We start from the raw sequence: 115,343 nt of genomic DNA on the forward strand, positions 1-115,343 counted from the left end.
CCTAATTTAAGATTTACTGTTGTATTTTCATATCCATCATCTTCATAATTTTTTGCTTCACTACTTTTTGGAGATTTAGCTGAAAAACCATCTGTATCAACTCTAGTAGCACTTAATTTTGCATCAAAACTTTCATTTTTGTGTGAAACATTTAGTTTAGCAATTTTTGAGTCATATCTTCCAGCTTCAAGATTTATATTTGCATATGTTCCATCTTTTGCACTTTTTGTAATAATATTTATAACCCCAGCACTAGCATCTGCTCCCCAAATACTACTTTGAGCACCTTTAATTACTTCTATTCTTTCGATATCATTTATCATAAGATGTGCAAAATCAACAGAACCATCATATGGATTATTATATCTTATTCCATCGATTAAAACTAAAGTATTTGTACTTTTCATCCCTCTTAAGTAAACTTGAGTTAAAGTTCCAATTCCACCATTACTTGAGATACTAACTCCTGAAAGAGAATTTAAAGCTTCAATTACTGTTTTAAACTTTCTTGACTCAATATCTTCTGCTGTTATAACATCAACATTTGCTGTAACATTTTTTAATTTTTCTTCTGATTTTGTAGCACTTGAAATAGTAATTTCATCTAAAGAGCTTGTTTGTTGTGAGTATAAATTTGTTGCTATTAAAAAGCTTGCAACTAAGCTTACATTTATTTTTTTCATTTTTGACCTTATTTTTTATAAATTATTTGTTGAATATTGTTTGATTGGTTTTAGTTCAGTTTTTATTAAACTATTTTTTATATTTGGTAATTTTTCTAAATAGTTATCAAATTTTGAATAAAACATATTAAATTTTGCATTTGATGTTGCCATTAAAATACCAAAAAAGCTAAAATATCTTTTCATTTTTTCCTCCTTTTTAAATTTTGTTCCCCAATTTAAAAAGGGAACCTTTCATATTTGTCTACTTTTAAACATAATTTTAAAAAAATTATTAAAGTAGCAAATCTCTAAAGAGCTTCAAGAATGAAGCCTAATAATTTTATATATGACAATTTAGTATTGATTTTGTTGGGTCAATAATATATTCATAACCTTTGTACGCTATATATATTCCAAAAATAATTACTAAAATAGAAGCTATTTTTATAAAAATATCTCTTAAATTTGATTGCTTAAAAAATCCAACAAAAAATCCTAAGAAAAATAGTGCTGGAATAGTGCTAAGTCCAAAAATAAACATAACAACTGCACCCCAAAAAGCACTTCCTGTACTTGCAGCTGTAATTGCAAAAGCATACACGAAGCCACAAGGTAAAAGCCCATTTAACATACCTAAAAGATAGAAACTAAACAAAGAGTTAGATGTTAAAAGATTTTTGAATGTTTTTTGATAAAGTGGTGATTTTGAACAACTATGCTCCAAAATAGTTAAAAATTTTATTTTTCCTAAAAGCGAAAATCCAACTATTACCATCAAAAAACCAGTTATTAATAAAAAAACTCCACTTGTAGTATTTGAGAAAGTTACAACTCCACCAATAAAACCAAAAATAGCTCCTAAAATTGTATATGTTGTAACTCTTCCAAAAGAGTACAAAAGATGAGCAACACTTTGAATAGTTTTTGAATATTCACTTTTTATTTTTGTACTAGAATACGCTACAACTATTCCTCCACACATTCCAATACAATGCCCAAAAGAGCCTAGAAGAGCTATTGATATAATTGAAATAAGGCTAAAAGTTTCCATTAATGTTTATGTTCTTTATGTTGCGGATTTGCTAAAGTCTGTTTTCTCAAAACTCTTAAGCTCATCTCTTCAAAATCTATAAAACCATCTTGATTATTTTCATAAGCTCCAAAACCATATCTCATTGGAGTTATTTCATTTGTACTATAAAAAGCAGTTTTCCCATCTATATATCTATTTGTATCTTTAGTCATAACAAAAATTTTAACACTATTTTTAAAATCTTTATTATTTAACCAATTTGCCATTCCACCATGATCATGAAAAAACCAAGTTTTTCCATCTTGTGAAATCACTTGAGAAGCAAAAGTTAAATCATTAATAATCATTCCACAATCACTATCTTGATACTTACCTAAAATTATTTCAAGTGGAGTTTGAGAAACATTACCCTCTTTTATTACTACCATTTTTTGCTCTTTTGCCATAGATATAAATATTATTACAATTATTGCGATTATTAAAACAACTGTTAATATCGGTAAGATTTTCTTCATATGTCTCCAAAATATAATAAATTTAGGGGTGATTGTATCTTTTTTGGCATAAAAAAAAGCTTTGCAGAGGGAAAAACTGCAAAGCTTATATAATATAAATTCATTTCAAAAAAAGTATAGGATACTATAAAAAAATTGTATTTAATTGTAGGAGGATTCAATACAAATATCCTATGAAAGAATTATAATAAAAGAAATATTAAAATAAGATAAAATTTGTCTTATTTAGCAAGAAAATATTTTTAACTTCTTACTAATATAAAAACTATATAATGTTAAAGCCATTTTAAGGGGTTTTTATGAGAATGATTATTTTTGATATGGATGGAACGCTAATAAATAGCGGACATGCAATTGCAAATACAGTAAATTATGTAAGAGAAAATTTAGGGCTTGAAAAATTTGAACATGATTTTATCTTAGAACATGTAAATGATATAAATATAAATAGTGCAGAGTTTTTTTATAATCAAAAAGAGTTTACACCTTTAGTAACAAACCTTTTTGAAGAGTATTATAATCAAAACTGTTTGAATGATTTAGTAATTTATGATGGAATTAAAGATATTCTTGATGATTTTAAAAATGATTTTAAATTTTGTATAGCAACAAATGCAAATTCAAATGCTGCTAAAAAAATGTTATCTCATCTTGAAATAGATAGATACTTTTCTACAATTTTAGGATACAACGATGTTGCTAAACCTAAACCAAATCCAGATATGGTAAATGTTTTACTTGATAAATATAATACAAAAAAAGAGAAAACAAAACTTATTGGCGATTCAAATAAAGATATTGCAGCAGCAAAAAAAGCTGGGATTGAAGGGATTTTAGTTAATTGGGGATTTTCAGACCATAAAGAAGATGCACTAAAAACTGTTTGTGAATTAAGAAAAAAAATAGAAACTGAGTTTTTAAAAGCTTGATATTTAGAGTTAGAATTTATCTTCAATAACTCTAAACTCACCCTCTTTTAAATCATCAACTCTAAAACCAGCAAACTCTAATCTATGTAGTTTCACAACTTTATTTCCTGTGTAGGCAAACATTCTTTTTACTTGATGATATTTTCCTTCAACAATTTCAAGATGAACTAACTTATCATTTAAAATAGTAAGTTTTGCTGGTTTTAGTGGCTTTTCTTCTCCATTTAAAATAATATTCCCACTTTCAAAAATCTCTTTCTCATCACCTTTTAGTGGATTTTGTAAAGTCACTTCATATATCTTTTTTACATCTTTTTTTGGGCTTGTAAGTTTATGATTTAACTCCCCATCATCTGTTAATAAAATAGCTCCTGTTGTATCAATATCCAATCTTCCAATAGTTGAAATTTTTGGATTTCTATTTTGCCATCTTTGTGGAAGAAGGGAATAAATTAGCACCCCAGAATCATTATGAGAGCAAATAACACCAGAAGGTTTATTCATTAATATTATAATTTTTTCACTATCAAGTTTTTCCCCATTTACCAATACATCATCATGATTTACTTTAGTGCTTGGATTAAATACCCTATTTTCAAAAAATAAAACTTCATTTTGTTTTAAAAATTTTTTAGCTTCACTTCTACTACAATATCCTAAACTTGATAAATAAGCATCTACTCTTTTCATATTTAAACCTCTTAAAAATTGGATATTAACATAATTTTAAATAAAATGCCAAAATGAAACTACTAGATATTAAAGAAAAAATCTGGCTTTTGGATGATGAAAACTTCAATTTTCCAACATTAGAACAAATGGGTGGTGATTTAGTTGCAATTGGTGGTGATTTTCATCCACAAAGATTACTTAATGCATATGAAAATGGTTTATTCCCTTGGTTTATTGATGATTATAACTATATAAATTGGTATAGTCCACAAAAAAGAATGATTTTATATCCAAATGATTTAAAAGTATCAAAAAGCTTAAAAAAATCAATTAAAAATAGAGGTTTTGAAATAAAATCAAACACAAATTTTGAAAATGTTATAAAAAATTGTCAAAAAGTAAAAAGAAAACATGAAAATGATACATGGATAGATGATAATTTTATAAAAGCTTACACTCTAATGCATAATTTAGAGTTTGCTAATAGTATTGAAGTTTACCTAGAGGGAAAGCTTGTAGGTGGTCTTTATGGACTTATAATAAATGATATATTTTGCGGTGAAAGTATGTTCTCTCTTGTAAATGATGCTTCAAAAGTCGCATTTTTTTATCTTTGTAATTGGGCAAAAGAGAATAGTATTAAAATTATTGATTGTCAAGTTTATAATAAACATTTAGAGAGTTTAGGAGCCTATGAGATAAGTAGAGAGGAGTATTTTAAAATTTTAAATACTCCTCTTTTTTGATTATTTTTTATGATTCATATGGTTGTGTGAATTAATTTTCCCATAAGTATCAAATATATAAGCCTTATAAAAATTTAGACTTATATAAAAAATTATAAGAACGGATGCAAATGGAAAAGCTATTATTTTTAAATATCTTTTAGTCTCTATTAATTTTAATCTATTTATCATAATAATAAATGCCCAAATGTATCCTATATGTGTAAAAATATTAAAAATATGTACCCAATCATCTTTTCTACTAGCAAGTGGTTTCATGGTTTCAAATCCTAAACTAAAGGCTTGATTAAAACCATTTACAATATCAGAAGCATAAGAGTAAAAGAAAAACTCTCCAATATGAGACAATCCTCCAATTATAAATAAAGGTGCAAAAGCATATCCTAAAGTATAAAAAGTATTTGAAAATTCAACTCTCATAATTTTTGAGGATATAAATATTCCTACAACACTTAAAAATATTGAAATTACTACCGCATAAATAAAAGCAAAAAGTCCAACAGTATCAATTGAACCAAAATCTATTATAGCTTCAAAATATCTAGCTGTTTTAACCCAAAAAAACTCTTCAACTATTGCACTTCTTCCTAAAGAGTGGTGAAAACTCATTGTAATACTAATAGCTGCTGTTAATAATATTAAAGCCCAAACCTCAGCTTTTGAATTTTTAAATTTATTAAAAAGTGTATTTGATGGTTTTGTAAATTTAAAAGCTACACTCTCACACTCTCTTGCACAATCCATACATAAAGTACAATCTTCCATAGAGTTTTTTTTCTCAAATGTAAATGGTTTTAAGTTATAACTACACACCTTTGCACAATCAAAAGTTCTACAATTTTGACACTCTTGTTTATAAGTCTGTAATTTTGTAAAACCAACTTTTGAATATACTTTTGTAACTGTTCCAATTGGACAAATATATTTACAATATGACATCTCATCATAAAGATAATAAAAAATAGATGCAACAATTGTCATAACAAAAAATAAAATTGCAGTTGAGTATGGTGTTTTAAAAAATTGCGGAAACATATAGTATACAAACCACCAAGCAAAAAATAGTAGTAATAATCCAATAAATGGATTTGCTAATTTACTTGGTATTTTCTTTTTCAAACCGATTTTTGTGATATATTTTCCAATAAAACCATGTGGACAAACTCCACAAAAAACTCTACCAAAAGTAGCTAAAGTTGTAACCATAAAAAATGGCCAAAACAATCCCCAAAAAAGTGCTGTTGTAAATATATTATTCTCTTTTGTAGGATTTATAAATCCAAAACAAATGGCATAAAAAAATAGAAAAAGTACAGATATTTGAGCTATTCTATGAAAAATTTTATTTTTAAACATTATATTTAAAATTGGCATTCCAAATATATCATTTTTGTCTCTTTTTATAAACTTAATCATATCTATCTTCCTTAAAATTTATAATTATATGTAAGCATTGTCATTCTAGGACTTGCTGCTTTATATGAAACTCTTGAACCTGTATCTTTAGAAGCTTCAGAGGCGTAATATTTGTCAAATAAGTTATTTACATTTAATTGAATATTGTGAGCTTTAAACTCATACCCAATCATTAAATCTGTAATAATATAACCTTCATACTTTTGTGTATTTGCATTATCCATGTAGTAACTTTCAAAAGTTCTTGTTGTAACTCTTGTTTTGAAACCGTTTTGGTTATAAGCTAAATATAGTGCATATTGATTTTTTGGAATTGATGGTAGATAGTTTCCATCTCTTGAAACTAAATTGGCTCCTACTTTCTCATTAAATTTATCAAATTTAAATTTACTATAAGCATAAGATCCACCAACTTCTAAAGTTGATGTTAAATCATAAGACAGATTAAACTCTAAACCTTTTTTATTAGTTTTTCCTGCATTATCATATATAGAATCACCACTTGCATCTTTTATCTGTATAATCTCATCATCTACATAGTTTTGATATAAAGCTAAATCATAAGATAGATTGTTTGTTCTTGTTTTTACTCCAACTTCATAATTTGTACTAGATGATTTTTTTAAATCACTTGTCTCATCTAGCTCACTTGTTGTTGGAGCTTGATTAGCAAATGCAACTGAAGCATATAGATTTGTAAAATCACTTATTGCATAACTAGATCCTAGTTTTGATGATAAAAGTGTAAAAGAGTTATCAATGTTATAATCTCCTTGTCCAGATATATATTTACCTGTTGAATAATCATACTTAGTTATTTCATTACCTTCTATATCAAATTTTAATTTATCAACTCTTGTGCTAATATCAAAACCTAAATCATCATTTACTTTAAAACTCTCCATTAAATATATACCATATAAAGCCGTTTTAGAGTCTTCAATATTTGCTAAACTACCTTTCTCATTTGATAATGTTTTACTAATTCTTCCACCAAAACCTTTAGAATAATCTCTATACTCATACTTCTTAGCATCTCTTGTTTTATCCATTTTTAAAGTTAATCCACCAACAAACATTGCATCTTGTTTAAATAGATTATGTGATATATTAAACTCTAAATCTGTTCCAAAAACTTTATTATCATCACTATCATTAATCAATCCTGTAACTGGATGAAAATGCTCCCAAGAGTTAAAATACAATCTTGGTTTTAATAATATATCTCCTATCTCTTTCTCATATTTACTACTAAATGAGAATATTTTAGAGTCTCTAGCACTATTTTGCCAAGTGTATGAAGTATTATGTTGTTCTCCACTTCTTTTAAACTCATCAAACTCAGTTTGATTCATAGATGCTGGAAGATTTAAATTTGATTCTGTATAAGATATTTCATTCTCTATTGATGAGTAATCTTTAAATATATGTCCATATTTTAAAGTTGCTTGAGTAGTATCAAACTCATTATTATCTCTCCATGAGTTATCAATTTTTCTTTTACTAAGAGTTAATGATACAAAATTGTTTTCATCAAGTTTCTCTCTTAGTTTAATATTTACATTTCTTTGATTCTCATTTCCAACACCAAATTTTATACGATTCTTATCCTCTTCAAATACTGATTTTGTAATAAGCTGAATTACTCCACCTGTTGAATTAATTGCATTTATTGAACCAGGTCCTTTTTGAACCTCTATACTTGAAACATCTTGCATATCTATAAAATCAAATCTTGTAAATGAATCTGGATCTGTCATAGGAATTCCATCTTTCATAACCATTATCTCTCTTACACCAAATCTAGCTTTTAATCCAGCACCTCTAATAATTAATTTTGGACTAGGACTATTTGAAGTTGATTCTGCTATTACTCCAGGAATTGTTTGTAGTGCATCTTGTACATTTAAGATATTTTTATCCTCTATTGTTTTTTCATCAACTACAGCAATACTTTCACTAATATCTTTTGTTGCTTTTTCATATTTTGTAGCTGTTACAGATACTTCATCTAAAATAGTTCTATCTTCCGCAATTATATTAGTGTGTAAAATAATACATACAAATAATGAATATTTTAATTTCATAAATTTAATCCTCCTTAAGATTTATGAAATTATTTCTAAGATCTGTTAATTTATCGTTAATATTTTAAATATTAGATTTTTTATTTAAAAGATACAGAAGTAGTTTTCTAGCTGTAAGTAAAGATTTATATAATAATTTACTGAAAAAATTATCATATTTAAAGAAAAAGTGTAGTTTTCCTAAAAAAGTATCTTTATTTACAACACTATTTAAAAATTCCAAGGCTTTTGAACCTTGGAAAAAATTATCTTTAAAATTTACTATAAATCCATTGTTAATATCAAATTTTGAATCTATATTTTTATCTTCTCTTACATTTTTTAGAATTAATTCATAACTATCTTTTAACTTCAAATATCCTACATAACTATTACAAAATGGACACTCTTTATCATAATATATAGTTATTTTTTCTTTAATCATAAAATCTAAGTTTGATTAATTTTCCATAGCAATTTTTAGATATTTTTCTAACTCTTCTTTTGGTACATTTCCTACAAATTTATGTATAAATTTTCCACTTTTTGAAAACAAAAACATCTCTGGAACTTTTGTAACACCTAATTCATCTGCTAATTTTTGATTCTCTTCGCCCATTGTAATTGGATAATTAATTTGATACTCTTTAATAAACTCTTTCATTTCTTCAACAGTTTTTTCATCTTGGAAAAGTACTGAAACAATCTCTAAACTATCAGAGTATTTATCTTTTATCTCTCTTAATTTTGGAATTGTTTCAATACAAGGTGGACACCAAGTTGCAAAAATATCTACTATAACAGCTTTTTTACCTTTAAACTCATCAAAATCTAGTCCATCTTTTGATGTTTTAAATCCAATAAATTTTTCATCTGTTGTTAATAAAACAAAAGAAGTTGGTTCAAACTCTTTTTTTTCTGCCTCTATTTTTGTTTTTGCTAGTGATTTTGCATCAATAGATGAACTACTATCACAAGCTGTAAATAAAAAAACAAAACTACTTAAAACTATAATTAATACTTTTTTCATTCATTCTCCATTTTTGATAACTCTTCTAAAACAACTTTTATTTCATGTTTTTCAAAAAATATATTTCTTGATAATTCATCATTTACTCTTTTTAGAAACTCTATTTTATTACTTCTTTGTAACTCTTTATCATCTTTTGACTCATTTAAAATTTTTAAAAGAGCAATTTTATATCGATTTATTATGTCTAATTTACTTTGTGTTTTTTTTAATATATTTTTATTTGTAAAATATATAAATAAAACAACTAAAATAATAGTTAAAACAGCTGTTCCTAAATACTCCATTATTTATAAATCTCTTTTTCTACTAAATCAAATAGAGCTTTTTGTGATAAAGAATTTAATAAAACTCCATTTACAAAAAGTGTTGGCGTTCCTCTTACTCCTAAAGCTGTTGCATCAGCTCTATCTTGAGCAATGATTTCATCAATTTTTGGATTATTCATATCAACTTTTAACTTCTCAATATCCAAATCAGGAATCTCTTTTAAAAATTGCCATAAAAGCTCTGGTTTATCAACAGAAGAATAATGTGAAGCCCATAAAGAGTGCTTTTCAAACATCATATTTAAAACATCTTCGTATTTACCTTGAACTCTTGCTGCTTCAAGCATTTGAATTGTAAGTCTAGAGTTTTTATGATTATCCAAATATTTCACGACAATTTGGATATCTTTGTAATACTCTTTATATAACTTCTTAACAACTTCTGAATATATAGCGCATGATTCACACTCTGGATCTAAAAACTCAACAACACTAATATTTTTTTGATTATCACCCATTTTATAAGAGTAATCTCTTAAAAGTAGTTCATTTATATTTGGTGTCGTAGCTACTTGTTCAACTTTTTGCTCACTTTTATAAAAAAATGAAAATCCAATAAAAAGTAGTAAAACCAAAACCAAAGAACCCAAAACCAAAACTTTATTTTGCATATAATTTCCCTTCAAAAATTTTTGTAAAACTCTAACTTAAAAAAGATAACAAAAGATTAAGAAACTCTTCTTTTATAAGCTATTAATAGGATAAAAATAGTTAAAAAAGCAATAAAAGATAGTAAAGGAATCGTAATAAATCCAAAATAGTTCAGATAATCAACACTACAAGGTACTCCACTAATACAAGGGGATAGAGTTTCAGGTATTATTTTTAAAATCAGTAAATTGTGATAAATTGATATAAACAAACCAATAATTACAAGAGGAAAACTATATTTAAAAACTTTATCATCTGGATACAATAAGTTAATTAAAAATATAAAAACTAATGGATACATAAAAATTCTTTGGTACCAACATAAACTACAAGGAATAAAATGCATAATTTCAGAGAAAAAAAGACTTCCTAACGTTGCAAATAAAGAAATAATAAAAGCAAAAAATAGATAATTCAAAACAAAAATCCTTTTAAAATTCAAATAAGTTTTATTCTATCAAAATAAAGTTTTTTTAATGAAACCCTATTTTATGGGTTTTTGATACATTAATTTTCTTTGCTTTTTTTTGAATTACGTTACAAAATCTTACAAAAATTGTAACAAAAAAAGGCTTATGTTATCTTTTCTTTTTGATCCTTTTTGAAAATACAAAAAGGATATAGAAAGCAATCTTTTAGTTGCTTTCGTAGTGGTGGTTTTGTTTTTGATGTCCTCCTCTAACTTCCATAGTTGAAAGATTGGAAGCCATAAAAAGGTTGGAAACATTTAACAAGCAAATCTTTCCCTCTATAAGTGACTCCCCTATAAGGGGATGGGGGTGTCTTCCCCAAAAAGACCATAAGGTTTTTTGGCTAGGGAATAATGGATATCTAGGTCTTTATTACAATATAATAATCAACATCTTAAAAGTTAAATTATCTTTTTTTAATAATAAATAATAATCAAAGTCTTAAAAATCAAACTATCTCTTTATTAAAAAATCTTTGATGATGCTATGCAAATAAAGTCCTTTAGGGCAAAAAAAAGCGAGTGGTCTAATGATTGTTAAGCTATGCTTAACCCCATAAAAACAACGTTTTTAGAGCCTTCAGGCTCGAATGGGCCTAGACCATTTAAGTCTTTTTTTGTCTTTAAAATATCTTAAAAGAATGGCTCTAAACACTTATAAAATATCTTCGTGTAAAAGTTGCAATTATTTAATTATTGATTGTTTTCGTATAAATTGCAACATCTTATAAATGTAATATCTTAAACTTTTCTAAAAAATATCTTATCTTATAAATATAATATCTTAAACTTTTTTGTAAAATATCTTAAATGTGCTTTTTGTAATACAATAAAACTTAATATAAAATATCTTAAATATATAATAAAAAAAATCTTACAAAAAAATATCTTATCTTTAAAATTTAACATCTTCAATCAATAAAAAAAAGAAAACACAAAAAGAAACTCTAACCTTTTTAATAACTAACAAAAAGAGAGCATAAATAAAACATATATGTTTAAAATTTGAAATGACTTTGTCCCTCCTTTTTTTTGTTTACAAAAAAAACATCAAAGACTTTTTATAAAAATACTATTTGTATTAATTCATAGTTTTTTATTTTTCCGATCCGCTCTTGACTATTTTTATAAAAAGTGTCGAACATATATAAAAAATATAAAAAAAACTAGATTAAAAAATTTAATTTATTGATTTCACTTTGTAATATTTCTAATTTATATTTTCTTGTATACCTTGTTGTCATTCTATCTTTTTTAATAGGGGCATGTCCTACAAGTTCTTGTATTCTAATATAATCAACTTCTATTTGTTTTAATTCATCTTGAAATGTATGCCTAAAACTATGAAAAACCTTTTTTTTATTAAATCCTAGTTTGTTTTTAAATAATCCAAACTCTTTGCTCATTTTATCACTTTTTATTTTGAAAATATTTTTGTCTTTATTTTTAATAAACTTTAAAACTTCATTTAAAATATTTTTGTGAATAGGTACTTTTCTAATGCTATTTAGATTTTTTATAGTTTTACCATCTTCATCATTTATATCAAAATAATAAATTCCATTCTCTTCTTTAATATCTTTTTTTCTTAATTGACAAATTTCATTATTTCTTAGTCCACTATATAATGCAATTTTTATAATAACCTCATATTCATCATAATACTTGCTTTTTCTTTTTTGTGGTGTTAATTTTATCAAATCAATATTTTTAAAAATCAACTTTATATCTTCTATTGAAAAAGGCTCTCTCTCATTTTCTTCTTTTTCTCTTTCTGTTTGTGTTATCTCTATATCTCCACTAACATTAAAGCTTATATATTGTGATTTTTTACAATAATCAAGAAATAACTTAACCATCTTTAAATAATTATTAATAGTTCCTTTTCCAACCTTTTTCTCTTTATAGTAATCATTTTTAAATGTCATCATAAAAGGATATGTTAAATTGTGTACAAACTCTATCTCTTTTTCATTACAATAGTTTAAAAAATCATTTAAAATAACTCTAAAAGTATGTTCTCTTGAGTGATGCTTCTTGTCTTTTGTATTAAAAAAATCTTGTATTGCATCACTTATTTTAATTTTAATAATATTTTCTTTAGGGGCATTTAATATATTTTTAACTTCATTAAGTGCATTAATTTTTATTTGATACATTTGCTTTTGAAATTCTTTTCCTAAGTTTTGATCAACTCCATAACAAACAAGTTCTTCATCTTTTTTAGCTAAGAAACTAAAAGCATCATTCATCTCTTTTTCTATTAGATTTATATTATTGCTTTTTAAAAGTTCTCTAATTTGATTATTTAGTTCGTCTTGAGTCAAATAACTATTTCTTGCTATAATGTCATCAAAGCTAATTTTTTTAAATTCTTCTATTAATTCTAAAATTTCCTTATGTGTAAGCATTTTTATAGTTTCCTTTATTAAATTTAATTTTTTAGTTAAATATCTTGTAATTATTTTAGCATTGTTTATATTTTTAATTCTTAAACTTTTAATATACTCTTTTTTATTATTAAAATAAAATCTTAACTCTATTGGTAATGTACTTCTAAAATAATAAGTTTTATTTCTCTTAAAAATATTACTCATCTTTTATTTTTCCTTTTTAATTATGTTACAAAATCTTACAAAAAAGACATTCAAAACTATTAAAAGCCCCTTTATATAGACTTTTTAGTTGATTTATCTTTGTTCTATCAAAATAATGTTAATATTCGCATATTTTTTGTAGAAGGATTTTATTTGAGATATATTATCTTAGGGCTTATTATGGCTGGACTTTTTCAAGTCTTTTTTTGGTTATCAAGAGATAACCTAGTAACATTGAATGAAAACTCATTTGAAAAAATTGAATCATTGTCATATTCACCATTTGAAGGGTATGATAAAAATTTACTTTCAAGTGAACAGATTGCTTATGATGTAAATTTATTTGAAAATTTTACAAACAAACTTAGAACTTATGGAACTTTGGAAGCTTATAAAATACTTCAATCTAGTAAAGATTCAAACCTTCCTATTGATTTAGGACTTTGGATTAGTGGGGATTTAGAAGCAAACAATCTTGAAATCCAAAGAGCATTAGAAATTTTAAAAGAGTACCCAAATAGAGTTCAATCTGTAATAGTAGGAAACGAGGTTCTTTTAAGAAAAGAGCTAGAGCCTATTGAACTATATGCTTATATTGATTTTGTAAAAAATAATACAAAAAAACCTGTAACAACTGCAGAAACTTGGGATATATGGGAAAAAAATCCTGCTTTAGCTAGTCATGTTGATTTTTTAACTATTCACATTTTACCATATTGGGAAAAAGTGCCAATAGAAAGATACAACGAATTTATTATTGAAAAATATAGTGTTGTTGAAGAGCTTTTTCCAAATAGAAAAATAGTAATAGGTGAAACAGGATGGCCTAGCCACGGCTACAACAACAATAGTGCTGTTCCTAGTATAAAAAATCAAGCACAAGCCATAAGAGGTTTTGTTAATCTAGCTCATGAAAAAGGTTGGCACTACAATATAATTGAAGCATTAGATCAACCTTGGAAAGGTTATGATGAAGGAAATGTTGGGCAATACTGGGGAGTTTTTGATACAAATAGAGCTTTAAAATTCCAATTGGCTGGTGAAGTTGAGTTAAACCAATATTGGCTTTATCAGATGATTGCTGCAATTATTATTGGAGCATTTCTTACTCTTTTTGGATTAAAAAATCAAAGAGTAAATATAAGCCATGCCTTTGCTTATGCAATTGCTGCTCAAGGTATGGCTTTTGGTATTGTGATGGCTGCTATATATCCATTTGTAAACTATATGAACTTTGGAATGTGGATTATGTGGGGAATGGGAAGTTTTCTTATGATTCCACTTGTAATAATAACTTTAGCAAAAGCAAATGAGCTATTTAGAAGCTCTATTGGAGTTCAGCCTTCAAGATTAGTTCCTCTTGATTTAAAATCACAAAATGCACCTCTTGTATCTATTCATGTTCCAGCATACAAAGAGCAACCTCATGTTTTAGCTGAAACTTTGGAAAGTTTATCAAAACTAACATATCCAAACTATGAAGTTTTGGTTATTATAAACAACACTCCAGAAGATTTTTATAAAACTCCAATAAAAGAGCTTTGTGAAAAACTAGGGAGTAAGTTTAAATATCTTGATATTAAATGTACAGGGTTTAAAGCTGGAGCTTTAAATATGGCTCTTGATTATACAGATAAAGATGCACAAATTGTTGCTGTAATAGATGCTGATTACAAGGTTGAATCTCCTTGGCTTGTAGATTTAGTTCCTCTTTTTGATGATCCAAAAGTTGCAATTGTACAAGCTCCACAAGATCATAGAGATGGAGATGAAAGTATTATCAAAAAAGCTATGAATGCAGAATATGCAGGTTTCTTTGATATTGGAATGGTTGATAGAAATGAAGAGAATGCCATAGTTGTTCACGGAACAATGGTGATGGTAAGATTAAGTGCCATGATGGAAGTTGGTGGTTGGGGAACTGATACCATTGTTGAGGATAGTGAGTTAGGACTTAGACTATTTGAAGCTGGATATATTGCACACTATACAAATAGAAGATATGGTTTTGGACTACTTCCTGATACTGTTGAGGCATTTAAAACACAAAGACATAGATGGGCTTATGGGGCTATTCAAATTCTTAAAAAGCACTGGAGAGAGTTTAAACCTAGTTCAAAAAGATTAAGTCCGCCACAAAAAAATAAATTTGTTACAGGTTGGTTTTTCTGGTTAAGTGATGCCATGGGTCCAATTATGGCTGTTATGAATATTATTTGGGTTCCTGTAATTATCTTTGTAGGTGTTACAATTCCTACAATTCCACTTACTATTCCTATTATTACTGCATTTATAGTAAATATTTTACATACATTTATACTTTATAGAACAAAGGTAAAAGCTAGTTTTAAAGAGATACTATTAAGCTCAATTGCATCTATGAGTTTACAACTAATAATCTTCAAAGCCGTATTTGATGGATTTATAAAAGATGGATTACCATTTAAAAGAACAGAAAAAGGTGGAAAAGTTAAAAAAAGTGCAAACCCAATAAAATATGAGACAATTTTGGGAGTTTTACTTTTAACTGCATTTGTATCTTTAATATATACAAATAAATCTGGAATAACAGAGATTTATGTATTTGCTGCAACAATTTTTATCCAAACAATTCCATATTTAAGCGCAATTATTATGAGATGGTTGGAGCTTTACTCTTTAAAAAACCAAAAAGCTTAAGAGCTTTTTGGTTTAAAAACAACTCTAAATAAACTTCTAAGACTCAGATGTTTTAAATATGATTTTAAAACAAAGTCCTTTATATTTTTTTTGATTATGGATAAATTCTTCATTGTAAATCTCAATACTAGCTTTGTGTCTCTCTCTTACAATTTTATCAACTATCGGAAGCCCAAGTCCTGTTCCTTGAGATTTATGTTTTGTTGTAAAATATGGCTCAAAAACTCTAGATATAAGTGCTTCATCAATTCCTCCACCACTATCTAAAAACTTTAATTCGAGTCTATTTTCATCAACTTTTTTACTTTTAATAAATATAAACCTATCTTTCTCTTCAATAGTTTTTAAAATGTCTTTACTATTTGAAATAATATTTAAAAATGCTTCTGTTAGCTCATTTTTATTTCCAAAAATAGTTAAATCATCATTTAATTCTATGATTAGATTAATAAAATTATTGTTTAATGAAGCAGCTACAAGAGTTAAGCTATTATGCAAAACATCCTTAATACTAATATTTGTATAAGATTTATCACCTTTTATAAAATCTCTAAAATTATCTATTGTATTTGATAAATATTCTGTTTGCATAACTATAGATTTTGAAGCTTCATAAATATCATCTTTTTTAAGCATATCATATTCAGATTTTACTCTTAAAGAACTAGCAACAGTACTAATTAAACTTAAAGGTTGCCTCCATTGATGAGCTATATTTCCTATCATTTCACCCAAAGAAGCTAATTTTGATTGTTCTTGCAAAACTTTCAATGAACTAACATCTTTTATAATCATAAGTAAAGTCTCTTTATTTGGAAGTAAAGAGACACTAAAGTTTGTAAATACTCTTTTCTCTTTAAAGGCAAAAGTCTCTTCATGATTAGTTATAAAGCCTTCTTCTAGTATCTTTTTAATTATAATTTTATTTTTATCAATATCCTTATCAACCAACATTTCAAAAGCTGTTTTTTCAAGTAATTCATCTTTTGAATAACCTGTCATCTCTATAAATGAATTGTTAAAATTTAGAAGTTTTGTATTTAAATCTAAAATTGCAATTCCATCCTTAGAGTAGTTAAAAATCAACTCTAGCTCCTCTTTTTGTTGTAAAATCTCTTTTTGAATAAGTTCTTTTTGAGTAACATCTATTCCTATTAAAACAAGATAATCCATTGAGCCATCACTCTTATTTCTAACACTATTAGACCATTCAAATATCTTCTCTTCACCATCTTTTGAAATACAACTAGCCTTATAATATCTTTTCAAATTACCACTTTTTGCTTTTTCTATAATATTACCAACTGTTGCTTGTATATCTTTATGTAGAAATTTAAGCCAAAAAAATGGTTTATTTGAGATCTCTTCTTGTTTATAACCTATAAACTCTTGTCCAAATTTATTAATTTTAAACATTCTTCCAAAGCTATCTATTACAGCAATTATTACATTTGAATTATCAATTATATTTGAAATAAAATCTTTTTCTTTGATAATTTGTTTTTGTAAGTCTTTTATTGTGAAAATCATTTCATTCATTTTTTTTGATAAATCATTAAACTCTTTAACTCTATTGTTTTCAGGAACATTTTCTTTTGGAATACCGTAAATATCACTATTTTGTATAGTGTTTACTATATTTAAAATTGGTTTTAAAATTAAAGACTTAATTATTAAAAAAACTAAAATAACAATAAATAATGATAAAATAAATATCTCGAGAATACTTTTTTTAACTATCTCATTTAAATTATGTTTTAAATTTTTATCAGAAATGTATAATTCAAGTGTAGCAATTTTAATATCTGATTCATTTAATAAATCAACTTCAGTATAAGAAAATTTTTTAGATAATAGATTCATTTGATGAACACTATTTAGGTCAATATCTAAAATTTGGTCATTTTCTCTTATTTTCCCAATTTGTAAAAACTCTTTTGAAAATATTTTTCCGTAATTATAATCTTTTACAATTACTGCTAAAATATCACTATCTTGCATCTCATTTTCAATTAATTTTTTATACTCATTAATTGCATAAGAATCTATAAAATGTGGAAGAGCATATTTTAATTGAGTCAAAATAGATTTTGTTTTTAAATTAATCTCATTTACTAATCTTTGTTTAGTTTCAAAATAGCTGTAAATGGTGTAAAAAGATGAAATAGTTATTATTGTAATTAAAAATGGTAAAAGAAAAGAAAATAGTAAAGATCTATTTTTCATCAGATTTTATTCCTAAAACATTTAATTTGATTATCTTTAATTTATCATCAATATTTTCTTTTGAAATTGATAAAATTTCCATTTTTTGCTCCTTTTTAACCTCTTTATTATTAAAATAGTTATTTAAAGTTACAACTGCCTCTTGACCAATTATATATGGTTGTTGCATAGCAGAAGCAACCAAATCTCCATTTTGTATCATCTCTAAAAATTCTGGTTCTGCATCAAAACAAATAAGAGCTATTTCGTTTTGCTTATTTGCTTTTTTTATTGCATCCAAAGCACCTTTATATTTATCGGATCCTTGAAGCCAAATAGCTCGTAAATTTTTATTCTCATCTATTAATTTTTTTGAATAATTATAAGTCTCTTCATATGAGAAATCTACTTGTTGATACATTCCAGAAACTTTTATATTATCCTCTTCTAAAGCTTTAATAAATCCAATGGTTCTATCTTTTCCATTTAAACGTTTTTGAGGAATTGCTATTATTCCAACTGTTCCTTCCTTATTCCAAGATAAGCTCTTCATATATTTTGATAAGATTTTACCAAGTTCATAAGCACCTTTTTTATTATCTGAGGATATAAAAGATAGATAATTTTGACTATCTGAACCAATATCTGCAACAATAGTAGGAATTTTATTCATATTAGCAATTTCCAAAAGAGTTGAAGCAGTTGAAGAGTTTATTGGAGATATTATTAAACCATCAATTTTTAAAGATATTGCGGAAGCTAAATTTTCAAGTTCATTTTTCTTTAAATTATTTGAACTATAAATATGTATCTCATATCCAAGCTCATTTGATTTATCTTTTATACCTTTTGAGATAATTTGCCAAAATGGGATATTTATATCAGAAACAATGTAAGCTAATTTTTTATGCTGATTTGCAAATAAAGAAGACAAAAGCAATAAAAACAAAATTATAATTTTTGAAAATTTCATTCATTCCCCTAATAATGATTATATTAAAAAATATATTATCTAAATTTCATAAATTTTAAGTTTATTTTTAAATAAAATTAATCATATCTGTGAAGTCTTAAGTCACAACAGTGAGTTGCCTCTTCTACCAATAATCTCCCAATTTCAGCATGTGCGTGAACAAATTTTTTAATTTTTAAATCATTCAAAACATGTCTCTCTTCTAAAGATTCATATTTTAAAATAATATTTGCATCTGGACAATATTTTAATATGGCATCACAAATAAGTATTTTTTCATGTGTTTCATTAATAGTTATTATAATACTTGAACTATCTTCCACTTTTAAAGCTTCTAAAACTGATTTTTTATCTAAGTGACCAAAATATGCTTTATAACCCATTTTTGTTGCAACTTGAATTTGTCTAATATCATTTGAAACAATTACAAAAGGCATATTTCTATCTGATAAATCTCTAGCAACAACTCTTCCTAAAATTGAAAACCCACAAATAATAATATGATTAGTATCTTCAATAGGCTCTAAATTTTCTGATTGATAAATATCAGCTGAAATTAGATCTGATATTTTATATATATTGTTTAATAAAAATGGTGTTAAAATCATTGACATTACCGAAATCAAAACCAAAAAATTTGCAGTTTCAACAGGAACTACATTTTGACTTGCAGCAAGAGTTAAAATAGCAAAAGAGAACTCACCAACTTGACAAAGTGCAATTGCTGATTTTACAGATGTATTTTTATCTGATTTTCTCCTAATAATTAAAAATACAACCAATGCTTTTATTATCATTATTAATAAAAATAGACCTATTACAATATGAATATTATTTAAAAAGTATAAAATATCTATTTTTGTTCCAACTGTAAAGAAGAATGTTCCTAAAAGTAAATCTTTGAAATTTGAAATATCTGATTCAACTTTTATTCTAAATTTTGTATCAGCAATAATCATTCCAGCTAAAAAAGCACCCAAAGAGTATGTAAATCCTAAATATTCAGCCAATAAAGATGCACCAATAACTATTGAAAAAACAGCACCAATAAAGAGCTCTTCAAGCCTTGTATTTGATGAAAATTGAAGTAACCAATCTATTATTCTTTTTCCAAAAAAGAACATAAATATTGTAATAACAGCAGCTGATACAAAAGTATTCCAAATAACTTCCCCTATAGATAAATTGTCATTTGTTAAAAATGAAATTAAAAGTAAAATTGGAATAACTGCTAAATCTTGATAGATTAAAATAGCTGTTGTTCTTTCACCATAAGGAGTATAAATATCTTTTGAAGATTTTAAATAAGGTAAAACAATAGCTGTTGAAGATAGAGAAAATGCAAAAGCAATAATTATTGAAACTTCTATTGACAAATCAAAAATAAAGTGAGTAACAGCAAAAATAAGCAATGCACTAATATGAACTTGTAAAAAACCATTTAATAAAAGAATCTCTTTCATCTTTCTAATCTTGTCAAAACTTATTTCAAGACCTATTGTAAACATTAGAAAAACTATTCCAAATTCTGCTATTGCATCTAAAGATGCTATATTAGCACCTTTAAAATGAAATCCATAAGATATGATAATTCCAGTTAAAATATAACCTATAATTTGTGAAATACCTAATTTTTTTAAAATTATATTTAGGACAGTTGCTAGAAAAATTGCCATAAATAGTGTAAATAAGAAGTGTTCCATTGTGATTTCTTTCTTTAAAAATGTTGGATTATATCAATTTTTTTTTAAAAAAATTAGATTTTTAAGAGCTTTTTCTTCATTTTCTACTAAAAATTCATCTACATTTTCCAATTTTTCTAAAAACTCGAAATTTGGTGCTTCTTTCTTAAATATATCTATTAAAAAATTACTACTTAAAAATGGGTCATTTAAACAAGCTAAAACTACTCCACCTATAGGTAGTATAAAATCAAGTTTTTTGATAATCTTAATATAATCACTAGTAGCAACAAACGAGCCTTTTTGAAATGATGGCGGATCAATTATAACAATATCATAGGGTGACATTTTTTTGATTTTACCAAATGATTTTAAAATATTATATGGTAAAAATTTTACATTTTTTGTATCTAATTGATTTAGATGATGATTTATTCTTCCAGTAGATAAACTAGCTTTTGACATATCAATATTTACTACACTTGAGGCTTCGCCACTAATACAAACTACGCTAAAAGCACAAGTATATGAGAAAAGATTTAAAACATTTTTATCTTTGCAAATAGATTTTATATACTCTCTACCTTTTTTCATATCTAAAAATAAACCAATATTTCGATTTTTAAAATCTATTTTATATTTTAAGTTATTTTCGTACACAAAAAAATCTTCTACAATCTCTCCATAAATAACTTCATAAAAATCTTTTTCTTTATATTTTCTTTGAATAATAAAATTCTCAAAATCACTATTTTTTGAGATAATCTCTAAAATTCTTATAATCTTTTTTTCATCAAAACTCTCTTCAAAAAAAGTTGCAAAAAGTGTATTATCAAAACTATCAACAGTCAAATATGAAAAATTATCATAAAAGTTCCCACGACCATGAAAAACTCTTTTTACTTCATTTGTTTTATTTTCTAAATTTTTTTCTATAATATTTTTTAAATCTTCTATAATCATTTAACCTCTATATTTAATATTTTAAAAATATTATTGAAATTTGTATTTTTTATTTTTATTATACTAAGAATTATATGTTTTATAATTTTCAAAAAGTAAAAAGTAAGCTATAAAGCTTACTTTTTATATATTTTTATTTAGTAATTTTATCTACAAAATTACTAACAGGAGTTACTAATCTTTGAAGAAGCATACTAACTAAAATAAATGCAACCAACCAAGCAATTACAGCAGCCCAAGCTGGAAGATATACAAAGAAAATATCATATTTTGCCATAAGTGGCCAGTGAATTAAGTAAACTTCATAAGAGTAAACTCCATACATAGTTAAAAACTTGCTATCTACTTTTTTAAGTATAAAAATCACTGTAAATGCTAGCATTATTACTATTGACATTAGTTGTTCTACAAAAAAACCTTGTCCTAAAATAGCAGTTAAAGCAGGCCATGAACCAGCACCTGTTCTTTGTGATACATAAAACACAATAACAAACATAATAGCTATAACGATATATTTCATATCTTTTGAGTTATCTCTGAAATCTTTAATATATTCTATAAATCTATTTTTCTCACCCTCTTTTATTTGTAAAAGCCAAGCTAAAATAATACCCATAGAAAAAGCAACTGTATGAAGTCTATGAAGCCAGTTACTTCCCAAATCAAAGATATTGAAAGTTCCAATAATTGTAGCTATAACTGCTAAAATAATTGCACTTAACCATGGTTTATCTTTAAAAAATACCAATGGATATAAAAGATAAAACATAATCATCCATGTAATATACCAAAACGGAGAGTTTACATCACCAAAACCATCTGCTGTTGGGAAAAATCCTAACATAGATTTTATAATATATCCTACAGAATAAGTTTTATCCATAAACAGAGCATCTGCGATAAACATAATAATTAAAGCAATCCAAAATGGAATAAAGATTTTTATAACTCTTTTTTTATAAAAATCAACTGCCTTCATTGGTCTTTTAAGCATTCCAACTGTAAGACCAAATCCTGACATAAATAAGAATAAATCAACTCCAACTCCAGCAATTATAGAAAGTGGAAACAAAAAATCAGCATTTGTAACTTTCATATATGCAAAGTGAGCAAAAACAACCGTCAAAATTCCAAGACCTTTTAGCTCATTTGTAACAGATACTGGAAAAACATCACTATGTGTTGATTGTTTTAAAGTAGTAAACAAAACCAATATTGCAAAAGCAATAACTACAAAAGTGGATAACTGAAGAGTAGTAAATGATGCAACATCATTTGCAAGTGTAATAGGACCCATCATTTTATAAATTCCCCCTAATAAATTTTAAATTAACAAAAGATTTTAATACCTTTTTTAAAATTGTGCTGATTTTATCTAATCTTAAATTAATAAAAAGTTAATAAAACCACTTTAAAATGAAAAAATTAGTGAAATGATTATTTTAAAAAATATTTTTTAAGTTTTTTCGCTTAGTTTTTTATTAATACTAAGCGAAATTTTTTATATTTAAAAGTTTTTTATCTGTTTTCTACAAACTCTTTGATTCTATTTATTCCATCTTCTATAGCTTTCATACTTGTAGCAAAAGATAATCTAACATATCCTTCCATTCCAAAAGCAAGACCAGGAACAAGTGCAACTCCTTTGCTCTCTAGTAAATCAGCACAAAATTTCATAGAGTCATTTGAGTATTTTTTTATATTTATAAATAGATAAAAAGCACCATCTGGATCATAACAAGATAGCTTAGAAATATTATTTATAGCTTTAACAGCATAATCTTTTCTTTTTTCAAACTCAACTCTCATCATCTCAATATCTTTATTGGCTTCACCTTCTAAAGCTACAATTGCTGCATATTGAGTCATAGAATTTACATTTGATGTAACTTGCCCTTGAAGTTTTGACATAGCTTTTGCAAGTGCACTGTTTGGACATGCAACATAACCAAATCTCCAACCAGTCATCGCAACAGATTTGCTCAAACCATTTATTGTAACTGTTCTATTATACATATCTTCACTAACTTCAGCAGTTGCAGTGAATTTTTTACCTTTATAAATTAGTTTTTCATACATTTCATCTGATAAAACTACAATATCTGTACCTTTTAAAACTTCACCAATAGCTAATAACTCATCTCTTGAGTAAATTGACCCTGTTGGATTTGAAGGAGAGTTTAACATTAAAATTTTTGTTTTTGGTGTAATTTTCTCTTTTAATTGTTTTGCAGTAATTTTGAATTCTGTACTCTCATCTGTTTCTATAAATACAGGAACTCCTCCACTATAAACAACTAATTCTGGATAAGTAACCCAATATGGACTAGGAATTATAACTTCATCACCTTCATCAATTAGTGCTTGAGCTAGATTAAATAAAGAGTGTTTAGCTCCATTACTTATTACAATTTTATCCAATGTATAATCTAAATTGTGGTCTTTCTTTAACTTATTAATAATTGCTTGTTTAGTTTCTTTAATACCCTCAACTGCTGTATATTTAGTTTTTCCTTCATTTATTGCTTTAATAGCTGCATCTTTTACAACTTGTGGCGTATCAAAATCAGGTTCACCTGCACTAAAACTTAGGATATCTTTACCAGCAGCTTTTAATTCGTTTGCTAAAGCTGTTATAGATAAAGTAAGTGAAGGAGCTAATTTCTCCATTCTATTTGCAATTTTCATAATAGTTTTCCTCAATTAAATTATCATTACACTTATGGTATAATCGGGCGGATTTTATCTAAAATTTACTTAAAGGTTTTTTTTGAATTTTGAAATTAATTTGAATAATAGTGTAATAAGTGTTGAATTACATAATAAAAAGCATATAAAACATTGCTATTTAAGAATTTTAAGAAAAGATTTATTGCAAATAAAAGCAAATAGATATTTTACAATTTATGATGCAAAAGATTTAATAGATAGAAAAAAAGATTGGATATTAGAAAATATAAAAAGAGTAGAAAGTAAAACTTTAGAAGATGGTTATTTTTTATATTTAGGAGAAAAAAAGCTTTTAACTGATTTTGCTATAAAAAATCTTGATAGTTTTTATAAAAAAGAGATAGATGGTTTTATCTCTACTTTTATTGAAAAATATTCAAATTTAATGCAACTATTTCCAACAAAAATTTCATATAGAAAAAACAAAAGAACTTGGGGTTCTTGCAACTATAAAAATGAGCTAAATTTTAATATATTGCTTATGAAATTTCCACTTTATATTATGGAATATATTGTTATTCACGAACTAGCTCATATAAAGCATAAAAACCATTCAAAAAAATTTTGGGAATTAGTAGAAAAGTACTCTCCAAACTATAAAGAGATAGAAAAAATATTTAAAACTCTCCTATAATTTAGATATTACCTTGATTAGTAGAATTTTTTATAATCTCTCTTATACTTTCAAATTTTTTAAATATTTTTTCATCTTTTGCCCTATTTTCAAAAATTCCAACACTTTTTTCTATATATTTTTTATCTATATTTTCAATGTTTTTGTTGATTAAATTATCTACACTATTTGATACAAAAAAAACAAAATTTGTAACATCTTTTATATCTGCCATTTTTAAAAGAGCTTTTAGTGTATCTTTGTTATGTTCAAACTCAACTTTGAAAAGTTGGTGTGTTAGAACAAAATGCATGGTTTGATTTTTAATATATACAAACTTTATGCCACTTTTTAATTTTAAAGGTAGTATATTTACAAATCTTTTTATCTCTAAAAAGATATTTAATTTATCATAAGAGGGATTATTTGTAATATGATTAAGAATTTCATTAATATTTTTCATGCTTTTATTATAGCAGGAGTTTTATTTAGTTTTAGTGGTTGCGGTTTTAAAGCTAATCCAGTTTACAAACCAAACGACAAACAACAAGAAAAAACACAACAACAATGATATATGATTATATTATAGTTGGAGCTGGAATAGCAGGGCTTAATGCTGCTAGACTTCTACCAAAGAATAAAAGAGTTTTAATTTTATGCAAAATGTCAACATGGAATTCAAATACTTTTTGGGCTCAAGGTGGAATTGCAAGTGCTGTTGATAAAAGCGACATACCAACTCACATAAAAGATACTCTAGATGCAGGTGCTAATTATAACAATCTTGAAGCAGTTGAACTTTTAAGTTCTGAATCAATTCCTACAATAAAAGAGATTATAGAAGCTGGTATGATTTTTGATAAAAATGTAGATGGAAACTTAGCATATACAAAAGAAGCAGCACATAGTAGAAATAGAATATTACACGCTCAAGGTGATGCCACAGGAAGAGAGATTCATCTATTTTTACTTGAACATTGTCCTCACGAAATAGTAACTCAAGCTGTAATTTGTGATTTATTAATACAAGATGATGTTTGCTATGGAGTTCAATATTTTACTAGTGAACATGAACAAAAAGTAGCTTTTGCACACAATACAATTATAGCAAGCGGTGGAGTTGGTTCTTTATACAAATATCACACAAATTCAACTGCAAATGCTGGTGAAATTCAAGGAATTATTGCTGAAAAAAATATATCTTTAAAAGATATGGAAATGACACAATTTCATCCAACAGTTTTAAAAGGAACATCATTTGCTAGAAAACCACTTTTAAGTGAAGCATTAAGAGGAGAAGGTGCATTTATTGTCGATGAAAACAATAAAAGATTTCTATTTGATTATCATCCTAGTGGTGAGTTAGCTCCTAGAGATATTGTAAGTCGTGCAATTTTTGACTACAACAAAAAAACAGGTTTGGGTATATTTTTATCTTTTAAAAATTTTGAGAAAAAAGCCTTTAAACAAAGATTTCCAAATATTTATGAAAATATAAAAGATTTGGGATACGAACTTCCATTTGAAAATGTTCCAATAAGCCCTGCTTTTCACTACTGTATGGGTGGAATAGAAGTTTCTTTAAATGGATTAGTTAAAAATTTTAAAAATCTTTATGCTATTGGTGAAGTTGCTTGTAATGGTGTTCATGGAGCAAATAGACTTGCTTCAAATTCACTTTTAGAAGGTCTTGTTTTTTCAAGAATTGCAGCTAATAAATCTTTAGAAGTTGGTTTTAAAATAGATAAACAAAACTATAAAAAAGAGATAAAAGAGTACATAAGAAACAAAGAGATTGATAAAGATATAAAAGATGATTTAAGAAGAACTATGTGGGAAAGTGCAGGAATTGTAAGAACAAAAAAAGAGTTAAAAGATGCTTTAAACAAAATAGAGAGTTATTTATTACTTGATGTTGGAAGATTATTATATCTTAGACTTTTAACAGCAAAAACTATACTAAAAGCAAGTCTAAAAAGAGAAAAATCTTTAGGTGCTCATTTTATAAAAGAAGATTAAAAAGAGTTTTTAGATAAAATATTCGATTAAAATATAGAAGAAAGGTTAAATATATGAAGCATGTACCAATAGTTGTATTAGATTTTGGTAGTCAATATACACAAATAATTGCAAGAAAACTAAGAGAAAGCGGAGTTTATTCTGAGATTGTTCCATACAATGAATCAATTGAAGATATTATGGCAAGAACTCCAAAAGGGATTATACTTTCAGGTGGTCCAGCTTCTGTTTATGCTAGCGATTCATATCATCCTGATTCTACAATCTTTGATTTAGGACTTCCAATTTTAGGAATTTGTTATGGAATGCAACTTATTGCTCAACATTTTGGTGGAAGTGTAATTCCAGCAACAAGTCATGAATATGGAAAAGCAAAACTAGATATTATTGTAGAAAATGAGATTTTTAAAGATACACAAAATGGTCAAATCGTTTGGATGAGCCATGGTGATAGAGTTGAATCAATTCCATCTGGATTTGAAAAAATTGCAATTAGTGAAAATTCACCTTATGCTGCTATTGCTGACACAAATAGAAATATCTATGCTTTTCAATTTCATCCTGAAGTTTATCACTCAGAATGTGGAAGCAAACTTCTTAAAAATTTTGCAAAATATATTTGTGGATGTGAAAGCACTTGGAATATGGGTTCTTTTGCAAAAGAACAAATGACAAAAATTAAAAATCAAGTTGGAAATAAAAAAGTTCTTTGTGCTGTAAGTGGTGGAGTTGATAGCTCTGTTGTTGCAACTCTTCTTTTTGAAGCAATTGGAAATCAAGTAATTCCAGTTTTTGTTGATAATGGTCTTTTAAGAGCAAACGAAAGAGAACAAGTTGAAACTATCTTTAAGTCAAGAGGTATTGATTTAATTACTGTTGATGCAAGTGAGCAATTTTTAACAAAATTAGCAGGTGTGACTGATCCTGAAACAAAAAGAAAAATAATTGGTGAAACATTTATTGAAGTATTTGACAAAGAGGCAAAAAAGCACGAAGGTGTTGAGTTTTTAGCTCAAGGAACACTTTATACAGATGTTATTGAATCAGTTTCAGTAAAAGGTCCTTCAAAAACTATAAAATCTCACCACAATGTAGGAGGACTTCCTGATTGGATGAAATTTGAACTTGTTGAACCTTTAAGAGAGATTTTTAAAGATGAAGTAAGAGAGCTTGGACTTGAGCTTGGACTTCCAAGAAATATGATAAATAGACACCCATTCCCTGGACCTGGACTTGCAATTAGGGTTATGGGAGATGTAAATAAACCAGACTTAGATTTATTAAGAAAAGCAGATGTTATTTTACTAGATGTTTTACACTCAACTGGATATTATGAAAAAACTTGGCAAGCATTTACAGTATTATTAAATGTAAAATCTGTTGGTGTTATGGGTGATAATAGAACTTATGATAATACAGTTTGTGTAAGAATAGTAGATGCAACAGATGGTATGACAGCAACTTTTGCACATATTCCACATGAAATACTTGAAACTATCTCAAGAAGAATTATCAACGAAGTTGATGGAATAAATAGAGTAGTTTATGATATTTCATCAAAACCACCAGCAACTATTGAGTGGGAATAAAATAGAGCATTATCTTTTTGCTTGATACTTCATCGTTTTAAAAAAAATTAGCTTCGGTCGTTTACAAAAGTAAACTTCCTTGCTAATTTTTTAACTCTTTGTCTGAAACAAAAATCTAAATCTCTATTTGAATGAAAATATAAATACACCTTTGCCAAACTTTTACAAAATCTATATAATACTTGATATAAATTAAATTTTTATTTCTAAAATGGAGAAACTTTGAATGGCTAATAATTGGAATATTCCTTTAAATCTAGAAAAAGAGATTAGAGAACGAGATAAAGTTTGTGTTTATTGTGGTATAAATTTTACTTCAACAAAAATATCTAAAAAAACAGCTGCAAGCTGGGAACATATAATTAATGATGCAAAAATTATAACTAGAGAAAATATTGCTTTATGTTGTTGTAGTTGCAATGCCAGTAAAGGACAAAAACAACTTTCAGTTTGGCTTGAATCAAAATATTGTAAAGAAAAAAATATTAATTTTGAAACTGTAACTCAAGTTATAAAAAATGCTATCAAAAATGGAGAATAAAAATAGGTATTTTATTGTCTCTATATTTTATGATTTAAGCTATTTTAGGACGAACAACTCACATGCAATATTCAAGCTATTCCAAAAAGATTCTTTGGCTTTTTAATATAATATTTCTCTTCAATTTTTATTAAATAAAGCGACTTGACAAAAGCGTACGTTATTATGTACAATAACTAAAATAAAAACAAAGGCATGATATGACGAAAGTTATGACAGTTAGTCAAGTTCGAGCAGATATTTATAATATTATTGATGAAACAGCATTAACACATGAACCAATACTTATAACTGGTAAAAGAACAAATGCTGTTATGTTATCTCAAGAAGATTGGAATGCCATCCAAGAGACTTTATATCTAACATCAATTCCAAATATGAGAGAATCTATAATTAAAGGATTAAATACATCTATTGAAGATTGTGATGAAGAGTTAGAATGGTAAACTATAAACTTGTTTATACTAAACAAGCTGGAAAAGATGCCAAGAAATTATCTAATTCAGGCTTAAAATCAAAGGCTTTGGAATTATTAGAGATAATTTCTTTAAATCCATATCAAAATCCCCCGCCTTATGAAAAACTAATTGGTGATTTAAATAGTGCAATATCAAGAAGAATAAATATTCAACACAGATTAGTTTATGAAGTTTTAGAAGATATTAAAACTATAAAAGTGATACGAATGTGGTCACATTATGAGTAAAATTCATCTTTACGACGAACAACTCACATGCGATATACCAGCTATTCCAAAAAAATCTGAGGGTTTTTTAGTATAGTATTTCTCTTCTATCTCGTTTGTTTGTTCTTCATATGGTTTTGTCATTACATCTTGTAATTCTTGAACGGGTTCATAATTTCCTTTTTCTGCCGCTTTATATGCCCAAACTAGATGCCACTCTCTTAAACTGTATTTTGGATTAATCAGTTTCATTTGATTTGATAGTTTTTGTTTTGATTCTTCATCATTTACATTTATTTTTACTTTCCACTTTTCAAGCCAACTATTCCATCTTTCTTTTATTTTCTCGTTGTCTAAATTTGCATAAAAACTTTTTTCAAGACTACTCAAATTATGGGGGATACTTGATAACTCTCTAAAAAATATTATGTAATCAACTTTTGTATCTATCATAAGATTTATAAGCTCATCAAAAAGTTCAAAATCAAACTTTTCTAATCCCAACTTACTAGCCCACATATTTTGGATCTTTTCTTGCATAACTTTACTAAAGTTATTTTCGATTTTTTCAAGTTCTTCTAAAGCTTCTTTATTTGAACTAAGTAGTGGTTTTAAAGCACTACAAAATGATTTAAAGTTTTTAAAAGCAGCAACTGGTTGATTAAAAAATGAAAAGTGCATTCCTCCACCAGTCCAAGATTGATATTTTGAATCAAACATCTCTATAAATCCAAATGGACCATAATCAAGTGTAAAACCACCAGCTGCACAGTTATCACTGTTGAAATTTCCTTGACAATATCCAACTCTTATCCAATTTGTTACTAAAGAAGTAAGACGATTTTGAAACTCATTTGCTAGTAGTATTATTTTTTCTTCTAAACTCAAATCTTGATTGATTACTTCACTATATTCTCTATCAATTAAGTGTAAAACAATCATTTCTAACTCTTTTAAAGCATCTTTATGTTCATTTTTTCGAGCTCTTCTTCCAAAAAGTTCTATTTGCCCTACTCTTAAAAATGAAGATGCAACTCTTGTTGTAATTGCAACATCTTCTTCTATCATAACTTCAGGCTCATAAGATGATGATTTTTCTTTAAACCAAGGTCTAGAAACCTGCTCTTTTTTAGAGGTAAACAAAGTTAAAGACCTTGAAGTAGGAATTCCTAAAGAGTGCATATGTTCTTGAGCCAAAAACTCTCTTACACTTGATCTTAAAACTGCTCTTCCATCTGCACCTCTACAATATGGAGTTTTTCCACCACCTTTTAGTTGAAATTCCCATCTTTTACCGTTTATAGCTGCTTCTAAAACAGATATTGCTCTACCATCTCCATAACCATTTCCAGTTTGAAAAGGACATTGAGCATAATACTCACGACCATAAATAGAAAGTGCATATCCTGTTGCCCAACCTTGATTTTGTTTTAAATTAGAAATATTTGACATATCTCCTGAAAAGAGTTTTATAAAATCATCTGATTTTAGTAAGTTTTCACTAAAGCCTAACTCTTTAAAAAAGTTTTTGCTATGAGAAATATATATTGGCTCTTTAATAGCAGTTGGACTTACAGGAACATAATGTCCACTAAAAACCTCTCTTGGATATTTATTGTCACCATTATGTTTTGCATCAGGATCGCTGTTTAGATTTTCTATAAAAGAGTAATCACTTAAATTAATTAGTTCACCAAAAGTTTCTATATTTTTTTTATTATTTTCATTTATCATAATATTTTCCATTTATATCTTAATTTACTACGATTCTAACATAAAATAAAGAATAATAGTTTTAATAATATTTAAAATAGACAAACAACTTTTAATCCTCGTCTAAATAAGCTTTAGATACTATACGAGCCATTTTTAATAATTTTATAGGCTTGGAGACATATGAGATTTATTTTTCTTATTATATTTTTGATATCAAATATTTATGCAAATACAAACAAAGATTTTACTCTTTATAAAAAAGATGGCACAACATCAGGACATACTTTACTTATCATTGGTGGGATACACGGTGATGAACCTGGAGGATATTTTGCACCAGCATTTTTAGAAAAATATTACACTATAAAAAAAGGTAGTGTTTGGATTGCTCCTAGTGTAAATATAGATAGTATGATTGCAAACCAAAGAGGCATATATGGAGATATGAATAGAAAATTTAGCACTATTTCAAAAGATGATAAAGATTTAAACAATATAGAAAAAATAAAATCTCTTATTTTGGATAAAAAAGTAGATTTAATTTTAAATCTACACGATGGACATGGTTTTTATAGACAAAACTATGAAAATGCAATCTTTAATCCAAGAGCTTGGGGTCAAGCAACTATTATTGACCAAGATAAAATACACTCTTTGGAAAAATTTGGGAATTTAGATGAAATTGCATCAACAGTAAGAGATAATCTAAACAAAGATAAACTTTTTCAAGACCACCACTATTTTGGAGTAAAAAATACAGAAACAAAAGCAAAAGATGAACAACAACAACTATCTTTGACTTTTTTTGCAGTTACAAACAATAAACCAGCTTTTGCAATAGAAACAAGCAAAAATATTACAGATTTAACAGAAAAAGTAATTTATCAACTAAAATCTATTGAAGAGTTTATGAGAATTATGGATATTGAATTTAGTAGAAATTTTGATGTAAACAATTACAAAGAGGTACAAAAATTACTTTTTGATTTTGGAAAAATAGAGATAAATAACAATATCTCTTTTAATTTAAATGATATTAGAAAAAATTTAAGATTTATTCCTATGAAAAAGAGTGAAAATAATTTTATATTTGAACACTCTTTAGGAAATAGTAAATTTACAAATGGCAACTATGAAATATATATAGGAAATAACCTAATAACTACTTTATCTCCTCAAATATTTGATAAAAATGGCTCATTTGATAGTGTTGATTTTGAAATAGATGGAAATATAATAAAAACTAAATTTGGTCAAATTTTAGAGGTTAAAAAAAGTTTCAAAGTTTTAAAATCTCCACTTAGAGTAAATGTTATTGGTTTTAGTAAAGCTGGAGTTGATAGTGAAGATAGTTTAGTTCTTAAAAAAAGTGATATGGTAAGTAGTTTTTCACTAGATAATTCTAATAAAAGTTACAGAGTTGAGTTTTATCACGACAATATATTTTATGGGATGATTACAATAAAATTTATAGATTAAGAATATTAAAGTAGAGTAATATCTCTACTTTAAATTTTTTGGTGTACATTTTCCACTAAACTTACAAAGTGGACAAATATCAAAAATCCCAACAATCAATGGAATAACTCCTAAATAAAACCAAACAATCCCTGTATAAACACCAACAATAATCAAAATAATTCCAATAATAATTCTAAACGGTCTGCAAAAAGCTCGAATTTTATCAAATGTATTCATATTTGAACTCCTTATAATTTATCAAAATTATATATAAGATAACTTAATTTAAAATAAATAAGAAAAACTTATTAAAATATGATATTTTTTAGACTATTAAGCTAATTTAATATAGAATTTAATCAAAATAATAGTTAATAAACAAAAAGAGAATAATAAGATGAAAAAAGAGAAAATATATTTTATACCAGGTCTTATGACTGATATTAGGCTTTGGAATAGAGCATTACCATTTTTAAAAGATGAGTTTGAAATAGTTCATATACCTATTCCAAACTCAACAGATTTTGATGAAATTGTTGATATTTTAAACAAAGAGTTTAAAGAAGAGAAGATAAATATCTTAGGATTTTCACTAGGAGGATATATAGCATCATATTTTACTTGTAAATATCCAAATAGAGTAAAAAGATTATTTACAGTAGCTGCAACTCCTGGAACTACTTCAAAAATAGAAAAAGTAAGAAGAGAAAAGAAACTAGAAGAGTTCGAAGGTATAAATGATTTTTTTGGACTTGATTTTGAAAAAGCAATTATGCTTTTAGAAGAGCAAAATCAAAGTGATTTATCTTTAGCTCAAACTATGGTTGATATGTTTAATGATTTAGGAAGAGATACTTTTATAACTCAATTAAAAAGTACTTTTAATAGAGTAGATCTATTTGATAAATTAAAAGATAAAAACATTCCTATGTATATGCTTTATAGCTCAAATGATAGACTTTTGGATTTAGAGGCTTTAGATAAGCTACATAATCAAAAACATAATATTAAATTAATAAAAAGAGATGGAACTAGCCATAATATTCCTTTGGAGTTTCCAGAGCTTTTTGCAAATAGTGTAAAAGAGTGGATAAAAGAGTAAGTTTATATCTGTTTTGTTAAACTACGAAAAATTTTAAATGAAAGGAAAATATTATGAGATATGATGTAGTAATTATTGGTGCTGGAGCTGCTGGCTTTGCTTGTGCTTTAACTTTAGGAAGTGCAAATGATAAATTTGATTGGGCAAAAGATAAAAAATACTTAATTTTAGATGATAATAAAAGTGATTTAAATGTTGGAAAATATTTCAATGTTGCTGGAGTTGATAGTGGAATCAATGGTGTTGATTTACTTCTTAAAATGAAAAAACAGCTAGAGATATACAAAGATGTTGAGCTAAAAGATGAAAAAGCTACTAAAATTGAGAATTTAGGTGAATATTTTAAAGTTACAACACAAAATTCTACTTATGAAGCTTCAATTGTAGTATTAGCAACTGGTCTTCATAAATTTGATATAGAGTGTGAAGGTGTTAATGTAAAAGATAACATATTTGTTCCAAAACCAAATAATATATATTTGGAAAATTCAAGCAATTTAATCTCTAAAAATCTATATGTAGCTGGACTTGCAAGTGGAGTTCCTACAATGTTTTCATGTGCAAGTGGAGATGGAGCTAAAGTTGCTTGTGATATTTTTAAACTTTGGAGTGGAAAAATAACAGTTGTTCATGATGTAAAAGCATAAAAATAGAAGCTTTTGCTTCTATTTTTATATTACTCTTCTACTTTTGATTGTGGATTCTTCAAAGATTCAATTTTTGCATCTATTAGAGCTAAAGTTCTCTCTTGAGTTTTGTATGAAATTTCTGGTAAATTTCCGCCAAACATTTTATTTGCTTCCTCAAAACCTTTAACAATTCCATCTCTTCCTTTTTGAAGTTTTTCTAAATCATCTCCAGCAAAACTAAAAACAAAGTTTGAAACTCTATCTGAAGTTTGAGTTATTCCAAAAAAACCATTTTCACTTACAAGATCTGTTGCCTCTTCAGGTGATAAATCCATAATTGGTTTTCCTTTGTAGCCAATATCCTCAAGACTCATATCATTTATTTTACCTTTGCCACTTAAAAAATCCAAAACACTTTGTTGATCTTTTGAAGCATTTAGACCTGCTTGTCCTACTGAATTACCAGCAGCCATAGCTTTTGCATTCATCTCAAATAAAATATATTGAGCATTCATTGATATAGCAACTTTTGCAGCTGAATTATTTATTATCTCTTCAACAGATTTCTCTGTTTTAGGAGCAACTTGCTCTTTTGAACCCTCATCTACCTTTGAAGCAGAATTTTGTTTGAAAGCATTTAAGGCCTGATTTGTACTATTTTGAATTTGCATAGATAACTCCTTATTATTTTAAACATTTTACATTTCTTAAAATTAAATTAATATTAATTTTATTAAATTACTTCTTTTTTTATAAAAATAATTGTATTATGCAATCTATTAAAGTGCTTTATTTAGGATAATATATGGAAAAAAAAGATTTAAAATATAGCTACAACTTTTTACTAGAGTATAAAAAAGCTATAGATGAAAGCTCTATTGTTTCTAAAACAGATAAAAATGGTCTAATAACATTTGTGAACAAAAAATTTTGTGAAATTTCAGGTTATGAAGAAGATGAATTAATAGGAAAAAGTCACAATATTGTAAGACACCCTAGTATGACAAAAGAGTTTTTTAATAATCTTTGGAAAACTATAACAAATAAAGAGATTTTTAAAGGTGTAATTGTAAATAAAAAGAAAAATGGATTAGTATATTATGTAGATACAACTATTATTCCTATTTTAGATGAAAATAAAAATATAGAGGAATTTATTGCAATAAGGCATGATATTACAAAAGTATATGAGCAAAAAAAACTTATAGAAGAACAATTTATAGATGAATTAACTCTATTACCAAATAGACAAAAACTTTTAAAAGATTTAAAAGATAGCAAAATTCAAAAAATTGCTATGATAAATATAAATAGCTTTAGAGATATAAATAACTTTTATGGTTTTGAAGCAGGAGATTTAGTACTAAAAAAATTCTCACAAATACTTTTTGATAAAATTTCTACAAATATAAATTTAGATTTATATAGAGTTGCAAATGATGTTTTTGCAATATGTACAAAAAATAAAGATAACCTAAAAGAGATAAGAGATATATGTACAAATATTATTGAATATTTTTCTTTGCACCCTATTTTAATAAATAATAATAGCTTTTATTTAAGTATCTCTATTGGTGTTGCTAGAAATTGTAAAGATAGTGCTGTTCAAAATAATCTTTTGTCAAAAGCAGAATATGCACTAAGAATAGCTAAAAAAAGAGATATTTCAATACTATTTTTAGATGAAAATATTGAGCTTTATAATAAATTAAAAGAGAATAAAAAACTAATTGAAGAGTTAAAAAATGCTCTTATTTCAAATAATCTTTTAATATATGGTCAAAAGCTAATTAATAATATTTCTAAAAAAGAGAAATATGAGATATTAATGAGAGTTAAACTAGAAGATGGTTCTATTTTAACACCATATAGTTTTTTAAAAGAGGCAAAAAAAGCAAAACTATATCTAGGGATGACAAGAATGCTTGTAAAAAAAGCTTGTGAATATTTCAAAGGTAAAGATATTGAATTTAACTTAAATTTAACTCTTGAAGACATTAAAGATCAGTACACTATGGATTTTATTGTTCATACGATTGAAAAAACAAATACAGCAAAGCAGATAACTTTTGAGATAGTTGAAAGCGAAGGTATTGAAAGTTTCACTGAAGTATCAAATTTTATAAAAAAAGCAAAAAAGCTTGGTTGCAAAATTGCTATTGATGATTTTGGTACTGGATACTCAAATTTTGAGTATATTATAAAATTAGATGTTGATTATATAAAAATAGATGGTTCTTTAATAAAAAATATAAATACAGATAACAATCTATATCTTACTGTTCAAACTATTGTTGGATTTGCAAAAGCACTTAAAATAAAAACTGTTTCAGAGTTTGTACATAATGAAGAGGTTTTAAATTGTGTAAAAAATCTAGATATAGATTACTCTCAAGGTTTTTTTATAGATGAGCCAAAAGAGTTGGGGCTTAATAGCAAAATATAATACTAACTATTAACAAACTTTATATATAATAAACACTTTAAATTTTTAAAGGCAAATTATGAGTGATACAATAAAAATATTTAATGCAAAAGAGAATAATCTAAAAAATATAAACTTAGAGATACCAAAAAATAAGCTAATAGTTTTTACAGGACTTAGTGGAAGTGGTAAATCTACACTAGCTTTTGATACACTTTATGCAGAAGGACAAAGAAGATATATAGAGTCTTTATCCTCTTATGCTAGACAATTTTTAGACAAAGTTGGAAAGCCTGATGTTGAAAGAATAGAAGGATTAACTCCAGCAATTGCGATAGATCAAAAAACTACTTCAAAAAACCCAAGATCAACTGTAGGAACTATAACTGAAGTATATGACTACTTTAGACTTTTATATGCAAGGGTTGGAGAACAACATTGTCATCAATGCAATAAACCAATTTCAAAAATGAGTGCTACGGATGTAATAAATCAGGTATTATCGCTACCAAATGAAGCAAAACTTATAATACTAGCACCTTTAATAAATAGAAAAAAAGGAAGCTTCGCAGATTTACTTGAGAATCTTCGATCAAAAGGTTATGTAAGAGCTATGATAGATGGGGTAATGGTAAGACTTGACGAGGATATAGAGTTATCCAAAACTCAAATGCATACAATAAAAGTAGTAATAGATAGAGTTACAGCAAATGAAACAAACAAAGATAGAATTGCTCAAGATGTTGAAAAAGGTCTAAAAGAGAGTTTTGGAGAGCTAGAAATTGAGATAATAAATCACGAAGAGGTTGGAGTTGAGAAAAACATTCACTACTCAGAGCATATGGCTTGTTTTGATTGTAAAATATCATTTGAACCACTAGAACCAATATCTTTCTCTTTTAACTCACCAAAAGGTGCTTGTAGCTCTTGTGATGGATTAGGAATAAGATATGCACTTGATATGAAAAAGGTTATTGATGAAGATTTAGCTATTGAAGATGGAGCAATAAAGATAATATATGGATTTAACAAAGGTTTCTATTTTAAAATGCTAATAGCTTTTTGTGAACAATCACAAATAAATATAAAAATTCCATTTAGAGATTTAGAAGAGCATCAAAAAAAATCTATCTTGCACGGAACTGTTGATGAGGTAAAATTCTTTTGGAAAAAACACAAACTCACAAGAAAATGGGATGGTATTGTAAAATTAGCCTATGATATGATAAAAGATGAAAAAGAGATGGTTGAATTTATGACAGAAAAAAAATGTGACTCTTGCAATGGAAATAGACTAAAACCAGCTAGTCAAACTGTATATGTGGCTAAAAAAACTATTCCTGAAATTTTAAATATTCCAATAGAAGAAGCTCACCATTTTTTTCAAGATGAAAACAATTTTTCATATTTAAGTGAACAAAATAAGATGATTGCAGCTCCAATTTTAAAAGAGATAAAAGAGAGAATTTTCTTTTTATATGATGTTGGTTTAGGATATATTACTTTAGGAAGAGATGCAAGAACAATAAGTGGTGGAGAAGCCCAAAGAATAAGAGTTGCTTCACAAATTGGAAGTGGTTTAACTGGGGTTATGTATGTACTAGATGAACCATCTATTGGACTTCATGAAAGAGATACTAGTAAACTAATAAAGACATTAAGAGCGCTACAAGAGAAAGGAAATACTGTAATTGTAGTTGAACATGATAAAGAGACAATTATGGCTTCTGATTTTATTGTTGATATTGGACCAAATGCAGGTAAATTTGGTGGAGAAGTAGTATTTGCTGGAACTTTAGAAAAAATGAAAAAAGCAAAAACTCTAACTGCTTTATATGTAACAGAAGCAAAAAAAGTTGAATATCCTCATAATAGAAAACAAGAAGATTATATAGAGATAAAAAATGTAAATATAAATAATATCAAAAATCTAGATGTAAAACTTCCTCTTAGAAATTTAGTAAGTATTACAGGAGTTAGTGGAAGTGGAAAATCTTCACTTATTCTTCAAACGCTACTTCCTGTTGCACAAGAGCTTTTAAATCGTGCTAGAAAAGTAAAAAAAGTTGATGGAGTAGAAATAGATGGTTTAGAAAAACTAGATAAAGTTATATATCTTGACCAAAGCCCAATTGGTCGTACTCCTAGAAGTAATCCAGCAACTTATACAGGACTTATGGACGAAATAAGAGACCTTTTTACTAAAACAAAAGAAGCTAGTCTTAGAGGGTATAAGATTGGACGGTTTTCATTTAATGTAAAAGGCGGAAGATGCGAAAAATGTCAAGGTGAAGGTGAAATTAAAATAGAGATGCACTTCTTACCAGACATTATGGTTAAATGTGATGTTTGTAATGGAGATAGATACAACGCTCAAACACTTGAAATACTTTACAGAGGAAAAAATATATCTGAAGTTCTAAATATGAGTGTGGATGAGGCTTTAGAATTTTTTGCTAAGGTGCCAAAACTTAAAGCAAAACTTCAAACTCTAAGCGATGTTGGACTTGGATATATAACTTTAGGACAAAATGCTGTAACTTTAAGTGGTGGAGAAGCTCAAAGAATAAAACTAAGTAAAGAGCTAAGTAAAAAAGATACAGGAAATACTCTATATATTTTAGATGAACCTACAACTGGACTTCATTTTGCAGATGTTGATAGACTAACACGTGTTCTACATCATTTAGTTGAACTTGGAAACTCAGTTCTTGTAATAGAACATAATCTTGATGTTATAAAAAACTCTGATTTTGTAATAGACATAGGTCCTGAAGGTGGAGATAAAGGTGGAAAAGTTGTAGATATGGGAACACCTGAATTTTTAGCACAAAACCACAAAAATAGTGGCTCATATACAGGTTACTATTTGGATAAAGAGATAAATAAGTAGTCTTTTTTTATTAAGCAAAAAGCACATAAAAAGAGATATTTTGATAGGATAATAAAACACAATTTATGAAGGAAGATAATGAAATTTAAAGTATTTGTAGATGGACAACACGGAACAACTGGATTAAAAATTCACGAATTATTAGAAAAAAGAGATGAGATAGAACTTTTAGAAATAGATGAAAAAGATAAAAAAAATATAGAAAAAAGAAAAGAGCTTTTAAATAGTGCTGATTTAGTATTCTTATGCCTCCCTGATGATGCAGCAATTGAGTCTGTAAGTTTAATTGAAAATGAAAATGTAAAGGTAATAGACGCAAGTACAGCACACAGAACAAATCCATCTTGGGTTTATGGAATACCTGAACTTACAAGCAAACAAAGAGATAAAATCAAAAATTCAAAAAGAGTTTGTGTACCTGGTTGTCATGCTAGTGGACTAATAATATCTATGAAACCTCTTTTTAGAAATAAGATTTTAGGGAAAAATCATAAACTTATTTGTCACTCAATTACTGGATATAGTGGTGGTGGAAGCTCATTGATAAATGATTATGAAAATGGTGATTTTGAAATTTTTGGAGCTCAAAGACCATACGCTTTAGGTTTAAATCATAAACATTTACCTGAGATGAAATATATTTTAAAAACAAACAAAGCCCCTATTTTCACACCAAGTGTTGGAAATTTTAAGCAAGGTATGCTTGTAATGTCATATATTGAAAAAAAGAGTATGAAAAAAGCAACAAACCGTGAAGAGCTTATAAAAGTTTATAAAGATTATTATGCTGATGAACTTTTTATAAAAATAGTTGAAAACAATGATGAATACCTAGAAAATGGTTTTCTAAATCCAATGAGATGTAACAATACAAATAGTATAGAAGTATCAATTTATGAAAACAACACAGATTTAGTAATCATATCAAGACTTGATAATCTAGGAAAAGGTGCTAGTGGAGCAGCTATTCAATGTATGAATATCATGCTAGGACTTGAAGAGAGAAAAGGTTTGGAGATAAAACTCTAAACTTCTTATCCTCACCCTACTAGCTAAGATTTATTATTTATTAAAACTATTCGCTCTTTTAAACTCTATAATAGCCCTATTTCTTGAGTAGTTGATACCTACAATTTGTCTTGGATAATTTAGAAAAATATCTTCTTGAACACCATTTTCTGTATGTATAATTTTTGGTGATATATCTTTTAAATCTTTTAAAACAGTTTTTATAAAAATAGCATCTTTATCAAATTTTTTTGATTGTAAATATGGATTAAAAACTCTAAAATATGGAACTGCATCAACTCCAGTACTAGCAGCCCACTGCCAAGATCCTATATTTGAACTTACTTCATAATCCAAAAGTTTCAAAGCAAAATACTCTTCACCTTTTCTCCAATCTATTAATAAATTTTTTGTCAAATATGAAGAGGTAACCATTCTTAAACGATTATGCATAAGTCCTGTTTTATTTAAATATCTCATACTAGCATCAATTATTGGAACACCAGTATTTCCTTCACACCAATTTTTAAAATCATCTTCATTTTGATTCCAATTTACTTTAATTGAATTTAGATTTTCAAATTGTGATTTTGGGAAATGGTATAAAATATAGTTATAAAACTCTCTCCAAAATAGCTCTCTTATAAAAAAATCTATCTGCTTTTTTGGTGCATTTAGCCTTTTTATTTTATTAAATAGTGTTCTAGCAGAAATAAGACCAAATCTTAAATGAACACTTAAATTCGAGCTAGCATCTAAATAAAAATAGTCTCTATTCTCTTGATAATTTTCAATTTTTTTTGAAAAAATATCTATTAATTCATCTGCACTTTTATATAAAAAATCTGGTAAATCTTGCTTTTTTAATCCTAAATCATTTAAAGTAGGAATAAAACTATAATCAAAATCTACTTTTTTTAAATTTTTAGGAGTTTCAAACTCTTTTATATTGTTTGAACTATGCAAAAATTCCAAAGAGTTATAAAAAGCTGTAAATACCTTGTATGGTGTTTTATCAGCTTTTAATACATCATTTGGATGGATTAAAAAAGAGTCTGTATATCTTTTTATTGGCAATATTTTCTCGCACTCTTCATCTCTTGTTTTTGCATAAATATCGAAATCTATTGAAGTTAAAACCTCATCAAACCCTTGATTTTTTAACTCAATAAAAACATCTTTGGGATTTGAATAAAATATTGCTAAATCAAGACCTATTTTTTGTAAATTCTCTTTTAATTCCAAAACAGTTTTATAGATAAAAGTTACTCTTTTATCATCTTTTGGAAGCTTATTTAATATATTTTTATCAAAAATAAAGATAGGTAGAACTTCATCTTTAGCATTTGCTAAAATCTCACTATCAACTACTCTTAAATCTCTTCTAAACCATAAAACTTGCTTCATTTTGCTAAATTTTTCAAAGTTTCATCAATATTTTTGTATTTAAAATTAAATCCTAAATCAAGTAATCTTTTAGGAATTACACTTTGCCCATCAGTTAAAACTTTTGCACCTTCACTAAATATAAGTTTTAAAACAAACTCTGGGATAGGAAAAATAGTTGGTCTATTTAAAACTCTTCCTAGTGTCTTTGTAAACTCATAGTTTGTTGTAGGTGTTGGGGCTGTACAATTAAATACTCCATCTAAACTATTTTCTATTACAAACTTATAAACTTCTATCAAATCTTCTATGTGAATATATGAAAAGTGTTGTTTACCACTTCCTATAATTCCACCAAGACCTAATTTAAAAGGAGTTATCATCTTTTGAAATGCTCCACCATTTTTTCCTAAAACTATTCCAAATCTAAAAATAGCAACTTTTGTACTCTCCCTTTTTGCTTTTTGTGCTTCCTTTTCCCAATTTTGGCAAAGAGTTGATAAGAAATCATTTGAGAAAGAGCCATTTTCATTATATTTAGCACTATTGTCATAAATTCCAACAGCTGATGTTGATATAAATAGTTTATCTTTCTTTTCAACTCTATTTAGAGATTCAACAAGTTTTTTTGTAGTATCAAGTCTACTTGAAATCAAAAGTTTTTTATAACTTTCACTCCATCTATTTATTATATTTGCGCCACTTAGATTTATTACAACATCACTTGAATTTATAAGTTCATCTAGTTTTAAAGAGTTATTTAAAATATCTCTTTTTATTTGAACTACCTTATAGTTTTGTTTTGAAAAAAAATCCACCAAACTTTGCCCAACAAACCCACTAGCACCTGATATTGCAATAGTTTTCATATTTTATCCTTGTATAATTATTTTTACTGAAATCTTGTCGTTTTATAGCTTACTTTTAATTTATGTTTTGTAGCTCTTCCTTGAACTCTTTTTCTCCACATCTTAAAACTACTTCTTTTTAAAAGATCTCTCATCATATTTTTAACTTCATTTTCAGTAAAACCATAAAGCTCTTTTATAGTATCAAAAGAGACTCTATCTTGCCATGCCATTTCAATAAGTCTATTTTTATCACTTTCAGTAAAAGATAAATTACTTGGTTTTACACCTTTCTTTTTATTTATATTAAACTCTCTCGCACTATCTTTTTGAAAATACATATCTTACTCCTGTATTGTATAAATAAGTTTTGACTTATCAAATCCCATATTTGAAATTTTTTCTAATAGTTTATTTAATACCTCATCACTAATAGTTTTCTCTCGTGAAAGTATCCATAAATACTCTTTAGATGGTGTTCCAATAATTGCATACTTATAATCATCATCTAAATCTAAAATCCAATAATCACCATAAAATGGTCTAAAAAAACTAACCTTTAATTTACTATTTGTTTCATCAACACTATATGCAACTGCCTTTGCATCTTTAAACTCATTTGTAGATATTTTTGTACAACTATTTACAACTTGAATCTTCTTATCCTCTCTTAAAGAGTAGTTTGCTTTTACATTTTTACAATCTTTTTGAAACTTATGTTCATATCGTGCAATTTCATACCAATCACCAAGATATCTTTGTAAATCAACTTTTTTTACAGTCTGTAAATCTGTCTCTTGTTTTGTACTACAAGATACAAAAAATATAGACAATAAAGCTATACAACAAAAACTAACTATTTTTTTCATGATTCTTCCTTATTTTAATTTTAAATCTTCATAGATAGTTTTTAAAGCTACTATAAAATTATAATTACTATTTGGTGTTTTTGCAACTCTATAATCTTTTATTCCGTGCTCTTTTGCTAATTCTCCATATTCTAACACTAATTCTCCTAAAGTTTCTGAATTATCAACAGTAAAAGATATAGGATAAACAATAACCTTTTTTCCTAACTCTTTAATCTTATCTTCCATATAAGGTTGTAACCATTTCATGGGACCAACTCTTGATTGATAAGCAAGATCTATTTTTTTGAAATTTATATTTTGTCTTTTTAACTCTTCTTTTACAAACTCAACATTTGCCAAAATATGTTTTTGATATAAATCACCCTTATCTATAACTCTTTGAGTTAATCCATGAGCTGAAAAAACTAACTCAAAATCTTCTGCTTTATCATCTTTTAGTGCCTCTTTTATTCTATCAACTATTGCTTTGTTATAAAATATATTATCGTAATAGTAATCAATAGTTTTTATTTTATGTTCTATTTTAAATTTTTTAGCACAAGATATAAAATCTTCAATAGAAGATAAAGTTGTAGTTCTTGAATAATGTGGATACATAGGTATTGCATAAATCTCATCATAATCTTTCACTTTTTCAATAACATCTTTTGCAAAAGGAGATGTATATCTCATCTCATAAAATACATCTGCATCTACAACTTTTTGTAATCTTCTTACTAATCTTTTGGTATATCCAACTATTGGAGAAACTCCACCTAATTTTCTATAGTTATCTTTTGCTATATTTAATCTTTTATATATAATTAATTTTGCTATTAAAGCTCTAATTGGTTGCGGAGCTCCTATAATATATTTGTCGTTAAACATATTTTTTAAAAATACTTCAACTTCATCAAGGTTATTTGGTCCACCCATATTCATTAAAACTATTGCTCTTTTCAAAATCTTTCCTAATTTTTATTTAAATTTATAATATATAGAAGATTTTTTGTAGCTATTTTTTGTTAGTTGATATTTAATTTAAAAAAATAAGGAATAAACTAACACATAAAGAGTACAAACAAACAGTTAAAATTAATAAAATCAACTTATGAAAATATTTATACTTTACCCAAACCAACTATTTAAAAACATCTCAAATTTTATGAATAAAAAAGTGCTTTTAATTGAAGAGCCACTATTTTTCACTCAATATGATTTTCATATTCAAAAGCTAATTTTACATAGAGCTAGTATGAAATTTTATGAAAACTATTTAAAACAAAATAATATTTTAGTTGAGTATTTTGAAGATGAGAGTTATCTTGAACTTTATAAAGATGAAGAGATTTTTGTCTATGAACTTTTTGATAACTATTTGGAAAAAAAAGTTTATAAAAACTTCTTAAATATAACAACAATTAAAAATCCAAATTTCATAAACCCAAATGATAAAAACAAATTTTTACATAAGTTTTATATAAATAGAAGAAAAGAGTTAAATATCTTTATGCAAAATGGAAAACCTCTTTTTGATAAATATAGTTTTGATGAGGATAATCGAAAAAAACTTCCAAAAGATATAAAAATTCCACCTACATTAGCTTTTGAAAATGAGTTTGTAAAAGAGGCAAAAGATTATTGCAAAAAGTTTAAGAGTGTTGGAGTTTGTGAATATTTTTACTATCCTACAACTTTTGAAGAAGCCTCTTTGCAACTAAACTATTTTTTAAAAGAGAAGTTTGAGAATTTTGGCTTCTATCAAGATGCAATCACAAAAGATACAAAGCAATCTTTTTTATTTCATTCAAATATCTCAAGTAGTTTAAATATTGGTTTGATTGATTTAAATGAGTTGATAGAAAAAATAGTAAATTCTAAAGCACCATATAATGCAAAAGAGGGATTTATAAGACAAATTATTGGTTGGCGTGAATTTATGCTGCGTGTTTATGAAGATGATGGAATACTCTTACGAAATTCAAACTTTTTTGAGTTTAAAAATCCAATTCCTAAAAAGATACTTGAAGCTAAAAGTGGAATACAAATTCTTGATGACACAATTTTAAAACTACAAAACACAGCCTATAATCACCATATAGAAAGGCTTATGATTTTAGGAAATATTTTTTTACTACTTGAAATCAAACCAAATGAGGTTTACGAGTTTTTTATGAAAAACTACATTGATGCTTATGATTGGGTTATGGTTGGAAATGTTTATGGAATGAGTGGTTTTAGTGATGGTGGAAGTATAACTACAAAACCATATATATCAAGTTCAAACTATTTATTAAAAATGAGTGATTATAGTAAAAATGAGAGTTGGTGTGAAATTTTAGATGCACTTTACTGGAGATTTTTATATAAATACTCTTTTAAGTTTGACAAAAATCCACGAATGAAGATGCAAATATCACTTTTAAATAAAATGTCAAAAGAGAAGTTAGAAAATCATCTTTTAGTTGCAAAAAAGTTTATAGATGATATTTTTATTACAAATTGAAATATTTTTGAATAAAAAAATTTATTTAAAGTAAAATTACAAAATGAAAAATGATATTTATGAAAAAATGGAAATTTTAGCAAATAGTGCAAAATATGATGTATCTTGCTCTTCAAGTGGAGTTGAAACTTCATACAAAAAAGGGGAACTTGGAGCAACTCACACAAGTGGAATTTGCCACACTTTCACACCTGATGGCAGATGCGTATCTTTGCTTAAAGTTTTACTTACAAATATTTGTATTTATGATTGTGCATATTGTATAAATCGTGTTTCAAATGATATTCCAAGAGCTGTTTTTTCTCCAAGAGAACTAGCAGACATCACAATAAATTTTTATAAAAGAAACTATATTGAAGGGTTGTTTTTAAGCTCTGGAATTGTAAAAGATGAAGACCATACTATGACTTTGATTTTAAAAGCTTTAAAGATTTTGCGATATGAGTATAAATTCAATGGTTACATTCATATAAAATTAATTCCTGGATGCTCTATGGAGTTAGTTGAAGAAATAGTTAAACTAGCAAATAGAGTAAGCTCAAATATAGAGCTTCCTAGTGATAAATCACTAAAACTTTTAGCACCAAATAAGACAAAAGAGAAGGTTTTACAACCACTAAAATTTGCACGAGATTTAAGTTTAAAAAAGGAGCAAAAACCAATAGGAATGAGTACACAACTAATAGTTGGAGCAACACCTGAAAGTGATAGAGATATACTTAAACTTAGTTCTGCTTTATATGATAAAGCTTTGTTAAAAAGGGTTTATTACAGTGCTTATATTCCAGTAAACAATGATAAAAACCTTCCCTCAGTTGTGACAAAACCACCACTTTTAAGAGAGCATAGACTTTATCAAGCTGATTGGTTATTAAGATTTTATGATTTTTCTTGGGATGAGATAGTAACAGATGAGTTTCCAAATTTAGATGAAGAGTTAGATCCAAAAACATTTTGGGCATTAAACAATCTAAAATATTTTCCAATGGAGATAAACACAGCTTCAAAAGAGGAGTTATTAAGAATTCCTGGAATTGGAGCAAGAGGTGTTATGAAGATTTTAAGTGCAAGAAGATTTAAACAACTTACTTTTGATGATTTAAAAAAACTAAAAATTTCAATAAAAAAAGCAAAATATTTTATCACTTGCAACAAAGAGTTTCAAAGGCAAGTTCCATTTTACAAAGAAAATCTCAAACTTGCACTTACTAAACCTGAACCAAAAAAATTAGTTCAACCAACACTTTTTGATGTTAGCTCAATTACAGGTGAGATATGATTTTACTTTATGATGGAACTTTTGAGGGATTTTTATCTTTGGTTTATGAGGTTTATTATAAAAAATTAAAACCTACAAAAATATATAAAACTCTTCCAAATGAGATCTTATTTGAAGAGATTTTAGAGATAAACAGTTCAAAAGAGAGTGGAATAAAAGTTTTGAATGCCATAAAAACAAAATTTCCAAAAGAGATTTTAGAGAAAATTTTAAATATCTTTATGTGCGATTCAAAGGAGTTTGAAATGGCTCTTTTAGAGTATATTGTTATTGGTTTTAAAGATTCAAAACAGCTATACAATATAAACAACTCTTGCGTTTTTTATCTAAATAATCTTGAAAAAGAGTTGTTTAGAGTGACTCATAAATTAACTGGATTTATAAGATTTGAAGAGTTAGAAGATAAAACTTTATATGCAAAAATTGAATCCAAATTCAATGTTGTTTATTTTTTAGGAAAACACTTTCTAAAAAGATTCAACAACCAAAATTTTATAATTCATGACATAAATAGAAAACTAGCTTTTGTAAAAATGCAAAATGATTACTCAATAAAAGAGGTTGCTTTTTTTGATGAACCAAATTATTCATCAAATGAAGAAAAATTTCAAAAACTATGGAAAAGTTTTTTTAGTGGAGTTACTATAAATGAAAGAACTAATTTAAAGCTTCAAACTCAAATGGTGCCACTTTTATATAGAACTTATATGAGTGAATTTAAAAATTAAACTATTTGATAAACCAAACTTTTAAAAACCCTAAAGAGACCAAAATCAAAGCAAGATTTTTTAAACTCTCATCATAAAAGATTAAAAATATACCAAATAGAATAAAAGATAAAGATTTTAGATAAGTTCCAAAATACTCTTTTAAATCTTTTTTTATAAACTCTAGTTGCTCTTTGTTTATTTGTACTTCAAGTTCACCTTTTGAACCTTTTGCAACTAGTTGTTTTAGATTTTTTATAAATTTAGGAAATGACTCTAACTCATCTAAAACTATTTGAGAAATTGTAGTTTTAACTCCTAAAGCTTTTGGAAGATTATCTTTTAAAATTGGTAAAATATCTTTTACACCATTGAAATTTTCTATATAAGTTGTTCCTAAACCCTCTATTATTGCACTAACTCTTAAAATATAAACAGCATCACTTGGAAGTTTAAATGGTAAATCTCTTGTACTTTCTAAAACTTCAAATGCTAGTTTTTGCATGGATTCACTAGATAAATTATCGTTTGAAAAAATTTCAAACATCTTTTGACTAAACTGGGCCATCAAAGCTTCAGGTGCTTCATAGCTAATAGTTCCAAGTTTTTTGTTTGCTCTTACAAAAGTTTCAAAATCGCCTCTATTTGCACCATCAATTAGCTCAATTATAGCAACTCTTGAATCATTTGGTATATTTTTAACCATTCCAAAATCAAGTAAAATTAGCTCTCCATTTGTATTTACAAGCAAATTTCCAGGGTGTGGGTCGGCATGAAAATATCCATTTATTAGCATCTGCTCTGTGTAGAAGTTTACAAGTTTTGAGATAATTTGTTTAAAATCAATATCATATTTTTCTAAAGAAGTTTTATCATCAAATCTAAAACCATCCATAAAACTCATAACTATGGCACTATTTGAGCAAAACTCTTCAAAAGGTTGTGGAAACAAAACTCCACTATCTTTATATGTAGCAGAGAACTTTTTTAAATTTTCAAGCTCTATTGTAAGGTTTGTCTCATCTTTTATCATAGATGAAAACTCATTTATAACAGCATCTATTGAATTTTTTGTGTAATATGAAAAAAGTGGTCTAAAAAGTTTGTTGAATAAGTTTAATATTTTTATATCAACTCTTACTTGTTTTTCAATATTTTTTCTTCTTAATTTAACTGCAACTTTTGTATCATCTTGTAAATATGCAATATGAACTTGACCAATAGAAGCACTAGCAATTGGCTCATTTTCAAACTTTTTAAAACACTGTTGCTTGAAAGACTCTTTAAAAATATCTTCAAAATCAGATTTAGACATTTTTGGAAGTTTGTCGTGTAGCTCTTTTAGCTCATCTAAATACTCTTTTGAAAAAAAATCAGATCTAGTTGCCAAAACTTGTGCAAGTTTTATAAAACTAGCTCCCAAAAAAAATATTGTCTCTTTTAGTTTTTTTGGCTTTAAAGCTTTAATGAACAAAAAACTATCCCTTTTTTTAATAAGTAAAAAAAGAGATAGTAAGAATCTAAAGATTAAATAGACTCTAAAAGGTGAGAAAAGTTTAAGATAGATATAAAAAGTTTTTATTTTAAATCCTCTTTTAACTTCTCTAAATCAGCTTTTGTAGCAACTCCTAGTTCGTCTAAAACCTCTTTAAACATATCTTTTATCTTAGCTTTAATTCGCTCATCTTCATCTTTTCCTTTTTGTTCTAAAGACTCTAAGAAACTCTTTGCATCGCTAGTTTTGATTTTTCCTTTCTCCTCAAGAGTTTTTAACTCCTCTTCAACTCGCTCTTTTAAAAGTAACGCTCCACCAAGTCCTGTAAATAAAATCTCTTTTAACATAAAAACTCCTTAAAAATTAATTTTTCTAATTGGCTCCGAAGATGGCTTTGCAAAGTAGTAACCTTGCACCAATGAAGCACCATTGTCTTTTAAGTATAAATACTCCTCTTTAGTCTCAATTCCTTCTGCTAATACTGTAATATTATTCTCTTTTGCAATATTTACTATAGCTGTAAAAACAGATTGATTTGATCTATTTTTATCAATATCTTTTACTATTTCTCTATCAACTTTTACAATATCAGGCAGAAGTTGAACAATCATATTTAAAGAGGAGTATCCACTTCCAACATCATCTAATGCTACCATAAAACCTTTTGATTTATAAAAATTCAAAATATTTTTCAAGTGTTCAATATCTTCTATATTTTCACTCTCAACAACTTCAAATATTACATTTTTTGGATCAAACTCTAAAGAGTTTGCCCATTTTACAGTAGATTGTAAACAGTGATTTGGATCATAAATTGCTGTTGGAATAAAGTTTATAAAAACTTTTGCTCTAATATTTTTAATAGCAGCAGTTTTTAGTGAACTCTCTCTACAAGCTCTATCTAAATAAAAAAGCATATCTCCATCTTTTGCCCAAGTAAAAAGTTTATCTGGATAAACTAAAGTTCCATCCTCATTTACACCTCTTGCAAGAGTTTCATAACCATAAATTGTATTAGTTTTTACATCTAAAATTGGTTGAAAATGTGCTGTTAAACCACCTTTTGAGAGTAAAGATGATAACTCTTGAGCTGAAATTAAATTTTTGTACTTTTCCAAACTCTTTACATCTCTAATTTTTGAGTAATCCAGCTTTTCATTTTCACTTAAACTAAGAATATAAATAGCTTCTCTTTCATGTTTTTTAAAAATATTTTTTGAAAGAAGATTGCTTAAAAACTCAATAAAAGAAGAAGTTTTTACAACAACTGTCAAACTATCCTCTTTTAAATAATTAATACCGCTATCATCTAAAAAATCTCTAAATTTTTTAGACAACTCAACAACTTCAAAACCAAAAATAAGACTAGATTCCGTATCTTTTATTATTGGTAAAGTTTGACACTTTATACAAGATGATGTAGGCATACTTACTCCTCTTTTTTTAAAATTTTAATAGAATTTAAAATTTTTGGTACTACTTTAATGCCAATTTATATACTTTTTTTATCTAAATACTCTCTAAACTCTTTTGCACCATCTTTTGAGCTTACAATAAACTCATCAATACCACTAAAATATATCTCTAGTTTTGATTGCTCTACACTTTTTATAGATTTTATCTTTTCAACATTTACAATATAGGATCTGTGAACTCTAAAAAAATTTTTATCTTTTAATATCTCTTCTAAATCTCCAATCTTCTTTTTTGCATAAACAAAGTTATCTTTATTTCGTATAATAATCTCATCTAAATCAGCTTTTATATAAAAAATCTCATCTATCTCAACTAAATAGATTTTATCAGAAACCTTTCCTAAAATTTTTTTTGAACTATTAACTTTTTCCTCTTTATACAAAGATATTTTTTGTAAAGTTTTTTTTAGTTCAATATCTTCAACAGGTTTTAGCAAATACCCCATTCCACCTTTTTTAAAGGCATCCAAAGCATACTCTTCATAAGCAGTTTGAAACACTATAAAAGTTTTTGGCTCAATATTAAGTATTAGTTCAGCTAGTTCTAAACCACTAAAATTTGGCATAGAGATATCCAAAAAAGCAGCATCAAATTTTGTTTTTGAAATCTCTTTTATAGCTTCTAAAGGGTCACTAAATTCAACTATATCAAAAATATTGTTATCATTTAAAACTCTTTTTAATCTTGCAAGTGCCAAACTCTCATCATCTACTATTAATACTTTCAATTTTTATCCTTTAAAATAATAGAAAAAGCCATATTTTCACTATCCGAAATATATTCAAGTTTTCCTATATTTAATATTTTTAATCTATTTTCTAAATTTGACAAACCTGTTTTAAATTTAATGTTTGAACTTTTTTTACCATCATTTGAAACTTTTATAGAATTTTTATCAAATTTAATATAAATATTTAACTCTTTTCCCAAATATCCATGTTTTATACCATTTTCAACCAAAAGTTGTATTGAAAATTTTGGTATTTTTACAAATTTTAAATCTTTATAATCATCTATATGCAAAACTACTTTGTTGTCAAATCTAATATTTTCAATTCCAACATAAGTTTGAACCATTAAAATCTCATTTTCAAGGGTAACTAAACTCTCTTTATTTATAGCATTTCTTAAAAATTTAGATAGTTGTAAAACAGCATCTTCTGCCTTTTTCTTATCGCTATAGATTAGTTGTGAAACAGAGTTTAGTGCGTTAAATAGAAAATGTGGATTTAACTCATTTTCTAAAGATTTTAATTTTGACTCTAAAATCTCTTTTGCTATTTGACTATTTTTATTTTTTAAAGATACAAATTGATGAAGTATCAAAGCTATTAGAAGTGTTAAAAAACCAACAACAACTGCAATACTAAACCAAAATGAACTTACTAAAAAGATAACTTCAAAATCACTATTATAATATATAAAAAAAGCAGATAAAAATCCTAGAAATCCTGATAAAAAAGAGAAAAATAGACTTAAACTTGTCCAAAATTTTTTATCTATTTTTGGAAGAATAGATCTATTTGAGTAACTTATTAAAATCATTGCAAAAATAGCTATAAAAAAAGCTGTGCTTATGCTAAAAATAATTGTTGAAATTGTTTGTAAATCTTTATTTAAAAAATAGAAAATCAAAGATTGGAAAAATCCAAATAGTATTCCAATTATTAAGATATTTAACCAATCTTTTGATGATATTTTAAGTTCATCTTTTATCATTTTAAACCTTTTTATATTTAAGCTATTTTATCTAAATTAAGTTTTGGTTTAAAACTTTAACCCCTAAAGCAACTCCAGGCCATCCTTGCCCAGCAAAAACAGAATCTCCAATATTGTAAAGATTTTTAAATGGAGTTGTAGAGCTTGGAATTTTAAAAATATTTTTAAGATTCAAAGGTGTTGCTCCACAATTAAATCTATTTATATATCTTTTAAATGTCTTACTTGTAGCACAAAACTCTATTTTAATATCCTCTATTTTAATATCAGAAATATTTTTTAATAACTCATCTATTATAAAGTTTTTTGTAAACTCCTTTTTTCTCTCATACTCATCTTTTGAAAGATTACTCCAAAATAGAGCTTTTGTATGAAAAGATATAGTTACAGAGTAACCATTTTTTGATAGTTTTTTATCATCTTTGTGGCTAAAAGATACAAAGAAACTTTTTGATACACTATTTGGAATAGTATCTTTTAATATAATTTGATAGTGATTTAAAAACTCTTTTTGTGAATCAATCTTTAAATAAATTACAAAAGCACTTTGATCATAAAACTCAAATTTTTTATAGTAATTTTTAATATCTTCATCTAAAAAAATTTCACTACACTCAAAAACAGGAGTATTTAAAACAACTTTTGAAGATAGATACTCATTTTTATTAGAGATTAATCTATAAAAATCTCTCTCTTTCTTTATATATTTTATCTCTTCACTTTTTCTTACATCTATATCTTTTAGCATATCATCAAAAAGTTTTCCCATTCCACCATTTGCATAAAAAATTTTGTGAAAAGGGTATGATAAAGCAATTGCAAAAGATAGGAGTGGAATATCTTTTGAACTTGATTGAAGTGTAATTTGAAGTTGAGCATCTACAAAATCTTCATACTCTTTTGAAATATCACCTAAAACCTCTTTTATAAAACTTTTGGCACTTTTAAACATCAAAGTTTTATACTCTTTGAAAAGTATCTCAACTGTTTTTAGAGTTTTTAGGTATGAATTTAAACTATATTTTGCAAAATATATATCTTTTAATCTCCAAAATCTCTCATCAATATCTTTTAAAGTTTGCCAAAAATATCTATTGTTTTTATGATAAAAAACTGTGTTTAAACTATCTAAGAACTCTTCAAAATCACATTTTCTATCAATAATTTTTCCATCTATAATAGTTCTATATGCATAAGAACTCTCTATTAAATCAGGGGTAAAATTTACAATATCAAAAATATCTTTTAAAATGTGATTCTCTTCATAACCAACAAAAGTTGTAGCTCCACTATTAAAATAGTTTCCAAACCTTTTAAATGTAGATGCTGTTCCACCTAGGTTTTTATCTTTTTCAAATAGTATTAAATCTTTATCTTTATTCAAAATTGATATTAAGCTTCCACCTATTCCACTTCCAATAACAGATAAATCAATTTTTTTCATTTAAAACTCTTCAAATCACTTCTAAGCGCTAATTTTGAAGGATATGGATTTAAAAATTTTTGATTTTTTAAATAAGTTATATCAAATCTATTTATATAAATATTAAATATCTTAATTACACTAATTAGTGGAATTACCCTATTTTTAAAATCGTACATACTCTCTAAAATATCAACTTTTTCCTCTTTTGTTATATGTTTTTTAAAATATCCAAAAATATGAAGTAATATATTGTAAGTTTTATTCAGAGTTGATTTTGTAGCTATTGCTTTTAAAAATTCTGCTTCATAATTTTTATAAAGCTCTTCAATATCTTTTTTTTCGCTATTTGCAACAATTTTTCCTAATATTTTATAAGAGTTTTGTGATTTTGAGTATATTAAATATTTATATGATGTGTGAAACTCAACTAAGTTTGAAATTTTTTTCTCTTTTTTTAGTAACTCTTTCAAATCAGCATAAGAGTAAACTTGCATTAAAAAATTTTCTCTAAGCCAAGCATCATTTAATCTACCCTCTTCTTCTATTGGTAGATTTGGCATTTTTTCTTTTAGTTTTTTTGCAAAAACACCAACTCCATTTTTAATTGATGGCGCATTTAATGGTTGATAAATTTTAACCCTCTCCATTCCGCATGAAGGTGATGCTGATTTTAAAACAAAACCACACAAATCATCATTGCAAGCTTTTAAAGCCATCTTTTCACAAGCATCATCTAGTATATCTGTTACATCTTTTGGCTCTTTTGTAGATGTAAATATTTTAACTTCTCCATCTATAGAAACTTGTCTAATAGCTTCTCTAGGAGCACTCCAAATAGAATTTTCAGGACAATATGGTAAAAGAGTAAAATAATCTTTTAAACTATTAAATACAAAATCATCTTTTGCACCATGACCATCATATCTACACATATTTCCTAACAAACAAGATGAAACTCCTAAAATCATAATAAAGCCTTTTTTTATTTTATTTTATAATATAAAAAAGCTTTTTTGTATAGTTATTTTATAAGTTTATAATACTTTTAATAGTGTTATCTTCAAATATAGTAAGTTATGCAATACTAGGAATCATAAAATCAGATTTTTTAATAAGCTTTGAAGCTCTTTTTGTAAATTCATTTTCTAGTTTTACTCTATTTTTTGATACATACTCCAAAACAAGTGGTTCTTGTTTTTGAATAAGATTTAAAATAGCAAGCTTCATTGATGTATAAAAATCATCATCTTTATAAATTTTTTCTGCAATATTCTCTATTGAAATTTTATTTTGATTTTCATTAAAGCTATTTTCCAAAAGTTCTAAAACTTTTTTAGCTACCTTATAATTTGTTATATGTCTTAAAAATTTATAAAACTTTATTGCTAAGTCAAAAAGATAGTCTTGATTACCAATCTCTTCTATTTTAGAAATTTTACCTTTATTCAAATATTCAATTAAATCCTCATCACTAAAAGCATACTCTAAAAGTGAAATTATCTTTCTTTTATCATGCTTTTTCCATTTATAATAAGTAGGTGCTGAAAATTGAAAAAGATTTATCATTATCATCTCTCTTGTCATATCTTACCTTTAAAAATTTTTTACCATTATATACTTATATAAATAATGATTTGATAAAGATGAATAAATAAGAAAAGAGTTTAACTATTTACCAAACTCATTCCTAAATATGTGTTATATGCGATATAACAAAGAATTAAAATTGTTCCTTCAACTTTATTTATTCTTCCATCTCTTCCTTTAAAGCCATAAGCCATAACAAAGAGTGCAATTGTTAAAAGAAGCATAATTATCCAATCTCTTTGTAGAACTTCAAGAGGAATATTATTCATAGGTGCAATTACAACAGCAATTCCAATTACTGCTAAAAGGTTGAACATATTTGATCCAACAATATTTCCAATAGCAATATCATGCTCACCTTTTCGTGCTGCAATTACAGAAGCTGCAAGTTCAGGTAAAGAGGTTCCTAAAGCTACAATAGTTAAGCCAATTATTAAATCACTAACTCCAAACTCAACAGCAACTCCAACAGCTCCCCAAACAAGTATTCTTGAACTTACTATTAATAAAATAAGTCCAAAAATAAGCCAAATAACTCCAAGTTTTAAACTCATAGAGTGCTCTTTTAACTCTATATCCATCTCACTTTCTAAACTATCACCCCTACTTTTTAAGGCTGTATAAACAGACCATAAAACTAGTGCAAAAAAGCCTACTAAAAGTATAACTCCTTCAAAAAGTGTTAAACTATTATCCAAAAGCAAATATCCTGTAAGCAATACGATTAGAAGTAAAAGTGGAATCTCTTTTTTAACTATTTTTGAATTAACCATAATTGGAGAGACAATAGCTGTAACTCCCAAAATCAATGCAATATTTACAATATTTGATCCAATAGCATTTCCAAGTGCAAGCCCTGAATTTCCTTCATAAGCTGCTATTGCAGAAACTACCATCTCAGGAGCACTTGTTCCAAATCCAACAATTAAAATACCTATTAATAAACTTGGCATTCCAAGATGTTTTGCTGTTGATGCAGCACCATCTACAAACCTATCTGCACTCCAAACTAAAAGAGCAAATCCTAATACTACTGCTAGTAGATAAAATATCATAAATATATCTTCCTTAATAAATTTTCGGAAGTATACTTTTAATTATTTTAAATCTTGCCAAGAGTTAGCAACACCAACAGATACTTTCAAAGGAACATTTAATACAAAAATACTCTCCATAATATCTTTTATATCTTTGCTTACCTCATCAACATACTCATCTTTAACTTCAAAAATAAGCTCATCATGGATTTGTAAAAGCATTTTTACATTTGGATTATCTTTATATTTTAGATGGATATTTATCATAGATAGTTTTATTAAATCAGCTGCACTTCCTTGAAATAGTGTATTTACAGCCTCCCTTAAATATGCAGCTTTTAACATAGGAGTTGCACCTTGAAAATCAAAAAACCTTTTTCTATTTAATAGTGTTTTTACATAACCCTTTTCAATAGCTTCATCTTCAATAGATTTAAAATAATCTTTTACACTTTTAAATGCTTCAAAGTATGAATCAATATATGTTTTTGCCTCTTTTGTAGAAATTCCTAAAGTATCTGATAGTTTTTTACTTCCCATTCCATATAAAAGCCCAAAGTTTATAGTTTTTGCAATAGCTCTTTTATCTTTTGCTTCATCTTCACCAAAAATCTTAATAGCAGTTTGTAAGTGAATATCTAAATCTTGTTTAAATGCATTTACAAGTGCTTCATCTTTTGAAAAATGAGCAAGAAGCCTAAGCTCAATTTGTGAATAATCAACTCCAACAAGCTTATAACCCTCTTGTGCTATAAAAGCTCTTCTAATTTGAATATCACTAAAAGCTCCAACAGGAATATTTTGTAAATTTGGATTTTTTGAGCTTAATCTTCCTGTTGTAGTACCTGTATGTAAAAATGAAGAGAAAACTCTATTTTCACTATCTTTTAATCCAAGATCTAAAAGTGGTTCAATATATGTTGAGTGAAGTTTAAAAGCCTCTCTATATTTTAATAAAAGAGGAACTACTTTATGCTCATTTTTTAAGCTCTCCAAAACAGACTCATCTGTACTATAACCTGTTTTTGTCTTCTTTGAAGATGCAAGTCCTAGTTTTTCAAACAAAATCACACCCAACTGTTTTGGAGAGTTTATATTAAAACTCTCTCCACAAGCTTCATAAATATTTTGAGTTAATTCATTTAGATAAATTAAACTTTTATCTTTATAATCTTTTAGAAGTTTTATATCTACTTTTATACCTTTTTGCTCCATTGAAGCTAAAACATAAATAAAGTTAAACTCTAGCTCAAAAGCTATACTTAAAAGTTCATCTTCGCCTCTTTGTTTAAAAATCTCAAGCTGTTTATTAAATAGTTTCAAAGTCATCAAAGCATCTTCAGCTGCATATTGTGTTGCTTTTTCTAACTCAACACTTGAAAAATCTTCACCTTTTTTTACAACTTGAGAAAAAGAAACCATATCTATTTGAAAATATTTTTTTATTTGATAATCTATTCCAACTTTCTCACTTGTATCTAAAAGCCACGATAAAATCATAGTATCTGCATATAATTTTAAATCTAAATCAAAATTGTTTTTTACAATTTGCCAATCATATTTGAAGTTTTGAAAAACAAGTTTATATCTATTTAAAATCTCTATTGCTTTTTTAGCAGCATCAATTGAAATTTGATTTCCAACACCTAAGTAGTTATGAGCTATTGGTACATAATATGCTTTTTTATCTTCATAACAAAATGAGAATCCAACTATTTTTGCTTTTGCCGTATCAAGATTGGTTGTCTCTGTATCAAATGCAATTATTGCATCTCTTGGAATTTTATTTATTGCTAAAGTTAAATCATTTTCATTATTTAATAAAATATACTCAATTTTCTCATCTTCTACCTTTTTTGGAACTTCTGTTTTATAATTTAAACCATTTCTATTTACTCTTTCAATGATTCTGTGCATATCATAAGACTCTAAATCCGAAGCTATTTTTAAAATTGGATTTTCAAGCGGTAAAGAAAACTCATCTATATTTGATATAAAGTGACAATCATCTTTTAAAGTTACAAGTTGTTTTGATAAAAAAGCATTCTCTTTTCCTTCAATTAATAGCTCTTTTGTTCTTTTTTTATCAATATTTTCAATATTTTCATAGATATTTTCAAGTGTTCCAAATTGTTCTATCAAAGTTTGTGCTGTTTTTGCACCAACTCCTTTTACTCCTGGAATATTATCAGCTGTATCACCAACTAATGCTTGATAATCTATAAACTGTTTTGGAGTAACTCCATATTTTTCTATACATTTTGCTTCATTAATAATCTGTTTTTTAGTTGGGTCAAACAAATATACACTATTTTTATCATCAATTAGTTGATATAAATCTTTATCATGAGATACAATTCTTACCTCAAAGCCTTTTTCCTTTGCATCTTTTGCAATTGAAGCAACCATATCATCAGCTTCATATCCAGTTCTAATAGCTATTTTAAATCCCATTTTCTCAACCCAAGATATTGCAACTGGAAGTTGAGTTAATAAATCTTCTGGAACATCTGGTCTTTGAGCTTTGTAGTTATCAAATAACTCATTTCTAAAAGTTGTCCCTTTTGCATCAAGAGCAAAAACTATATAATCTGTCTTAAAATCTTTTCCAATTCCAGCAACAAAGTTCATAAAACCTGTTAAAAGTCCAGTTGGGAAACCATTATTTGATCGCAAGGGTGGAAGTGCAAAATAACTTCTAAATAAAAATCCAAATGTATCGATAATTGTAATGCTCTTTTTCATAATATTCTTTCAATGTGAGTTTATAGATTTTATATTATAATAAACTCTTTTAAAAATGGGTTTATTGTAAAATTTGGGATTTAATAATCTTATTAATTTTAATTTATCTTACAAAATTTTATTCCAAAAAGGCAAAATATGGCAAAGAAAAAAAATACTCTATTTGAGTGCCAACACTGTGGCGAACAATCTAGTAAATGGCTTGGAAAATGTCCTAGTTGCGACTCTTGGGATAGTTTTCTAGAGTTAAATGAAGTACAACAAGAGGTTTTAAAGCAAACCATAACAGCAAATAGTTCTAGTTCAAAAGCAAGACCAATCACAGAGATTTTGCAAGATGATGTTTCAAGATTTTCATCTTTTAATTATGAATTTGATTTAGTTTTAGGGGGAGGAGTTGTTCCTGGAAGTTTAACACTTATTGGAGGAAGCCCAGGAGTTGGAAAATCAACTCTTCTTTTAAAAGTTGCAGGAAGTATTGCAAAGTCAGGCAAAAAAGTACTTTATGTATCTGGAGAAGAGAGTGCTGGACAGATAAAACTAAGAGCAAATCGTCTTGATGCAAACCACAATGAACTTTTCTTATTAAGTGAGATAAAACTTGAAGAGATTATGAGTGAACTTCTTAGAATTGATTATGAAGTTTGTATTATTGACTCAATTCAAACAATATATTCAGGTCATTTAAACTCAAGTCCTGGAAGTGTTTCACAAGTTCGAGAGATTACTTTTGAACTTATGAGAAAAGCAAAAGAGTCAAATATTGCTATGTTTATAATTGGTCATATTACAAAAGATGGAAGTATTGCAGGTCCTAGAGTGTTAGAACATATGGTTGATACAGTTTTATATTTCGAAGGAGAAGCAAGCAGGGAACTAAGAATGCTAAGAGGTTTCAAAAATAGGTTTGGTTCAACTTCAGAAATTGGAATTTTTGAGATGACACAAGAAGGACTTGTAAGTGCAAAAGATATAGCGTCAAAGTTTTTTGATAAAAGCAAAAGTCAAAGTGGTTCAAGTTTAACTGTTAGCATGGAAGGAAGCCGTGCAATTATTCTTGAAGTTCAAGCACTTGTAAGCGAAACAACTTTTCCAAATCCAAAAAGAAGTGCCACTGGTTTTGATACAAACCGTTTAACTATGCTTTTAGCTCTTTTAGAGAAAAAATTAGACTTACCTTTTAATCATTATGATGTGTTTATAAATATTAGTGGTGGAATAAAAATTAAAGAGAGTAGTGCTGATTTAGCTGTAATTGCTGCTATAATTTCAAGTTTTAGAGATAGACCAATTTCAAAAGAGTCTGTATTTATTGGTGAAGTTTCACTAACTGGTGAAATAAAAGATGTTTATTCTATAGATTTAAGATTAAAAGAGGCTCAAGCTCAAGGAATTAAAAAAGCAATAATTGCTCAAAAAACGAATCTAAAATTAGATTTAAAAACTTTTGCAGTTGATGAAGTATCAAAAGTAATAGAGCTATTTTAAGCTCTATTACTTAATAATCTAATTCTTATTTGCTAAAGCTCTTCTTTGTGCACCTTCAATAAGTCTTGAAGTTGAAACAATAGCTCTTGTATGTGTTCCTCTTCCACAAACTCCTGCACTATCAATTACTTCAATCTCAAATTTATAAAGTTTCCCTTCCATTCCAACAAAAGTTGCTGTTGAAATAGCTACATCATTTTCTAAAGTTGCTGCCATATGTGTAATATTTACATTTACACCAACACTTTTTTCATCATCTTTTAATAGTGGTAACATTAATTTTGCAGCACTACACTCCATCAAAGCAATCATTCTAGCTGTTGCAAAAACTTCTGGAAAAGTTAAATCAATTGCTATATTTAGATTTGATGCTAAATCTTTTTTCTCAACTTTATAGTCAATTGATGCCTTTTTCCCTACAGTTAAACTCATAATCTCTCCTTGGATTTATTTTAAAAGTAATATACTATTAAAAATATATTAATTTAGGATAAAAAATGATAGATTTTGAAAATCAAACAGATTTTTTGGTGAATTTAGTAGCACTTGAAAAAATAGTTACCTCTCTTACAAAAAAAGATTTAGAGTTAATTATTGTAGATAATCAAACAATAAAAGAGATAAACCTTGAATATAGAAAAAAAGATGAAGCAACAGATGTTTTGAGCTTTCCTGTTGATGGTGATTTCGAGCATTTACCTTTGGGAACTATTATAATTTCAATAGATTTTGTAAAAGAGAAAGCAAAAGAGTATGGGCATAGTGAAGAAGATGAGTTAAATTTACTTTTTATTCACGGTCTTTTGCACCTTTTAGGATATGACCACGAAGTTGATAATGGGAAACATAGACAAAAGGAAGAAGAACTTATAAAACAATTCAATCTTCCTTCTAGTTTAATAGTTAGAAACTCTTAAACTAACAATTTGTACATTTACTACAAACACCACTTAAAACAATATTTGTTGAATCTACTTTAAAAGGAGTAAGTTTAGAAACTTGCTCCACTATATCACTTGAATCAAGCATAATATCTTCAATAAATCCACAATCTTTACAAACTAAGTGAGCATGCTCAGTTTTTATTAACTCATAAACAGATTTTTCATTTGGAATTTTAACTTCACTTAGAAAAACTCTCTCAACCATAGAGTTTATATTTTTATAAATAGTTGCAAGTGAAACTGATGGAAATCTTTGTATCAATTTTTTATAAATTTCATCAATATTCATATGCCCATTCGTATATAACTCTTCAACAATAGCAACTCTTTGTGGAGTAACTTTTAAGTCATAATCTTTTAATAATCCTGAAATATTCAGCATAAATTTTCCTTTTTTATATATACAGTACAGTGTTGATGATTATATCAAAAAAAAAATCAAATTATTCTTGGAAATTATCAAATAATAAATTTTATTAAAAAATAGAGTAATAAATATTTTACATTTACCATTTAAAAATAAAATATTTGCTACAATTTTCAAAAAATTTGGAAATAAAACTTGTATAAATATCTAATAATCTTTATTTTTGCTACTTTTTTAAATGCTCAAAATTTAAAAATAGCATCTTATAATGTAGAAAATTTCTTTGATTTAAGCTACGATAAAACAGAATACGATGAGTATATTCCAAATAATAAATCATTATGGAATCAAAGAAATTTCAACATAAAATTAGAAAATATAATAAAAGTAATAGAAGATTTAGATGCTGATATTATTGCTCTACAAGAGATAGAAAATGAAAATTTAATAAAACTATTAAAACAAAAATTACCACAATATTCATATTATAACTTTACAAAATATCCATCAAGTGCAGTAGGACTTGGCTTCTTATCAAAAATTCCAATCAAAAATAGCCAAAACTTAAATGTTAAATTTGAAAAAGCAGTTTATAGACCAATTTTAGAAACAACTTTTAAACTAGAAAATTTAGAATTTAAAATTTTCAATAACCATTGGCCTTCTAAAAAATCACCTGAAAATTATAGAGTTAAATATGCAAAAACTTTATATGATAGATTAAAAGAGCTTCCAAATGATTCCTATTATATTTTATTAGGGGATTTTAACTCTGATTATAATGAGTTTCAAACATTTAAAAATAATCAAAGATTAAATATAACAGCTGGTATTACTGGAATAAATCATATTTTAAATACAACTGTTGATGATAAATTTATTATTTTAGATGAAATTAATAGTTTTGATAAAAAAGTTCACTACAATCTTTGGTTAGAACTTCCTACAAATGAGAGATTTTCAACAAAATTTAGAAATCAAAATAACACACCTGATAATATGATAATAAGCTCTTCTTTAGTAAAAAATAAAGATTTTTCATATATAAAAGGCTCATTTTCAGTATTTAAACCAAATTATTTATTTGAAAAAAATGATATAAACCGATGGAAAATGAGCCAAAATAGAGATGAAAAAATGCATAAAGGTGAAGGTTTTTCAGACCATCTTCCTATTTTTGCACTATTTTCAACAAATAACTCAAATAATAGTATAAAAAAACTGGAAAAAAATATTGAAAAAAAGAGTGAAATATCATCTCTTTACAAAAAGGAGAAGCTTCTATTTCCAATATTTTTAGAGAATATTATAGTTTTATACAAAAATGGTGACAAAGCAATAATAAAACAAGAAAACAATAGAGCAATTTATATTTTTAAAGGTGCAAAAGATTTAAAAGAAGGCTTTTCTTATAATATTCAAGTTAATCAAATCTATGATTTTTATGGTTTAAAAGAGATAAAAGATTTTAATATTTTAAAAGAGAATAGTAGTTTTAAAAACTATAAAGATTTATTTTTAGATGGTTCAAAAATAGATATTTTTGATTTTAAATATGAAAATGAAGTAATTACAAATTTAAAAGGTTTTGTTACAAAAGGTAATTTGCAAATTAATGGTGGAAAAACTATAAAATTGTTTGCAAAAGATAAAAATATTTTACCAAAAGATGGTTCTAAAATAGAGATATTAAATGCACAATTAGGTTCATTTAGAGGAAATATGCAAATAATTTTTCATACTAAAGATGACTACAAAGAGTTAAAATGAACCAAAAAAGTAGATTGTTAAAATCAATTTTTACAAACAGTTCTGGTATTTTAATTTCAAGAATAACAGGTTTTATAAGAGATTTAATGACAGCTTCAATTTTGGGGGCAAATGTCTATTCTGATATATTTTTTATAGCATTTAAATTTCCAAATTTATTTCGAAGTATATTTGCTGATGGTGCTTTTACACAAGCTTTTATTCCTTCATATGCAAAATCAAAATATAAAATAAGATTTTCATCTATTATATTTTTACAAATTTTAGCTTTTTTAATTGTTTTATCTTTGATTGTTACTATGTTTTCTCATCTTTTTGCAAAGGCTTTTGCTATTGGATTTAGTGAAGAAACAATTAATTTAGCTGCACCACTATTTGCTATAAATTTTTACTATTTACCTCTTATTTTTGTGGTAACTTTTATGGGTGCTTTACTTCAATATAAACACCATTTTGCAACAACTGCATACTCAACTGCACTTTTAAATCTATCAATGATCGCTAGTTTGATTATTGCAAAAGGTCTTGAGCAATATACAATTACATTTTATCTATCTTTTGGGGTTATATTTGGTGGAATTTTGCAAGTAATTGTTCATATGATTGCAATTAGAAGAGCAAATTTAGGAAAAATATTTATATTTAAAAATCATAAGAAAAAAGAGGAAAATAAGTTTTATAAAAACTTCTTTGCAGCAACTTTAGGCTCTTCAACTATGCATATTTCAGCTTTTATAGATACTTGGTTAGCTTCAATGTTAATTAGTGGTTCTATATCATATTTATACTATGCAAATAGAGTTTTTCAACTACCTCTTGCAATTTTTGCAATAGCAACTTCAATAGCACTTTTTCCAATGGTTGCAAAGGCTATAAAAAATAAAAATGAAGATGAAGCTCTAAAACTTATGAAAAAATCAGCTCTTATTTTATTTGCAGTTTTGACAATTTCAATGGTTGTAGGAATAGCTCTTGATAAATTTATTATAGAACTTCTATTCCAAAGAGGTGCTTTTACAAGTGAAGACACAATAAACACTGCACTAATTTTAAAAATGTATTTAATAGGACTTTTGCCTTTTGGCTTAGCAAAAATATTTTCACTTTGGTTATATGCAAAAGAGCAACAAGTGCTAACTGCTAAAATATCTGCTCAAAGTTTAGTTGCAAATATTATATTCTCTTTAATTCTAATAAAACCTTTTGGAGCATCTGGTTTAGCTTTTTCAGGAACACTAAGTGGTTTTGTACTATTTTTTCTTACTTTAAGAGCTTTTGGTTTTGATAAATTTGTTAAAATGTTTAAGAACTATTAGTTTTAGCAAACATTTGATAAAATTGAAGACTTTTTTTTAATTTTAGGGAATATATGATAAATTTTTTTAAACAATACACACCATTTTATAAAAACTATAAATTACAGATTTTTTATGCTTTTATTGGAATTATTCTAGTTGCAAGTGCAACTGCTGGAACAGCTTATGCAATTCAGCCTCTTTTAGATGATATTTTTATAAATAAAAATGTAGATATGCTATATATTATGCCAATAATCGTAGTTGTTTTATATACAGCAAAAGGTTTTGGTGGATATATTCAAGCATATTTTATATCTTATATTGGGCAAGATATTACAAGAATTATAAGAGATAGACTTTTTTCACATGTTTTAAAATTGGACTTAGATTTTTTCCAAAAAATACATGGAGGAGAGCTTGTAAGTAGAATAATAAATGATATAAATAGAATTCAAAGTGCTGTTTCAGGCTATTTAGCAGAGATAATAAGAGAGAGTTTAACTATTGTTGCTCTTGTTGCTTTGGTTATTTATCGTTCGCCTGAACTTGCTTTTTATGGACTTATTGTTTTACCTTTGGCTTTTTATCCTTTAAGTTTACTAGCAAAAAAGATGAAAAAACTATCTTTTAAATCTCAAGAGAGCAACTCAGATATTACATCAAGCCTTACAGAATCGTTTAATAATATTGAGATAATAAAAGCAAATAACACTGAAATTTTAGAAGAAAAAAAATTTAGTGTATTTAATATGATTTTCTTTAAATACAATATGAAAGCAGTAAAAACAAACGAACTAACATCTCCACTTATGGAAATATTAGGAAGTTTAGCTTTTGGAGCTGTTATTTTAGTTGGTGGAAGCAAAGTTATTAGTGGGGAGTTAACAACTGGTGAATTTAGCTCTTTCATAGCAGCACTTTTTATGCTTTATACTCCAATAAAAAGAATATCTGGATTATACAATAAGATGCAAGATGCACTTGCAGCAAATGAGAGAATAAATAGTATTTTTGAAAAATCTCCATCTATAAAATCTGGAAAAATAGAAAAAATAGATAGTATAAATAGTATTAAATTTGAGAATGTATCTTTAAAATATGATGATCTTGAGGCTTTAAAAAATATAAATCTTGAAGCAAACAAAGGTGAAATAATAGCTCTAGTAGGCGATAGTGGTGGAGGCAAATCATCTTTAATAAATCTTTTGGTTAGATTTTATGATTCAAGTGCAGGAAAAATAACTTTTGATAATATAGATATAAAAGATTTATCTTTGAAAACTTTAAGAGAAAATATAAGTATTGTAACTCAAAGAGTATATATTTTTAATGACACAATTGCAGCAAATGTATCTTATGGTGAAGAACTTGATGATTTAAAAGTTATAGAAGCTTTAAAACAAGCACATGCTTATGAGTTTGTTTTAAGTATGAAAAAAGGTATTAACACAGTTTTAGATGAATTTGGAACAAATTTAAGCGGTGGTCAAAGACAAAGAATTGCAATAGCAAGAGCTTTATATAAAAATCCAAAAATATTAATTTTAGATGAAGCAACATCTGCATTAGATAACAAAAGCGAATCTTTAATAAGTCAAGTAATAGAAGAAGTTAGTAAAGATAGAATTACTTTTGTAATAGCTCACAGATTAAGCACTATAAGAAATGCTTCAAAAATTGCTCTCTTTAAAAATGGAGAAATTGTAGATATTGGAACTCAGGAAGAGCTTTTAGAAAATAGCACAGAGTACCAAAGATTGTATAATTCAGCAAATATTTGATTATTTTTTGCTAATATATTTGAATTTTTAAAAAAAGGAAAGTCTTTGTTTAGTTATGAAAATCTAAAAAAAATACTATTTATGTTTGAACCTGAAAGAGCTCATAATATTGCTGAATCTGGTTTAAAACTTCTTGGAAAATGTAAGTTACTAAAAAACTATTATGAAAAAAAGAATTTTATAAGTGATGAAAGACTTCATCAAAAAATTTTTAATGTAAAATTTGAAAATCCTGTAGGTCTTGCAGCTGGATTTGATAAAAATGCAACAATGGTTAAAGCTATGAAAAGTATGGGATTTGGATTTACAGAGATTGGAACAACTACTCCTATGCCACAAGATGGAAATCCAAAACCTAGAATGTTTAGATATCCTGAATATAAATCTGTTCAAAATGCAATGGGATTCAATAATTTAGGAGCTCACGCAGTTTTAAAAAATCTAAAAAAAGTTTACCCTTTTTCTATACCTATTGGGGTAAATATTGGAAAAAATAAAACAACTCCAGAAGAGTATGCTTTAAATGACTATAAAACTTTAATTAAAAAGTTAGAATCTTATGGTGATTATATTGTAATAAATATATCAAGTCCAAATACACCAAATTTAAGAGATTTACAAAATGAGAAGTTTATAAATGAACTTTTCTCTATGGCAAAAACTCTTACGAATAAACCAATTTTATTAAAAATTGCACCTGATATGGAAGTACAAACAGCAATAGAGTTATGTAAAACTGCTATAAATAGTGGAGCAGCTGGAATTATTGCAACAAACACAACTATTGATTATAGTTTAGTTCCAAATTGTAAAGATTTTGGAGGATTAAGTGGTCAAGTCTTGAGTGAAAAATCTTCACTTTTATTTAAAGAGATTGCTCGTGAGCTTTATGGAAAAACTATATTAATAAGCGTCGGTGGAATTTCAAATGCAAATCAAGCCTATGAAAGAATAAAAAACGGGGCTTCTTTAGTACAAGTTTATTCTAGTTTAATTTTTGAAGGACCTTCAATGGTTAGAAAGATAAATCAAGATTTACTAGAACTTTTAAAAGCTGATGGCTACGATAATATTTCTGAAGCTATTGGAGCAAATTTAAGATAATGAGAAATTTCTTAAAAATTTTTATAATTTATATTTTTATTGGAGAGTTTATGAGTGCAAATAGTTTGCCAAATTATTATACAAAAAACTTAGACAATGGATTACAAATTGTTGCAATTCCTATGGATAACAACACAAATGTAGTCTCTGTTGATATTTTTTACAAAGTTGGAAGTAGAAATGAAGTTATGGGGAAAAGTGGAATCGCCCATATGTTAGAACATTTAAACTTCAAATCAACAAAAAATCTAAAAGCTGGAGAGTTTGATGAGATTGTAAAAGGTTTTGGTGGAGTAAACAATGCAGGAACTAGCTTTGATTACACGCACTACTATATAAAAACTTCATCAAAAAATACAGATAAATCTCTTGAACTTTTTAGTGAACTTATGCAAAATCTAACTTTAAATGATGAAGAGTTTCAACCAGAGCGTGATGTTGTAGCAGAAGAGAGACGTTGGCGAACAGATAATAACCCAATGGGATATTTGCAATTTAGAGTTTTTAATAATACTTTTATTTATCACCCATATCACTGGACTCCAATTGGATTTATGGATGATATAAAAAATTGGACAATTGAAGATATAAAAGATTTTCACTCAACATATTATCAACCACAAAATGCAATAGTAGTAGTTGCTGGAGATATAAAAAAAGATGATGTTTTTTCTTATGTTGAGAAACACTTCAAAGATATAAAAAACACAAAAGAGATACCTAGTTCTGTTCATACAGTAGAACCAAAACAAGATGGTGAAAGAAGAGCAATTATAAATAAAGAATCAAATGTACAAATGCTTGCTATGACTTATCATATTCCAAATTTTGAACATAAAGATCAAATAGCATTAAGTGCTTTATCTCAACTTTTAAGCAGTGGTAAAAGCTCAATTTTACAAAAAGTTTTAGTAGATGAAAAAAGATTAGCAAATAGTATTTATGCTTATAATATGGAGTTAAAAGATCCTGGAGTTTTTATGTTTATGGCTGTTGCAAATGAAAATGTTGATGCTTTAAAAATAGAAAAAGAGATTTTAGATATAATATCGAAAATTCAAAAAGGCGAAATTAAAGAAAAAGAGTTAGATAAGCTTAAAATAAATACAAAAGCAGACTTTATATACTCTTTAGAAAGCTCTAGCGATGTAGCTTCTCTTTTTGGAACTTATCTTGTTCGTGACAATATAAAACCACTTTTAGAGTATGAAGCAAATTTAGAAAAACTAAAAGTTGAAGATATTGTAAATGTTGCAAAAAAATATTTAGTAAAAGAGAATTCAACAACTCTTATTTTAAAAGAAAATAAACAATAAAAGGAAAAAGATGGATACCATTATTGGCTCTATGACTGCTTTAGTTACACCATTTAAAAATGGAAAACTTGATTTAGAAAAATATGAAACTCTTATAAAAAGACAAATTGCAAATGGTGTAGATGCTGTTTCTCCAGTAGGGACAACAGGTGAAAGCGCTACACTTTCACATAAAGAACACAAAGAGTGTATAGAAGTAGCAGTTGCTACTTGTAAAAATACAAGAGTAAAAGTTCTTGCAGGAGCTGGTTCAAATGCAACTAGTGAAGCATGTGATATTGCAAAATTCGCTCAAGAGATTGGGGCAAATGGAATTTTATCAATAGCTCCATACTATAATAAACCAACTCAAGAAGGACTATATCAGCACTATAAAACAATAGCTCAATCAGTTGAAATCCCTTTTATGTTATATAATGTTCCAGGACGTACTGGTGTTGATTTATTACCAGAGACAGCTATTAGACTTTTTGATGATGTAAAAAATATTTATGGTATAAAAGAGGCAACTGGTTCACTTGAACGAGCTACTGCAATTATTTCACAAAGAGAAAATTTCTTTGTTTTCTCAGGTGATGATAGTGTAGATTTTGCAATGTTAGCAAGTGGTGCAAAAGGTATTATATCTGTAACTTCAAATTTAGTTCCAAATTTAAAATCAAAACTTGTAAGCTCAGTTATGAGTGGAGATTTTCAAACAGCTTTAAAAATTCATAATGATTTATTTGAATTAAACAAAGTTCTATTTTGTGAAAGCAACCCTATTCCTATAAAAGCAGCTATGTATTTAAGCGGTTTATTAGATAGCTTAGAGTTTAGATTACCATTAACAAACCCAAGTAATGAAACTTTAGACAAATTAGAAAAAATCTTAAAAAAATATGAGGTAGTAAAATAATGAATTGTAATATGAAAGGTAAAACTTTAGTAATTTCAGGTGGTACAAAAGGTATCGGAAAAGAGTGTGTCTATAAATTTGCAAGTAATGGTGTAAATGTTGCATTCACATACAATTCAAATGGTGAAGTAGCAGAAGAAATCTGTAAAGATGTTGAATCTAAATTTGGTGTAAAATGCAAAGCTTACCCATTTAATATTTTAGAACCTGAAAAATATAGTGAACTTTTTGAAGAGATTGATAAAGATTTTGATAGAGTAGATTTCTTTATCTCAAATGCTATGATTTATGGACGAGCTGTTGTAGGTGGTTATGGTAAATTTATGAAATTAAAACCAAGAGGATTAAACAATATTTATACTGCAACTGTAAATGCCTTTGTTTGTGGAGCACAACAAGCAGCAAAAAGAATGCAAAAAGTTGGAGGAGGAGCTATTGTATCTCTATCTTCAACTGGAAATTTGGTATATATTGAAAACTATGCGGGTCATGGTACAAATAAAGCTGCTGTAGAAGCAATGGTTAGATATGCAGCAAATGAACTTGGTGAATTTGGAATTAGAGTAAATGCAGTTTCAGGTGGTCCAATTGATACTGATGCATTAAAAGCATTTACAAACTATGAAGAGGTAAAAGCAAAAACAGCGGAATACTCTCCATTAAATAGAATTGGTCAACCTGAAGATTTAGCACAATCTTGTTATTTTTTATGTACTTCTGATGCTTCTTGGATTACAGGTCATACATTAATAGTTGATGGTGGGACAACTTTTAGATAATGTCAAAAAATCTAAATCTTCCAAATATTTTAGCTCTATTTAGAATAGCATTAGCTCCGCTAATGCTTTGGTTTTTTGTAGATAGGGACAATACAATTTTCTCATCTTGGCATCCATCTTGGTTTGACTATTTTGCTGGACTTATATTTGTAATTGCTTCTGTTACAGATTTTTTTGATGGATATATTGCAAGAACTTGGGATCAAATGACAAAACTTGGTGGAATTTTAGATCCACTTGCTGATAAAATGCTTGTTCTTGCTGGTTTTTTGGGTTTAATGGTTATTGATAGAGCTGATGTATGGGCTGTTTTTTTAATACTTTCAAGAGAGTTTTTTATAACAGGTCTTAGAGTTGTTGCAGTAGCTGAAGGCAAAAATGTAGCAAGTACAATGGCTGGAAAAGTAAAAACAGTAGCTCAAATGTTTGCTATTGGATTTTTAATTATGAATTGGCCATATGCAACAACTCTTTTATGGTTTGCTGTAGCTTTAACTCTATACTCTGGTTTTGAATATACTAGAGATTACTTCAAAGCTTAAGGATTTTTTTGGGTACTATTACTTTTTTACTGGTTTTATCTTTTTTAGTATTTTTTCATGAATTAGGACACTTTTTAGCAGCAAGATTTTTTGGTGTAAAGGTTGAAAAGTTTTCAATTGGATTTGGAAAAGCAATTTATAGTAAATATTGGGCAGGTACAACTTGGCAGTTTGCTATGATACCTCTTGGTGGATATGTACAAATGAAAGGTCAAGATGACTCAAAACCTACTTTAGTAGAAACAGGAAATGACTCATACAATACAAAAAAACCTTGGCAAAGAATTATCATATTATTTGCAGGTCCATTTGCAAACTTTATTTTAGCAGCTATTTTATACTTTAGTATTGCACTTATAGGTGCTAAAACTTTAGCTCCAGTTATTGGAAATATCAGCCCTAACTCAGTTGCAGCAGTTTCTGGATTACAAACTAATGATGAGATTATAAGAATAAATGACATAGATATAAAATCTTGGGATGAAATAGGTAAAGTTATAACAAGTTCTCAAGGCTCTTTACAGTTTTATATAAAAAGAGATAATCAAATTATCCTAAAAACAATTAATCCTGTAGTTAGTGATAGTCAAAATATGTTTAATGAAAATATTAAAAAAAGAATGATAGGAGTAGCACCAAAAGGTGAAGTAGTAACTTTAGAATTAGGTTTTTTTGACTCTTTGCTTTATGCTTATGAAAAAACTATTTTTGCCTCAACTATGATTTTTCAAGGTGTTCAAAAACTAATATCTGGAGTAATTCCTAGTAGTGAAATTGGTGGAGTTATTACTATTGGAAAAGTTATAAGTGATGCTAGTGAAAGCTCTTTAATAGCACTTTTAACAATCACAGCTTTAATATCTGTAAATTTGGGAGTTTTAAATCTTCTTCCTATTCCAGCACTTGATGGTGGACATATTATGTTTAATCTATACGAGATGATTATGAGAAAAAAACCTAGTGATCAAGTTTTTATGTTTCTTACAATAATGGGATGGTTGATTTTAGGAAGCTTGATGCTACTTGGAATTTATAACGATATTAACAGAATATTTTTAAATAACTAAAAGGTATTTTATGGAAAAAATTATTGCTACAAAAAATCTTGACAACTTAATTACAAAAGTTGAAGCAGCTAGACTTAGAGTTAGTGAGCATCATATAGTAAAAATTGTTGGTATTTCAAAATATTCAACTATTGAAGATATTAAAACTCTTTACGAAGTTGGTCAGCGAGCCTTTGGAGAGAACAAAGTTCAAGATTTAAGAGATAAATCTAAAGCTTTAGATGAACTTCCAATAGAGTGGCATTTTGTTGGTACTTTACAAAAAAATAAAATAAACAATCTAATAGACCTAAACCCAACTTTAATTCACTCTTTGGACTCTTTAGAACTTGCAATTGAGCTAAATAAGAGATTAGTTGAAAAAAATAAAAAAATCTCTTGTTTACTTCAAATAAACTCAAGTTATGAAGATAGTAAAAGTGGAGTTGACCCAAAAGATGCAGTAGAAATATATAAAAATATTATTAATATATGTCCAAATATTATTTTAAAAGGTGTTATGACTATTGGAGCAAATAGTGAAGATGAAAAAATAATAAAAGATAGCTTTATTATTACAAAAGAAATTTTTGATTCACTAAAACCTTTTGGTGCAAGATACTGTTCTATGGGAATGAGTGGAGATTTTGAACTTGCAATCGCATGTGGCTCAAACTTAATAAGAGTTGGATCAACTTTATTTAAAAACTCTTAAAACATCTATTATATGGTATCTTTGTCAATTGTACTTAAGATGTATTTAAAAGTTATTTATCTATAATCTTAAATCTTACAAAAAGGTTTCTAAATGCTTATGAATCTTACCTCAAAACAACGTTTTTTCCTAATTATGGTTCTAAGCCAAATTGGTTTTGCTGCTATTAGTACTGTTGCTATCTTAAGTGATCATAAAATATCTGCTATTATTGCTGTAAACATTGTATTTGCTATTATAGTTGGATATATAAATTATAACTCTATGCAAAGAGTTGTAGGTGGTATTAATAGAATAAAAGATTATATAGAAAATCTTATGGATTATATGTTTTTCAAAACAAATAATATTAGAAAAGCTGAATATATAAAAAATGATGATATAGGTGCCATACTTAAAGAGTTGAACCAATATTTTGATAAATACGATAGAATGAGAAAAGATGATATGCATGTTTTGGGAGAACTTGTAATTGCTCTTGACAAAGTAGCTCAAGGTATATACTCTACACAAATAACTTCAAGTACATCAAACTTTATGGTACATACTTTAAAAGAAGTTGTAAATAAAATGTTAGTTCGAGCAAATACAAATATTGAAGATTTAGTTGAGATTATAGGACTTTACTCTGAGCATGATTATAGAAGACAGGTAAATATAAATCCTATTTTAAAAGGTAAAATGAAACTTGCTATGGAGCAGATTAATCAACTTGGTTCTGAATTAAATAACAATGCTAAACACAATCTAGAAAATGGAACATTACTAGAAAAAAACTCTTTAACTATGAATAGAAGTGTTGAAAATTTAGCAAACAAAGCAAATGCACAAGCAGCAAGTCTTGAAGAGACAGCTGCTGCTCTTGAAGAGATTACAGGAATAACAAAAAATAACACTCAAAATGCTCATAAAATGTCAAACTTAAGTAAAGATGTAAAAGATAGTGTAATTTTAGGTGAAAATTTAGCAAATAAAACAGCTTCTTCTATGGATGAGATAAATGCGAAAGTTGAAGCAATAAATGAAGCTATAGAAGTAATTGATCAAATAGCATTCCAAACAAATATTCTATCGTTAAATGCCGCTGTTGAAGCTGCAACTGCAGGTGAAGCTGGAAAAGGTTTTGCAGTTGTTGCACAAGAAGTGCGAAATTTAGCAAATAGAAGTGCAGAAGCTGCAAAAGAGATAAAAGATTTAGTTGAAAATGCAACAAGCAAAACAAATGATGGTAAAAAAATATCAGATGAGATGAAAGCTGGATATAGTAACTTAAATAAATTAATTTCTGAAACTATAGATATTATTCAAGATGTAAGCATTGCTTCTAGTGAACAATTAAAAGGGATAGAACAGATAAATGATGCTGTATCTATTTTGGATAGAGTAACTCAAGAAAATGCTAGTGAAGCTAGCAATGTTGCAATAATTGCAAATGAAACTTTAGCTATGGCAAAAATTTTAGTGGAAGATGCAAAAACTAAAAAAGTAAGTTAAATTAAGGAGTAGATATGTCAAAAGAGATAGTGCTTAATGATTACACTTTTTTAGTGAGTGAAACAGATGAAAAAGGTATCATATTATTTGCAAATGATGATTTTTGTAAGATTGCAGGTTATGATATAGATGAGTTAATTGGTCAACCACACAATATAATAAGACATAAAGATATGCCAAAAGTTGCATTTAAAGATTTGTGGGAAACTGTAAAAAAAGGCAATATTTGGACAGGATATGTAAAAAATCGTGCAAAAAACGGAGATTTTTATTGGGTTTATGCAACTGTATTTCCAACAGTTACTAGTGAAAATACAAAAGGATTTTTATCTTGTAGAAGAAAAGCTAGTAGAGTTGAAATAGAAGCTCATGAAAAGCTTTACAAAGAGCTTATAACTAAAGAGAGATAATCTCTCTCTTTTACTTTAATTTATCAAAAAGATTATACTCACTCCAATAAATATCCAAAGCCTCTTTTAATTCATTATCAGTTAGTCTTGTTTTTTTCTTTAATCCAAATCTTTTTATAATAGATTCAGACATCAAACTCTTCTCTTTTGTAGGGTTTTTTAAAAACTCAAACATAGCTTTTTTAACATCTTCTTCACTACTATATTCAAGTAAATATCTATAAAAGTATTTATCTATAGTAACAGGAATTCTATTGTGACAAGTCACACAATTTCTTTCATAAATATTTTTTGGATTAGAAAAAGCAAAAATAGATGTTAAACATAAAAAAATCACTAATCTTGCCATCTTATTTTTATCCTTGTTCCTACATCAATTTTTGAAATAACATCAATTTTCAAATCATACTCTTTTGCTATAAGAGATACAATATTAAGCCCTATTCCAAAGCCACCTACACTTTTATCAAATCTTTTATATCTTGTAAAAAGATTTGCTAAATTATCTTTACTCATACCTTTTCCACTATCTTCAATTATTAAAATTTTATCTTTTAAAGTAACTTTTATAAATCCTTGAAACTTATTATATTTTATTGCATTAGAAAGAATATTATCTATTAGTTTTGATAGTTTTTTTATATCACAAACTATAAAAACATTCTCTTTTATATCTAAAATAAACTCAATTTGTTTACTATTAGCAATTGATTTAAAAAAATCAACTCTTTGATTTAAAATTTGAGAAAAATTCAACTTTTCATTATTTGAGATTATCTGATTATTTAAAGAGACAAAAGTTAAATCTTCGTATATATTTGAAATTGTTTTTGCACCTATTTCAATTCTATTTATCTTTTTTGCTAACTTTTCATCAATATTATCTTTATTTATCATCTGTATATTTGATAAAATTGCAGCAATTGGAGTATTTAACTCATGCGTTGTATCTTTTATAAATCTATCAAGCATTTGTATAGACTCTCTCATTGGTTTTAAAAATAGTTTTGCAATAAAATATCCAACAAATAGAAGCAAAATAAATGAAAACAAAAACCAAAAAAGCATTTTATATTTAATATTTAAAAACCAAATATTATCATCTTCTATCTCAACAATTACATATTTACTACCTAAATAGTAAGATTCTGGCTCTTTGATTAAATGAATATACCCATCTTTTAAATATATAACTTCATCTAGTTTTACATCGCCCATAAGTAAAGTTGAAAAAATTTTCTTTTTTGAGCTATCATAAATAGCCGAATTAAATCTTTCATCTCTTGGATATATATCTGATTTATCAATATTAATATGTAACTCTTTTAAATTTGCAATTTGAGTATTTGAGTAGTTTTGAAGAGTTTGTCTAACATCTTGAAGCATTAAATCTTTTTTAAATTGATAATATAAAAAAGTAATAACACCCAAAATAACCAAAACTAATATTGAGTAAATTAAACTAAACCCAATAATAGTTCTAGTTTCACTCTTGGATAAATCTATACCCGAGCTTTTTAAAACTAACAATTTTATCTTTTCCCAAAATCTTTCTAAGGTTTTTTATATAAGTTCTTAAAGAGTTATCACTATACTCTTCATCATAATCCCAAACAAAATCATAAATTCTATCGTGAGAGAGTAGTTCATTTGGATTTTGAAGAAAAAATTTCAAAAGTTTTAACTCTTTTAAATTTAATTTTATCTCTTCATTATTTAATTTTAGTTCATTTGAGATTGTATTAAATGTAACATTAGGAGAAATTTCAACTACTTCATTTTTATTTGAAAACTCTTTTTTTATTAAAGTTTGAACTCTTAATAGTAACTCTTTTATCTCAAAAGGTTTTCTAATATAATCATCACAACCACTAAGAAATCCCTCTTCTAAAGAACTCATAGAGTTTAAAGATGTTATAAATATTGCAGGAGTTGTTTTTCCAATAGCTCTAACCTCTTTTAATACTTCAAAACCACTCTTTTTTGGAACATTTACGTCTAAAAGAAGTAAATCAAAGTTTTGTTCATATATTTTTGATAAAGCGTCATCTCCATCATATACACAAACTACATCAAAGCCCTCTTCTTCAAAATATTCGCAAACTGTTTCGCTTAAGTTATAATCATCTTCAAGCAGTAAAATTTTACTCTTCATCTTCAATTATCTTTCTTTCAGGTGTTTCAACTAATCTTTTTTCATATTGAGCTTTTTCATGAGTATTCATCTTTCCCAATCTTATTTCTAGCTCTTTTTGAAAATCTGCCATATCTTTCTCATCAACAAACCCTATAATCTCTATTAGCTCCTGATTACTCATTTGGCTAAAATTCTCTTTTGCAAAACCAAAAGTCATTAAAATAAAAAAACACAAAATTAACTTCCGCATAGATCCAACTCTTTTTTTATTTTTACTTTACTCAAGAACTGTAGAATAATTGTTTATTGTAGCAAAAAATTGATATAATGGCTCTATGAATAACAAAATATCTTTAAAATCTATATATAAACTTTTATTAAAAAATAAAAAAGCACTAATTTTAGGACAAATTTTTACAGTAATAGGAATTTTAATAAGCGTTCCTATTCCTCTTTTACTTCCACTTTTGGTTGATGAAGTTTTACTAAATAAACCAGACTTTTTTGTAAATAATATAAATGAGTTTTTTGGTAGCGGAAATGCTTTTTATTATGTTGCAATTGTTACTGCTGTTGTGATTTGTTTAAGAGCTTTTCACTTTATTTTTGGAGTTATAAATACAAAAATATTTACAAAAATATCAAAAATAGTAATATTTGACATTAGAGTAAAACTCTTAAATCATCTAAAAAAAGTAAATATGAATGAGTATGAAAGTTTAGGAAGTGGAAAGATATCTGCAAACTTAATAACAGATGTAAACACTCTTGATAGTTTTATTGTAAATGTTTCAAGCAAACTTATAACTTCTTCTTTGACTCTTTTAGCTGTTGGTTTTGTAATTATAAAAATAGATTTTGTTTTAGGATTAATGATACTTTTAACTCAACCAACAATTGCAATAATATCAAGAAGAATTGCTAAAAAAACAGGTGAACTTAAAAAAGAGGAAAATGCCACTATTGAAGCTTTCCAAAATAATATAAATGAGACTTTAGACCTATTTTCTCAAATAAAAGCAAGTAATAAAGAAGATAATTTTTTTGATACATCTATAAAAAAAGCTGAAGATATAAAAAGAGCTTCAAATGAGTTCAACTACAAAAGTGTAGCCTATGAAAAGTTTTCATATACAATTTTCCTTTTTGCTTTTGAAATATTTAGAGCAACAGGACTTTTATTAGTAGCTTATAGTGATTTATCAATTGGACTTATGTTTGCTATGTTTGGATACATTTGGTTTATTATGACTCCTGTTCAAGAGATTTTATCTATTCAATACTCTCTTGCTAGTGCAAAAGCAGCTATTGGAAGAATTAACAAAGTTTTAGAACTAAAAACTGAAAGTGATGGAAATATAGAGTTAAAAGACAAGAAGATAGATATAACTCTTAAAAATCTTACTTTTTCTTATACAGAAGATAAAACAACATTAAAAAATATTAGTTTTTCTATAAAAAGTGGTGAAAAAGTTGCAATAATTGGAGCTAGTGGAAGTGGAAAAACTACTATTTCACAACTTATCGCTGGATTTTATGCAAAAAATAGTGGTGATATTTTATACAACGATATAAGTATTGATAATATTTCAAAAAAGAGTTTAAGAGAGCATATATTTTTGGTTCTTCAAATGCCTATTTTATTTAATAATACTTTACGATTTAACCTTACAATGGGTGAAGATATAAGTAATGAAAAGATTAAAGAGGCTTTAAAAATAGCTCAATTAAACTCTATGCTTGAAAATTTACCAGATGGTTTAGATACTATTGTTGGGAAAATGGGAATAAGACTAAGTGGTGGTCAGCGACAAAGATTATCAATTGCTAGAATGATTTTAGCAAATCCTAGCGTAGTTATTTTCGATGAATCAACTTCAGCTTTAGATGTACAAACAGAGACAAAACTTTTTGAAAATCTTGAAAATATTTTAAAAGATAAAACAGTAATTACAATCGCTCACAGATTAAGCACTGTAAAAAATGCTTCAAAGATTTTTGTACTTGAAGATGGTGAATTAGTACAAAGTGGAACTCATTTGGAACTTGAAGATAAAACAGGACATTATAAAGATTTTGTAAAACATCAACTTATAAATTAGATTTTAAATTTTGTAAAGATTTTATATTTTCTTAGGGTATAGATTAAAATACTACACCCTACTTTTGATTTTTATGCAATATTTGTATAAACAGCTTGCACATCATCATCATCTTCTAGCTTTTCTATAAGCTTTCCAATATCTTCTTGTTGTGCTTCCGTAAACTCTTGTGGGTTATTTGGAATTCTTTTTAACTCTGCTTTTGTAAGTTCAATTCCAAGTTCTTCAAATTTTTGATTCATATTTCCAAAGTCAGTATAGTTTGCATAAGCTAAACATAAACCATCCTCTTCTTCAAGCTCTTCAAGTCCAGCATCTATTAGCTCCAGTTCTAACTCTTCTAACTCATAATTAGCTGGTTTTGCAAATTCAAAAATAGCTTTTCTATCAAAGAAAAACTCTAAAGAACCAGTTGGTACAACTTGTCCTTGTGTTTTATTAAAATACATTTTTATATTTGCAACTGTTCTTGTGTTGTTGTCTGTTGCTGTTTCAACAAAAACTAAAACTCCATGAGGTCCTTTACCTTCAAAATTAACTTCAGAAAAGTTTGCTGAGTCTTTTCCTGTTGCTCTTTTTATAGCTGCATCTATATTTGCTTTTGGCATATTTTCAGCTTTTGCATTTAAAATAGCAGTTCTTAAAGCTGAATTCATTTCAGGATCAGGAACACCACTTTTTGCTGCAACTTCGATAGCTCTAGCTAATTTTGGAAATACTCTTGACATATTTCCCCATCTTTTCATCTTTGCTGCTTTTCTATATTCAAAAGCTCTTCCCATAAAAAACTCCATAAAATAATATTTTTTAGGTGGTATTGTATCTAAAAATATATTAATAAAATAGTTAAAGTTTTCTCTTTATAAACTTTAGCTACAATTTTATTTTTATTTAAAAAGGACCATTTTGAGAAAAATATTATTAACATTATTACTATCAATATTTTGCTTTGCAAATGAAGGAAATTTTCCTGAAGATTTAGAAAATGAGTTTAAACCCACAAATAGTGTAGTATTTGATCCACTAAGTGGATACAACAGAGTTATGACATCTTTTAATGATAGTTTTTATACATATGTTCTAACTCCAACAGCAAAAGGTTATGCTTATGTTGTACCAGAAGTTGCAAGAACTGGTATAAATAACTTTTTTACAAATCTATTTTTTCCTATTAGATTTGCAAATAATCTTTTACAGTTTAAATTTGAGAATGCAGGAAAAGAGTTAGGAAGATTTTTGGTAAATACTATCTGGGGATTTGGTGGATTTATGGATCAAGCAACAAATACTTTAGGCATGAAAATTTATAGAGAAGATTTTGGACAAACTTTAGGATACTGGGGAGTTGGTCAAGGTTTTCATATAGTTTTACCACTTTTAGGACCTTCAAATCCTAGAGATATTATAGGGCTTGCGGGTGATTTCTTATTATCGCCAACTGATAGATTAGGACACAATACATTGGAGTATAAAATTCCTCAAAATATAGGGCAAGCAATAGCAATTGACTCTTGGTATAAAGTAAATGAGTACTCTTTTAATCCAAATATGTATGAGATTATTAAACGAGATGCTATAGATTTATACCCATATTTAAGAGATTCTTATAATCAAAAAAGAGAAAGAGAGATAAATGAGTAATATATTTAAAAATAACTTATTAAAAATTTTAATAATTTTATTAACAATATCTTCTAGTAGTTATGCACTTAAAAAAGAGGATATAAAAACTCAAATGGAAAATAAAATAGACAAAGTATTGTTGGTTTTAAAAGATAAAAGCTTGTCAAAAGAGGAGATGAAAAAAGAAGTTATCACTATTGTAGATGACACTTTTGATTTTGATCTTATGGCAAAAATAGCTCTTGGAAAAGATGCTTGGAATAGTATAGATGAGGCAAAACAAAAAGAGTTTAGTGAAGTATTCGAAGATAAGATAAAAAAATCTTATAGCGATAAACTAGAGCTTTATAATGATCAAAAAGTAAAAATCTTAACTCTTGAACCATATAACAATACAAGACTTCAACTAAAAACTGAACTTATAGGAAAAGAGGGAAATTATAGTATAAACTACAATTTTTATGAAAAAAATGGTGAATGGTTTATCTATGATATTGATTTAGTTGGTGTTAGTATTATACAAACTTATAGACAACAATTTGCTGGACTTCTAAAAGAGAAATCTTTTAATGAAATGTTTAAACAGTTTAAAAATCAATAGTTTATGTATAAAAAAATATATGATACTTTAATTTTTAAGTATCCTTTTTTATTTTTAATAGTAGCCACAATTTTTGTGAGCTACCTTTCTTATAATGCAAAAGATGTGCAAATTGATGCAAGTGCAGAAACACTGCTTCTTGAAGATGATGAAGATTTAAAATTTTTTAGAGAGAGTTTTAAGAAATATGAAAACTCAAACTTTTTAATAGTTACTTTTAGTCCAAAAAAAAATCTTTTAGATGATGAAACTTTAAATACTATAAAAAATATCTCTAATGATTTTGAAAAAGTTGAAAATATTGCAAAAGTTGATTCAATTCTTACAGTTCCTCTTCTTCAATCTCCAATTCGCCCTATTTCAGACTTAGTTGCAGGAGTTGATAGTTTAAGTACAAAAGAGTTTGATAAGTCTTTAGTAGAAAATGAGTTTTTAAACTCACCTTTATATAAAAATGCTCTTGTAAGTTCAGATTTTAAAACAACTGCTTTAATCCTTCACCTAAAAGATGATAAAAAATATTTTGAATTTATTGAAAAAAGAGAGAATCTTTTAAAAAAACAAGATGTTCAAGCTTTAACTAAAGAAGATATAGAAGAACTAGAAAGAAATAACTTAGAGTTTAAAGAGTATAGAGAAACTTCAAGAGTAAAAGATAGCAAAAATATTGAAGATATTAGAAATATTATAAAAAATTATGAAGGTGATGCAAAGATATTCTTAGGCGGAGTTAGTATGATAGCTAATGATGCTGTTCATTTTGTCAAAAATGATTTGTTGATTTATGGAATTAGTCTTATTTTCATTTTTATCTTTGTTTTATACTACATTTTTAGAAGCTTTAGATGGGTTTTTATAGTTCTATTTATCTGTTTTATCTCAATTTTAAGTACATCTGGGATTTTGGGAATATTTTCTTGGGAAGTTACAGTAATATCTTCAAATTTTGTTGCCTTACAACTTATAATAACAATGTCAATGGTAGTTCACTTAGTCGAAAGATATAAAGAGTTATACTTTAAATACAAAAATGCAAGTCAATATAAACTAACAATAAACACTGTTTTATCAAAACTAATTCCATCTTTTTTTGCAATTATTACAACAGTTGTTGGTTTTTCATCTTTGGTTTTATCAAATATTGAACCAGTTATAAATCTAGGGCTTATGATGAGTGTTGGTATTTTGGTATCTTTAGTTTTAACTTTTATATATTTTCCAATCTTTTTGATACTTATTGGCAAAAGAGCGGAAGTTGAAAAAAAAGAGAAAATAAGATCTTTTATACCAAAATTACCAAATATTATAATTAACCGTGGAAAAATTATAATTACTTTGGCAATTTTAACTACAATTTTTTCTATTGTTGGAAGTTCAAAAATTTTTGTTGAAAACTCTTTTATAAACTATTTTAAATCAAATACAGAAATTTACAAAGGTATGAAAGTAATTGATGAAAATCTAGGAGGTACAACTCCACTTGATGTTATTATAAAATTTAAAGAAGATAAAAATATAGTAAAAATAGAAGAAAATAGTGATTTTGATGATTTTGAAAACGAATTTATATCAAAAAATGATGATAAACAATACTGGTTTTCTCAAGATAAAATGGAGTTAATAACAAAAATACATGATTATCTTGATAATATTCCTGAAGTTGGAAAAGTTCAATCCTTAGCAACTTTACTTAAGATTGGAAAAACTTTAAATGATAATAAAGATTTAGATGGAATAACTCTAGCACTTATTTACAATCAACTTCCCGAAGATTATAAAAAACTTATTTTAAGCCCTTTTGTAAATATTGAAGCAAATGAAGCTAGAATTAGTATGAGAATAATTGATTCAAATGATGAGTTAAGAAGAAATGAACTTATAAAAAAGATTAATAGAGATTTAGAAGATATTATCACAAACAAAGATACAACTTTTAGACTTACAAACCTTATGATTTTATACAATAATATGCTTCAATCTTTGTTTGAGTCACAAATTTCAACTGCTGGAGCTTCTATTTTTGTTTTAGGAATTATGTTTTTAATACTATTTAGAAATATAAAAATGGTTTTAATAGCTTTAGTTACAAACTTAATTCCTATTTCTCTTGTTTTTGGAATTATGGGTTGGCTTAAAATACCACTAGATATAATGACTATTACAATTGCAGCTATTGCTTTAGGAATCGCTGTTGATGATACTATTCATTTTATGCATAGATTTGATTTTGAGTACAAACAAAGTCATGGAAACTATAAAGTATCAATAAATAAAGCAATAAATACAGTTGGTCATCCTATGTATCATACAACAATTATTGTTGTTATTGGATTCTCAATATTAATGCTTTCAAATCTAGTTCCAACTATATATTTTGGTCTTTTAACAGCAGTTGTAATGATTAGTGTTTTAATAGCAAATCTTATTTTGCTTCCAAGATTGCTATTTATATTTAAACCATTTAAAACAAAGAATTAGGAGAATTAATTTATGAATGTAGCGATTTATTGTGGTTCTGCTTTTGGAAATAGTAAAATATATGAAGAAAAAACTATAGAACTTGCAGAAAAATTATATAAAAACAGTATAAATATTGTTTATGGTGGTTCAAAACAAGGATTAATGGGAGTTATATCAAATAAATCTTTAAGTTTAGGAAATAAAGTAACAGGTGTAATAACTTTTGATTTAGTTGGAAAAGAGCTTGAAAATACAAATATTTCAAAAATATATAAAGTAGATAGTATGCGAGAGAGAAAAGCAAAAATGGAGGAGCTAAGCGATGCTTTTATAGCTCTTCCAGGTGGTTATGGAACATTTGAAGAGATTATTGATGTAATTGCATCTTCACAAATTGGATATCATAAAAAACCATGTGCTTTTGTAAATATAAATGGATATTATGATAAATTAATTGAATTTTTCTACTCTTGCTCAAACAGTGGTTTTATGGATAGAAGATTTGTTGATATGTTGATTGTTAGTGATAATATTGATGAAATTATAGAAAAAATAAAAGATTATGAAGCTCCAAAGGCAAAATGGGATAAATAAGATAAAATTGCTCTTATTTACTATCTATTAATTTTGTATTTATAAGAGGTTAATGATGAATTTATATAATTCTCTTACAAGTTAATTAATTTTAACTTTTTCTCCTCCTATAAAACAAAGGAAGCTTTAAAAGGCTTCCTTTTTTTATTCTCTTTTTTAAAGGTTAAAAAATGAAAAATTTAAAAAAATATATTCTTTTTGATAATGATGGTGTTTTGGTTGAAACTGAAAAATGGTACTTTGAAGCAAATAAAAAATCTCTTGCTCTTTTGGGTTTAAATCTTGAGATGGATTTTTACCAAAATATTATGGTAAAAGGTGGAAGTGCTTTTGAACTAGCAGAAATTTATAATATTGAAAAAGATATCATAGAAAAACACCGAAAATTAAGAGATAGTTTTTATCAAGAATTCTTACAAACAAAAGATATAAACATTCCAAAAGTAAAAGATATTTTAAAAAACCTATCAAAAAAATATAAAATGGCGATAATTACAACTTCAAGAAGAGTTGATTTTGAGCTAATTCATAAAAATAGAGGAATTGCTGATTTTATGGATTTTGTACTTTGTGTTGAAGATTATGAAAAAGCAAAACCAAATCCAGAACCATATCTAAAAGGTTTAGAAAAATTTTGTTCAAAACCTTTCGAAGCGATAGTTGTGGAAGATTCTCAAAGAGGTTTAGAGAGTGCAAAAAGAGCAAATATTGATTGTATTGTTGTAAAAAATGAGTTTACAAAAAATCAAGATTTTACAAAAGCTGATTTTTTTATAAATAAGCTAGATGATCTTGAAAAACTTCTATAAATTACTCTCCAAATAATTTTGATTTAAAACCTTTTATAAATTCTACTGATTTATCTTTATCTATATCCTCTTTTTTATCTGTAAGGTAGTATAAGAAACTACCTGTTTTAATTTTTCCAACAATCATTAAAGAGAGTAAAATAATAAATATAGGAATCAAAATATAAATAAGCAATTTTGTTTTTCTATTCATCTTATTTTTTGGTTTAAAAAATTGTCTCTCTATTTGAATTTTTAAATCTTGAAATATATTTGTAGGAAGATTATTTATAGAAAATAGTTCTGCTCTTTCATCTGTTTGGCTTTGTAGCTTTTTTATTTCACCTTCATTTAAAGTAGTCAAGAAATATACAATCTCTATACCACTTGATGATATTTCACTATCTAACTCTATCCAATTTGAAATATTTACACCCAACTCCTCTTGACATTTTTTTATTATTGTTTCAAGTGGAGTTGTATTTAATTCAACTTTTCCACCTATTCCATTGTATAACCCTTTTTGCCAGTCTGGATTATTCTTTTTTAATAATAATATTTCTTTATTATCAGTTATTATGCCTACAACCACTCTCATCATATACTCATTTCATTTTAAAGGTTTAGATTTTTTAAGAAAAATAGAAAGATAATTTTTTCGTATTGTGACATATTAAAATTTAATTAAGATTAAAAAACTTATTTTAAGACAATTTTATTTTATACTAAAAATGATTTTATCTATTTTTTATTATATTTTCTGCTTTATTTGTGAGTTTTTTCTTATGTAAAAGATCAGTTTCTCTTTGAGTAAAACTATTTTTAGTTTCAACTTTATCTTTTTTTACACTACTCTTTTCTTGATTTTCACTATTTTTAAAAAGTGTTAAAATTAAATAAATAGATAATAAAGAGTTAAAAATTATTATAAACCATTTTAGAGCTAAAACATATTTTAAATACTCAATATTTTGTGTAAGTTTTAAATACTCAACAACATCACCATATATAAATCCAGAAAAAAGTGCCACTAAAAGAAGAAAGAATATAAAAATAGCTCTTTTTCTAAACTTATATAAGTAGTACCAAAAAAGAGCTGATTTCATTTGTTTAAACATTTATTATCCTTACACAAAGAAGTTTATACCTAAAGCTGCAAGAGCTACTACTAAAGATTTTGTTTTTAAATCATCAACTATTTTTCTCTCTTCATCGGCAATAATTATCTCTAAATCTTCATCACTAAAATCATTTATATTTTTACTATTTTCAATTAATCTAGCTTTTGTTGCTATTATTGCTTTTTCTCTAATCTTTAAATTTATCATATCTTTTAGTTGTTTGCTTTTAATTTTTGGATAGTCAAAAAGTTTTGTTGTATTTTCACTTGCTATGTTTACAAGCTCTTTTGATTTTGATTTTAAAATATCTTTGATTTTCATCTATTTTCCTATTTGTTAGCAATTTATAGGAGCATTTTAACCTTTTTTTAATTATACTTAACATATTTTTAGATTTAACAAGTTTTAAATCAACTCGTTTATTTCTTTAGAGTTTTCCTACTTTTAGTAATTTTCATAAATTGCGTTAAAAAGTAGTCAAAAAATTATAGATTCCTTTTAAATAAGGAATACGAAATTTAAAAGGCAGAATATGAAAATAGTTTTAAGCATAGCAGGAAGTGATAGTAGCGGTGGAGCTGGTATTCAAGCTGATATAAAAAGTGGTTTTTATCACAAAGTTTTTATGACAACAGCAATTACAGCAGTTACAGTACAAAATACTTTAGGAGTTACTGATGTAGTTGTTTTAAAACCTGAATTCGTAGTAAAACAGATAAAATCCGTAATAGAAGATTTTAAAGTAAATTGTATAAAAATAGGAATGCTAAGCTCAAAAGAGCTTATTTTTGAAGTTTTTAAAACTATAAAAGATTTAAATATTCCAATAGTTTTAGACCCTGTTGCTATTTCAAGAGCTGGTTCAAAACTACTTGATGATGAAGCTATAAATAGTTTAAAATCAAACTTTAAATATGCTTATTTAATAACACCAAATAGTTTAGAAGCCAAACTTTTTTTTGATGTAGAAAATATAAACGATATAAAAAATTTAAAAGATATTCCAACAAATATTATCTTTAAAAATATAATAAAAAGTGATAATCAAACAGTAGATGTTTTGTTGAAAAAAAATGGGAAAATTAAGATATTTAAAGGTAAAAAAGCTGACGTTTCAAATACTCATGGAACAGGTTGTAGTTTTAGTGCCTCTATTGCTTCACTTATTGCAAGAGATAAATCTCTTTGTAAAAGTATAAAAAAATCAAAACAATATATCTACAAAGCTATAAAAAATGCTCCAAATTTTGGAAGAGGAAATGGACCTATAAATCACATTTTATAAAAAAAGCCTATACAAAGCCAAACTTTAGTATATTTACACAAAATTTTTAGGAAAAATCTATGAAAGAATTTCTACAAAAAGCAAAAGAAAGTAGTCGTGTTGTAGCAACTTTAAGCACAGCTATCAAAAATAAAACTCTTCTAGAATTTGCAGATGCACTTGAAGAAAACTCTTGTTTCATTATTGAAGAAAATATTAAAGATATGAAACTTGCACGTGAACTTGATTTAAGCTCTGCAATGCAAGATAGATTATACTTAAACGATAGTAGAATTCAAGATATGGCAAATGCTATAAGACAAATTGCTTCTCAAACAGAACCAGTTGGAAGAGTTTTAGATGGTTGGCTTACTAAAGACAACTTAAATATTCAAAAAGTATCAATTCCTATTGGTGTTATTGCAATCATATATGAGAGTCGTCCAAATGTAACAAGCGATACAGCAGCACTTTGTTTTAAAAGTGGAAATGTTTGTGTTTTAAAAGGTGGGAAAGAGGCTGAAAATTCAAATAGAGCAATAGCTAAAATAATACAAGATGTTTTAGAAAAAAACAATCTTCCAAAAGAGATAGTTTCACTACTTCCTGATAGTAGCCGTGAAGGTGTTGCAAAATTGATTGTTGAAGATAAATATGTAGATTTGATAGTTCCAAGAGGTGGTGAAGCTTTAATTAAATTTATCACTCAAAACTCTAGTATTCCTGTAATCAAACACGACAAAGGGGTTTGTCACACTTTTATAGACAAAGATGCAAATGCTTCAAAAGCTATAAATATTGTAATAAATGCGAAATGTCAAAGACCAAGTGCTTGCAACTCTCTAGAAACTCTTTTAATTCATGAAGAGATAGCTTCTTATATATTACCAGGAATTCAAGAAGAGCTTAGTGCGCATGGAACTATTTTAAAAGGTTGTCCAAAAACTTTAGGATATATAAAAATTGCCCCAGCTAAAGAGGAAGATTTTTATATAGAGTATTTAGAAAACATTTTAAACATAAAAGTCGTAGAAAATTTAAATGAAGCGATAGATCACATATCAAAACATGGTTCAGGACACTCTGAAGCAATTTTAAGTGAAAACTATACAGCAATTAATAGATTTTTAAATGAAGTTGATGCAGCTTGTGTATATGCAAATGCAAGTACTAGATTTACAGATGGAGGAGAGTTTGGACTTGGTGCTGAAGTTGGAATTTCTACAAACAAACTTCACTCAAGAGGACCTATGGGAATAAATGATTTAACAACATTTAAATATAAAATTTACGGACAAGGACAAGTTAGAACAAAATGAGTACAAATAGACTTTTTTTAATATTTTGTAGTGTTATTGCAACACTATTTTTTTGGCACTATTTAGGTGAAAAGGCAATTTTAAAAGATAATTCAAATAGCTTTGATAAACTTCAATGTGTATCTTATGCACCTTATGGAAAAGATGAATCACCATTTTTCTTTGATAAAGGAATGGTTTTAAAAGAAGAGAACATAAGAAAAGATATGGAACTTCTTTCTAAATATACTTCTTGTGTAAGAACTTATTCAACTGTTGGTCAAGAGCTTGTTCCAAAAGTTGCAAAAGAGTTAGGAATGCAAGTTTTAATGGGAATTTGGATAGGGAAAGAGGAGAAACAAGCAGTTGCTGAAATTGCTACTTTAAAAGAGTTAGCTGCAAAATATCCTGAAGTTATAAAAGCAATTATTGTAGGAAATGAGGTTCTTCTAAGAGGAGATCAAACTGATGTACAACTAGCAAAATATATAAAAGAGGTAAAAGAGGCTCTTCCACAATATCCTGTAACTTATGCAGATGTTTGGGAATTTTGGCTTAAATATCCAAAAATAAAAGAGCTTACAGATTTTGTAACTATTCATATTTTGCCATATTGGGAAGATGAACCAAAAAATATTCATGATTCAATTGAACATGTAAAAAATGTAAGACTTGAAGTAGAAAAAGAGCTTGGAACATCAAATATTTTAATTGGTGAAACAGGATGGCCAAGTGAAGGAAGAATGAGAGAAGATGCAGCTCCTAGCAAAATAAATCAAGCAATTTATATAAGAGATTTTGTAAAACTTGCAAACGAACATAACTGGCAATACAATATAATAGAAGCAATAGACCAACCTTGGAAAAGAAAAAGCGAAGGTGCTGTTGGAGGTTTTTGGGGAATTTTTGATAAAGATAGAGCAGATAAAAATGTATTTAGCGGAGATGTTTCAAACTTTCCTAACTATCTATATTTAGCTTTTGGTTCTTTAGTTTTAATACTTGGATTTTTTCTTCGATTTAAAAATGAACAAACATCAACAATTAGACTTATAACTTTTAGTGTTGTAAATACAGTATTTGCAACTTTATTTATGCTTCAAGTTGAACAGTATGTTGTAATCTCAAGAAATAATTTGGAAGCTATTTGGGCTGTTTTACTTTTAGGAACACAGCTTTATGTATATTATGAACTTTTAAAACATATAGTTTCTAAAAATCAATATGAGATTATTTCTAAAGTTGCTTTCTATTTTAGTATGATTTTTGTATTTATTATGACTGTAAATATAGCTTACAATGGAAGATATGAGAATTTTGAAATTTACGGATTAATAATCCTTGCTATTTCATTCCTATGGTCATATTTTGGTAAATTTGATAGATTAAAATTTGGAAATTTTGAAAGACTATTTGCTATTATTTTATTTATAAACACTCTTGTAATGGTTTACAACGAAACAACTCTAAATATTTTTAGCAATATTTTGGCCGTTATAAATCTTGTATTTGTGATTATATTATGCGTTGGTTCTTTAAAAAACAGTAGTTTAAATGAGTTAAAAAAACCAATTATTTATATTGTAGCTATTTGTATTGCTATTTTATTATTCAAACATGGTTTTATTATGAATAGAGATATGGATATTTCTTGTAAACTAAATGGTGGTGGATTCTTATGTTCAATTGTTGGAAATGTTTGGTATTTACTATATTTCAACTATATTGGAATTGCAGCAATTATAGCTTCTGTGTTTGCACTATTAGTAGATAAAAAACCATTTATAATCACTGCTTTAGTTTTAAGTATTTTAGCTTCGATGCTTACAAATACATTTTTAGGAGCTATTGCCTTCATTATCGTACTTTATACTATAACAAAAGATAAAAATAAGAAACTATTAAACTAAAAAAAATAGATTGAAGAAAATTCTTCAATCTACTTTTATTCTTCTTCACCCTCTCCTATAATCACATCTATAGCTTTTACCGGAAAATTTGGTAGTTTAAATTTATTATCTTTTATATCTATATTAAAGTTTGCATTTTTAGCAATTTGCATTTGCTCAACACCTAAAGATTTACTAATTTGCTTTAGAGGAACACTATTATAAACCCAAATTTTATACTCACCTAACTCCCAAATATCGCACTTATATCCTAAAATATTCTCATTACCCAAAAATTTTGCACCCATCTCTTTAAATGCTTCTCTATTTTTTGTATTTGCAATAGGATTTTCATCATCAACACTTAAATCTTGAGAATAAATTATCTCATCATTAAAATCTGCTGTATAGATTTTACCTTTTGAAATTTTATACGTATTTCTCTCTTCTTCAACTATAGAGCCTCTTTTTTGAGTAATAATCTCATCAAATAACTCTAAATTACCAAAATCTTTAAAATACAAAATACTACTTCCAGTAAAAGTATGATCTTTTGAATTTGTAGTTCCCAAAATATCATATTCAACAATACCAGATTTTATATCATATCTGTTATTTTGAGCAAACAAATTACAAACACTAAACAATAAAATTACAAATGCAATTTTTTTCATATATTTTCCTCATCATAAATTAGCAAAATTATACATCTATACAGATAAATTTACTATATACAAAAAAAGAGAATCAATTTTTATTTTTTATTATTGAAAACTAAATCTTCTATATGATTATGTTAGAATTCATAATATGAAAAATTACACTATTTATACAACAACTATTCAAACTCAAAAACTTATAATGTTTGCAGCTATTTTTCAAGAGGAACTAATACTATTTGTGCCTTTTGAAAAGGAGTTTTGTAATAAAAAATTAGAAAGCTTCAAAAAAATATTAAAAGCTTCAAATATTGTAGAAGATGATAGTAAATTTCAAAAATTAAAAATAGAGTTAGATGAGTATTTTAAAAATCAAAGAGATAATTTTACAATTCCAATTAGACTAATAGGAACTCCTTTTCAAATAAAATGTTGGGAAGCTTTACAAAAAATAGAGTATGGAGAAACTATTAGCTACAAAGAAGAAGCAAAAAATATTGGAAATGAAAAAGCATATAGGGCTGTTGCAAATGCAAATGGTAAAAATAATTTAAGTATAATTGTACCCTGCCATAGAGTAATAGCAAATAATGGAAACATAGGTGGTTACACTGGTGGAATTTGGATAAAAGAGTATCTACTAAATTTAGAAAAAGGAGAAAAATGAACTTAATATCTCTTCAAATGAAAACTTGTGATAATTTTGAAACAAATCTTGAAAATTTGAAAAATTTAATTCTATCTTGTAAAAATGAGTCACTAATTTTAGCACCTGAATTAGCACTTGTAGGTTTTGCATATGATAAGATGGAAGAAGCTAGTATTTTTTCAATAAAAGCAATAGATGAGATAAAAGAGCTTTCAGAAAATAAAATTATAGCAATTACTACAATTATAAAAGAAGATGATAAATTTTACAATAGATTATTTATCTTTTTTAATAAAAATATTGTCCATACTCAAGATAAGATAAAACTTTTTTCTCTAGGAGATGAGGATAAATATTTTACTCCATCAAAAGATAGTAACATAAAAATTATAGATATAAATGGTCTAAAAATAGCAACTTTAATATGTTTTGAGCTTAGATTTCCTACTCTTTGGGAACAGATAAAAGGTGCTGATATTATTTTAAATCCTGCTATGTGGGGGATAAAAAGAAAAGAACATTATGAAACTATTAGTAAAGCTTTAGCTTTAGTTAATCAAAGTTTTGTAATTGCAAGTAATAGTGCAAACGATAATATGGCAAAAGGAAGTGCTATAATATCGCCATTTGGAAATATTATAAAAGATGATAATAAAACAATTTTAGAAGCAAAATTTGATAAAGATGAAATTTTAAAAGTTAGAAAATATATAGATATTGGATTAAATTAATCTCATTTTACAATTATTACACAATTTTAAAATACTATTTATACCTATTAAAAAAATTTTATAAAGGAGAAAACATTGAAATTTAAATCTTTATTACTGATTTTACTATTTATTTCTAATGTTTTTGCATCTAATGTAGATATAAAAAACTTAACGCCCGAGCAACTAGAGACACTAAAAGAGATAAAAAAACATGGGCAAGATACTGGACTTAGTTATACTTTGATGGCAATAGCAATCAAAGAATCAAAACTTGGTGAGTATATGGTAAATCTTGACACAAAAGATTTTGGTCTTTATCAAGCAAATATTAAAACTGTTTTAAGTAGACAAAATATAAAAGATACTACTTGGAATAGAAATGTTTTTGCTTCAAAATTGGTTTCAGATTTTCAGTTTGCTACAAAAAATGCGATAGAAGAACTTACTTTTTGGCAAAAAATCCATAGAAATGATTGGACAAAAGTTTGGGGAAGCTACAATGCTGGTTACAAATTTAATAGCAAACAAGCAAAAGAGTACTCAAAAGAGATTGCTCTAATAATTAAAGAACTAAAAAAATTCAACGTGTAAAATATAACAACTAGCGTAGCCTAGTTGTTTTTTACATCTCTTTTAAAAAAATCTTTTTCTTTTTGATATCAATTATCATATTTTAATAAAAATCAAAGTTTTATTCCACTAATATTTTGATATTAATTATCAATATAAAGGGAAATAATGAGTATTTTAATAATTGGCGGAGACCAAATATCTCAAATATCTTCTATGCTGACACAAATGGGAGCAAAAACTATAAATCACTGGGATGCAAGAAAGAAATCTTCAGCACCTAAGAAAAAAGTACCACAAGATACAGATTGTATAGTTATGCTAACATCTTTTTTAAACCACAATACAATGCTAAAATATAAAAATGAAGCTAAAAAAAGAAATATTCCATTTATTTGTGCTAAAAGATCAATATCTTGTGTATATGATGAATATGTAAAAATTATGGGGATAAAAGATTGTAGTCAATGTTATGCAAACTGCTATAATAAAGAACTGTAAATTTATATAAACAAAGAGATAAAACTCTTTGTTTTAGATACTTTTATAAATATTTATCAACTCATTTTTATCAATTTTATGGTTTGAATTGTATGGAAATTTATCTAACACAACAATATCTGATGGAATCATATAGTATGGAAGATTTTTTGAGATATTATGCTTTAAAACTTCAATATCTAAGGATTTAGAACCTATAACAAAAGAGATAATCTTTGCAACATCATTTCCCCTTTTTAGTGGAATTGTTATAGATTCACTTACCATTTTATCACTAAGAAGCTCTTTATCTATCTCACCTAGTTCTATTCTAAATCCATGAAGTTTTATAAGTTCATCTTTTCTATTTGCAAAAAATAGTAAACCATCTTCAAAATAACCGAAATCTCCTGTTCTGAAACTTCTTTTTTCATATTTTTTCTCAAATTTTTGCTTATTTAACTCTTCATTTTTAAAATATCCAATAGATACATTGTCTCCAACAATCTCAAGCTCACCAATATTTTGCTCATCAATATCTAATAAATTTATCTTTGAATTCTCTTTTATATAACCAACTGGTAAATTTTTTGAATATTTTTCTAAAATATCAGAGGTGATTTCTATCAAAGTTGTAGCAACTGTAGCTTCTGTTGGTCCATATGTATTTAAAACAATAGAAGATGGAAAACTATTTTTTATTCTTTTTACAGTGTTTGAAGGTAAAACCTCTCCACAAAAAAGAAAGGTTTTTAAACTTTTTATATTTTTTTCTTCAAACTCAGATGAAAGTAAAAGCTTACTAATGAATGATGGCGTTGAAACCCAAACATCGCAAGAGTATTTTTTCAATCTTTCAAAATATAGAAGATGATTTTCTATAGTATCTTTACTATTTAAAACAATAGTTGCTCCTAAAGATAAAAAACCAACTAACTCATAAACAGATAAATCAAAACTAAAAGGTGCTTGATTCATAAATACACTATCTTTTGATAGTCCAAAATCACTATTTAACCACTTTTCAAAATCCAAAATAGAGTTTTGTGTAATTTGAACCCCTTTGGGTTCACCTGTACTTCCTGATGTAAAAATAATATAAATTATTGGGTCACTTAATAAATATGAAGTAGATATATTGCTTTGATTAAAATCTATTTTATTTTCTATTGTATCTATCTTAATAGCAGATTTTACAATACTTGCTATTTTATCAACTCTATCTTTTGGATAAATTGTATCAATAGGAATATATGGAAACCCTAAACTCATACAACTTATAATACTTACAATAAAATCTACTTCCTTATGTCCATAAATAAGAACTGGATGCCCTTTTGGAAGATTATATTTTTGAAGTTTTTTCTTAAAACTATCTACTTCATTTTTTAACTCACTCCACGTTAAATCTTTGTCACTTCCACAAACAGCCAATTTGTCAAACTCTTTTTCACACTCAACAAAATCTAAAAGTTTAAAATCGAATCTCATAAAGGAACCCTTCCACTAAAAAAATATAGAGCAAAAACTGCTGCATTTATCATCAAAAATCTTTTTAAATTTATACTTATAATATCTGGAAAAAATGAAAAATAGTCATATCCACCTTTTTTAGTATACAAAACATAAGAGTTATGAATACTTGAATAGATTCCAAATAAAAAACCACTAAAAATAAAGTACCAATTTAAACCATTCCAAACTCCCATAAGCAAAAAAGTACATGTTATTGCAATATTTTGTATAAGTAACTTTCTTTTCTTTAGAAAATCAAAATTATGAAGATACTTATATAATGGTTTAAAGAAATAATCAGTTAGCCAACTTCCTAAAGTTATGTGAAATCTTCTCCAGAAATCTTGTGGATTTGGTGCAATATATGGATGATTAAAGTTCATTGGAACAAAAATACCCATCATTATACTTAATCCAACAGCCATTGCACTATACCCAGCAAAATCAAAAAAAAGATAAGTTGTGTATGCATATGCACTATTTGCCATATCAAAAAACAAGATACTATTTTCATCTATTTTTCCAAGCCAATACATAGTAACAAGCTTTGCAAAAACGAATTTAAATAAAACTCCAACAACTAAAATTTCCCAACCTTTTAATATATTTGCTAAAGTTAAATTTTCATAACCTTTTTGTAAATCCTCTTGAAATCTGTATGATCTATCTATTGGACCTGCTAGTAGAGTTGTAGGAAATAGTAAAAATGATGTAAACTCAAAAAATGATAGTTTTCCATAGTTGTGACTATCAACTATTGCTTGAATAGTCCTAAATGTAATATATGAAATACCTATAATTTTAAACATAGGATTTTCTAAATCAATTTTATGTAACATCATAGGAAAGGCTATAACAATCATTGCAAAAAGTGTCTCTTTGTAACCGTTTTTTACAAAAATATAGTAAATAACATAAGTATAAATAAGAAGTAAAAAGATCAAATAAGAGTCAGGAATAGCAAAAGATATATAAACAACAACAGCTATAAAAATAACCATTTTATATGAGATAAATTTACTTAAAATATTTTTAAATATATGTAAGAAAAGAATAAATGAAAAGCTTATTATAAAAAATCCAACTCCTGAAAAAGGAAAAAAATCATACATTAAAACTCCTCGTATACAAATTCAACAGTAGAATCAACATCATTCCCACTTAAATCATTTATATTTTCATCAGCTAAAATATACAAAAGACCAACTATCAAAAGCAGATATATAAAAAAGAATTTAAAAAAATATCTCAAAAAATTTCCTTATTTAACAAAATAATCAACTATTTTTTGATTGGCTTTAACCCAACCTAACTCACCAAAATGAACAATATCTGTTAATGTTCCAATCTCATAATCCTCTTTTTTATATGTCCACATATCCATATATTCAAAGTTATGTTCCAAAACTTTTGATTTTATTGTTTCCATAAGTAAGTTTGCATTTTCTCTATTTTTACTAAATACATAAGGGTGTAAATCTTGCATAATAAAAAGTGGTTTAATTTTGTAGCTATCTAAAAAATCTAGTAAATCTAAAAAATCTTGATACTCTTCATTTTTTTCCAAAGATGGAGGGATTACTATTTCAAATGGGAAGCTATTTTTTGCAATTTGTGGTTCAACATATTTTGAATAATACTCATTGTTAATTCCAAGATTATTATTTGAAGATGAAATTTCTATATTTTTTGCTTCATTTTTTAAATCATCAAAATTCAAATCTTGCTTAAAATATTTAATATCTTGCGATTTTACATACTTTTCATCAAATTTTTCTATCATAAATTTTTTAATTTTATTATTTATATATTCATCTTTCATCTCTTTATATGGTGTTTGATATATAAAAGTTGGTTCTTTGATATATGAGATATTATTTTGAATATAATCACTTATTAAAAATTTATACTTATCTTGAGTTTGACCTTCAAAATAGAGTTTATTCATCATACCTAAATTCATATATTCTAAAAATTTTGCCATAGTAAGACCGTTGTCACTACTTCCTGTAAACCAACTAGGAGATAAAAGAACTACCACTTTTGCATTTTCTCTGACTTTTTTATTATCAAAGGCTGCTAATTGAGATAATATTACAAATGATTGATGACCTTCATTTCCTTGAACTCTTAAAGGTATCTTTAAATCATTATTAAAAAAGTTTTGGGGTAAAAATTTTTGATTAGGATAAAATACTAATTCTGAAGAACCAAACAAGACAATTTTTCCACTTTCTAAATCGCTTTGTAGTTCAACTGTTTTTTTTAAAGAGTCTAAATAGGTAAAATAGTAGTCAAATAGCCTATTTTTTGTAAAAAAAAGTATAATAAAAACTACAAAGAAAGCCAAAAACAGTGAAGAAATATTTAAAACTAGACGATTATTCACCAATTCTACTTTTTATGTAGTTAACCAATTTACTAATACTGTCAAAATTACTCTCTATAATATCTCTAGTATCAATTTTTATATCAAACTCATCTTCTAACATCATTGCTAAATCAACTGTTCCCATACTATCAATTAAATTTGATGTATATAATGGCTCATCTATTTCAACACTTTTAAAAGCAATCTCTTCAACCAAAGGTTTAATTCTATTGGCAATATCCATTTTATTTCCTAAAATTTTTTTATCTAAAACAAACGGAATTATATTAAATATTTTAAAATTTTGAGCAAAAAAATAAAAAATATTTGTAATTTTATTGCTACTTTTTTTTTATACAATCCTAATTTATATTTAGGAGAAAATTATGATATTAAAATTTAAAGAGTTTTACCCAAAAATCGCACCATCTGCTTGGATTGCACCAAGTGCAGATTTAATTGGAAATATAGAAATAGCAGAAGATAGTTCTGTTTGGTTTGGTTGTGTTATTCGGTCTGATGTAAATGAGGTTAGAATTGGTAAAAATACAAATATTCAAGATCTATCATGTATTCATACAGATACAAATACAAAAACAATTATTGGTGATAATGTAACAGTTGGTCATAAAGTTATGCTTCATGGATGTACTATTGAAAATAACTGTCTAATAGGAATGAGTGCTACAATTTTAGATAATGCAGTAATTGGTGAAGGAAGTATCGTAGGAGCAAATTCTTTGGTAACATATGGCAAGGTTTTTCCACCAAAAAGCTTAATTATGGGAAGTCCTGCAAAAGTTGTAAGAGAGTTAAGCGATGAAGAAGTTCAAGGTTTAATTGACCATGCAAAACATTATGTAGAATATAAAAACGAATATAGATAAGCTTAAGAAAAAATAGATATAATTTCGGTCTATTTTTTATATGCGGATGTGGTGGAACGGTAGACACGCTACCTTGAGGTGGTAGTGCATTACGTGTGTGCGAGTTCAAATCTCGCCATCCGCACCATTAAATAACTAAAAAATTAAGTTTATATTTTTTATAAAATTTATCAAAAAAAAATTTAATATTGTTCCTTAAAATTAGCAAAAGCAACTTCAATACTTGGTATAGTTTTATAATGCGTTTTAAGAAATCTTACTTTTTTTGTTTTAAGATTACATACTGCAATTCTAAAACTTGAACCAATAAATGGTTCTACTACACAAATAATATTATCTTCAATTTGTCTTGTTGCATAAATAGTACCTTGAAGCTCAGAGAAAAAATATTTTGGATAACTCAATGGAGTTATCTCTACAATATCTATATTTTCAAAGTTTGGAAGAGTTTTGGCAAGAGTTAAAGCATCTTCATAATTATCAAAAGATACGCACCAATCATCAAATTTTTTATTAAAATGTTGTAAATCTTCATCTAAAAATCCACCTGCCAAATATTGTAAAGCAAAAATAGCCACATAAACACCTTTTAATTATATACAATTTTAAAAGTTTATTCTAACATAATGAACTATAACAAACAATGAGCTTTTTAATAGCAAAAATATGTTAGTCTTGTCTCTTTAAAAATAATAAATTATAAAGATGAAAAATTGAAAAAAATAGAACTTTTTACAGATTCAAGTGTAAATCCACAAACAAAAGTTGGTTTTGCTGCATTTTTAGTTAAAAACGATAAAGATATTATCTTAGAATCATTAAATAAAAGTATAAAAATAAAAAAATTTGAAAATACCAGCTCTACAAGAATAGAACTTCAATCTTTACTATGGGCAATAAATGAGATAGAAAAAGAGAAAAATGATTTATCAAATATTTTAATTGAAGTTTATACAGATTGTCAAAATATAGTTAATTTAAAAAATAGAAAATCTAAGTTAGTAGAAAATAACTATCAATCAGGAACTGGAAAACTATTAAAAAATCATGATTTATATAAAGATTTTTTTGAAAAAGAGAGTAGATTAAATCTTAATATTATTAAAGTAAAAGGTCACAAAAAAACCATTCTAAAAGATAGTATTGATCATATTTTCAATCTTGTTGATAAAGCTTCAAGAAGTGCATTAAGAGATGAATTTAAAAAGAAAGAGAGTTTAATTTAAAATACTCTTCATATTTAGATTTATCCTATTACCATCTTCAAAGCTTTCGATATTTATTCCTATACCATTTTTATCACAAAACTCTTTTACAACAGCAAGTCCTATTCCATATCCTATGTTTTGTGAATTTTCCTGAAAATACCTATCAAAAACTAACATAATATTTTTCGTGTCAATTCCCACACCTTTATTAAAAATTGATAATACCTTATTTTCAAATGATATTTTGATATATGGATTCTCTTTACAATTATATTTAATAGCATTAGAAATAAGATTATCTAAAACTATTATAAAACCATTGTAATCACTATGTAAAACTACATTATTTGGAACAAAAAGTTCAATAATTGTATCTTTTTTTATATCTTCAAATTTATCTAAAGAGTTCTTTAACGCATCAAGTAAATAAAAATCTTCTAAATCTATATTTTCAAACTCTTTTTTTAATTCATACTCCATATTATTATACAAGTAGCTTAGACTATCGTTTGCTTTTTCTATTCTCTCTAATCTTATTAAACTTTTTGAGTCAGTTAAATCTTTTTTTAGAAGATGAAGATTTATTTTTATTGTAGATGTTGGAATATTTAATTCATGAAGCCTATTTTTTATACTATTTTTTATATTTTCTTCACTTTGAAAGATTGGTTTTAAAATTTTTGAAGATATTAATAAAAAAAATAAAGAGCCAAAAAGTGTCAAAAAAAGAATAAGAAAAAGACTGTTTTCTATAATTTTCATCTCGAAAACTAAAAAATAGTTTAAAAAAAGAACAAGTAAAATAGTAAAAAAAACTAAAGTAAAACTTGAAAGATAAAAATATACTCTTTTAAAGTTCAAATCTATACCCTATTCCCTTTATATTTGTTATTACATTTTGTTTTTTTTCAAAAATATTTTTTAAACTATTTATATAAACTCTAATTGAGCCATCACTGTGAGTTTGAGATTTACTCCACAATCTATCAACTATCATATCTTTTGAGATAATTTTTTTCTCATTTTCTATAAAAAGTTCCAATAACTCCAAAACTTTTATAGGAAGCTTTAAATCATTTTTACCTTTATATAATCTTTTCTCTTTTTTATTATAAATTAAATCTTCTTCCAAAAATACATTATCAAAACCTTTATTTTCTCTTTTAAATATAGCTTTAATTCTTAAAATCAACTCATCTAAATCAACTGGTTTTTTTAAATAATCATCACAACCTTTCACAAAAGCATCTTTTAACGTATCTTTATCTTTATATGAAGTTAAAAAAATAGTTGGTGTATTATCAGAGCTTCCTCTTAAATTCTCAAGAGTCTTTAATCCATCTATTTTTGGAACATTTATATCAAATATATATAAATCATAATTTTTATGAAAAGTAAAATCAAATACCTCTTCACCATCTTTTGCAATATCTACGCAAAATCCTTCACAAACTAAAAAATCTTCAATACTAGAGGCAAATAACAAATCATCTTCTAAAAGTAAAATACTATACATTTTCTTTTCTCTTTTTAGGTTTTTGTTTTGTAATATTTGAATATTTTTTCTCTATTTTTTTTCTCTCTTTTAACTCCATTTCAACAGAAAGGGAATCATTCTCTCTTATTCCTAATCGTTTTTCTATAGGAATTTTGCCTTTTAGTTTTGGATTTAATCTAAAAAATTCATCAATATCTATATCAAAAGCTTGACCTTTATTGTGAAGTTCTGCACTTTTTGGATAACTTATAATATAACAACCTTGAAAATCACTCTCAAGTCTTCCTCCGTAAGCTATATGCTTTAATACATTAAATTTTTTCAATATAAACAAAAAAACAAAAATCGATATAATAATAATTGTAGTATCAATCATACTCTTACCCTTTTATATTTTTTCTGATATTGTCATATATGTTTTTATATTTAAAATTTTCATCAAAAATTTTATTTTTATGCTCTATTATGAAGTCAAGTTTCTCTTCTGTTGTTAAATCTTTTGAGTTCAAACCAAAAATCTTTATTAGCATCCAAATAGGAACACCTTTTTGACCTAAAATATTCTCAGAACTTGCCTCATTTCTTATACTAATATAAATATAATTATCATACCATTTACCATTAAAATCTATTTTCCATGTAGTTCCATTTCCAAAAGTTGCAATATAATCACTATCTTTTTCTAAAAAGAAATCAATTGCTAAAAGTTTATTTTTTGCTAGTGACAACTCTTTTTTATATTTCTCATACATTATTAAATCATTCCCAAAATATAGATTTTTTTAATAAATATTTTAACTAAATCTTGCTTATTAACATTAATTTACTTTTAGATACAATCAATAAATACAAAATTCGCAAGGAGAATTAATTTGTTAAAAAGCGTTGCTATTCCTTTTTTCTTAATACTTTTAGGGTATGTAGTTATTGCTGATGAAAATTTCACTGTTATTTTAAGTGGAATTGCTATTTTTATAATTGGTATGTTTTTTATGCAAGATGGTTTTAAACAACTATCTGGTGGTATTTTAGAGAAACTTTTGGAAAAGTTTACTAGCAATACTCTTTATGCTATTGCAACTGGATTTTTATCAACTTCAGTGGTTCAAAGTTCAACAATTATTACTTTAATTGTTGTGTCTTTTTTAAGTGCCGAACTTCTTACTCTAGTTCAAGCAGTTGGTATTGTTTTTGGTTCAAACGTAGGAAGCACAACAACTGCTTGGATAGTTTCAAGCTTAGGAGTTGATGTAAAAATTTCAACTTATGCTTTTCCTATGCTTGTTTTTGGAGTTGTTTTAAGATTTTTTAAATCAAATGGAGTAAAAGGGAGCGGAAATGTTCTTTTAGGTTTAGGATTTATTTTCCTTGGTATTTCATATATGAAAGATGGTTTTGATATTATGAAAAATTCTATTGATTTAGCATCTTACGCTATGGAAGGATATTTAGGAATTATTGTTTATATCTTAATTGGAATTTTAATTACTGTTGTTATACAATCAAGTGCTGCAACTTTAGCTATAGTTATTACAGCTTTAAATGCAGATAGTATTACTTATGTAAATGCAATAGCACTAGCAATTGGAGCAAATGTTGGTACAACACTTACAACAATTTTAGCATCATTTGCTTCAAATGAAAATGGAAAAAGAGTAGCTCTTATTCACTTCTTATTTAACCTAATTTCAGCAACATTTATAACTATTTTAATCTATCAATTTATAGATTTAACAGATTTTATAGCACCATTTTTAGGAGTTAGCGATAATAATTATGGTATGAAATTAGCACTTTTCCATACTATTTTTTCTGTAACTGGAGTTATTTTACTAACTCCAGCAATATCTTTATTAGTAAAATTATCAGAAAAATTGATACAAAAAAAGGTGTCTTCTGCTTCAAAACCAAAATATCTTAATAAATCTGTTTTATCAAATCCTGATGCCTCTTTAGCAGCTTTAAGAAAAGAGATTATAAATCTATATGAAAATTGTCAAAAAGCTATGTTACATGCTTTAAATATACATACAACAGGACTTACAAGAGAGACACTAAAAGTTCAATTAGCAAAAGAGCTAACTATCATAGATACAGATATTGATGAAATTTATCAAAAAAATCTTAAAGCACTTTATAGTGAAATTGTAAAATTTTCATCTTTTGCACAAGAAAATATGTTTGATTTTCAACACAAAAAAGTTGATGAACTAAAACGTGCCGCTGTTTTACTTGTAGAGGTGTTAAGAGATACAAGAGATATTCAAAAAAATGTAAATTTTTACTTAAAAAGTAAAAATGAGTATATCAAAGAAGAGTATAATATTTTAAGAAAAGAGTTAGCAGAGATGCTAATAGATATAAATACTCTTTCTATGTTAGAAAATGATTCAGACCAATTAACTCAATTTGAACTTATAAAAACTGAGTTAGCACATAATGATTTAGCAAGTAGTGAAGAACTAGACACACTTATAAGAGAAGATAAAATAAAAGCAACAATGGCAACTTCATATATGAATGATAGTGCTACGGGTTACTCTATTCAGAAAAAACTTGTAAAAGTTGCTAATATTTTATTCTTAAATGATGGTATAGTTAAACAAATAGGAGATGAAAATGAAACTAAGTAAAATTGTTGATAAAGTAAAAAAATATTTAGAAAAAGATAATCTAAAAGTTTCTCAAGAGAAAAAACTTCTAAATATAATAGAAGAGCTTGAAAATAAGAAGAGTAAAATAAAAGATGAATTAAAAAATATAGATAAAGATAATATTAAAAAAAGAGTTGAGCTAGAAAAAAAGTATAATGCTGTTTCTAAAGTTCTTAAAAAGAGCCGTTCTATACTTTAGAACGAACTCTTTTACTTTTAACTAAAAACCCAATAATTCCAAAAATGATTGCTGGTAAAATCCAGCCTAATCCCTCTTTTGCCAAAGGAATATTTTCCATAAATGATAACTTTAAATAACTATTTGATATAAGTTCAAAAATTGAGTATATAATTGCTCCAAAACTTGAAAATTTGTAGATATTTAAATTGTCTATATAGTTATCAAAAAATGCCAAAATAACTAAAATAATAGCAGCTGGATATACTATAAATAAAATTGGTGCTGCAAAATTAATTATAGTTTCTAAGCCAAAATTTGTAACAACTACTGCAAAAAGTGAAGTTAAAATAACCAATTTTTTATAACTAAACCTTCCTTGGCTTACTTTTGAGAAATACTCAGCAGTAACACTTACAAGTGCAGATCCTGTTGTAAAACAAGCCAAAAATACTACAAATGCTAAAATAATAGCTCCATTGCTTCCAAAAAGTTGGTATATAATATTATTTAAAAGTGTTACTTTTTCAATATTAGTTTCATAAACTAAACTAGAAGTTGCTCCTAAATATGTCAAACCAAAATATACAAGCATTATTCCAAAAGCAGCAATTAAAGAAGCATATCCAACTATTTTAAAGTTTGTTTTTTTGTTTGTATAACCTTTTGTTTTTAATATTTTTATAATAATAATTCCAAATGCTAAAGCTGCTAAAATATCTAACCCAAAAGAAGTCCATCAAAAAATAGTTTATCATTTGTAGTGTTTTGTGATATCTCTCCAATTGGAGTGAAAATTCCTTTTATTATTAAAATAATTAAAGATAAAAATAGCAAAGGAGATAATACCTTTCCCAATATTTCAATCATAGAAGTTGGTCTTAATGTAAAAAAGAGAATTAAACCAAAATAAATTATAGATGTGATTAAAGAGTTAAAAGTGCTAGCTCCGAAATATGGAACTACCAACATCTCATAAGTTACAGCTCCTGTTCTTGGAAGTGCAATTAGTGGACCAATACATAAAATAATTATTGCCATAAGTATTTTTCCATTTATTTCTCCTAACTTAGAAGTTAAATTATCTACATTTCCTCCAACTTTAAGTAAAGCAAACATAGCAAATGTAGCAAATCCAATATCGGCTAAAAAATATGCAAAAAAAGATATTTTCCAATCACTAGAACTTATTAATCCCAAATATGGTGGAAAAATAATATTTCCAGCCCCAAAATACATAGAAAAAATTGCAAATCCTAGTATTAAAGTATCTCTTGTTATGTTAGATGTTTTCATTAAATAGTCTCAAAATTTATATAGTTTTGTCTTAAAGCTTCATAACAAATTATAGATACAGAGTTTGAGAGATTTAAACTTCTTGCAATTTTTGCCATTGGAATTGTTATACAACTATCTTTATTTTTATCTAAAATATATGAAGGTAATCCTGCATCTTCTCTTCCAAAATATATATAATCCCCTACTTCAAATTTTGCCTCAAAATAAGCTTGAGTTGTTTTTGTTGTAGCAAAAAAATGTCTAGAAGAAAATGGATTTCTTGCCCAAAAATCTTCAATATTTTCATACTCAAAAAGTTCTAAATCTTTCCAATAATCAAGTCCTGCTCTTCGCACCTCTTTTTCAGTTATATCTCCAAAACCATAAGGTTTTATCAAATGAAGTTTACATTTTAAAGCAACAGCAGTTCTTCCTATCGTTCCTACATTTCCTGGCATTCTTGGTTCATGAAGTACTATATTAAACACTATAAAATCACCGTTTTATTTTTATGAATAAATACTCTGTCATTTAAAAGTAGTTCAAACGCATTTGAAAGTACAATTTTTTCAACATTTCTACCAGCATTTCGCATATCTTCCCAACTATATGAATGATCAACTCTTACAACATCTTGGAAAATGATTGGGCCTTCATCTAAATCATTTGTCACATAATGTGCAGTTGCTCCAATAATTTTAACACCTCTTTCAAATGCTTGTTTATATGGATTTGCTCCAATAAATGCAGGCAAAAAAGAGTGATGAATATTTAAAACTTTACCTTCATATTTTTCTACAAACGCTGAAGATAATATTCTCATATATTTTGCTAAAACTATAATCTCTGGATTAAACTCATCTATTTTTTGAGAAACTGCTTTTTCATGCTCATCTCTACTCAAGTTTGTAGCACTTATACAAAAAAATGGAATATCAAATTTTTCAACTAAATTTCTTAAATCTTCATGATTTCCAATAACTGCTTTGATATTTGCATTTAGCTCATTTGAACTATATCTTATAAGTAAATCTCCTAAAACATGGCTCTCTTTTGTAACAAGAAGAACAACATCTTTTTTTGTATTTTTATTTAAAGTTATCTTTGCACCATCTGGCAAAACCTCTTTTAGCTCTTTTTGCAAAATAGTTTCCATAACTTTTCCACTAATTAAACTTCTCATGAAAAACTCATTTGTCTCTTCATCCACATACTCAGCATTTTGGTCAATGTTTAAATTATTTGCAAAAAGAACTTTAGAGATATTATAAATAAGCCCTTTTTCATCTTTTGTAGAAATTTTTAGTATATATTCTTCCATTTTTATCCAATCTTTAAAACTTAAAACCTAGATTTTACCATTTTATTGATTATAGTTAATCTTTCAAAATAATTATTCCAGCAAATCTTCCAGTTTTTTTATCTTTTCTATAAGAAAAATATGGTTTATCTCCACATTTTGTACAAATATTTAATATTTCTATATTTTTTATTCCTAAATCATTTAACTGTTTTTTATTTATTCCTTGCAAATCTATGTAATTATTTTTAACAAACTCTTTTCCAAAAGAGTTCTCTACAATTTTTGATAACTCATCACTAACCTCATAACAACACTTTTGAATAGAAGCTCCAAAAACTGCATTTATATCTTCTGGATTTGAAGAAAATTTTTCAATAAAAACTTCAGCTGTTTTTTTTGAAATTTCCAAAAAAGTAGAGTTTCTTCCAGCATGAATGGCAGCAATTATTCCTTTTTTATCATCAAACATCATAATAGGAATACAATCAGCAACCATAACCATAAGTGGAAGATTTTTACTTCTTGTGATTATTGAGTCACAATTATCTACTAATTTTGGACTATTTTCATCTACAACAATAATATTTGAACTATGAATTTGATTCATATAGATTAAATCTTCATAATTATAACCTAGCTTTAAAGCCAGATTTTTTCTATTTTTTATTACATTTATTTCATTATCTTCTACATGAAATGCTAAATTACCATCATTTTCATCAGTAAAAGTGTAAAAAACTCTATTTTCCATCTGCTCTTCTTTTTATTTGCTTTTGATATAATTTAGCCAAAAAATCTTTAAGGATAAATTTTGAGTAGATTCGACGAAAAAGCAAAAGATTGGGACAAAAAAAATGTAAGTCTTGAAAAATCTGAAGCTTGTATAAAACATTTAAAAAATATTATAGATTTTAAAAATATAAAAAACATTCTTGATTATGGTTGTGGAACTGGTCTTATTGCATTTGATTTAGTAGAAAAGAATAATCAGGTACTAGGTCTTGATAGTTCAAATGGCATGGTTGAAGAGTTCAATAAAAAAGCAAAAGATAGGAAACTTACAAATATCAAAGCAAAAAAACACGATATTTTAAATGACGATTTAGGAGAGAACTGCTTTGATTTGATTGTTATTTCAATGTCACTTCATCACATAGAAAATCTTGATATATTTTTTGAAAAGAGTTTTAAAGCTTTAAGAAATGGTGGTTATTTATGCATTAATGATTTAGAGAAAGAAGATGGAACTTTTCACAAAAAACATAATAATGAAGGAGTTTTTCACTTTGGATTTACTCAAGAAGAGCTTGAAACAATTTCCAAAAAAGTTGGTTTTTCTAACTTTATTTTTGAAAGAGTTTTTATTTATAAAAGAGATTATGGAGAGTTTCCTATCTTTAATTTTTATGCAAAAAAACTTTAAATAAAGGCGATAAATAAAATGAAAAAATTTTGTATATTTGGCAATCCTGTTGCTCACTCAAAATCTCCACAAATGCAAAATGCAGGATTTAAATATCTAAATCTTGATGCTTCTTATGAAAAATTTTATTTAGAAAATGGTGACAATATAAAAGAAGAATTTATAAAAAATAGTTTTAGCGGTGCAAATATAACTGTTCCTCATAAAGAGATAGCTTTTAAGCAAGCAGATATTGTAAGAGGAATTGCACAAAAAATAGAGGCTGTAAATACTTACATAAAAGAAGATGAAAAAGTTGTAGCCTACAATACAGATGCACCTGGATTTTTAAAAGCAATTGAAAGTTTTGGAAATATAAAAAGAGTTCTAGTTTTAGGTGCTGGTGGAACTGCAAAAGCTATAGCTTTGATTTTACAAGAACAAAATATTGATGTAGTAGTTCTAAATAGAAGTAAAGAAAAACTAGAATTTTTTAAAAATAATGGTATAAAAGCTTTTAGTTTTGAAGATTTTGATTTTAAAAATGAAAAGTTTGATTTAGTTGTAAACTCAACAAGTGCTGGTTTAAAAGATGATTTATTACCAACTCCTAAAGAGATACTTGAAAATATTTTAAGTAAGTCATCTTTTGCTTTTGACTGTATTTATGGAAAAATAACTCCATTTTTAGCCTTGGCAAAAAATTTAAATAATAAAATAAAAGATGGTGAAGATATGCTTTTATTTCAAGGTGTCCTTGCCTTCGAACTTTTTACCAAAACAAAAGCCGATGAGAAATTAGTTGAAGCTATGAGAAGAGGTTTAAAAGGTGAGTAAAAAGTCTATAAAATAGACTTTTTACTTTTTATTTAAAAGATTTATAAATGAAAATCTATCTTTCACTTCAAGCTTTAAATAGATATTTTTTATATGCGATTTTACTGTATTTATAGATAATTTTAACTCTTCACTAATTTTTGTATTCGATAGCCCATCTTTTAATAATATTGCTACTTGCTGCTCAGCTTTAGAGAGTTGATTTAAAACATCTTTTTGATTTAAACTATCACTATTTAATTTGCTTAAAATTTCCATTGTTATATCTGGAATTAACCAAGTTAAACCATTGTTTATTGTTTGAATTGCTGATTTTAAATAAATATCATTCATCATACTATTTCCATAACCATGAACACCTAAAAGTAACCAATTTTGAGCATTTATAAGTTTTGGAGTACTCTCTAGTATTAAAATTTTATTTCCATTTTCTAACAATATTTCAATAGTTTCTTCCTCTTTATCAAGATTTACAGAAGTATTTATAATAATAAGATTCTCTTTTAAAGTAAGTAACTCTTCCCTATTTTCTATATTTTTTAAATCATAATCAATAAGACTATTTTTCATTTTTTCATAGTCTCTTTTTAGATTTGTATATAAAGAAATTTTTTTCATACTCAAATACCCCCTATTTTTTAATGTTATCTCTCTGTAAATGTATATGTTTTCGTTTTTAAGATTGGTTTTAAAATATAATCAAGAACTGTTTTTTTACCAGTTAAAATATCAACATCTGCTATCATACCTGGAATAATATGTTTTTGATTTTTTTCATCGCCTATATAGTTCTTCTCTGTTTCAATTCTTACAATATAAAAAGTTTTTTCATCTTTTTCAACTATTGTATCTGGGCTTATATTTATAACATGACCATCAAGTCCACCAAAAATAGAGAAATCAAATGCTGAAAATTTAACAATAGCTTTTTGCCCTTGATATATAAATGCTATATCTTTTGGTAAAATCTTTACTTCAACTATTAAATTACTATCAGTAGGAACTATCTCCAATAAATCTTGAGCAGGTTTAATACTTCCACCAACAGTATTTATATGAAGTTTTTGAACAATTCCATTTGAAGGAGATTTTACAACAGTTCTTGCAACTTGGTCACTTGAAGCTAATTTATTTGCTTCAACATCTTTAAGATTATTAATTGCTTCATTTAACTTCTCTCTTATTGTTGCATCATTTATCTCATTTGTCTCATCTATTTTTTTATTTAACTCTAAAATCTCTGAATTAATTTTATCAACAGATAAAGTAACACTTTGAAGTTTATTTTTAGCATCGCTCTCTTCTCTTTGTAACTTTAAAAAATCAACTTGAGATCTAATTCCTCTTTCAACCATTGGTTTAGTCATAGTTACCTCTTTTGAAATAGCTCCAACACTAAATTTCATATGCTCAATAGTCTGTTTTGCATCTTTTAGGTCATTCTCTTTTTGTTTTATCTGCTCTTTTAATATAGATATTTTTGACTCTAACTGCTTTTGATTTGTTAAATAAAGCTCATTTTCATTATCTAAAAACTCATTTAATTCTTGATTTTCACCTTTAGTGTACTCAAAAGGAGCTCGCTTTAACTCTGCTTCTAATCTTTTAATTTGAGCTTGCAGATAATAAGACTTTATCTCATTTGACATAGCCGTACTTGTACCTTTTTCGTTTGAAATTCTAATCAATACTTGGTCTTTTTCAACTATATCGCCCTCTTTTACTAAAATCTCCTGAACTATTCCACCTTCAAGATTTTGAACTATCTGATTTTGACCATTTGGAACAACCTTTCCACTTCCCCTTGCTATTTCATCAATTTCGGCAAAAGCAGCCCAAGTAATAAATAAAAATATTGTAATACAAAAAGAGATTAAAACCCAGTGAAGTTTTTTTGATGAGCTAAAAACAACAGCAGCACTTAAACTCTTCATATACTCATAATCATTTTTGTTTAGTGTAGTTTTGGGAAGTTTTAGGTTATCGTTATTATTAAATAGTTTAAAAATCTCTTTTAATCTATTTACTTCTGGACTATTTAAAAACTCTTTTATCTTATTCATTGTTTTTCACCACTATTTCCAAGTTTATTTATAATTTCATCTTTTGGACCATCTAAAACTTTAGACCCAAAATTCATAACTATTATTCTATCAACTAAATCTACCATACTCATTTTTTGAGTAACTAAAAGTAGTGTTTTTCCTTCTACTTTACTCATTAAATTATTTAAAACTATACTTTCACTTGTCTGATCCATAGCATTTGTAGGCTCATCAAACATCCAAATATCCGAATTATTTATCAAAGCTCTTGCAATTCCTACACTTTGTCTTTGCCCTCCACTAAGTCCTGAACCTCTTTCTCCTAAAGGCATATCATAACCAGCAGGATGCATTCTTACAAACTCATCTGTTCCACTTATTTTTGAGCACTCTAACATCCACTCATCATCTATAAATTTATGAATTCCTAAAATATTTTGTTTTATTGTTCCACCAAAAAGATGAATATCTTGAGGAACATAACTAATACCTTTTCTTAAATCAGCTGGATCAATTTGTGCTATATCTATACCATCTATTAAAATAGTTCCCTCTTCTGGTTCATATAGTTTTAAAATAAGTTTTGCAATAGTTGATTTTCCGCTTCCAATTCTTCCAATAAAAGCAACTTTTTCACCCTCTTTTATAGTAAAACTTACATTTCTTAAGGCATATGATTCACTATTTGGATATCTAAAACTTACATTTCTAAACTCAATATTTCCACTTAAATTTGTTTTTTTAACAAACTCTTTAGAAAATGGTCTCTCTTGTGGTTTATTTATAATATCATCCAACATTTTAAAAGATTGCTTAGTATCTTCATAGTTTGTAATTAGTGAAACTATTTGCCCCATAGGTGCAATTGCACGACCTGATAAAATCATAGTAGCAATTAAACCTCCCATTGTAAGTTGGAAATCTTGAATTAAATAAACTCCAAAAACAACAATTAAAACTGTATTTAAACCAGTTAAAAGACCTGTAACAGTTGGAATAGAAGCAGATATTAGTTTTGATTTAAGACCTTTATTTGCTATTTCACCAGTTGATTCTTCCCAAGAGTACTGAACATTTCCAGCCATTCCTTGAGCTTTTATTGTTTCAATATTATTTAAGCTCTCTATTAAAATACCATTTTTCTTTGCACTTGCTTCATAAGTTGCTTCAATACTTTTTTTAAGTGGGTCTTTTATTATTTTTGCATAAATTATGATTAACGTGATAATAAAAATTGGAACTATCACCAAAAAACCACCTAAATATCCAATTACTATTAAAAATAAAATAGCAAATGGAAAATCAATTAATACAGTCAAAGTAGAACTTGTTAAAAAACCTCTTATACTATCAAAGCTCTTAAGATTATTTGCAAAACTCCCAACAGATTTTGGGTGTTCACTTAACTTCATATCCAAAACTTTTTCAAAAATAATTGAAGACATTATAATATCACTCTTTTTCCCAGCCATTTCTAGAAAATAGGTTCTAATAAACTTTAAAATGGCATCAAGAATAAATACAACAACAATACCAATAGTAAAAACAAGAAGTGTCTCTTGTGCATTATTTGGAATAACCCTATCATAAACATTCATAGTAAAAAGTGGAGTTGCAAGTACAAAAAGGTTTATTAAAATCGAAGCTATTATACAATCAATATAAATCTTTTTTGAAACTCCTAAAGTACTCCAAAACCAATGTTTTTGATTATTAATTGCTAAAGTCTTTTTACCATTATCATGCTCATATTCATAAACTTTTTTGAGCATAAAAGCATAACCTAAATATTCATCTTCAAGCTTTTGCACCTCAACCCACTCTTCAAGAGGATCATCAATTCCAGCAAAAATAATCTTTGCTTTTGTTCTATCTTCATTAAAAGAGTCCAAAATACAACTATTTTCATTTGATAAAAGTAGTATTACAGGAAGTTGTATATTTAAAATATCTTTAATTGGTTTTTCAACAATAGTTGTTTTAAGACCAGCTCTTGCTGCTGCTCTACTAAACATAGATTTAGAACTATTTTTAGAAAATAGAAGCTGATCTGCTTCATTATTACCAAGAGGTAATCCCTGAAGCAAAGATTCAGCAGAAAATGACTTATGAAAAAGCCTAGTATAAAGAACTAAAGAGTCCAACAAAGTATCATTTTTGCGTAAACTTTTATTTACCATTAACTTGTGTCCTAATTTTTATTTTTTTATTAGCACAGCCTCTATTCTTCTATTTGTAGCTCTTCCCTCTTCTGTATCATTACTCATGATTGGTTCTTCAAAACCTTTTCCTGTAGACGTTATTCTTGAAGATGGAACACCATTTTGAACTAAAATATTTTTAATAGCTTCTGCTCTTTTTAAAGATAGTTCTAAATTATATTTAGCACTATTTTTGTAACTGTTTTTATTGATTTCATTTGAACTTTGACTTGCATGACCCGTAATATTAGCTTCAAAATCCTTGTTTTCTAATAAATAATTAGCAAAAGCTTTAACTTTTTCTAAACTACTTCCTATTACTTTATCACTATCGTTTTCAAATAATACTTGAAGATTAATACTATTTGCACAACCTTTTTCATTTACCATTTGACCACTTGGAGTATTTGGACACTCATCAAGTTCATTTATAACTCCATCACCATCACTATCGTTATTTGTAATTGAAGATTTTGGAACATATAAAGCTGCTACAACAACATCATTTAAACTTGCATCGCTTCTAACTGTTTGTGTATATGTTTTATCTAAATCTGCTCTTGATTGTGTAACTATTATTTTCTCATCTACACCTTTTTTTACAAGTTCTGCTTTAAGTGAGTTTGCATACTCTAAACCTTTATCAAAACTTGCCTCTTTGTTTTTTGTAGCTCTTGTATTTCCTATTAGAGTTACAACTGCATTTGTACCGTTATACTCTTTAAGATTTTTTGCCATTTCATCTATTTTTGATTCATCTTTGTTATTCATATTTACAAAATCAAATCTTTTTATCATAGCAAAATCGTCGTACATTAGATGTTTATCCATAGAAGTTGATTCAATATTTTTATTTGCAGCAACATTAAACTCATAATCATATAGCCCTTTTTTACTCTCTTTTTTCGGACTATTTTCATCATAAGCTAAAACACTACTTATATACTCACCACTTGTCATATTAAATTTATTC

At 26.6% G+C, this 115,343-nt stretch carries 118 protein-coding genes, 1 tRNA gene and 1 pseudogene (2 of these 120 cut by a window edge); 52 read left to right on the forward strand and 68 right to left on the reverse strand.

Annotated elements, in window-relative coordinates; genetic code table 11:
- The 4 genes from AC5LG6_RS02235 to AC5LG6_RS02250 form a co-directional block, all read right to left on the reverse strand.
- Positions 1 to 683: the beginning of a TonB-dependent receptor plug domain-containing protein gene (locus AC5LG6_RS02235; protein WP_498585578.1), read on the reverse strand. It extends 1,141 nt beyond the left edge of the window; only the first 683 of its 1,824 coding nucleotides appear in the window; it begins with the start codon at positions 681 to 683; its stop codon lies beyond the left edge, outside the window.
- 15 nt (positions 684 to 698) lie between these two features.
- Entirely contained in the window at positions 699 to 869 is a 171-nt protein-coding gene (locus AC5LG6_RS02240; protein ID WP_181403660.1) for a hypothetical protein, read from the reverse strand.
- Positions 870 to 1,005: 136 nt separating this feature from the next.
- Positions 1,006 to 1,716, reverse strand: a complete 711-nt coding sequence (locus AC5LG6_RS02245) for a sulfite exporter TauE/SafE family protein (RefSeq protein WP_066359182.1) — start codon at positions 1,714 to 1,716, stop codon at positions 1,006 to 1,008.
- Entirely contained in the window at positions 1,716 to 2,213 is a 498-nt protein-coding gene (locus tag AC5LG6_RS02250) for a hypothetical protein (protein ID WP_066168793.1), read from the reverse strand. Before AC5LG6_RS02250 ends, AC5LG6_RS02245 begins: the two co-directional genes overlap by 1 nt.
- Before the next feature lie 299 nt (positions 2,214 to 2,512).
- On the opposite strand from AC5LG6_RS02250, the gene AC5LG6_RS02255 reads away from it, so the two are divergent.
- Positions 2,513 to 3,142: an HAD family hydrolase gene (locus AC5LG6_RS02255; protein ID WP_066157258.1), complete on the forward strand. Its 630-nt coding sequence runs from the start codon at positions 2,513 to 2,515 to the stop codon at positions 3,140 to 3,142.
- 9 nt (positions 3,143 to 3,151) lie between these two features.
- Here AC5LG6_RS02255 and AC5LG6_RS02260 read toward each other — a convergent pair whose 3' ends face one another.
- A complete protein-coding gene (locus AC5LG6_RS02260) occupies positions 3,152 to 3,832 on the reverse strand; it encodes a pseudouridine synthase (protein ID WP_498585579.1) in 681 nt (226 codons plus the stop codon).
- A gap of 53 nt (positions 3,833 to 3,885) precedes the next feature.
- On the opposite strand from AC5LG6_RS02260, the gene aat reads away from it, so the two are divergent.
- The gene (gene aat, locus AC5LG6_RS02265; RefSeq protein WP_498585580.1) at positions 3,886 to 4,560 is read left to right on the forward strand and encodes a leucyl/phenylalanyl-tRNA--protein transferase; all 675 of its coding nucleotides are present in this window, start codon (positions 3,886 to 3,888) and stop codon (positions 4,558 to 4,560) included.
- Here aat and AC5LG6_RS02270 read toward each other — a convergent pair whose 3' ends face one another.
- From AC5LG6_RS02270 to AC5LG6_RS02305, 8 genes are all read right to left on the reverse strand, one after another.
- Positions 4,561 to 5,976 carry a 4Fe-4S binding protein gene (locus AC5LG6_RS02270; RefSeq protein ID WP_498585581.1) on the reverse strand — a complete coding sequence of 472 codons (1,416 nt, stop codon included), beginning with the start codon at positions 5,974 to 5,976 and terminating at the stop codon, positions 4,561 to 4,563.
- Positions 5,977 to 5,987: 11 nt separating this feature from the next.
- The gene (locus tag AC5LG6_RS02275; RefSeq protein WP_498585582.1) at positions 5,988 to 8,063 is read right to left on the reverse strand and encodes a TonB-dependent receptor; all 2,076 of its coding nucleotides are present in this window, start codon (positions 8,061 to 8,063) and stop codon (positions 5,988 to 5,990) included.
- A 64-nt stretch (positions 8,064 to 8,127) separates the two neighbouring features.
- Complete coding sequence (locus AC5LG6_RS02280) at positions 8,128 to 8,487, reverse strand: DCC1-like thiol-disulfide oxidoreductase family protein (RefSeq protein WP_498585583.1); 360 nt, start codon at positions 8,485 to 8,487, stop codon at positions 8,128 to 8,130.
- A 15-nt stretch (positions 8,488 to 8,502) separates the two neighbouring features.
- Positions 8,503 to 9,072, reverse strand: coding sequence for a TlpA family protein disulfide reductase (locus tag AC5LG6_RS02285; RefSeq protein ID WP_066404977.1), 570 nt, complete (start codon positions 9,070 to 9,072; stop codon positions 8,503 to 8,505).
- Complete coding sequence (locus AC5LG6_RS02290) at positions 9,069 to 9,359, reverse strand: hypothetical protein (protein WP_066359174.1); 291 nt, start codon at positions 9,357 to 9,359, stop codon at positions 9,069 to 9,071. The genes AC5LG6_RS02285 and AC5LG6_RS02290 overlap by 4 nt, the downstream gene beginning before the upstream one ends.
- Positions 9,359 to 10,012, reverse strand: coding sequence for a DsbA family protein (locus AC5LG6_RS02295; protein ID WP_066222316.1), 654 nt, complete (start codon positions 10,010 to 10,012; stop codon positions 9,359 to 9,361). Before AC5LG6_RS02295 ends, AC5LG6_RS02290 begins: the two co-directional genes overlap by 1 nt.
- 56 nt (positions 10,013 to 10,068) lie before the next feature.
- Entirely contained in the window at positions 10,069 to 10,494 is a 426-nt protein-coding gene (locus AC5LG6_RS02300; RefSeq protein ID WP_309146501.1) for a disulfide oxidoreductase, read from the reverse strand.
- Positions 10,495 to 11,687: 1,193 nt separating this feature from the next.
- The gene (locus AC5LG6_RS02305; RefSeq protein ID WP_498585584.1) at positions 11,688 to 13,118 is read right to left on the reverse strand and encodes a tyrosine-type recombinase/integrase; all 1,431 of its coding nucleotides are present in this window, start codon (positions 13,116 to 13,118) and stop codon (positions 11,688 to 11,690) included.
- A 153-nt stretch (positions 13,119 to 13,271) separates the two neighbouring features.
- Here AC5LG6_RS02305 and AC5LG6_RS02310 point away from each other — a divergent pair, with 153 nt between their 5' ends.
- Complete coding sequence (locus AC5LG6_RS02310; protein ID WP_498585585.1) at positions 13,272 to 15,797, forward strand: glycosyltransferase family 2 protein; 2,526 nt, start codon at positions 13,272 to 13,274, stop codon at positions 15,795 to 15,797.
- Positions 15,798 to 15,833: 36 nt separating this feature from the next.
- On the opposite strand, the gene AC5LG6_RS02315 is transcribed toward AC5LG6_RS02310, so the two are convergent.
- The 6 genes from AC5LG6_RS02315 to AC5LG6_RS02340 all read right to left on the reverse strand — a co-directional run bounded on the left by AC5LG6_RS02315 (position 15,834) and on the right by AC5LG6_RS02340 (position 24,308).
- Positions 15,834 to 18,023, reverse strand: a complete 2,190-nt coding sequence (locus AC5LG6_RS02315) for a sensor histidine kinase (RefSeq protein WP_498585586.1) — start codon at positions 18,021 to 18,023, stop codon at positions 15,834 to 15,836.
- Positions 18,013 to 18,975: a substrate-binding domain-containing protein gene (locus tag AC5LG6_RS02320; RefSeq protein ID WP_498585587.1), complete on the reverse strand. Its 963-nt coding sequence runs from the start codon at positions 18,973 to 18,975 to the stop codon at positions 18,013 to 18,015. The genes AC5LG6_RS02315 and AC5LG6_RS02320 overlap by 11 nt, the downstream gene beginning before the upstream one ends.
- Positions 18,976 to 19,052: 77 nt before the next feature.
- The gene (locus AC5LG6_RS02325) at positions 19,053 to 20,678 is read right to left on the reverse strand and encodes a cation:proton antiporter domain-containing protein (protein WP_260890407.1); all 1,626 of its coding nucleotides are present in this window, start codon (positions 20,676 to 20,678) and stop codon (positions 19,053 to 19,055) included.
- A gap of 33 nt (positions 20,679 to 20,711) precedes the next feature.
- Entirely contained in the window at positions 20,712 to 21,620 is a 909-nt protein-coding gene (locus AC5LG6_RS02330) for a class I SAM-dependent methyltransferase (RefSeq protein ID WP_498585588.1), read from the reverse strand.
- Between the two features lie 133 nt (positions 21,621 to 21,753).
- Positions 21,754 to 22,917 carry an acyltransferase family protein gene (locus AC5LG6_RS02335; RefSeq protein ID WP_498585589.1) on the reverse strand — a complete coding sequence of 388 codons (1,164 nt, stop codon included), beginning with the start codon at positions 22,915 to 22,917 and terminating at the stop codon, positions 21,754 to 21,756.
- A gap of 221 nt (positions 22,918 to 23,138) precedes the next feature.
- On the reverse strand, positions 23,139 to 24,308 hold the full coding sequence (locus AC5LG6_RS02340; protein ID WP_105913497.1) for a pyridoxal phosphate-dependent aminotransferase: 1,170 nt from the start codon (positions 24,306 to 24,308) through the stop codon (positions 23,139 to 23,141).
- 82 nt (positions 24,309 to 24,390) lie between these two features.
- On the opposite strand from AC5LG6_RS02340, the gene AC5LG6_RS02345 reads away from it, so the two are divergent.
- On the forward strand, positions 24,391 to 24,984 hold the full coding sequence (locus AC5LG6_RS02345; RefSeq protein WP_498585590.1) for a M48 family metallopeptidase: 594 nt from the start codon (positions 24,391 to 24,393) through the stop codon (positions 24,982 to 24,984).
- Position 24,985: 1 nt separating this feature from the next.
- On the opposite strand, the gene AC5LG6_RS02350 is transcribed toward AC5LG6_RS02345, so the two are convergent.
- On the reverse strand, positions 24,986 to 25,426 hold the full coding sequence (locus AC5LG6_RS02350) for a DUF721 domain-containing protein (protein WP_498585591.1): 441 nt from the start codon (positions 25,424 to 25,426) through the stop codon (positions 24,986 to 24,988).
- 104 nt (positions 25,427 to 25,530) lie between these two features.
- Between AC5LG6_RS02350 and AC5LG6_RS02355 the strand changes: the two genes are divergently transcribed.
- The 5 genes from AC5LG6_RS02355 to AC5LG6_RS02375 all read left to right on the forward strand — a co-directional run bounded on the left by AC5LG6_RS02355 (position 25,531) and on the right by AC5LG6_RS02375 (position 29,818).
- Positions 25,531 to 26,982 carry an L-aspartate oxidase gene (locus AC5LG6_RS02355; RefSeq protein WP_498585592.1) on the forward strand — a complete coding sequence of 484 codons (1,452 nt, stop codon included), beginning with the start codon at positions 25,531 to 25,533 and terminating at the stop codon, positions 26,980 to 26,982.
- A gap of 53 nt (positions 26,983 to 27,035) precedes the next feature.
- A complete protein-coding gene (guaA, locus tag AC5LG6_RS02360; RefSeq protein WP_066157210.1) occupies positions 27,036 to 28,571 on the forward strand; it encodes a glutamine-hydrolyzing GMP synthase in 1,536 nt (511 codons plus the stop codon).
- Between the two features lie 226 nt (positions 28,572 to 28,797).
- The gene (locus AC5LG6_RS02365) at positions 28,798 to 29,112 is read left to right on the forward strand and encodes an HNH endonuclease (protein WP_066359286.1); all 315 of its coding nucleotides are present in this window, start codon (positions 28,798 to 28,800) and stop codon (positions 29,110 to 29,112) included.
- A gap of 200 nt (positions 29,113 to 29,312) precedes the next feature.
- Entirely contained in the window at positions 29,313 to 29,558 is a 246-nt protein-coding gene (locus AC5LG6_RS02370) for a type II toxin-antitoxin system Phd/YefM family antitoxin (RefSeq protein WP_066348712.1), read from the forward strand.
- Positions 29,552 to 29,818 (forward strand): Txe/YoeB family addiction module toxin, encoded by a 267-nt coding sequence (locus tag AC5LG6_RS02375; RefSeq protein ID WP_066157207.1) that lies wholly within the window; start codon positions 29,552 to 29,554, stop codon positions 29,816 to 29,818. Before AC5LG6_RS02370 ends, AC5LG6_RS02375 begins: the two co-directional genes overlap by 7 nt.
- 9 nt (positions 29,819 to 29,827) lie before the next feature.
- Here AC5LG6_RS02375 and AC5LG6_RS02380 read toward each other — a convergent pair whose 3' ends face one another.
- Positions 29,828 to 31,531 carry a protein adenylyltransferase SelO family protein gene (locus AC5LG6_RS02380; RefSeq protein ID WP_498585593.1) on the reverse strand — a complete coding sequence of 568 codons (1,704 nt, stop codon included), beginning with the start codon at positions 31,529 to 31,531 and terminating at the stop codon, positions 29,828 to 29,830.
- 162 nt (positions 31,532 to 31,693) lie between these two features.
- On the opposite strand from AC5LG6_RS02380, the gene AC5LG6_RS02385 reads away from it, so the two are divergent.
- Positions 31,694 to 32,992, forward strand: coding sequence for a M99 family carboxypeptidase catalytic domain-containing protein (locus tag AC5LG6_RS02385; RefSeq protein WP_498585594.1), 1,299 nt, complete (start codon positions 31,694 to 31,696; stop codon positions 32,990 to 32,992).
- A 24-nt stretch (positions 32,993 to 33,016) separates the two neighbouring features.
- Here the strand turns inward: AC5LG6_RS02385 and AC5LG6_RS02390 are convergent, their stop codons facing one another.
- The gene (locus AC5LG6_RS02390) at positions 33,017 to 33,211 is read right to left on the reverse strand and encodes a YgaP-like transmembrane domain (protein WP_066348707.1); all 195 of its coding nucleotides are present in this window, start codon (positions 33,209 to 33,211) and stop codon (positions 33,017 to 33,019) included.
- A 160-nt stretch (positions 33,212 to 33,371) separates the two neighbouring features.
- Between AC5LG6_RS02390 and AC5LG6_RS02395 the strand changes: the two genes are divergently transcribed.
- Together AC5LG6_RS02395 and AC5LG6_RS02400 are read left to right on the forward strand one after the other, a co-directional pair.
- Positions 33,372 to 34,076, forward strand: a complete 705-nt coding sequence (locus AC5LG6_RS02395; RefSeq protein ID WP_498585595.1) for an alpha/beta fold hydrolase — start codon at positions 33,372 to 33,374, stop codon at positions 34,074 to 34,076.
- Between the two features lie 53 nt (positions 34,077 to 34,129).
- Positions 34,130 to 34,723, forward strand: a complete 594-nt coding sequence (locus AC5LG6_RS02400; RefSeq protein WP_498585596.1) for an FAD-dependent oxidoreductase — start codon at positions 34,130 to 34,132, stop codon at positions 34,721 to 34,723.
- A 29-nt stretch (positions 34,724 to 34,752) separates the two neighbouring features.
- Here the strand turns inward: AC5LG6_RS02400 and AC5LG6_RS02405 are convergent, their stop codons facing one another.
- A complete protein-coding gene (locus AC5LG6_RS02405; protein ID WP_120986566.1) occupies positions 34,753 to 35,376 on the reverse strand; it encodes a hypothetical protein in 624 nt (207 codons plus the stop codon).
- 134 nt (positions 35,377 to 35,510) lie between these two features.
- On the opposite strand from AC5LG6_RS02405, the gene AC5LG6_RS02410 reads away from it, so the two are divergent.
- The 3 genes from AC5LG6_RS02410 (at position 35,511) to argC (ending at position 41,052) form a co-directional block, all read left to right on the forward strand.
- Positions 35,511 to 37,151, forward strand: coding sequence for a bifunctional diguanylate cyclase/phosphodiesterase (locus tag AC5LG6_RS02410; protein WP_498585597.1), 1,641 nt, complete (start codon positions 35,511 to 35,513; stop codon positions 37,149 to 37,151).
- A gap of 58 nt (positions 37,152 to 37,209) precedes the next feature.
- Positions 37,210 to 40,023, forward strand: coding sequence for an excinuclease ABC subunit UvrA (uvrA, locus tag AC5LG6_RS02415; RefSeq protein ID WP_498585598.1), 2,814 nt, complete (start codon positions 37,210 to 37,212; stop codon positions 40,021 to 40,023).
- Between the two features lie 78 nt (positions 40,024 to 40,101).
- On the forward strand, positions 40,102 to 41,052 hold the full coding sequence (gene argC, locus AC5LG6_RS02420) for an N-acetyl-gamma-glutamyl-phosphate reductase (protein WP_498585599.1): 951 nt from the start codon (positions 40,102 to 40,104) through the stop codon (positions 41,050 to 41,052).
- Positions 41,053 to 41,085: 33 nt separating this feature from the next.
- Here the strand turns inward: argC and AC5LG6_RS02425 are convergent, their stop codons facing one another.
- From AC5LG6_RS02425 to hemH, 5 genes are read right to left on the reverse strand one after another with little or no spacing between them, the layout of a single operon-like run.
- Positions 41,086 to 42,438 (reverse strand): cryptochrome/photolyase family protein, encoded by a 1,353-nt coding sequence (locus AC5LG6_RS02425; RefSeq protein ID WP_498585600.1) that lies wholly within the window; start codon positions 42,436 to 42,438, stop codon positions 41,086 to 41,088.
- Complete coding sequence (locus tag AC5LG6_RS02430) at positions 42,435 to 43,286, reverse strand: TIGR01777 family oxidoreductase (RefSeq protein WP_498585601.1); 852 nt, start codon at positions 43,284 to 43,286, stop codon at positions 42,435 to 42,437. Before AC5LG6_RS02430 ends, AC5LG6_RS02425 begins: the two co-directional genes overlap by 4 nt.
- 23 nt (positions 43,287 to 43,309) lie before the next feature.
- Complete coding sequence (locus AC5LG6_RS02435; RefSeq protein WP_066359256.1) at positions 43,310 to 43,606, reverse strand: TIGR03643 family protein; 297 nt, start codon at positions 43,604 to 43,606, stop codon at positions 43,310 to 43,312.
- 3 nt (positions 43,607 to 43,609) lie between these two features.
- Entirely contained in the window at positions 43,610 to 44,134 is a 525-nt protein-coding gene (locus AC5LG6_RS02440; protein ID WP_390839144.1) for a lipocalin family protein, read from the reverse strand.
- 9 nt (positions 44,135 to 44,143) lie between these two features.
- Entirely contained in the window at positions 44,144 to 45,079 is a 936-nt protein-coding gene (gene hemH, locus AC5LG6_RS02445; protein ID WP_498585602.1) for a ferrochelatase, read from the reverse strand.
- Positions 45,080 to 45,227: 148 nt separating this feature from the next.
- Between hemH and AC5LG6_RS02450 the strand changes: the two genes are divergently transcribed.
- The 3 genes from AC5LG6_RS02450 to AC5LG6_RS02460 are packed head-to-tail and all read left to right on the forward strand — an operon-like array spanning position 45,228 to position 48,629.
- Positions 45,228 to 46,622 carry a cryptochrome/photolyase family protein gene (locus tag AC5LG6_RS02450; protein ID WP_498585603.1) on the forward strand — a complete coding sequence of 465 codons (1,395 nt, stop codon included), beginning with the start codon at positions 45,228 to 45,230 and terminating at the stop codon, positions 46,620 to 46,622.
- 43 nt (positions 46,623 to 46,665) lie between these two features.
- Positions 46,666 to 47,901, forward strand: a complete 1,236-nt coding sequence (locus AC5LG6_RS02455; protein ID WP_498585604.1) for a putative DNA modification/repair radical SAM protein — start codon at positions 46,666 to 46,668, stop codon at positions 47,899 to 47,901.
- Complete coding sequence (locus AC5LG6_RS02460; RefSeq protein WP_434271127.1) at positions 47,898 to 48,629, forward strand: TIGR03915 family putative DNA repair protein; 732 nt, start codon at positions 47,898 to 47,900, stop codon at positions 48,627 to 48,629. The genes AC5LG6_RS02455 and AC5LG6_RS02460 overlap by 4 nt, the downstream gene beginning before the upstream one ends.
- Position 48,630: 1 nt before the next feature.
- Here the strand turns inward: AC5LG6_RS02460 and AC5LG6_RS02465 are convergent, their stop codons facing one another.
- The 10 genes from AC5LG6_RS02465 to polA all read right to left on the reverse strand — a co-directional run bounded on the left by AC5LG6_RS02465 (position 48,631) and on the right by polA (position 60,093).
- Positions 48,631 to 49,998, reverse strand: coding sequence for an ABC1 kinase family protein (locus tag AC5LG6_RS02465; protein WP_498585657.1), 1,368 nt, complete (start codon positions 49,996 to 49,998; stop codon positions 48,631 to 48,633).
- A gap of 188 nt (positions 49,999 to 50,186) precedes the next feature.
- Complete coding sequence (locus AC5LG6_RS02470; RefSeq protein WP_066168903.1) at positions 50,187 to 50,450, reverse strand: hypothetical protein; 264 nt, start codon at positions 50,448 to 50,450, stop codon at positions 50,187 to 50,189.
- Positions 50,451 to 50,459: 9 nt separating this feature from the next.
- Positions 50,460 to 51,530, reverse strand: coding sequence for an EAL domain-containing protein (locus tag AC5LG6_RS02475; protein ID WP_498585605.1), 1,071 nt, complete (start codon positions 51,528 to 51,530; stop codon positions 50,460 to 50,462).
- A gap of 65 nt (positions 51,531 to 51,595) precedes the next feature.
- Positions 51,596 to 52,306 (reverse strand): LytR/AlgR family response regulator transcription factor, encoded by a 711-nt coding sequence (locus AC5LG6_RS02480; protein WP_498585606.1) that lies wholly within the window; start codon positions 52,304 to 52,306, stop codon positions 51,596 to 51,598.
- The gene (locus AC5LG6_RS02485; RefSeq protein WP_498585607.1) at positions 52,303 to 53,298 is read right to left on the reverse strand and encodes a sensor histidine kinase; all 996 of its coding nucleotides are present in this window, start codon (positions 53,296 to 53,298) and stop codon (positions 52,303 to 52,305) included. Before AC5LG6_RS02485 ends, AC5LG6_RS02480 begins: the two co-directional genes overlap by 4 nt.
- Positions 53,299 to 53,329: 31 nt before the next feature.
- Positions 53,330 to 54,742 carry a phytoene desaturase family protein gene (locus AC5LG6_RS02490; RefSeq protein ID WP_498585608.1) on the reverse strand — a complete coding sequence of 471 codons (1,413 nt, stop codon included), beginning with the start codon at positions 54,740 to 54,742 and terminating at the stop codon, positions 53,330 to 53,332.
- Entirely contained in the window at positions 54,739 to 55,692 is a 954-nt protein-coding gene (locus AC5LG6_RS02495) for a YbgA family protein (protein ID WP_498585609.1), read from the reverse strand. The genes AC5LG6_RS02490 and AC5LG6_RS02495 overlap by 4 nt, the downstream gene beginning before the upstream one ends.
- A gap of 106 nt (positions 55,693 to 55,798) precedes the next feature.
- A complete protein-coding gene (locus AC5LG6_RS02500) occupies positions 55,799 to 56,308 on the reverse strand; it encodes a hypothetical protein (RefSeq protein ID WP_066168919.1) in 510 nt (169 codons plus the stop codon).
- A gap of 80 nt (positions 56,309 to 56,388) precedes the next feature.
- Positions 56,389 to 57,366 carry a calcium/sodium antiporter gene (locus AC5LG6_RS02505; protein WP_498585610.1) on the reverse strand — a complete coding sequence of 326 codons (978 nt, stop codon included), beginning with the start codon at positions 57,364 to 57,366 and terminating at the stop codon, positions 56,389 to 56,391.
- 42 nt (positions 57,367 to 57,408) lie between these two features.
- On the reverse strand, positions 57,409 to 60,093 hold the full coding sequence (polA, locus tag AC5LG6_RS02510) for a DNA polymerase I (protein WP_498585611.1): 2,685 nt from the start codon (positions 60,091 to 60,093) through the stop codon (positions 57,409 to 57,411).
- A gap of 138 nt (positions 60,094 to 60,231) precedes the next feature.
- Between polA and radA the strand changes: the two genes are divergently transcribed.
- Entirely contained in the window at positions 60,232 to 61,581 is a 1,350-nt protein-coding gene (radA, locus tag AC5LG6_RS02515; protein ID WP_066157124.1) for a DNA repair protein RadA, read from the forward strand.
- Positions 61,582 to 61,599: 18 nt separating this feature from the next.
- Here the strand turns inward: radA and AC5LG6_RS02520 are convergent, their stop codons facing one another.
- Complete coding sequence (locus AC5LG6_RS02520) at positions 61,600 to 62,013, reverse strand: thioesterase family protein (protein WP_498585612.1); 414 nt, start codon at positions 62,011 to 62,013, stop codon at positions 61,600 to 61,602.
- Between the two features lie 65 nt (positions 62,014 to 62,078).
- Between AC5LG6_RS02520 and ybeY the strand changes: the two genes are divergently transcribed.
- Positions 62,079 to 62,498 carry an rRNA maturation RNase YbeY gene (ybeY, locus tag AC5LG6_RS02525; protein ID WP_498585613.1) on the forward strand — a complete coding sequence of 140 codons (420 nt, stop codon included), beginning with the start codon at positions 62,079 to 62,081 and terminating at the stop codon, positions 62,496 to 62,498.
- A 1-nt stretch (position 62,499) separates the two neighbouring features.
- Here the strand turns inward: ybeY and AC5LG6_RS02530 are convergent, their stop codons facing one another.
- Entirely contained in the window at positions 62,500 to 62,907 is a 408-nt protein-coding gene (locus AC5LG6_RS02530; RefSeq protein ID WP_066168935.1) for a Fur family transcriptional regulator, read from the reverse strand.
- Between the two features lie 180 nt (positions 62,908 to 63,087).
- Between AC5LG6_RS02530 and AC5LG6_RS02535 the strand changes: the two genes are divergently transcribed.
- The 12 genes and pseudogenes from AC5LG6_RS02535 to AC5LG6_RS02590 all read left to right on the forward strand — a co-directional run bounded on the left by AC5LG6_RS02535 (position 63,088) and on the right by AC5LG6_RS02590 (position 76,045).
- Positions 63,088 to 64,662: an endonuclease/exonuclease/phosphatase family protein gene (locus AC5LG6_RS02535; RefSeq protein ID WP_498585614.1), complete on the forward strand. Its 1,575-nt coding sequence runs from the start codon at positions 63,088 to 63,090 to the stop codon at positions 64,660 to 64,662.
- Positions 64,659 to 65,978 (forward strand): murein biosynthesis integral membrane protein MurJ, encoded by a 1,320-nt coding sequence (murJ, locus tag AC5LG6_RS02540; RefSeq protein ID WP_498585615.1) that lies wholly within the window; start codon positions 64,659 to 64,661, stop codon positions 65,976 to 65,978. Before AC5LG6_RS02535 ends, murJ begins: the two co-directional genes overlap by 4 nt.
- 53 nt (positions 65,979 to 66,031) lie before the next feature.
- On the forward strand, positions 66,032 to 67,741 hold the full coding sequence (locus AC5LG6_RS02545; RefSeq protein ID WP_498585616.1) for an ABC transporter ATP-binding protein: 1,710 nt from the start codon (positions 66,032 to 66,034) through the stop codon (positions 67,739 to 67,741).
- Positions 67,742 to 67,786: 45 nt separating this feature from the next.
- On the forward strand, positions 67,787 to 68,845 hold the full coding sequence (locus AC5LG6_RS02550; protein ID WP_498585617.1) for a quinone-dependent dihydroorotate dehydrogenase: 1,059 nt from the start codon (positions 67,787 to 67,789) through the stop codon (positions 68,843 to 68,845).
- 50 nt (positions 68,846 to 68,895) lie between these two features.
- Complete coding sequence (locus tag AC5LG6_RS02555) at positions 68,896 to 70,161, forward strand: M16 family metallopeptidase (protein WP_260964116.1); 1,266 nt, start codon at positions 68,896 to 68,898, stop codon at positions 70,159 to 70,161.
- 10 nt (positions 70,162 to 70,171) lie between these two features.
- Positions 70,172 to 71,059: a 4-hydroxy-tetrahydrodipicolinate synthase gene (gene dapA, locus AC5LG6_RS02560; protein WP_066222444.1), complete on the forward strand. Its 888-nt coding sequence runs from the start codon at positions 70,172 to 70,174 to the stop codon at positions 71,057 to 71,059.
- On the forward strand, positions 71,059 to 71,838 hold the full coding sequence (locus AC5LG6_RS02565) for an enoyl-ACP reductase (protein ID WP_066222446.1): 780 nt from the start codon (positions 71,059 to 71,061) through the stop codon (positions 71,836 to 71,838). Before dapA ends, AC5LG6_RS02565 begins: the two co-directional genes overlap by 1 nt.
- Positions 71,838 to 72,380 (forward strand): CDP-diacylglycerol--glycerol-3-phosphate 3-phosphatidyltransferase, encoded by a 543-nt coding sequence (gene pgsA, locus AC5LG6_RS02570; RefSeq protein ID WP_066222449.1) that lies wholly within the window; start codon positions 71,838 to 71,840, stop codon positions 72,378 to 72,380. The genes AC5LG6_RS02565 and pgsA overlap by 1 nt, the downstream gene beginning before the upstream one ends.
- An 8-nt stretch (positions 72,381 to 72,388) precedes the next feature.
- Positions 72,389 to 73,447 carry an RIP metalloprotease RseP gene (rseP, locus tag AC5LG6_RS02575; RefSeq protein ID WP_498585618.1) on the forward strand — a complete coding sequence of 353 codons (1,059 nt, stop codon included), beginning with the start codon at positions 72,389 to 72,391 and terminating at the stop codon, positions 73,445 to 73,447.
- Between the two features lie 10 nt (positions 73,448 to 73,457).
- Positions 73,458 to 74,141: a YggS family pyridoxal phosphate-dependent enzyme gene (locus AC5LG6_RS02580; protein WP_141054202.1), complete on the forward strand. Its 684-nt coding sequence runs from the start codon at positions 73,458 to 73,460 to the stop codon at positions 74,139 to 74,141.
- A gap of 744 nt (positions 74,142 to 74,885) precedes the next feature.
- Positions 74,886 to 75,635, forward strand: a pseudogene (locus tag AC5LG6_RS02585) (methyl-accepting chemotaxis protein); the annotation flags it as partial.
- 14 nt (positions 75,636 to 75,649) lie between these two features.
- Positions 75,650 to 76,045: a PAS domain-containing protein gene (locus AC5LG6_RS02590; RefSeq protein WP_066222460.1), complete on the forward strand. Its 396-nt coding sequence runs from the start codon at positions 75,650 to 75,652 to the stop codon at positions 76,043 to 76,045.
- 10 nt (positions 76,046 to 76,055) lie between these two features.
- On the opposite strand, the gene AC5LG6_RS02595 is transcribed toward AC5LG6_RS02590, so the two are convergent.
- The 4 genes from AC5LG6_RS02595 to AC5LG6_RS02610 are packed head-to-tail and all read right to left on the reverse strand — an operon-like array spanning position 76,056 to position 78,432.
- Positions 76,056 to 76,394 carry a hypothetical protein gene (locus tag AC5LG6_RS02595; RefSeq protein WP_498585619.1) on the reverse strand — a complete coding sequence of 113 codons (339 nt, stop codon included), beginning with the start codon at positions 76,392 to 76,394 and terminating at the stop codon, positions 76,056 to 76,058.
- Positions 76,382 to 77,575 carry a sensor histidine kinase gene (locus AC5LG6_RS02600; protein WP_260967110.1) on the reverse strand — a complete coding sequence of 398 codons (1,194 nt, stop codon included), beginning with the start codon at positions 77,573 to 77,575 and terminating at the stop codon, positions 76,382 to 76,384. Before AC5LG6_RS02600 ends, AC5LG6_RS02595 begins: the two co-directional genes overlap by 13 nt.
- The gene (locus AC5LG6_RS02605) at positions 77,532 to 78,200 is read right to left on the reverse strand and encodes a response regulator transcription factor (protein WP_498585620.1); all 669 of its coding nucleotides are present in this window, start codon (positions 78,198 to 78,200) and stop codon (positions 77,532 to 77,534) included. The genes AC5LG6_RS02600 and AC5LG6_RS02605 overlap by 44 nt, the downstream gene beginning before the upstream one ends.
- A complete protein-coding gene (locus AC5LG6_RS02610) occupies positions 78,190 to 78,432 on the reverse strand; it encodes a DUF1104 domain-containing protein (RefSeq protein ID WP_066154280.1) in 243 nt (80 codons plus the stop codon). Before AC5LG6_RS02610 ends, AC5LG6_RS02605 begins: the two co-directional genes overlap by 11 nt.
- A gap of 85 nt (positions 78,433 to 78,517) precedes the next feature.
- On the opposite strand from AC5LG6_RS02610, the gene AC5LG6_RS02615 reads away from it, so the two are divergent.
- On the forward strand, positions 78,518 to 80,284 hold the full coding sequence (locus tag AC5LG6_RS02615; protein ID WP_260959352.1) for an ABC transporter ATP-binding protein: 1,767 nt from the start codon (positions 78,518 to 78,520) through the stop codon (positions 80,282 to 80,284).
- 71 nt (positions 80,285 to 80,355) lie between these two features.
- On the opposite strand, the gene AC5LG6_RS02620 is transcribed toward AC5LG6_RS02615, so the two are convergent.
- Entirely contained in the window at positions 80,356 to 81,066 is a 711-nt protein-coding gene (locus tag AC5LG6_RS02620; RefSeq protein ID WP_066222475.1) for a YebC/PmpR family DNA-binding transcriptional regulator, read from the reverse strand.
- A gap of 124 nt (positions 81,067 to 81,190) precedes the next feature.
- Between AC5LG6_RS02620 and AC5LG6_RS02625 the strand changes: the two genes are divergently transcribed.
- The 5 genes from AC5LG6_RS02625 (at position 81,191) to AC5LG6_RS02645 (ending at position 86,371) form a co-directional block, all read left to right on the forward strand.
- On the forward strand, positions 81,191 to 81,925 hold the full coding sequence (locus AC5LG6_RS02625; protein WP_186984260.1) for an MlaA family lipoprotein: 735 nt from the start codon (positions 81,191 to 81,193) through the stop codon (positions 81,923 to 81,925).
- A complete protein-coding gene (locus AC5LG6_RS02630) occupies positions 81,918 to 82,508 on the forward strand; it encodes a Tgt2/MlaC family protein (RefSeq protein ID WP_498585621.1) in 591 nt (196 codons plus the stop codon). The genes AC5LG6_RS02625 and AC5LG6_RS02630 overlap by 8 nt, the downstream gene beginning before the upstream one ends.
- Before the next feature lie 75 nt (positions 82,509 to 82,583).
- On the forward strand, positions 82,584 to 84,986 hold the full coding sequence (locus AC5LG6_RS02635) for an efflux RND transporter permease subunit (protein ID WP_431394352.1): 2,403 nt from the start codon (positions 82,584 to 82,586) through the stop codon (positions 84,984 to 84,986).
- A 12-nt stretch (positions 84,987 to 84,998) separates the two neighbouring features.
- Positions 84,999 to 85,562 (forward strand): LOG family protein, encoded by a 564-nt coding sequence (locus AC5LG6_RS02640; protein WP_498585622.1) that lies wholly within the window; start codon positions 84,999 to 85,001, stop codon positions 85,560 to 85,562.
- Positions 85,563 to 85,732: 170 nt separating this feature from the next.
- A complete protein-coding gene (locus AC5LG6_RS02645) occupies positions 85,733 to 86,371 on the forward strand; it encodes an HAD family hydrolase (RefSeq protein WP_498585623.1) in 639 nt (212 codons plus the stop codon).
- 1 nt (position 86,372) lies between these two features.
- On the opposite strand, the gene AC5LG6_RS02650 is transcribed toward AC5LG6_RS02645, so the two are convergent.
- The 3 genes from AC5LG6_RS02650 to AC5LG6_RS02660 form a co-directional block, all read right to left on the reverse strand.
- A complete protein-coding gene (locus AC5LG6_RS02650; protein ID WP_498585624.1) occupies positions 86,373 to 86,951 on the reverse strand; it encodes an NUDIX hydrolase in 579 nt (192 codons plus the stop codon).
- A gap of 136 nt (positions 86,952 to 87,087) precedes the next feature.
- Entirely contained in the window at positions 87,088 to 87,468 is a 381-nt protein-coding gene (locus tag AC5LG6_RS02655) for a hypothetical protein (RefSeq protein ID WP_498585625.1), read from the reverse strand.
- 9 nt (positions 87,469 to 87,477) lie between these two features.
- Positions 87,478 to 87,792 carry a DEAD/DEAH box helicase family protein gene (locus tag AC5LG6_RS02660; protein WP_066165239.1) on the reverse strand — a complete coding sequence of 105 codons (315 nt, stop codon included), beginning with the start codon at positions 87,790 to 87,792 and terminating at the stop codon, positions 87,478 to 87,480.
- A gap of 211 nt (positions 87,793 to 88,003) precedes the next feature.
- Here AC5LG6_RS02660 and thiD point away from each other — a divergent pair, with 211 nt between their 5' ends.
- The 3 genes from thiD to AC5LG6_RS02675 are packed head-to-tail and all read left to right on the forward strand — an operon-like array spanning position 88,004 to position 91,943.
- Positions 88,004 to 88,756, forward strand: coding sequence for a bifunctional hydroxymethylpyrimidine kinase/phosphomethylpyrimidine kinase (gene thiD / locus AC5LG6_RS02665; RefSeq protein ID WP_260964094.1), 753 nt, complete (start codon positions 88,004 to 88,006; stop codon positions 88,754 to 88,756).
- Between the two features lie 59 nt (positions 88,757 to 88,815).
- Positions 88,816 to 90,054, forward strand: a complete 1,239-nt coding sequence (locus AC5LG6_RS02670) for a glutamate-5-semialdehyde dehydrogenase (protein WP_498585626.1) — start codon at positions 88,816 to 88,818, stop codon at positions 90,052 to 90,054.
- Positions 90,051 to 91,943: a glycosyl hydrolase gene (locus AC5LG6_RS02675; RefSeq protein WP_498585627.1), complete on the forward strand. Its 1,893-nt coding sequence runs from the start codon at positions 90,051 to 90,053 to the stop codon at positions 91,941 to 91,943. Before AC5LG6_RS02670 ends, AC5LG6_RS02675 begins: the two co-directional genes overlap by 4 nt.
- Before the next feature lie 35 nt (positions 91,944 to 91,978).
- On the opposite strand, the gene AC5LG6_RS02680 is transcribed toward AC5LG6_RS02675, so the two are convergent.
- Positions 91,979 to 92,596, reverse strand: coding sequence for a hypothetical protein (locus AC5LG6_RS02680; protein ID WP_066222503.1), 618 nt, complete (start codon positions 92,594 to 92,596; stop codon positions 91,979 to 91,981).
- Between the two features lie 136 nt (positions 92,597 to 92,732).
- On the opposite strand from AC5LG6_RS02680, the gene AC5LG6_RS02685 reads away from it, so the two are divergent.
- The 4 genes from AC5LG6_RS02685 (at position 92,733) to AC5LG6_RS02700 (ending at position 95,014) form a co-directional block, all read left to right on the forward strand.
- On the forward strand, positions 92,733 to 93,248 hold the full coding sequence (locus tag AC5LG6_RS02685; protein WP_498585628.1) for a methylated-DNA--[protein]-cysteine S-methyltransferase: 516 nt from the start codon (positions 92,733 to 92,735) through the stop codon (positions 93,246 to 93,248).
- Entirely contained in the window at positions 93,245 to 93,961 is a 717-nt protein-coding gene (locus AC5LG6_RS02690) for a carbon-nitrogen hydrolase family protein (RefSeq protein WP_498585629.1), read from the forward strand. Before AC5LG6_RS02685 ends, AC5LG6_RS02690 begins: the two co-directional genes overlap by 4 nt.
- Positions 93,962 to 94,036: 75 nt before the next feature.
- A complete protein-coding gene (locus AC5LG6_RS02695; RefSeq protein ID WP_066154327.1) occupies positions 94,037 to 94,534 on the forward strand; it encodes a transglycosylase SLT domain-containing protein in 498 nt (165 codons plus the stop codon).
- Between the two features lie 147 nt (positions 94,535 to 94,681).
- The gene (locus tag AC5LG6_RS02700; RefSeq protein WP_066219018.1) at positions 94,682 to 95,014 is read left to right on the forward strand and encodes a DUF2325 domain-containing protein; all 333 of its coding nucleotides are present in this window, start codon (positions 94,682 to 94,684) and stop codon (positions 95,012 to 95,014) included.
- 33 nt (positions 95,015 to 95,047) lie between these two features.
- Here AC5LG6_RS02700 and AC5LG6_RS02705 read toward each other — a convergent pair whose 3' ends face one another.
- From AC5LG6_RS02705 to AC5LG6_RS02725, 5 genes are read right to left on the reverse strand one after another with little or no spacing between them, the layout of a single operon-like run.
- Positions 95,048 to 96,484 (reverse strand): AMP-binding protein, encoded by a 1,437-nt coding sequence (locus AC5LG6_RS02705; protein ID WP_498585630.1) that lies wholly within the window; start codon positions 96,482 to 96,484, stop codon positions 95,048 to 95,050.
- Positions 96,481 to 97,620, reverse strand: coding sequence for an MBOAT family O-acyltransferase (locus AC5LG6_RS02710; RefSeq protein ID WP_498585631.1), 1,140 nt, complete (start codon positions 97,618 to 97,620; stop codon positions 96,481 to 96,483). The genes AC5LG6_RS02705 and AC5LG6_RS02710 overlap by 4 nt, the downstream gene beginning before the upstream one ends.
- Complete coding sequence (locus tag AC5LG6_RS02715; RefSeq protein WP_164071300.1) at positions 97,620 to 97,760, reverse strand: hypothetical protein; 141 nt, start codon at positions 97,758 to 97,760, stop codon at positions 97,620 to 97,622. Before AC5LG6_RS02715 ends, AC5LG6_RS02710 begins: the two co-directional genes overlap by 1 nt.
- 9 nt (positions 97,761 to 97,769) lie before the next feature.
- Positions 97,770 to 98,897, reverse strand: coding sequence for a D-alanyl-lipoteichoic acid biosynthesis protein DltD (locus AC5LG6_RS02720; protein ID WP_498585632.1), 1,128 nt, complete (start codon positions 98,895 to 98,897; stop codon positions 97,770 to 97,772).
- Positions 98,890 to 99,123 carry an acyl carrier protein gene (locus AC5LG6_RS02725; RefSeq protein ID WP_066165209.1) on the reverse strand — a complete coding sequence of 78 codons (234 nt, stop codon included), beginning with the start codon at positions 99,121 to 99,123 and terminating at the stop codon, positions 98,890 to 98,892. Before AC5LG6_RS02725 ends, AC5LG6_RS02720 begins: the two co-directional genes overlap by 8 nt.
- 142 nt (positions 99,124 to 99,265) lie before the next feature.
- Here AC5LG6_RS02725 and AC5LG6_RS02730 point away from each other — a divergent pair, with 142 nt between their 5' ends.
- Together AC5LG6_RS02730 and AC5LG6_RS02735 are read left to right on the forward strand one after the other, a co-directional pair.
- On the forward strand, positions 99,266 to 99,766 hold the full coding sequence (locus tag AC5LG6_RS02730) for a gamma carbonic anhydrase family protein (RefSeq protein WP_066165207.1): 501 nt from the start codon (positions 99,266 to 99,268) through the stop codon (positions 99,764 to 99,766).
- Between the two features lie 42 nt (positions 99,767 to 99,808).
- Positions 99,809 to 99,893 (forward strand) — tRNA-Leu (locus AC5LG6_RS02735).
- A gap of 55 nt (positions 99,894 to 99,948) precedes the next feature.
- On the opposite strand, the gene AC5LG6_RS02740 is transcribed toward AC5LG6_RS02735, so the two are convergent.
- A complete protein-coding gene (locus tag AC5LG6_RS02740) occupies positions 99,949 to 100,344 on the reverse strand; it encodes a hypothetical protein (protein ID WP_141051396.1) in 396 nt (131 codons plus the stop codon).
- A gap of 135 nt (positions 100,345 to 100,479) precedes the next feature.
- Between AC5LG6_RS02740 and AC5LG6_RS02745 the strand changes: the two genes are divergently transcribed.
- Positions 100,480 to 100,992: a ribonuclease HI gene (locus AC5LG6_RS02745; RefSeq protein ID WP_498585633.1), complete on the forward strand. Its 513-nt coding sequence runs from the start codon at positions 100,480 to 100,482 to the stop codon at positions 100,990 to 100,992.
- Here AC5LG6_RS02745 and AC5LG6_RS02750 read toward each other — a convergent pair.
- The 4 genes from AC5LG6_RS02750 to AC5LG6_RS02765 form a co-directional block, all read right to left on the reverse strand.
- Positions 100,984 to 101,736, reverse strand: a complete 753-nt coding sequence (locus tag AC5LG6_RS02750) for a sensor histidine kinase (RefSeq protein ID WP_498585634.1) — start codon at positions 101,734 to 101,736, stop codon at positions 100,984 to 100,986. The two genes, AC5LG6_RS02745 and AC5LG6_RS02750, sit on opposite strands and share 9 nt — an antisense overlap.
- Before the next feature lie 88 nt (positions 101,737 to 101,824).
- Positions 101,825 to 102,490 carry a response regulator transcription factor gene (locus AC5LG6_RS02755; protein ID WP_260910391.1) on the reverse strand — a complete coding sequence of 222 codons (666 nt, stop codon included), beginning with the start codon at positions 102,488 to 102,490 and terminating at the stop codon, positions 101,825 to 101,827.
- Positions 102,483 to 102,848, reverse strand: a complete 366-nt coding sequence (locus tag AC5LG6_RS02760) for a hypothetical protein (RefSeq protein ID WP_119184182.1) — start codon at positions 102,846 to 102,848, stop codon at positions 102,483 to 102,485. Before AC5LG6_RS02760 ends, AC5LG6_RS02755 begins: the two co-directional genes overlap by 8 nt.
- 4 nt (positions 102,849 to 102,852) lie before the next feature.
- Entirely contained in the window at positions 102,853 to 103,224 is a 372-nt protein-coding gene (locus AC5LG6_RS02765) for a hypothetical protein (protein WP_066358561.1), read from the reverse strand.
- A gap of 120 nt (positions 103,225 to 103,344) precedes the next feature.
- On the opposite strand from AC5LG6_RS02765, the gene AC5LG6_RS02770 reads away from it, so the two are divergent.
- Positions 103,345 to 105,105 carry a Na/Pi cotransporter family protein gene (locus AC5LG6_RS02770; RefSeq protein ID WP_498585635.1) on the forward strand — a complete coding sequence of 587 codons (1,761 nt, stop codon included), beginning with the start codon at positions 103,345 to 103,347 and terminating at the stop codon, positions 105,103 to 105,105.
- Positions 105,092 to 105,325 (forward strand): hypothetical protein, encoded by a 234-nt coding sequence (locus tag AC5LG6_RS02775; protein ID WP_066154364.1) that lies wholly within the window; start codon positions 105,092 to 105,094, stop codon positions 105,323 to 105,325. Before AC5LG6_RS02770 ends, AC5LG6_RS02775 begins: the two co-directional genes overlap by 14 nt.
- On the opposite strand, the gene AC5LG6_RS02780 is transcribed toward AC5LG6_RS02775, so the two are convergent.
- The 5 genes from AC5LG6_RS02780 to pgeF are packed head-to-tail and all read right to left on the reverse strand — an operon-like array spanning position 105,315 to position 108,636.
- Positions 105,315 to 106,022 (reverse strand): branched-chain amino acid transport system II carrier protein, encoded by a 708-nt coding sequence (locus AC5LG6_RS02780; protein ID WP_498585658.1) that lies wholly within the window; start codon positions 106,020 to 106,022, stop codon positions 105,315 to 105,317. The genes AC5LG6_RS02775 and AC5LG6_RS02780 overlap by 11 nt on opposite strands.
- 2 nt (positions 106,023 to 106,024) lie before the next feature.
- Positions 106,025 to 106,600, reverse strand: a complete 576-nt coding sequence (locus AC5LG6_RS02785) for a branched-chain amino acid transport system II carrier protein (RefSeq protein WP_498585636.1) — start codon at positions 106,598 to 106,600, stop codon at positions 106,025 to 106,027.
- Positions 106,600 to 107,070: a tRNA (cytidine(34)-2'-O)-methyltransferase gene (locus AC5LG6_RS02790; RefSeq protein ID WP_141051393.1), complete on the reverse strand. Its 471-nt coding sequence runs from the start codon at positions 107,068 to 107,070 to the stop codon at positions 106,600 to 106,602. Before AC5LG6_RS02790 ends, AC5LG6_RS02785 begins: the two co-directional genes overlap by 1 nt.
- Complete coding sequence (gene purU / locus AC5LG6_RS02795; protein ID WP_498585637.1) at positions 107,070 to 107,903, reverse strand: formyltetrahydrofolate deformylase; 834 nt, start codon at positions 107,901 to 107,903, stop codon at positions 107,070 to 107,072. The genes AC5LG6_RS02790 and purU overlap by 1 nt, the downstream gene beginning before the upstream one ends.
- 55 nt (positions 107,904 to 107,958) lie before the next feature.
- Positions 107,959 to 108,636 carry a peptidoglycan editing factor PgeF gene (gene pgeF, locus AC5LG6_RS02800; RefSeq protein WP_498585638.1) on the reverse strand — a complete coding sequence of 226 codons (678 nt, stop codon included), beginning with the start codon at positions 108,634 to 108,636 and terminating at the stop codon, positions 107,959 to 107,961.
- Positions 108,637 to 108,696: 60 nt separating this feature from the next.
- Here pgeF and AC5LG6_RS02805 point away from each other — a divergent pair, with 60 nt between their 5' ends.
- Both AC5LG6_RS02805 and AC5LG6_RS02810 read left to right on the forward strand, forming a co-directional pair.
- A complete protein-coding gene (locus AC5LG6_RS02805) occupies positions 108,697 to 109,308 on the forward strand; it encodes a class I SAM-dependent methyltransferase (RefSeq protein WP_498585639.1) in 612 nt (203 codons plus the stop codon).
- 18 nt (positions 109,309 to 109,326) lie between these two features.
- Positions 109,327 to 110,124, forward strand: a complete 798-nt coding sequence (locus tag AC5LG6_RS02810; RefSeq protein WP_498585640.1) for a shikimate dehydrogenase — start codon at positions 109,327 to 109,329, stop codon at positions 110,122 to 110,124.
- Positions 110,125 to 110,145: 21 nt separating this feature from the next.
- Here the strand turns inward: AC5LG6_RS02810 and AC5LG6_RS02815 are convergent, their stop codons facing one another.
- The 4 genes in view from AC5LG6_RS02815 to AC5LG6_RS02830 are tightly spaced (at most 26 nt apart) and all read right to left on the reverse strand, a layout consistent with a single transcriptional unit that may run on beyond the window.
- Positions 110,146 to 110,742: a LuxR C-terminal-related transcriptional regulator gene (locus AC5LG6_RS02815; protein ID WP_120986458.1), complete on the reverse strand. Its 597-nt coding sequence runs from the start codon at positions 110,740 to 110,742 to the stop codon at positions 110,146 to 110,148.
- 26 nt (positions 110,743 to 110,768) lie between these two features.
- Positions 110,769 to 112,187, reverse strand: a complete 1,419-nt coding sequence (locus tag AC5LG6_RS02820; protein ID WP_498585641.1) for an HlyD family type I secretion periplasmic adaptor subunit — start codon at positions 112,185 to 112,187, stop codon at positions 110,769 to 110,771.
- Complete coding sequence (locus AC5LG6_RS02825; protein ID WP_498585642.1) at positions 112,184 to 114,349, reverse strand: type I secretion system permease/ATPase; 2,166 nt, start codon at positions 114,347 to 114,349, stop codon at positions 112,184 to 112,186. Before AC5LG6_RS02825 ends, AC5LG6_RS02820 begins: the two co-directional genes overlap by 4 nt.
- Before the next feature lie 18 nt (positions 114,350 to 114,367).
- On the reverse strand, positions 114,368 to 115,343 hold the final stretch of the coding sequence (locus AC5LG6_RS02830; RefSeq protein ID WP_498585643.1) for a TolC family outer membrane protein. 1,589 nt of this gene lie beyond the right edge of the window; 976 of the gene's 2,565 nt are visible here — the last part of the coding sequence; its start codon lies off the right edge, out of view; it ends in the stop codon at positions 114,368 to 114,370.

The sequence above is a fragment of the Arcobacter thermotolerans genome (assembly GCF_983172305.1).

What these genes read in the sequence shown, in the direction of transcription:
- AC5LG6_RS02240 (WP_181403660.1), bottom strand. Translation starts at nt 869, where the DNA reads ATGAAAAGATATTTTAGCTTTTTTGGTATTTTAATGGCAACATCAAAT.
- AC5LG6_RS02245 (WP_066359182.1), bottom strand. Translation starts at nt 1,716, where the DNA reads ATGGAAACTTTTAGCCTTATTTCAATTATATCAATAGCTCTTCTAGGC.
- AC5LG6_RS02250 (WP_066168793.1), bottom strand. Translation starts at nt 2,213, where the DNA reads ATGAAGAAAATCTTACCGATATTAACAGTTGTTTTAATAATCGCAATA.
- AC5LG6_RS02255 (WP_066157258.1), top strand. Translation starts at nt 2,513, where the DNA reads ATGAGAATGATTATTTTTGATATGGATGGAACGCTAATAAATAGCGGA.
- AC5LG6_RS02260 (WP_498585579.1), bottom strand. Translation starts at nt 3,832, where the DNA reads ATGAAAAGAGTAGATGCTTATTTATCAAGTTTAGGATATTGTAGTAGA.
- aat (WP_498585580.1), top strand. Translation starts at nt 3,886, where the DNA reads ATGAAACTACTAGATATTAAAGAAAAAATCTGGCTTTTGGATGATGAA.
- AC5LG6_RS02270 (WP_498585581.1), bottom strand. Translation starts at nt 5,976, where the DNA reads ATGATTAAGTTTATAAAAAGAGACAAAAATGATATATTTGGAATGCCA.
- AC5LG6_RS02275 (WP_498585582.1), bottom strand. Translation starts at nt 8,063, where the DNA reads ATGAAATTAAAATATTCATTATTTGTATGTATTATTTTACACACTAAT.
- AC5LG6_RS02280 (WP_498585583.1), bottom strand. Translation starts at nt 8,487, where the DNA reads ATGATTAAAGAAAAAATAACTATATATTATGATAAAGAGTGTCCATTT.
- AC5LG6_RS02285 (WP_066404977.1), bottom strand. Translation starts at nt 9,072, where the DNA reads ATGAAAAAAGTATTAATTATAGTTTTAAGTAGTTTTGTTTTTTTATTT.
- AC5LG6_RS02290 (WP_066359174.1), bottom strand. Translation starts at nt 9,359, where the DNA reads ATGGAGTATTTAGGAACAGCTGTTTTAACTATTATTTTAGTTGTTTTA.
- AC5LG6_RS02295 (WP_066222316.1), bottom strand. Translation starts at nt 10,012, where the DNA reads ATGCAAAATAAAGTTTTGGTTTTGGGTTCTTTGGTTTTGGTTTTACTA.
- AC5LG6_RS02305 (WP_498585584.1), bottom strand. Translation starts at nt 13,118, where the DNA reads ATGAGTAATATTTTTAAGAGAAATAAAACTTATTATTTTAGAAGTACA.
- AC5LG6_RS02315 (WP_498585586.1), bottom strand. Translation starts at nt 18,023, where the DNA reads ATGAAAAATAGATCTTTACTATTTTCTTTTCTTTTACCATTTTTAATT.
- AC5LG6_RS02320 (WP_498585587.1), bottom strand. Translation starts at nt 18,975, where the DNA reads ATGAAATTTTCAAAAATTATAATTTTGTTTTTATTGCTTTTGTCTTCT.
- AC5LG6_RS02325 (WP_260890407.1), bottom strand. Translation starts at nt 20,678, where the DNA reads ATGGAACACTTCTTATTTACACTATTTATGGCAATTTTTCTAGCAACT.
- AC5LG6_RS02330 (WP_498585588.1), bottom strand. Translation starts at nt 21,620, where the DNA reads ATGATTATAGAAGATTTAAAAAATATTATAGAAAAAAATTTAGAAAAT.
- AC5LG6_RS02335 (WP_498585589.1), bottom strand. Translation starts at nt 22,917, where the DNA reads ATGGGTCCTATTACACTTGCAAATGATGTTGCATCATTTACTACTCTT.
- AC5LG6_RS02340 (WP_105913497.1), bottom strand. Translation starts at nt 24,308, where the DNA reads ATGAAAATTGCAAATAGAATGGAGAAATTAGCTCCTTCACTTACTTTA.
- AC5LG6_RS02350 (WP_498585591.1), bottom strand. Translation starts at nt 25,426, where the DNA reads ATGAAAAATATTAATGAAATTCTTAATCATATTACAAATAATCCCTCT.
- AC5LG6_RS02355 (WP_498585592.1), top strand. Translation starts at nt 25,531, where the DNA reads ATGATATATGATTATATTATAGTTGGAGCTGGAATAGCAGGGCTTAAT.
- guaA (WP_066157210.1), top strand. Translation starts at nt 27,036, where the DNA reads ATGAAGCATGTACCAATAGTTGTATTAGATTTTGGTAGTCAATATACA.
- AC5LG6_RS02365 (WP_066359286.1), top strand. Translation starts at nt 28,798, where the DNA reads ATGGCTAATAATTGGAATATTCCTTTAAATCTAGAAAAAGAGATTAGA.
- AC5LG6_RS02370 (WP_066348712.1), top strand. Translation starts at nt 29,313, where the DNA reads ATGACGAAAGTTATGACAGTTAGTCAAGTTCGAGCAGATATTTATAAT.
- AC5LG6_RS02375 (WP_066157207.1), top strand. Translation starts at nt 29,552, where the DNA reads ATGGTAAACTATAAACTTGTTTATACTAAACAAGCTGGAAAAGATGCC.
- AC5LG6_RS02380 (WP_498585593.1), bottom strand. Translation starts at nt 31,531, where the DNA reads ATGATAAATGAAAATAATAAAAAAAATATAGAAACTTTTGGTGAACTA.
- AC5LG6_RS02385 (WP_498585594.1), top strand. Translation starts at nt 31,694, where the DNA reads ATGAGATTTATTTTTCTTATTATATTTTTGATATCAAATATTTATGCA.
- AC5LG6_RS02390 (WP_066348707.1), bottom strand. Translation starts at nt 33,211, where the DNA reads ATGAATACATTTGATAAAATTCGAGCTTTTTGCAGACCGTTTAGAATT.
- AC5LG6_RS02395 (WP_498585595.1), top strand. Translation starts at nt 33,372, where the DNA reads ATGAAAAAAGAGAAAATATATTTTATACCAGGTCTTATGACTGATATT.
- AC5LG6_RS02400 (WP_498585596.1), top strand. Translation starts at nt 34,130, where the DNA reads ATGAGATATGATGTAGTAATTATTGGTGCTGGAGCTGCTGGCTTTGCT.
- AC5LG6_RS02405 (WP_120986566.1), bottom strand. Translation starts at nt 35,376, where the DNA reads ATGCAAATTCAAAATAGTACAAATCAGGCCTTAAATGCTTTCAAACAA.
- AC5LG6_RS02410 (WP_498585597.1), top strand. Translation starts at nt 35,511, where the DNA reads ATGGAAAAAAAAGATTTAAAATATAGCTACAACTTTTTACTAGAGTAT.
- uvrA (WP_498585598.1), top strand. Translation starts at nt 37,210, where the DNA reads ATGAGTGATACAATAAAAATATTTAATGCAAAAGAGAATAATCTAAAA.
- argC (WP_498585599.1), top strand. Translation starts at nt 40,102, where the DNA reads ATGAAATTTAAAGTATTTGTAGATGGACAACACGGAACAACTGGATTA.
- AC5LG6_RS02425 (WP_498585600.1), bottom strand. Translation starts at nt 42,438, where the DNA reads ATGAAGCAAGTTTTATGGTTTAGAAGAGATTTAAGAGTAGTTGATAGT.
- AC5LG6_RS02430 (WP_498585601.1), bottom strand. Translation starts at nt 43,286, where the DNA reads ATGAAAACTATTGCAATATCAGGTGCTAGTGGGTTTGTTGGGCAAAGT.
- AC5LG6_RS02435 (WP_066359256.1), bottom strand. Translation starts at nt 43,606, where the DNA reads ATGTATTTTCAAAAAGATAGTGCGAGAGAGTTTAATATAAATAAAAAG.
- AC5LG6_RS02440 (WP_390839144.1), bottom strand. Translation starts at nt 44,134, where the DNA reads ATGAAAAAAATAGTTAGTTTTTGTTGTATAGCTTTATTGTCTATATTT.
- AC5LG6_RS02450 (WP_498585603.1), top strand. Translation starts at nt 45,228, where the DNA reads ATGAAAATATTTATACTTTACCCAAACCAACTATTTAAAAACATCTCA.
- AC5LG6_RS02455 (WP_498585604.1), top strand. Translation starts at nt 46,666, where the DNA reads ATGAAAAATGATATTTATGAAAAAATGGAAATTTTAGCAAATAGTGCA.
- AC5LG6_RS02460 (WP_434271127.1), top strand. Translation starts at nt 47,898, where the DNA reads ATGATTTTACTTTATGATGGAACTTTTGAGGGATTTTTATCTTTGGTT.
- AC5LG6_RS02470 (WP_066168903.1), bottom strand. Translation starts at nt 50,450, where the DNA reads ATGTTAAAAGAGATTTTATTTACAGGACTTGGTGGAGCGTTACTTTTA.
- AC5LG6_RS02475 (WP_498585605.1), bottom strand. Translation starts at nt 51,530, where the DNA reads ATGCCTACATCATCTTGTATAAAGTGTCAAACTTTACCAATAATAAAA.
- AC5LG6_RS02485 (WP_498585607.1), bottom strand. Translation starts at nt 53,298, where the DNA reads ATGATAAAAGATGAACTTAAAATATCATCAAAAGATTGGTTAAATATC.
- AC5LG6_RS02490 (WP_498585608.1), bottom strand. Translation starts at nt 54,742, where the DNA reads ATGAAAAAAATTGATTTATCTGTTATTGGAAGTGGAATAGGTGGAAGC.
- AC5LG6_RS02495 (WP_498585609.1), bottom strand. Translation starts at nt 55,692, where the DNA reads ATGATTTTAGGAGTTTCATCTTGTTTGTTAGGAAATATGTGTAGATAT.
- AC5LG6_RS02500 (WP_066168919.1), bottom strand. Translation starts at nt 56,308, where the DNA reads ATGACAAGAGAGATGATAATGATAAATCTTTTTCAATTTTCAGCACCT.
- AC5LG6_RS02505 (WP_498585610.1), bottom strand. Translation starts at nt 57,366, where the DNA reads ATGATATTTTATCTACTAGCAGTAGTATTAGGATTTGCTCTTTTAGTT.
- polA (WP_498585611.1), bottom strand. Translation starts at nt 60,093, where the DNA reads ATGAAAAAGAGCATTACAATTATCGATACATTTGGATTTTTATTTAGA.
- radA (WP_066157124.1), top strand. Translation starts at nt 60,232, where the DNA reads ATGGCAAAGAAAAAAAATACTCTATTTGAGTGCCAACACTGTGGCGAA.
- AC5LG6_RS02520 (WP_498585612.1), bottom strand. Translation starts at nt 62,013, where the DNA reads ATGAGTTTAACTGTAGGGAAAAAGGCATCAATTGACTATAAAGTTGAG.
- ybeY (WP_498585613.1), top strand. Translation starts at nt 62,079, where the DNA reads ATGATAGATTTTGAAAATCAAACAGATTTTTTGGTGAATTTAGTAGCA.
- AC5LG6_RS02530 (WP_066168935.1), bottom strand. Translation starts at nt 62,907, where the DNA reads ATGCTGAATATTTCAGGATTATTAAAAGATTATGACTTAAAAGTTACT.
- murJ (WP_498585615.1), top strand. Translation starts at nt 64,659, where the DNA reads ATGAACCAAAAAAGTAGATTGTTAAAATCAATTTTTACAAACAGTTCT.
- AC5LG6_RS02545 (WP_498585616.1), top strand. Translation starts at nt 66,032, where the DNA reads ATGATAAATTTTTTTAAACAATACACACCATTTTATAAAAACTATAAA.
- AC5LG6_RS02555 (WP_260964116.1), top strand. Translation starts at nt 68,896, where the DNA reads ATGAGTGCAAATAGTTTGCCAAATTATTATACAAAAAACTTAGACAAT.
- dapA (WP_066222444.1), top strand. Translation starts at nt 70,172, where the DNA reads ATGGATACCATTATTGGCTCTATGACTGCTTTAGTTACACCATTTAAA.
- AC5LG6_RS02565 (WP_066222446.1), top strand. Translation starts at nt 71,059, where the DNA reads ATGAATTGTAATATGAAAGGTAAAACTTTAGTAATTTCAGGTGGTACA.
- pgsA (WP_066222449.1), top strand. Translation starts at nt 71,838, where the DNA reads ATGTCAAAAAATCTAAATCTTCCAAATATTTTAGCTCTATTTAGAATA.
- AC5LG6_RS02580 (WP_141054202.1), top strand. Translation starts at nt 73,458, where the DNA reads ATGGAAAAAATTATTGCTACAAAAAATCTTGACAACTTAATTACAAAA.
- AC5LG6_RS02590 (WP_066222460.1), top strand. Translation starts at nt 75,650, where the DNA reads ATGTCAAAAGAGATAGTGCTTAATGATTACACTTTTTTAGTGAGTGAA.
- AC5LG6_RS02595 (WP_498585619.1), bottom strand. Translation starts at nt 76,394, where the DNA reads ATGGCAAGATTAGTGATTTTTTTATGTTTAACATCTATTTTTGCTTTT.
- AC5LG6_RS02605 (WP_498585620.1), bottom strand. Translation starts at nt 78,200, where the DNA reads ATGAAGAGTAAAATTTTACTGCTTGAAGATGATTATAACTTAAGCGAA.
- AC5LG6_RS02610 (WP_066154280.1), bottom strand. Translation starts at nt 78,432, where the DNA reads ATGCGGAAGTTAATTTTGTGTTTTTTTATTTTAATGACTTTTGGTTTT.
- AC5LG6_RS02615 (WP_260959352.1), top strand. Translation starts at nt 78,518, where the DNA reads ATGAATAACAAAATATCTTTAAAATCTATATATAAACTTTTATTAAAA.
- AC5LG6_RS02620 (WP_066222475.1), bottom strand. Translation starts at nt 81,066, where the DNA reads ATGGGAAGAGCTTTTGAATATAGAAAAGCAGCAAAGATGAAAAGATGG.
- AC5LG6_RS02630 (WP_498585621.1), top strand. Translation starts at nt 81,918, where the DNA reads ATGAGTAATATATTTAAAAATAACTTATTAAAAATTTTAATAATTTTA.
- AC5LG6_RS02640 (WP_498585622.1), top strand. Translation starts at nt 84,999, where the DNA reads ATGAATGTAGCGATTTATTGTGGTTCTGCTTTTGGAAATAGTAAAATA.
- AC5LG6_RS02645 (WP_498585623.1), top strand. Translation starts at nt 85,733, where the DNA reads ATGAAAAATTTAAAAAAATATATTCTTTTTGATAATGATGGTGTTTTG.
- AC5LG6_RS02650 (WP_498585624.1), bottom strand. Translation starts at nt 86,951, where the DNA reads ATGATGAGAGTGGTTGTAGGCATAATAACTGATAATAAAGAAATATTA.
- AC5LG6_RS02655 (WP_498585625.1), bottom strand. Translation starts at nt 87,468, where the DNA reads ATGTTTAAACAAATGAAATCAGCTCTTTTTTGGTACTACTTATATAAG.
- AC5LG6_RS02660 (WP_066165239.1), bottom strand. Translation starts at nt 87,792, where the DNA reads ATGAAAATCAAAGATATTTTAAAATCAAAATCAAAAGAGCTTGTAAAC.
- thiD (WP_260964094.1), top strand. Translation starts at nt 88,004, where the DNA reads ATGAAAATAGTTTTAAGCATAGCAGGAAGTGATAGTAGCGGTGGAGCT.
- AC5LG6_RS02670 (WP_498585626.1), top strand. Translation starts at nt 88,816, where the DNA reads ATGAAAGAATTTCTACAAAAAGCAAAAGAAAGTAGTCGTGTTGTAGCA.
- AC5LG6_RS02675 (WP_498585627.1), top strand. Translation starts at nt 90,051, where the DNA reads ATGAGTACAAATAGACTTTTTTTAATATTTTGTAGTGTTATTGCAACA.
- AC5LG6_RS02680 (WP_066222503.1), bottom strand. Translation starts at nt 92,596, where the DNA reads ATGAAAAAAATTGCATTTGTAATTTTATTGTTTAGTGTTTGTAATTTG.
- AC5LG6_RS02685 (WP_498585628.1), top strand. Translation starts at nt 92,733, where the DNA reads ATGAAAAATTACACTATTTATACAACAACTATTCAAACTCAAAAACTT.
- AC5LG6_RS02690 (WP_498585629.1), top strand. Translation starts at nt 93,245, where the DNA reads ATGAACTTAATATCTCTTCAAATGAAAACTTGTGATAATTTTGAAACA.
- AC5LG6_RS02700 (WP_066219018.1), top strand. Translation starts at nt 94,682, where the DNA reads ATGAGTATTTTAATAATTGGCGGAGACCAAATATCTCAAATATCTTCT.
- AC5LG6_RS02705 (WP_498585630.1), bottom strand. Translation starts at nt 96,484, where the DNA reads ATGAGATTCGATTTTAAACTTTTAGATTTTGTTGAGTGTGAAAAAGAG.
- AC5LG6_RS02710 (WP_498585631.1), bottom strand. Translation starts at nt 97,620, where the DNA reads ATGTATGATTTTTTTCCTTTTTCAGGAGTTGGATTTTTTATAATAAGC.
- AC5LG6_RS02725 (WP_066165209.1), bottom strand. Translation starts at nt 99,123, where the DNA reads ATGGATATTGCCAATAGAATTAAACCTTTGGTTGAAGAGATTGCTTTT.
- AC5LG6_RS02730 (WP_066165207.1), top strand. Translation starts at nt 99,266, where the DNA reads ATGATATTAAAATTTAAAGAGTTTTACCCAAAAATCGCACCATCTGCT.
- AC5LG6_RS02750 (WP_498585634.1), bottom strand. Translation starts at nt 101,736, where the DNA reads ATGAAAATTATAGAAAACAGTCTTTTTCTTATTCTTTTTTTGACACTT.
- AC5LG6_RS02755 (WP_260910391.1), bottom strand. Translation starts at nt 102,490, where the DNA reads ATGTATAGTATTTTACTTTTAGAAGATGATTTGTTATTTGCCTCTAGT.
- AC5LG6_RS02760 (WP_119184182.1), bottom strand. Translation starts at nt 102,848, where the DNA reads ATGATTGATACTACAATTATTATTATATCGATTTTTGTTTTTTTGTTT.
- AC5LG6_RS02765 (WP_066358561.1), bottom strand. Translation starts at nt 103,224, where the DNA reads ATGTATGAGAAATATAAAAAAGAGTTGTCACTAGCAAAAAATAAACTT.
- AC5LG6_RS02775 (WP_066154364.1), top strand. Translation starts at nt 105,092, where the DNA reads ATGAAACTAAGTAAAATTGTTGATAAAGTAAAAAAATATTTAGAAAAA.
- AC5LG6_RS02785 (WP_498585636.1), bottom strand. Translation starts at nt 106,600, where the DNA reads ATGAAAACATCTAACATAACAAGAGATACTTTAATACTAGGATTTGCA.
- purU (WP_498585637.1), bottom strand. Translation starts at nt 107,903, where the DNA reads ATGGAAGAATATATACTAAAAATTTCTACAAAAGATGAAAAAGGGCTT.
- pgeF (WP_498585638.1), bottom strand. Translation starts at nt 108,636, where the DNA reads ATGGAAAATAGAGTTTTTTACACTTTTACTGATGAAAATGATGGTAAT.
- AC5LG6_RS02810 (WP_498585640.1), top strand. Translation starts at nt 109,327, where the DNA reads ATGAAAAAATTTTGTATATTTGGCAATCCTGTTGCTCACTCAAAATCT.
- AC5LG6_RS02815 (WP_120986458.1), bottom strand. Translation starts at nt 110,742, where the DNA reads ATGAAAAAAATTTCTTTATATACAAATCTAAAAAGAGACTATGAAAAA.
- AC5LG6_RS02820 (WP_498585641.1), bottom strand. Translation starts at nt 112,187, where the DNA reads ATGAATAAGATAAAAGAGTTTTTAAATAGTCCAGAAGTAAATAGATTA.
- AC5LG6_RS02825 (WP_498585642.1), bottom strand. Translation starts at nt 114,349, where the DNA reads ATGGTAAATAAAAGTTTACGCAAAAATGATACTTTGTTGGACTCTTTA.